Origin of the sequence: Lysinibacillus sp. FSL P4-0201, from assembly GCF_038593425.1 — a bacterium.
In the GTDB taxonomy this organism is placed as follows: domain Bacteria; phylum Bacillota; class Bacilli; order Bacillales_A; family Planococcaceae; genus Lysinibacillus; species Lysinibacillus capsici.
In genome coordinates, this window is the sequence record NZ_CP151995.1 from 1,153,433 (window position 1) to 1,268,775 (window position 115,343).

A 115,343-nucleotide genomic window follows, 5' to 3' on the forward strand; every position below is an offset into this window, starting at 1 on the left:
GGATACATGAGCGTGATCCCGATGCTGGTGATTTACTTATAAAAAAATACATTTCTTTAGTATCTTATCATGTCCAACGTATTGGTGCAGGTCTGCCCAAAAGCGTATCACGAGACGATTTAACGAGCTTAGGGATGGTAGGACTTTTTGATGCATTAAATAAATTTGACATTAACAGAGATTTAAAATTTGATACATATGCTTCGTTTAGAGTAAGAGGAGCCATCATCGATGGTTTACGAAAAGAAGACTGGTTACCACGGTCAGCGCGTGAAAAAGCCAAAAAATTAGATGCACAAATTGAACAACTAGAACAAAAATATATGCGTCATGTAACACCTGAGGAACTTGCGGAGCATATGGAAGTATCTGTTGAAGATGTTTATCAAACTGTGCAAGAGCATTTTTTTTCAAATGTTCTTTCTATTAATGAACAACAGGACCAAGAAGAAACAGATGGCAAGTCATTTGTCATACGAGACGATACAACAAAAACACCTGAGCAAGCTATCATTAAATCAGAATTGTTAGATGATCTTGCGGAAAATATTCAGAAACTCAATGAAAAAGAACAGCTTGTCCTTAGTTTATTTTACACGGAGGAGTTAACCTTGACAGAAATTGGTGAAATGCTTGAACTATCAACCTCTCGTATTTCACAAATTCATTCAAAAGCGCTATTAAAGCTACGAAAGCTATTATCTAGTGAAATGATTAATGCGTAAATATCCTTGAGGGAGAGATTCCAATGAGTTTAAAAGGTGTCGAGTTACAGATTGCTATTCCAAAAACATTTGAAGCAGGAAAAATGGTTGATCAGGCACAGCAGCAAGTATTGGCTCAACAAGCACATGCAAATGAAGCATTAAAAAAAGAAGTAGAGCGCAAACAAAAAATTGTCAACACATCAGAAGGTATGGATGAAATTAGTGAGGATGAAGATGCAGGTGGTGAGTATTTAACAGGGATTCATAAAAAGAAAAAAAAGGATCAACAAGAAAAACAGGCACAACATCCGTTTAAAGGGAATTTCGTGGATTTTAGTGGATAGGAGTTTACAATGACAACCATTCTAATAGCGGTGCTATTCTTTTTACAGCTAATTTCATTTTACTTTCTTATCATTTTAAATACAAAGTTAGCAAAGTTTAAAGATTTGGAAAAGAAGCAAGAACGTTTGATGAGAGAAATGGACGACACCATTAGTGTGTATTTAGCTGAAATGAAAGATGAAAATGACCGTCTTATTAAAGAGCTACAAAGTGTCTCACAGTCGGAAATAGCTGCTAGTAGCTTGCAGCAAACGGAACAATATATGACACCTCAGGAGCAGCCAACTTTGCCTGTAGTACACGAGGTGAAAAGTGATAGTTCTCTATCTTTAGAGAAAGATGCACGTATCTATGTACCTAAAAATATTGTCGCAAATGCTTATTCACGTCAGCAACATACAAGCTCGAAAATGGTGAAAACAGCTTCACCTCTAAAAGTGGAGGAGCAAAAAGAAGCTGAAAAATTGCTGACAGTGGAACAACAGGCTCTAGAATTAGCAAAACAGGGAAAATCACCAGAGGAAATAGCTAAACAACTGCAAAAGGGTAAAACAGAAATCGAGCTTTTACTGAAATTCCATCACTAAATTGTTGCGAATCGTTCAAAGCTATGATATAGTTGCAAATGGTGTTATTACTACACACGCATTTTGATGCAGTAAGTGGTGCTCTAAGATTAGGGTAGCTTGTTGTAGATGATAAATGCGGAGGATAAAAACCAAACATATTAGGAGGAAATTCACATGTCAGTAATTTCTATGAAACAATTACTTGAAGCTGGTGTACATTTCGGTCACCAAACTCGTCGTTGGAACCCAAAAATGAAGAAATATATCTTCGTTGAACGTAACGGGATCTACATCATCGACTTACAAAAAACTGTAAAAAAATTAGAGGAAGCTTATGACTTCATGCGTCAAGTTGGTCAAGACGGTGGTAAAGTTCTTTTCGTTGGTACGAAAAAACAAGCACAAGAAGCGATCAAAGATGAAGCTGAACGTTCAGGCAACTACTACATCAACCAACGTTGGTTAGGTGGTACTCTTACAAACTTCGGTACAATTCAAAAACGTGTTGCACGTATGAAACAAATCGAAAAAATGGAAGAAGAAGGAACTTTCGAAGTTCTTCCTAAAAAAGAAGTAATCCAACTTAAAAAAGAACACGAACGTCTAATCAAATTCTTAGGCGGTATCCGTGATATGCACGATCTTCCAGACGTAATGTTCGTGGTTGACCCACGTAAAGAACGTATTGCGGTTGCAGAAGCTCGTAAATTAAACATCCCTCTAGTAGGTATTGTTGATACTAACTGTGATCCAGATGAAATCGACTACGTAATCCCTGCTAATGATGATGCTATTCGCGCTGTTAAACTTTTAACTGCTAAAATGGCTGACGCTTTAATCGAGTCAAAACAAGGTGAAGAAGAAGCTCCAGCTGTAGAAGCTGCTGCTGAGTAATTCACGTTTACAAAAAGGTGATAAGTGGCTCAAAACCCTTATCACCTTTTTTAGAACCTATCATTAAATTATGTTCAACCAATTTGAGGAGGAAACACTAAATGGCAAACATTACTGCACAATTAGTAAAAGAATTACGTGAAAAAACTGGCGCTGGTATGATGGATTGTAAAAAAGCGTTAGTACAAACTGATGGCGACTTAGAAGCAGCTATCGACTTCCTACGTGAAAAAGGTCTTTCTTCAGCTGCTAAAAAAGCTGACCGCATCGCTGCAGAAGGTACAACTTATATTTTAGAACAAGGTAACGAAGCAATCATCCTTGAAGTAAATGCTGAAACTGACTTTGTTGCGAAAAACGACAAATTCCAAGTATTAGTTGCATCTTTAGCTGAGCAATTACTTGCTGCTAAACCTGCATCAGTTGAAGCTGCTTTAGAGCTTGCAAATACTGAAGGCGTAAAAATTGTAGATCAAATCTCAACTGCTATTGCAACAATTGGAGAAAAAATTACACTTCGTCGTTTCGAAATTAAAACAAAATCTGATGCAGATGCATTCGGTTCATACTTACACATGGGTGGCCGTATCGGTGTATTAGTAACTTTAGAAGGCTCTACTGATGCAGCAGCTGCTAAAGATGTTGCTATGCACATTGCAGCAATCAACCCAACTTATGTTTCTCGTGATGAAGTTTCTGCTGAAGAAGTTGAACGTGAGCGTAAAGTATTAACTGAACAAGCTCTTAACGAAGGTAAACCAGAAAACATCGTTGCAAAAATGGTTGAAGGCCGTCTTGGTAAATACTTCGAAGATGTTTGCTTACTTGACCAAACTTTCGTTAAAAACTCAGATCAAAAAGTACGTGATTTTGTAGCTTCAACTGGTGGTTCTGTAAACGGCTTTGTACGTTACGCTGTTGGTGAAGGTATCGAAAAACGTGAAGATAACTTTGCAGAAGAAGTAATGAGCCAAGTTAAAGGTAACTAATTTAGCTTGCATTTGATTCTAATCAAATAATATCTAGATTATCTAGACAAAAAAATGGGGAACACAACATAGCGTGTTCCCTATTTTTCCGAAGTGAATGAAAAAATGAAGATAATTTTCTATTCTGCCTTATTCACAACTAGCAATTATTGTTAGATATACTATAATGGAAAAGGGAATAGGGATGTTTTAAATAAAGTCTTACGGAGGTTTACAATGAGTGTACCGCAATATAAACGAGTAGTTATTAAACTAAGTGGTGAAGCGTTAGCTGGAGAAGCGGGCTTCGGTTTATCACCAAAAATAATCAAGTCTGTTGCAGAAGAAGTAAAAGAAGTAGTAGATCTTGATGTAGAAGTTGCTGTTGTTGTAGGTGGCGGTAATATATGGCGTGGGAAAATAGGTAGTGAAATGGGAATGGATCGTGCTGCTGCGGACTACATGGGCATGCTGGCAACCGTAATGAACTCCCTAGCTTTACAAGATGCACTTGAAAAATTAGGCATTGAAACACGTGTTCAATCTTCTATTGTGATGACTCAAGTAGCGGAGCCATACATTCGTCGTAAAGCAGTTAGACATCTTGAAAAAAAGCGTGTCGTTATCTTTGCAGCAGGGACAGGTAATCCGTTCTTCTCTACTGATACGACTGCCGCATTACGAGCAGCAGAAATTGATGCTGATGCAATTTTAATGGCTAAAAACAATGTCGATGGCGTTTATTCAGCGGATCCGAAAGTGGATGAGACAGCCATTAAATATGATACACTCACATACTTAGACGTTATCCAACAAGGCTTACAAGTAATGGATTCAACGGCTTCAACTTTATGTATGGATAACGATATCCCGCTAATTGTTTTCTCAATTACGGAGCCGGGTAACATTAAACGTGCTGTACAAGGCGAAAAAATCGGAACAGTTGTTAGGAGGAATGTATAATGGCTAAACAAGTTTTAGAACAAGCTAAAGAAAAAATGAACAAAACAATCGCAGCTTTCTCACGCGAACTAGCATCTATTCGTGCAGGTCGTGCGAACGCATCTCTATTAGATCGTATTTCGGTTGATTACTATGGAGCAGCAACACCAATTAACCAACTTGCGGGTGTTTCTATACCTGAAGCTCGTTTATTAGTAATTACACCTTACGATAAATCAATTTTAGGTGATATTGAAAAAGCAATTATGAAATCAGATATTGGTATCACACCAACAAATGATGGTTCTGTCATTCGTCTTATGATTCCTGCTTTAACAGAAGAGCGTCGTAAGGATCTAGTAAAACAAGTGAAAAAAGAAGCGGAAGATGCAAAAATTGCTGTACGTAATGTTCGTCGTGATGCAAATGATGATTTGAAAAAACTTGAAAAAGCTGGCGAAATCACAGAAGACGATCTACGTGGCTATGGAGAAGATATTCAAAAGTTAACAGATGAATTCATTGTGAAAGTAGATCAAGTAGCGAAAGATAAAGAAAAAGAAATTTTAGAGGTGTAAATAAACCTTTTACACGTCTATGATGGAACTTTTTGATGAGATGAAGGCGTCCTATACTTAACAGGACGTCTTTTCTCTTTATTATTCATAGCCAAATTGCTTACTCAAATAGAGAGCATGTATAAATGTGAAAAGGTCATTAATGATACAATCATCATTATTTAACAAACTCATTCTTTAATATGTGTATAGTTCTAAAATAAGCTAGTACATACATAGTCAATTTAGAGGGAAAAAAAAGACAAAAGGCGCTTTTGTTTGTTATGATAGGTTAGTATACGTCCGATTAGTTGTAGTGGGGGAGTTAGCATGTTTAAAAAGCTATTAGGTAAACAAATAAATATGGATACACTATCATTGGAGGAGCGTGTGGCCCTAGCTAAAAGCGAGCCGATTCCTGCCCATGTAGCGATTATTATGGACGGAAATGGACGTTGGGCGAAGAAAAGAGCTATGCCACGTGTGGCTGGTCATCATGAAGGAATGAAGACGGTGCGTAAGGTGACGAGATTTGCATCAGACTTAGGTATTAAAGTCTTAACTGTCTATGCATTTTCCACTGAAAATTGGAAGAGACCAAAACCTGAGGTAGATTTTCTTATGCGGCTACCTGTTGAGTTTTTAGGTTCCTTTTTACCAGAAATGATGGAGCGTAATGTACGTGTCGAAATGATTGGAGACCCATCTTTATTACCTGCCCATACACAAAAAGCGTTGTATGAGGCAATGGAAGAAACGAAGCATAATACAGGGCTTATTTTAAATTTTGCGCTGAATTATGGTAGTCGTTCTGAAATGGTCAATGCCATGAAAATGATGCTTCAAAAAGTGCAGGACGGTCAATTAACGATGCAAGACATAACAGAAGATTGCTTAACATCTCATTTAATGACGGCCCATTTACCTGAACCAGATCTTTTAATTCGTACAAGTGGTGAAGTGCGATTAAGTAACTTTATGCTATGGCAGCTCGCCTATACAGAATTTTGGTTTACAGATACATTGTGGCCAGATTTTAGTGAGGAAAACTTACTCGAAGCGGTGGAAAACTATCAGAAACGTAATCGCCGTTACGGTGGGTTGAAGGGAGAAGAAACAACTTGAAACAAAGAATTATTACCGCAATAATTGCAGCAGCACTTTTTATCCCATTCGTTATTTATGGAAAAGTACCATTTGCCTTACTTGTGCTAGCAATGGCTATTGTCGGTTTTTATGAAATACTTAAGATGAAAGGGATTTCCATCTTTTCTGTGCCTGGCTTCTTAGGACTGATCACTTTAATTTTACTGGTTATCCCGAAGGACTGGAGTGAAAGGGTTGTAGAATTAATAGGCTATTCGTCTAATCTAATGGTAGTCTATGGTCTAATGATGCTACTTCTTATTTACGTGGTTTTAGTAAAAAATAAAATTACTTTTGACGAAGTTGGCTTTATTTTATTAGGCGCATTTTATGTGGGATTAGGATTCCATTATCTAATTGAAACTAGAAATGTTGGATTAGAGTATGTTGTCTATTGCTTATTAGTTGTTTGGACAACGGATTCAGGTGCATATTTTGTAGGTAGAAAATTAGGGAAAAATAAGTTATGGCCAGAAATTTCACCTAAGAAAACGATCGAAGGCTTTATAGGTGGAATAGTCATTGCTGTTATTTTTGCAGTAGGTATGCAACTCATTTACCCATTCGCAAATGGTTATATATCACTTGTTTTTGTAACGATTTTTGCCTCAATTATTGGTCAAATGGGCGATTTGGTAGAATCTGCTATTAAACGTCACTTTGATGTAAAAGATTCAGGCAATATTCTACCAGGGCATGGAGGAATTTTAGATCGCTTTGATAGTCTATTATTTGTCGTGCCTCTACTTCATTTTTTACATTTATTTGGTAATTAATTGTATAGGAAAAGACATTTTGCTAAATCATTTGCTTAGATAGAAAAAGGGGACAATTTGTTGTGAAAAAAATTAGTTTATTAGGTGCAACTGGTTCAATTGGTTGGCAAACCTACGATATCTTAAAAGAACAACGTGATGCTTTTCAATTAGTAGCTTTTTCATCAGGAAAGAACCTAGAGAAAACGCGAGAAATGATTGAAACATTAAAGCCCGAATTAGTTTCTGTGCAATTAGAAGAAGACGCACTAACACTAGCTAAAGAGTTTCCAAATATCCAATTTACGTTTGGAGCAAAAGGACTTGTAGAGGTCGCAACACATCCTGATTCGACTGTACTTGTCAATGCTGTGCTTGGAAGTGTAGGCCTTGAATCAACATTAGCAGCCATTCGTATGGGCAAAACGATTGCTATTGCTAATAAAGAAACGCTTGTAACTGCTGGTCATTTAGTGTTGGCAGAGGCCAAAAAATACAAAGTAGCCATCTTGCCTGTAGATAGTGAGCACTCTGCCATCTTCCAATCGATGAATGGTGAGAATCCGAAAAATATCGAACGTTTGATTATTACCGCATCTGGTGGTAGCTTCCGTGATAAAACACGAGAACAATTAAAACACGTGACGGTCGCAGATGCACTGAATCATCCAAACTGGTCTATGGGTGCAAAGATTACGATAGATTCCGCTACAATGATGAATAAGGGATTAGAGGTCATTGAAGCACATGTTTTATTTGATATGCCTTATGATAAAATAGATGTACTTTTGCATAGAGAAAGTATTATTCACTCTCTAGTTGAGTATCATGATACTAGTGTTATTGCTCAGCTAGGTACACCCGATATGCGTGTGCCAATCCAATATGCTTTAAGCTACCCAGACCGTATACCATTACAAAATGGTCAGCAACTAAATTTAGCGCAAATTGGTCAACTACATTTTCAAGAGATGGACTTTGAGCGATACCCTGCTTTGCGTTTAGCGTATGAGGCTGGTCGTATGGGTGGTACGATTCTGACAGCAATGAATGCAGCAAACGAAGCGGCAGTTGCAGCCTTTTTACAAGGGAAAATCACATTCCTTGAAATTGATGAGACGATTGAACGTGTGATGCAGGCACACCAAAACATTGCAGTACCAGATTTACAAACCATATTACATGTGGATAGTGAGACAAGAAAAATAGTGTTAGACATGGTAAAATAACGAAAGCACTGTATCGTTAACTAATCGCTATTAAAGGTGGGGTATTATGCAAACAGCCATTGCATTTATATTAATATTTGGTATGCTCGTCTTCTTCCATGAACTTGGACATTTCTTATTTGCCAAACGTGCAGGTATCTTAGTACGTGAATTTGCGATCGGAATGGGTCCCAAAATTTATGGAAAAACGCATGGTGAAACAATGTATACTATTCGATTATTACCAATCGGGGGATACGTACGTATGGCCGGCGAGGATATGGATGGCACGGAATTACAGCCAGGCTACCGAATAGGGCTTATTGTGAATGAGGATAATGTTGTTAAAAAAATTATTTTCAATCAAAATAATAAGCAGTTACCAGATTTATTATTTTTAGAAGTTGAACGCGCCGATTTAGAGAAGGAGTTATTTGTAGAGGGTTATGATGAAGAAGAACGTCTAGTTCGTTATCAAGTAGCTAGAGACTGTGTGCTTGTGGAAAATGGTCGTGAACTTGTCATTGCGCCACACGATCGTCAATTTAATGCAAAGACAGTTGGTCAACGAGCAATGACTATCTTTGCAGGCCCTTTGTTTAACTTTATTCTCGCGTTTGTGATTTATTTAGTGATTGGATTGATCCATGGTGTACCAACATACGAGCCAATTATCACAGAAGTAGTAGAGAATGATCCAGCTGCACAGGCAGGGATGCTGGCAGGAGATAGAGTAACAGCTATTAACGGACAAGCAGTTGAAAAATGGCAAGATTTAGCTGCAATCGTTCAAGATCATCCAAACGAAGATATTGCTGTGACAGTTGAACGAAATGGACAATCAGTGAACTTAAATATGACTGTTAAGGAAATCCAGCAGGATGGCGAGAAATATGGTCAAATAGGTGTACGCTATGAAAGTCCAAGAGAATTTAACCCATTAAAGGCAGTTGTTTATGGAGCTCAAGAAACCTATAATATGACAGTGAAAATATTTGAACTATTAGGTATGCTAATTACCGGTAAGTTCACAATAGACGCACTTTCAGGTCCTGTAGGTATTTATAAAGCAACAGAGCAAGTTGCCCAGTATGGTATTATGAACTTAATGAATTGGGCAGCAATGCTAAGTATTAACTTAGGAATTATGAACCTACTTCCATTACCAGCACTTGACGGAGGCCGTTTATTATTCTTTGGCTTTGAAGCTTTACGTGGTAAACCAATTGACCGTCAAAAAGAAGGTATTGTACATTTTGTAGGAATCGTCCTACTCATGATTCTAATGGTGGTTGTTACATGGAACGATATACAAAGATTTTTCTTTTAATTCATTTACAGTTAAATGAAATTTGATTTCCTAGCTTTGAGCGCAATTTCGATGAAACATTGCGCTCAAAGCTAAATTTGTTTATGCTATTGAGAGTATAAACTTATCTATTGAAAAAGGTGGAACACTGAATGAAGCAAAGTAAAACATTTATCCCAACGTTACGTGAAGTACCTGCTGATGCTGAGGTAAAGTCACATAAGCAATTACTACGTGCAGGGTTTATTCGTCAAAATACAAGTGGGGTATACTCGTATTTACCGCTTGCAAAACGTGTGCTAACAAAAATTGAAACAATTATCCGAGAAGAAATGGAAGCTATCAACTCCATTGAGCTACTAATGCCATCTCTACAATCTGCTGAGCTATGGCAGGAATCAGGTCGCTGGGAAAAATACGGACCTGAATTAATGCGCTTAAAAGACCGACATGACCGTGATTTTGCATTAGGGCCAACACATGAAGAAGTCATTACAACTTTAGTCCGTGATGAAATTAAATCATATAAAAAATTACCGCTAACATTGTATCAAATTCAAACCAAATTCCGTGATGAAAAACGTCCTCGCTTTGGCTTACTACGAGGAAGAGAATTTATCATGAAAGATGCTTATTCTTTCCATGCGTCACGTGAAAGTTTAGATGAAACATATGAAGATATGTATCGTGCTTATTCTAATATTTTCTCCCGTCTCGGCTTAAACTACCGTGCTGTTATTGCAGATGCAGGTTCGATTGGCGGTAAAGGAACACATGAATTTATGGTCCTTTCTGAAATTGGGGAAGATACAATTGCGTACTCAGATACTTCTGATTATGCAGCAAATATCGAAATGGCTGAAGTAATTGTTGACTATCAACCATCTGATGAAGCTTTAAAAGATGTAGAAAAAGTAGCAACTCCAGAGCAAAAAACAATTGAAGATGTTTCAGCATTCTTAAAAGTAGAACCTGCTAATGTCATCAAATCTCTAGTTTTTGATGTAGATGGAGAGCTTGTAGTAGTGCTTTCACGTGGGGATCATGAAATTAATGATATCAAATTGAAAAATGCACTTGATGCAGGATCTGTGGAACTTGCAAGTGAAGCAGCGATTCAAGAATTATTAGGTTGTGGCGTTGGCTCAATTGGTCCAGTGAAATTACCGGTAGACGTAAAAGTAGTAGCAGACCATGCTATTAAATCTATCCGTAATGGTATTGCAGGTGCCAACGAAGATGGATTCCATTTAGTCAATGTTAACCCTGAGCGTGATTTTGCAGTTAACGACTATTTAGATATTCGTTTTATTCAAGAGGGAGATCCTTCTCCTGATGGACAAGGTAACATTAAGTTTGCAGAAGGTATCGAGGTTGGTCATATTTTCAAATTAGGTACTACATACTCTGCTAAAATGAATGGTACTTTCTTAGATGAGCAAGGTAAGGCTCAACCATTTATTATGGGGTGCTATGGTATTGGTGTTTCTCGTATTCTAGCTGCTGTAGCGGAGCACTTCCAAGATGACAATGGCTTTACATGGCCAACACAATTAGCGCCATATGATATTCATGTTGTGCCAGTAAACACAAAAGATGAGGCACAAGTGACATTAGCGGAGGAGCTTTATGGCTTATTAAAATCATACCGTTATGATGTGTTACTAGATGATCGTCCTGAACGAGCGGGTGTAAAATTCGCTGATGCTGATTTAATTGGCTTACCTGTTCGAGTAACTGTTGGTAAAAAAGCAACAGAAGGTATTGTAGAAGTGAAATTCCGTCAAACGGGTGAAACATTTGAATGGAAAAAGGAAGAAGTAATTGATCGTCTGAATGAATTTTTCCGTAAAAATTAATGACGAGCTAAAAATTGGTGATAATTAGAATTTGATGCTTTTAATAGAGGCTTTCGTATAATTTTGATAAGATAGATATAAATAATTCGCGACACTTCTGCGGGACAGTGAGCCAAGCAAGCAACAACAGATGGTAAAATATCTGTTAAACTTGAAGAGCGCCCGCAGTGTGGGAGCGAATTTTTTTCTTGAATTCATCATGCGTTTGAGACGAATTAGAACATGAGGCTAAAGAAATTGCCTCTTTCTGAAAGTAGGTGTCATTAGATTGGAACAGCAACAAGAGGCAAGAATGAGACTTCGAATGCTCTTGCAACAACTAGAGTTAACAGATGATGTATATATGTCATTTTTTGAGGAAGGTGAACTATCACGCCTGACAGTTCATAAAAAGGATAGACTTTGGCATTTCACAATTAAGTTAAAGGATATATTACCGTTTCCGTTATATCAGCTTTTCCGTACGCATTTGACAGAGAAATTTTCAACGATAGCACAAGTTAATACGACATTTGAAACATTAGAAAAAAATGTCACAGAGGAACTAGTGCAAGCGTACTGGCTAAATGTTGTGGAACAAATTGATGAGATGGCTCCAACGCTTAAAAATTGTCTCATCACTCAAATACCAACATGGAACGGCCAAAAAATGACTTTATCCTGTATGCAGGAAATGGAATTTATGATGCTCAAAACGAAGTATGCGGACAAACTAGCAGAAAGCTATGGTCAATTTGGTTTCCCTCGTATGGCAATCGACTTTGTGCTACAAGAAGAAACGGAAGAAATGATAGCGGCACAGGAAGCATTTATGGAGCAGAAACGTCTGGAAGAAGTAGCTCTGGCACAGCAAGCGATGCAAGATTTCCAAAAGCGTGAGCAAGAGAAGAAAGACAATCCGGCACTGGCCAACCTTGGCGACCGTCCATTCCAACTTGGGATGCATATTAAAGATGATGAAATCATGGAAATTAAACGGATTGTTGAAGAAGAACGCCGTGTTATTATTGAAGGATTTGTCTTTGATACGGAAATAAAAGAATTAAAAAGTGGACGCTCCTTATTACAAATCAAAATTACCGACTATACAGATTCCATCATTGTTAAAATGTTTTCTCGTGACAATGATGATGCTGAATTAATGCAACATCTGAAAAAGGGCATGTGGGTTAAAGTTCGAGGCTCTGTGCAAACTGATACGTTTATTCGTGATTTAATCGTTATGGCGAATGATATTAATGAAATCAAAAAAGAAACACGACAAGATTTAGCACCAGAGGGTGAAAAGCGTGTTGAGTTACATTTGCATACACCAATGAGCCAAATGGACGCTGTTACACCTGTTGATCGGCTTGTTGCTCAAGCTGCAAAGTGGGGGCATCCAGCAATAGCTATTACAGATCATGCGGTGGTGCAATCTTTCCCTGAAGCATATGCAGCGGGCAAAAAACATGGCATTAAGATTATTTATGGTCTGGAAGCAAATTTAGTTGATGATGGTGTACCAATTGCCTATGCTCCAGAGCATCGTTTATTGGCAGACACAACGTATGTTGTTTTTGACGTAGAAACGACAGGGCTATCAACTGCATATGATACCATTATTGAATTGGCTGCAGTTAAAATTAAAGATGGACAAGTTATTGATAAATATGAAAGTTTTGCAAATCCACATCATCCACTTTCGGCTACTACCATTGAATTAACAGGTATTACGGATGATATGGTTCGAAATGCACCAGAGGTAGAGCAGGTCATTAAAGAATTTCATGCCTTTATTGGAGATGCAATCGTTGTCGCTCATAACGCATCATTTGATATTGGCTTCCTATATACAGGCTATAAAAAATTTGGTCTTGAAGACACAGTCCATCCTGTCATTGATACATTAGAGCTAGCAAGATTGCTTTATCCTACAATGAAAAACCATCGCTTGAATACACTGTGTAAAAAATTCAATATTGAATTAACACAGCATCACCGAGCAATTTATGATACAGAGGCGACAGGATTTCTACTCCTGCAGCTATTAAAGGATGCTGATGAGCTAGCTATTAAATACCATGATGACTTCAATAAGCATATTGGTGGTGGGGATGCCTATAAAAAAGGTAGACCTATGCATTGTACAATTTTAGCAGTCGATAATGCAGGCTTAAAAAACTTATTTAAAATCGTCTCACACTCTCATACAAAAACATTCTATCGTGTTCCTCGGGTGACACGTGCCGTGCTTGAACAATATCGTGAGGGTTTATTAGTTGGATCAGGTTGCAGTAATGGTGAAGTATTCGAAACAATGATGAATAAGTCTCCAGAGGAAGCAGAGAAAGTCGCTCGTTTTTATGATTATATTGAGGTGCAACCGAAGGCTGTATATGCACCATTAATCGAACGCAATGTTGTACGTGATGAATGGACATTAGAAGATATTATCCGTAAACTTGTTAAACTCGGGAAGAAGCTAGATAAACCTGTTGTTGCAACTGGAAATGTTCATTATTTAGATCCGACAGATGGGATGTTTAGGCAAATACTTATTGGTTCACAAGGTGGAGCAAATATTTTAAATCGTTCTAAGCTACCAGAAGTCCATTTTAGAACAACTGATGAAATGCTGAAAGAATTTGATTTTTTAGGACCGGATCTTGCAAAAGAAGTGGTTGTGACGAATGCTCAAAAAGTAGCAGCAAGTATTGGGGACGTTAAACCGATTAAGGATGACCTATATACACCAAAAATTGAGGGCTCCGATGATGAAGTAACCAATTTAACTTATGAAATGGCCCATCGTATTTATGGTGAGGAGTTACCGGAAATTGTGAAAGCTCGAATTGAAAAAGAGTTAAAATCGATTTTGGGACACGGTTTTGGTGTTATTTATTTAATTTCTGCCAAGCTAGTGAAAAAATCATTAGCTGATGGTTATTTAGTAGGGTCACGTGGTTCGGTGGGTTCCTCATTAGTAGCCACTTTTATGGAAATCACAGAGGTTAACCCATTACCGCCTCACTATATTTGTCCTAGTTGTAAACATTCCGAGTTTTTCGATGATGGATCTGTCAGCTCAGGCTTCGATTTACCAAATAAAGACTGTACGGAATGTGGAACACCTTATAAAAAAGATGGACAAGACATACCATTTGAAACCTTCCTTGGATTCAAAGGTGATAAGGTACCAGATATCGATTTAAATTTTTCGGGTGAATATCAGCCTCAAGCGCACAACTATACAAAGGTGCTATTTGGTGAGGATTATGTATTCCGTGCTGGAACAATCGGTACAGTTGCGGAGAAAACAGCATATGGCTATGTGAAAGGCTATGCAAATGACCATAATTTACATTTTCGTGGAGCAGAAGTTGATCGTTTAGTTCAAGGCTGTACAGGAGTAAAACGTACAACTGGGCAACACCCTGGAGGAATTATTGTTGTTCCAGATTATATGGACATTTATGATTTTTCTCCAGTGCAATTCCCTGCAGATGCGCAGGATGCAGAATGGCGTACAACCCATTTTGATTTCCACTCTATTCATGACAATATTTTAAAGCTAGATATACTTGGACACGATGATCCAACGGTGATCAGAATGTTACAGGATTTATCGGGAATCGATCCTAAAACAATTCCGACCGATGATCCTGTCGTCATGAAAATTTTTAGTTCTCCTGAATCTTTAGGTGTTACAGAAAAGCAAATTGGCTGTAAGACAGGGACACTAGGTATACCAGAATTCGGTACGCGTTTTGTACGTCAAATGCTAGAAGATACGAAGCCTTCGACATTCTCGGAGCTTGTACAAATTTCTGGACTTTCCCATGGAACAGACGTATGGCTAGGGAATGCACAAGAATTAATTCAAAACGGTACATGTGTGCTAAAAGAAGTAATTGGTTGTCGTGATGACATTATGGTGTATTTAATTTATCAAGGTCTAGAGCCGTCACTAGCCTTCAAAATTATGGAATCTGTTCGTAAAGGGAAGGGATTATCAGAAGAATTTGAAGCCGAGATGCTCGCCAATAAAGTACCAGGTTGGTATATTGAATCTTGTAAAAAGATAAAATACATGTTCCCGAAAGCCCATGCCGCAGCATACGTGCTAATGGCAGTACGAATTGCCTGGTTCAAGGTACATTTTCCAATCCTTTATTATGCAGCGTATTTCACAGTTCGAGCAGATGATTTTGATTTAATTGCAATGGTGCAAGGATCGCAAATGATTCGAGCACGGATTGATGAAATCAATATGAAAGGCTTAGATGCATCCACTAAAGAGAAAAACTTATTAACGGTGCTGGAGCTTGCATTGGAAATGTGTGAGCGAGGTATGAGTTTCCAAAAGGTTGACCTATATCGTTCCCAAGCTAGTGAGTTTGTCATTGATGGCAATTCACTAATCCCTCCGTTCGATGCAATTCCGGGTCTTGGAACCAACGTGGCGAAAACGATCGTAGCTGCTCGTGAAGAGGGAGAGTTTTTATCCAAGGAAGATTTACAGCAACGTGGTCGTGTTTCCAAAACGCTTATCGAATACATGGACCAGCTTGGTTGTTTAGAAGGCATGCCTGATGCTAATCAGTTATCGCTATTCTAGTATTACAATTGTTTTGAATGGAAAGGTCACAATGTAAATTCAAATTCCTGACACAATATGGTTATCTATAATGAAGGAAATTTGCATTGTGTCGAGAACTGTGCTATTCTAATGGTAATAATTTGTTGATATTTTTCCAGCAAAAGAGTGGGGCATACCCGCTCTTTTCTGTTGTTTAACCGTAGCAAAACAAATTTTGACTAACAGCAGGTAAGACCGTAAAATTTCACCAAAGCAACTGGTGGAATTTCTGTTTTATTATGGTTCATTACTGCGTTAACCTGATAGTGATGAACAATTCATACGCTAGAATTTGATAAATACAGGAGGAAATAATGAGCAAAGTACCATCTTTAATTGAAGAGCTCGCTAAACCAATTGTGGATGAGTTAAATCTTGAGCTAGTGGATATTGAGTTCGTAAAAGAAGGACGAAACTGGTTTTTACGTGTCTATGTTGATACACCTGAGGGTGGAATTGACATAGATCAATGTGCTCAAGTGAGTGAACGACTAAGCTTGTTATTGGATGAAAAAGATCCAATTACACAAAACTATTATTTAGAAGTTTCTTCGCCTGGAGCGGAACGTCCATTAAAAAAAGATACGGATTTTGTCAAAGCAGTTGGCAAGTTTATTTATGTAAAAACCTATGAGCCCATCAAGGACATGAAGGAATTCCAAGGCTACTTAACGTCATTCGATGAACATACATTAGTGATGGAAGTGCGTATTAAAACACGTAAAATAACAGTAACAATTGAGCAAGAAAAAATCGCATTGGCACGACTTGCCATCGATTTTTCTGCATAAAGCATATTTAGGAGTGAAAACAAAATGAGTAGTGATTTGTTAGATGCGCTGAATGCGCTAGAAGAACAAAAAGGAATTTCAAGAGATGTGTTAATCGAAGCCATTGAAGCGGCATTAGTTACAGCTTACAAACGCAACTTTAACCAAGCACAAAATGTTCGAGTAGACTTAAATTTAGATAAGGGCTCAATTCGTGTATTTTCACGTAAAGATGTTGTGGAAGAGGTAGAAGATGATCGTTTGCAAATTTCTTTAGAAGATGCAAAAGTCATTAATCCAGCCTATCAGCTAGAGGATATCGTGGAGCAGGAAGTAACACCACGTAACTTTGGACGCATTGCTGCACAAACAGCAAAGCAAGTAGTTACACAACGCGTACGTGAAGCGGAACGAGGTTTAATTTATGAGCAGTACGTAGACCGTGAAGATGATATCGTAACTGGCGTTGTTGAACGTTTAGATGCTCGTAATATCTATGTAGGTTTAGGGAAAGTAGAAGCGGCATTGCCTGTTAATGAACAAATCCAAGGTGAATCTTATCATCCACATGATCGTATTAAAGTGTATATTACAAAAGTGGAACGTACAACTCGTGGACCTCAAGTGATTGTGTCTCGTACACATCCTGGTTTATTACGTCGATTATTTGAGATGGAAGTACCTGAAATTTATGAGGGTATTGTAGAGATTAAATCAATTGCACGTGAAGCTGGAGATCGCTCTAAAATTTCTGTTTTCGCTCATAATGAGGAAGTGGATCCAGTTGGTTCATGTGTTGGGGCAAAGGGAGCTCGTGTACAAACAATTGTCAATGAACTAAATGGTGAAAAAATTGATATCGTAGAATGGTCTGAAGACCCAGTTGTATTTGTAGCTAATGCATTAAGCCCATCAAAAGTATTAGATGTACAAGTGAATGAAGAAGAAAAGTCGACAACAGTCGTTGTACCAGACTATCAATTATCTCTAGCTATCGGTAAACGTGGGCAAAATGCTCGTCTAGCAGCGAAGCTTACTGGCTGGAAAATTGATATTAAGAGTGAGACTGATGCTCGTGAATTAGGTATTTATCCTTCGGCTACAAGCACTTTCATCCCTGCTCATGATGAAGAAAGTGATTTTGATGATGTAGCAGTTGACTTATATCAAGACGACGAAGAATAAGTAAGAAAGCCCGTGTGACAAGTTAGCTGACAGTATTCAGTGGGCCCCCTACGCCGACTGAATACTGTCAGAGCGTCAAGTAGAGCATGACTTGTCCACCTCTTACGACAAGCTTCAGAGAGGAATGGTGATTCTTATGGCTGTAAACAAAAAAGTACCTCTTCGTAAATGTGTAGCAACTGGAGAAATGCTACCAAAGAAAGAGATGATACGTGTTGTTCGTTCGAAAGAGGGCGAAGTAAGTGTAGATGTCTCCGGGAAAAAGCCTGGGCGTGGTGCCTATGTCTCTAAATCAGAGCAGGCAGTTGACCTCGCGCGTAAGAAAAATGTATTAGGGCACCAACTTGATGTGAAAATTCCTGAAGAAATATACGAGGAACTTATTTTGCTGATTCGTAGGGAGTCAATTTTATGATAAATCAAGCAATATTTAATTTGCTTGGAATCGCAGCAAGAGCACGTAAGGTGATTTCAGGAGAAGAGTTAGTAGTAAAGGAAGTCCGCAATGGCAATGCTAAACTAGTACTGCTTGCAAACGATGCTTCTAAAAACTCTAGTAAAAAAATTCAAGATAAGTGCACGTACTACAACGTTGAGTATCATGTAATTGGAGATCGATATGATCTAGGACATGCTACAGGTAAGGAGGCCCGCGTGGCTTTAGCTATTACCGATAAAGGTTTTGCAAGTAAATTGTCTAGTCTACTCAACGAAAACTAATCGGGGGTGAGCAGATGACCAAAATCAGAGTTCATGAATATGCGAAGCAAGTGAATAAAACGAGTAAAGAGGTTATTGAAGCACTAAGTAAATTAAATGTGAGTGTAACAAACCATATGTCTATGTTGGAAAAAGACGCTGTGGCAAAGTTAAATCAAACATTTAAAGCAACACCTGAGAAAAATGTAGCAAAACAATCAACTCAAAACATGGCACAAAAACCTCAATCAAATGGCCAGCAAAAACCACAGCATTCGGTGAAAAAGCAAGAAGGACAAAGGCAGCAATCTGCTACTTCTAAGCCAAAAGTAAACAATCAGCAACATGCACAGCAAAACTCAAATTCGTCTAACGAAAAATCTAAGAATACAAAAGGTAATCAAAATAGAAATATGACACAAAATAATAATAATAACAATAATAATCGTAGAGGTGGCGGTGGTTACAACCAACGTCCAAAACCAGGGATTCATGGAGGCAAACGTCGCCATCCAAAAACGCATCAACCATCAATTCCAGTGAAACAAAAGGAACTTCCAGAAAAAATTACTTTTGTTGAATCATTATCAGTTGCAGAATTAGCAAAAAAATTACACCGTGAGCCATCTGAAATCATTAAAAAATTATTCATGCTTGGCGTAATGGCAACAATTAACCAAGAATTAGATAAGGATGCAATTGAATTAATTTGCGCAGACTACGGTGTAGAAGTGGAAGAAGAAATTCGTGTAGATATTACGGATTTAGAAACACACTTCGAGCAAACAGAAGAAGTAAACGAGGCAGATTTATCAGAACGTCCGCCAGTTGTAACAATTATGGGTCACGTTGACCATGGTAAAACAACTTTATTAGACTCTATTCGCCATACAAAAGTAACAGCAGGAGAAGCTGGTGGTATCACACAACATATTGGTGCATACCAAGTTACAGAAGGCGACAAGAAAATTACATTCCTTGATACACCAGGACATGCAGCTTTCACAACAATGCGTGCGCGTGGTGCAAAAGTAACGGATTTAACAATTTTAGTTGTAGCTGCTGATGATGGTGTTATGCCACAAACAGTAGAAGCGATCAATCATGCCAAGGCTGCTGAAGTACCAATAATTGTGGCTGTGAATAAAATGGATAAACCATCGGCAAATCCAGATCGTGTGATGCAAGAATTAACAGAACATGGCTTAGTTCCTGAAGCATGGGGTGGAGATACAATTTTCGTTCCAATTTCAGCGTTAAAAGGTGAAGGCATTGATACATTGTTAGAGATGATTTTACTTGTAGCTGAAGTAGGCGAGCTTAAAGCAAATCCAGAACGTTTAGCACTTGGAACAGTAATCGAAGCTCAGCTTGATAAAGGTCGTGGCTCTGTTGCTACACTTTTAGTACAAGATGGAACATTAAAAGTAGGTGACCCAATCGTTGTAGGTCATACGTATGGTCGTGTACGTGCGATGGTAAATGACAAAGGTCGTCGAGTAAAAGAAGCTGGCCCATCAACTCCAGTTGAAATTACAGGTTTAAATGATGTACCTCAAGCAGGTGACCGTTTCGTTGTCTTTGAAGACGAGAAAACAGCACGTCAAGTTGGAGAAACAAGAGCAATGTCAGCGATTCAAGCACAACGTTCAGAAAAACAACGTGTAACGCTTGATAACTTATTTGAACAAATGAGCCAAGGCGAAATGAAAGAGCTCAACTTAATTGTGAAAGCTGACGTTCAAGGTACTGTTGAAGCTATGGCAGCCTCCCTAATGAAAATTGATGTGGAAGGCGTAAATGTGAAAATTATTCATACAGGTGCTGGAGCTATTACCGAATCTGATATTTCTCTTGCAGCAGCTTCTAATGCCATCGTTATTGGATTTAATGTACGTCCAGATGTTAACGCAAAACGTGCAGCAGAAGAAGAGGGTGTAGATATTCGCTTACACCGCATTATCTATAAAGTAATTGAAGAAATTGAACAAGCAATGAAAGGTATGCTTGATCCTGAATTTGAAGAAAAAATTATTGGTCAAGCAGAAGTTCGTCAAACAATTAAAGTATCAAAAGTTGGTACAATTGCTGGTTCATATGTAACAGAAGGAAAGGTAACACGTGATTCAGGTGTACGTGTGATCCGTGATAACGTCGTTATTTTTGAAGGTGAGCTAGATACGCTTAAACGCTTCAAAGATGAAGTAAAAGAAGTGGCAAAAGGATACGAATGTGGTATTACGATTACAAACTTCAATGATATTAAAGAAGGCGACATTATTGAAGCCTATATTATGGAAGAGGTTAAACGCGCCTAATGATCGTGTATGCAGAGGTTGAATTTATCATTCAAACTGCCCATTCGTTAAAGGAAAAGCGTGCTGTCTTACAGCGTATGATTACCCGCACAAAGCAGAAATTTAACGTTTCTATTGCGGAAATTGACCATCAAAATGTATGGCAGCGTACGAAATTAGCACTTGTTGCTGTTTCTTCGTCCAAAGAAGCAGCTGAACGAGAAATTAATCACGCGCTCCACTATTTAGAGTCAAATCCGTCATGGGAACAGCTTAATGTGTGGCGAGATTATTTATAAGTAGTAGTAGATAGTTGTCTAGCTTACGAAAGCATGGAACACACAACTATCTGTACATCGAAATAGAGGTGACAAATTATGTCTCTACGTTCAAACCGTGTTGCCGAGCAAATGAAAAAGGAGCTTGGTGATATTCTTGGCCGTAAAATAAAAGATCCGCGTGTTGGTTTTGTGACTGTTACAGGTGTTGAAGTAACGGGTGATTTACAGCAAGCGACAATTTATATTACATCTTTAGGCAACGAACGTGAACGAGAGGAAACGCTTAAAGCTTTAGTAAAAGCTTCGGGCTTCATTCGCTCTGAAATCGGATCACGCATTCGTTTACGACGTACACCAGAATTAATCTTTGAATTTGATTCATCGATTGAATATGGGAACCGTATTGATTCATTGTTAAGAGATTTACACAAAGAATAAGCAAAAAAGTCTGCCACATGCATGTTTATGCAGGCAGACTTTTTAGCTTCATGGGAAAAGTTATATTGCCAATGAATAAATAAATGATAGAGTAAGCAATTTGGGAGGAGCTATATGAACGGTATTTTACCGCTTTGGAAAGAAAGAGGCATGACAAGCCATGATTGTGTCTTTAAATTACGCAAAATTTTGCGGACAAAAAAAGTTGGGCATACAGGTACACTGGATCCAGGTGTTGAGGGCGTACTACCAATTTGTATTGGCCAAGCAACTCGAATAGCAGAATATTTAACTGACGCAGGGAAAACCTATGAAGCAATCATTTCAATCGGTCGTACCACGACAACCGAAGATGCAGAAGGTGAAACCGTTGAAGAAGATCTTACGATGAAAAATTTTTCTCGGGAGCAGTTGTTAGAGGTTTTAGCTTCATTGACTGGAGTTATTGAACAAACACCACCCATGTTTTCAGCAGTAAAAGTTAATGGGAAGCGCCTCTATGAATATGCGCGAAAAGGTGAAAGTGTTGAAAGACCAACTCGCCAAGTAACAATTTATAATTTAGAGCTACTTGATGAGCTAGCACATTATGAGGGACAAGAAATCACATTTCCAGTACGTATCGCTTGTAGTAAAGGGACATATATTCGAACATTAGCTGTGCAAATTGGTGAGGCGCTTGGCTATCCAGCACATATGAAGGAGCTTGTACGTACTGCTTCTGGTACTTTTACACAGGATAACTGTTTTACGTTAGCACAGGTTGCTGAGCTAATGGAGACTGAGCAAGTAGCTTCCTGCATTTTACCTGTCGAGTATGCATTAGCAGACTATCCATATATTGAGATTACGAATGCCAATGAAAAAGAAATTTTCAATGGACAAGTGCTTCCAGCAGATGCATTATTAAATAGTCATGATAAAATTGTGTATGGAATCAATGGAAAGGCAGTTGCGGTTTATCAAGCTCACCCAACAAAGGATGGTTTGATGAAGCCACATAAGATGTTTCCGACGATAGAGTAGGAGGATTTTTCAATGGAGGTCATTCATTTAAAATACCCACATCAATTACAGCAACGAGAAAGCATGCAGCCGTATTCATTAGCTCTTGGCTTTTTCGATGGTGTACATAGAGGGCATCAAGCAGTTATCAAGGCAGCTAAGGAAGAGGGCAACAAGCGACAAATTCCAACTGCAGTGATGACATTCGATCCACATCCTTCATTAGTCCTTGGTGGACGTAACGAAAAGGTTTTTTATATTACACTCTTACAACAGAAATTACAGCTGTTTGAAGAACAGGGTGTGGATACGGTATTCGTTGTCCACTTCACTTCAGATTTTGCCAAACTTTCACCAGCGGCATTTATTGATACATTTATCCGTGGATTAAATATTCAGCATGTGACAGCTGGCTTCGATTATTCGTTTGGAGCATTTGGTAAGGGAACAATGGAAGATATGCGTTTATTAAGTAATGGTGATTATGGCGTTACAATTGTTGAGAAGAAAACAGATGATGTTGAGAAAATCAGCTCTACCCGTATACGCAAGCTATTACAAGAAGGCGATATGGAAGAAGCAACAGTTTTATTAGGGAGACCGTTTGAAATCAATGGGATTGTTGTCCATGGTGATAAACGTGGTCGTACTATTGGTTTCCCTACTGCAAATGTCCAAGCATTAGAAGGAACGTTTATTCCAGCTAGTGGTGTTTATGCTGTTCGTCTGCTTGTACAAAATAACTGGTATGATGGTGTTTGCAACGTGGGCTATAAGCCAACTTTCAAAGATCCAAATGATAAGCAATTATCGATTGAAGTCCATATTTTAAACTTTGATAAAAATATCTACGGTGAAGAAGTACATGTGGCATGGTATAAACGTATACGAAGTGAACGGAAATTCGATGGTATTGAGGCCTTGAAAACACAAATTGAAAAGGATAAACAAGAAGCAATACGTTACTTTAACCAGCTATAAGAAGTACTTCATTACTGTAGTCACATTAGCCAAGTCGACGTTTTACTTGCTTGACTATGTGATTTATGGTAATATTCATAAGTGCATAAATGCTTAACCTTAGCTCGGTATATCGATGACTCCAACGTTTACTGTGCTAATGGGGATTAATTATAATTTAGGAGGTCCATACAAATGGCTATTACAAAAGAACGTAAAAACGAAATTATCGCTGAGTACCGTACTCACGAAAGTGACACTGGTTCACCAGAAGTACAAGTTGCAGTATTAACAGAGGAAATCAATGCTCTAAATACTCACTTACGTACTCACAAAAAAGATTTCCACTCTGAGCGTGGTCTTCTTAAAATGGTAGGTCGTCGTCGTCACTTATTAAAATACCTTCGTGAAACAGACGTACAACGTTACCGTGAATTAATCAACCGTTTAGGCTTACGTCGCTAATTAATAGCAAAAGTAATCCTATATTAGACTGTAGACAAACTGATGTTTGTCTACAGTCTTTTTTTGAGATAATCTTGTTAATTTTGTTCAACAATAAGCCATAACTTTTTTACACTACGATGAACGATAGATAAAAAAGATTTGATACTTGATAAAAGGGTGATATATTCTAATCACATTTCACAGCCCATATATAGTCATTGTGATCATCATTTGCAAGTGTAATTGAAGTAGATAAATTGAAGGCTAGATTGCTATTATATTTCATGAAATACAATCCAGCAAATTATAGGATAGAGGCTCAAAATTGGTACATAAGCGTCAATCATACAATCTAAATGCTATCATTGAATACTAGTAAACGATGGCTATGGGTTAGAAAACTTTCTATGTTAATAGTTGGTGAAATGTAAACTAAATCATTTAGAAGGGTGAGTAGGATGTTTAACCAATTATTAAGAGAGAATAATATTGTTGCAGGTATTTTAACAGTTATTCGTGTTTATTTAGGCTGGCATTGGCTTACAGCAGGTTGGGGAAAATTGTTTAATGGCTTTGATGCATCTGGCTTTTTAGCCAATGCTATTGCAAATCCAGTGACAAGTGGAGAAGAGCTCGCCTACCCACTGTATGTAAAGTTTATTGAATCATTTGCTTTGCCAAATGCTGAGCTAATTAATATTCTTGTGCCTTGGGGAGAATTTTTAGTAGGGCTAGGATTAATTCTGGGATGCTTAACGACATATGCTGCATTTTTTGGTATGGTCATGAATTTTGCCTTCCTAATGGCAGGTACTATATCTAGCAATCCTTGGGATATTTTACTTGCAATCTTTATAGCCGTTGCTGGTTATAATGCTGGGAAATTCGGGCTTGACCGCTTCATTATGCCAATCATAGGTGAAAAGATGGCGAGAAATAAGAAAAAAGAAGTTGTTCAACCTGTTAAAATTACATAATAAACTTTTTACATATCTTATATTAGGAGACTACTCATTAGTCTGAATATACCCCGCCCATTATATGGGTGGGGTATTTAAGTTGTTGAAAAAAGAAATGTCACTAGCAGAAAAGCCCTTTTTGCAAGGTGAGGGGGTGATTTCCGTTCCACTGGGCGTCCGATGATCCAGCTTTACTCACTTACGCAACTTTCACAAAAATTCTATTGATGGTTTTACTTTTCAACACTATGTAAATCCCGACTATTATTTGCCTGACTTACTAACTTTCCTAGATGAGCCAACTTTCTTTTACCTTATAGGATGTTGTATGATAAGCTCCATGTTATAATAAGTCTATTGTTTAAACTTGTATTTGAAAAACTAATGTTAGCGAAGCAGTTATTTCCATTTACATACATTACTTTTCGTCAAGAAGGAATCAATATAAAAAAATCCATATACCAAAAATGCTTTTTCAATAAAATAATGAAATAAATCTTAAATAAATTGGCAATAACTGAATTTAAATGTATGATTATTTCATGAAATATTATTTAGCATAGAACAAGCATTTTTGGTACACTTACTATTAGTACATACAGACGAAGTAAGTGTTTTTATAATAGAGAGGGGTTCATTGAATGAACGAAAAGAAAGTCTATTCCTATGAATGGGCTGGCCGTCCACTTGTAATTGAAGTAGGACAGTTAGCAAAACAAGCAAACGGAGCCGCATTAGTACGCTATGGCGATACTTCTGTACTTGCTACAGCAACAATGTCAAAATCACCTAAACCACTTGATTTCTTCCCATTAACAGTAAACTATGAAGAGCGTCTATATGCTGCAGGTAAAATTCCTGGCGGCTTTATTAAGCGTGAAGGACGTCCATCTGAAAAGGCGATTTTAGCAAGCCGTTTAATCGACCGTCCGATTCGTCCGATGTTCCCGGATGGTTTCCGTAATGAAGTACAAGTTATTTCTATGGTTATGTCAAATGATCCTGACTGTACATCTGAAATGGCCGCAATGGTTGGTTCATCATTAGCATTAGCGATCTCTGATATTCCATTTGATGGGCCTATAGCAGGTGTACAAGTTGGTTATATTGATGGAGAATTCATTGTAAACCCGACAGTAGAGCAATCGAATCGCTCAACAATTCATTTGTCTGTAGCAGGGAACAAAGATGCTATCAATATGGTTGAAGCGGGAGCACTTGAAGTACCAGAGGAAATCATGTTAGAAGCGATTATGTTCGGTCATGAAGAAATCAAAAAAATCATTGCTTTCCAAGAGCAAATTGTGGCAGAGGTTGGTAAAGAAAAGTTACCAGTGACACTATTTGAAATTGACGAAGCAATTCAAGCCGATATAAAAGCAGCTTGTGAGACTGATATGCATGACGCAATTCAAACGGCAGAGAAACATGCTCGTGATGAGGCAATTCAAGCTGTTAAAGAGCGAGTTATCGCTTCCTATGAAGAGCAAGAAGCAGATGACGAAACAATGAAACAAGTGTACACAATTCTTGACAAGATGGTAAAAGAAGAAGTACGCCGTCAAATCACGGAAGATAAGATTCGTCCAGATGGTCGTAAGCTCGACGAAATCCGACCACTTTCTTCTGAAACAGGCTTATTACAACGTACACATGGTTCAGGTCTGTTTACACGTGGACAAACACAAGCACTTTCTATTTGTACATTAGGTGCGCTTGGTGATGTACAAATTATTGACGGTTTGGGTGTGGAAGAGTCAAAACGCTTTATGCACCATTATAACTTCCCTCAATTTTCTGTAGGGGAAACGGGTCCAATCCGTGGACCAGGTCGTCGTGAAATTGGTCATGGTGCGTTAGGTGAGCGTGCACTTGAAGCAGTCATTCCTGATGAGTCGGTCTTCCCTTATACAATTCGTTGTGTATCAGAAGTACTTGAATCAAACGGATCAACTTCTCAAGCTTCTATTTGTGCGTCTACATTAGCCATGATGGATGCAGGTGTCCCATTAAAAGCACCAGTTGCAGGTATTGCAATGGGCCTTATTAAAAAAGGTGAACATTATTCTATTTTAACGGATATTCAAGGAATGGAAGACCATTTAGGCGATATGGACTTTAAAGTGGCTGGTACAGCTAAAGGTGTAACAGCTCTACAAATGGACATTAAAATTGATGGTTTATCTCGCAATATTTTAGAAGAAGCACTGACACAAGCAAAAGTCGGACGTATGCATATTCTAGAATCAATGCTTGCTACACTGCCAGAGCCACGTAAACAATTATCTGCGTTTGCACCAAAAATTGTTATTGTAAAAATTAATCCTGATAAAATTCGCGATGTAATTGGACCAGGTGGTAAACAAATTAATAAAATTATTGAAGAAACGGGCGTTAAGATTGATACAGAGCAAGATGGTACAATCTATATTTCTTCTGCTGATGAAGCAATGAATGCACGTGCAAAACAAATTATTGAAGATATCGTACGTGAAGCAAAAGTAGGGGAATACTACTTATCAACAGTGAAACGTATTGAAAAATTCGGCGCCTTTTGCGAAATCTTCCCAGGGAAAGATGGCTTGCTTCACATTTCTGAAATTCAAGAGGAACGAACAAAGCAAGTGGAGGACGTCTTAAAACTTGGCGATCAATTACTTGTGAAAGTGATTGAAATCGACAAGCAAGGTCGTGTGAATTTATCTCGCAAAGTAGTAATTCAAGAGGAAAAAGAGCGCGCTGAACAAGAAAAATAATATTGACTAAAAGGCTGCGTAAATTGCGCAGCCTTTTTCGATAGTAGCAAGAAGAAAAGTAGAGGATTTTTATAATTGGGGGAGATAGTTTGGTTCAAGTACATACATGTCAGAATGGTGTTCGAATTGTATCAGAGCAAATTGATCATGTAAGATCAGTGGCATTAGGTATCTTTGTGAATGCTGGCTCTCGCTATGAGCTACCTGAAGAGAATGGTATCACACATTTTATTGAGCATATGTTGTTTAAAGGCACAACAACTCGTTCAGCTCGTCAAATTGCTGAAGAATTTGATCGAATCGGAGGAGAGCTAAATGCCTTCACATCGAAAGAAAATACATGTTACTATGCTAAAGTTTTAGATCATCATGCGGAGCTTGCGGTCACAATACTAGCAGATATGTTTTTCAATTCTACCTTTGCGGAAGAAGAATTAGAAAAAGAGCGACAAGTAGTATTAGAAGAAATTTTAATGAGCGAAGATGCTCCTGATGATGACGTTCATGAGAAGCTGTGGGGTGTCATGTATCCGAATGATGCACTCGGTCGTCCAATACTAGGTACGGCTGCTACATTAAAGACATTTACAGCAGATGCTATACGAAAATATATGGATAAACATTATGGGCCAGAGTCCGTTGTTATTTCTATTGCAGGTAATATTTCATCTCAGCTTATGCAAACGATTGAAGATTTATTTGGTCACTATCAACCTTCACCGCATGCTATTGCGCCTGTCCTGACAAATCCTTCATTTTATCCAGGGGAAATTACAAAAATACGCGATACAGAGCAGGCACATGTCGCGATTTCCTATCCAGCAATTGGTGTAAAAGATCCAGATATGTATAGCTTTATTGCGCTTAACAATATAATTGGAGGCAATATGAGTTCTCGATTGTTTCAGGAAGTACGAGAAGAACGTGGGCTAGCCTATTCTATTTTCTCCTATCAATCGTGTTATGCAGATGTAGGTGCTTTTACGATTTATGGTAGTACTAGTCGACAGCAATTAGCACAGCTTCAGCACACGATTGATGCCACTTTATTAGATATTGTAGCGGGTGGTGTGACAGAGGAGGAGCTTGATAATGCGAAAGAGCAGCTTAAAGGAAGCTTTGTCCTTGGATTAGAAGGGACGGGAGCTCGTATGAATCGAAATGGAACAAGTGAACTTGTCCATCGCAAGCATCGTACAGTAGACGAGGTTCTTAGATCGATAGATGCCGTATCGATGGAGTCAGTGGATCGGTTGATTGCAAAAATTTTAAAAGCAGAGCCAGCTATCTCAATCATAGGTCCTAGCGAATAAAGATATTTTAATAAGATAGCATTTGTTCAAGCTATTATTAGATAGGAGATTGGCATTTATTTTCAATGTGGATAAGTGACAACAGCCCTCCATAAAATGAGTAGTGAAAACCTTTACCCAAAAGGTAACACTTTATGAACTGGCGAGGAAGGTACTTGATTCACGGGGATAGCCAGACATGTCACCCTCTAAATGGAGAGGTAGCGAAGGAAGCCGCTCTGCACATGCTCATAGGAAAGCAAGTAGCCTGCAATGAAATCCATTTCCTTTTAATTGACTGTTTTGCTATTCAACACGATTAAAAATAGGCTGCCAAATAAGGCAGCCTATTTTTTGATGAATGTTTAGCTTTAGCAAATTTCCTTTGCCAAATATAAATAAAGACATTTGTGAAACACAAGAAAAGTGATGAGGATACTAACCAGTGTTGGTATGAATAAGATAATTAAATTTGCAGCTACTAGTGATAAATAATAATGAATAACAAAATTTAGCAGAATGATAAGCACAATAGCTGTAAGCATTCTAACCGTTCGCATTCTCTCTGTTTCATCAAGATGCTGAATATAAAATTGACTACAGATGAGGAAAGAGGCGCTACTTATATAAGCAAAGTACATAGCAAGATGCTCGATAAAATTTTCAGATGCATCAGGTTGTGAGAAATACATAGGCGCAAGGATAATAAAGAGCAATGCAATAAGGCCATAGCAAAATAAAAAATCGGATTGCAATTGTGTTTTCTTTGATAGAGGTAGCGTATTGACATACATTGTCCACTTTACTTGACGGTCGCCTCTATATAAATTATCTACGATGTTGGCAGAAATAACGACAACAAATAATCCGATAGAAGGACTATCTACAAAAGGTAAATGTACAAAATGAAGAAGTAAACATATCGTCATTGTAAAAAGAAAGTCCATTTTTGTACGACAATTCTTTGTAACAACAGTGCTCGCATGAGATCCCTCCTAAAACTCTTTTCTTTTATAAATAGCAGTAGAAACTAGAGAGGAGAGGCAGAGCAGTATTAGCCCGCCCAAAGGTGCTAAATAGACATATTGCTTTAAATATAGAAACGTTTGAGTCATATCAGGGATATATTCTTTAAACATCCCCGTTAAGAAGCCAGGAATAAAACAAAACGCAATGAGGACTATTCTTCCTTTAATAGAGCCAAATTTAATATAGATAGGTAGTAATACGGCTAATAAACAGAGCGCCGATGTTATGATCAAATTAAACGTTAGGAAAAATTCTGAAGTGATGTCGTTATTGGTAAAAAAATTGATAAAAAATAGGATAGGTAATGCCATAACAAGTCCGAAAATCATTAACATCACACTGAGTATATATTTACTAAAAACGATATCCGCTTTAGAAATTGGTAAAGTATTAGCGTATTTATCCCACTTACTTTGTTCATCGTAGCTAAGCGCAGTTATCGCTTGTATCGTAACAATAAAAACAATAACAGCTAGAAGCATTGCGCTTTGCTGCATAAAAATCGCCATCACAAGAAGAAATATAAGAACAAATGCTTGTGCTTTCATTTGTCGTTGAATGGTCATTAAATCTTTTAGGATAAGTCCTACCATATTTAAACACTACCTTTCACGAAAAATAGCATGATATCTTCTATAGAAGGCCTTTCAAGTCTGAAAGCCTCATTTACTTCATTTTTCAGAACTAATGCTTCTATTCCAAACGCACCAGAACGGGTTCTTAGAATAGCATGCTCTGGCAAGTCGTTTACTTCCTCACTGTTACCTTTGAAAATACCATATTCATATAATAGAGCATCTTTACTCTCGCTCAATAAAATCTCACCATTATGAATTAACGTAATATAGTCAGCAATTTTTTCTAAATCGCTTGTAATATGCGATGAAAATAAAATGCTGTGCGTTTCATCCTGCATAAATGCTAAAAATAAATCCAGAATTTCATCCCGAATAATAGGGTCTAATCCACTTGTTGGCTCATCTAAAATCAATAATTTTGGATGATGTGCCAATGCTAAGGCAATTGATAGCTTCATCCTCATTCCTCGTGATAGTTCCTTTATCTTCTTCCTCTTTGGCACCTTAAATTGAGCTAATCTTTCAAAATAATAGTCTGAATCCCATGTTTGAAATACTTTTCTCATGATTTTGTCGAGTTGCGTCGCATTTAGCGTTTCTGGTACATGTAAATCGTCAAATACAACGCCGATGTCGTTTTTTATCGATAGTTCGTGTTCGACATGATCTTTGCCAAATAGCAAAATTTCGCCATATTCTTTTTTTATTAAATTCAGCATGCATTTTATCGTTGTTGATTTGCCAGCCCCGTTTTCTCCAACAAAACCCATTACCGTGCCTTGAGGGACGGAAAAACTTATATCTTTAAGAAAAAAGCCTTCAAAGCCCTTATGTAGATCATGAATTTCAATGGCATTCATATTACTTATCCTCCTCTAACATTAAAGATAGTAGTTCTTGTAATTCTTCACCAGAAAGTCCAGCGGTTTTCGCTATTTTTGCTGCCTTTTGCAAATGCCCCTCTACCTGCCGTAATAGCTCCTCACGTAGAAAGTCTTGATTTCGTTCTGTGACAAAGCTCCCTTTACCAGCGACAGTTTCAATGAAACCATCTCGCTCTAAATCAGCATAGGCACGTTTAGTGGTCATCACACTTATTTTTAAATCCTTTGCTAAAGCGCGGATAGACGGTAGTGCATCACCAGCCTGTAATTTATTAGCTAAAATAGCCTCTTTGAGCTGTATGGTGATTTGCTCATAAATAGGTTTTTCACTCGCATTACTTAAATGGATATGCACAAATCATCACCTCTTATAACTGTGTATATACACTATATACAGAAAGCGATAAAAATGCAACATATTCGTACTTTAGGTAGGGGTCACGATTTGCAAAAAGTCCGCATATATTGAGGTAACGGCTCAAGGAGGGAGATGAGGCATGCTACTATCTGAGATGGTGGATAAGGAGTTAATTCAAATTGAGGGTGGCGTACATTTTGGCATCCTGGCACATACAGAATGCCTATTAGATGTGCAAACAGGGAAAATACATGGTTTTGAAATTGTGAAAGATAAACTACCATTCCAAAAAAAGAAAATGAAAGTTAGTGAAATGATACCTTGGCACGAAATTATTTTAATTGGTGAAGATCGTATTTTATTTAATAAGACATCTACAGTACAGTCAGAATATTTACAGTGAGGTGAGCTTTTGGAAAACGAAAAATGGCTTGTTATCGGTGAGGACTCCCGATTAAAGGAACTAGCTACAATGCTAAGAAGTCCATCGAGAACAGTATTTTATAAAAGAACAACTGTATGGAACGAAGAGTTAAATAAACTTGTTTTAGAATTCCAGCCTAATAAAATCGTATTACCTATTCTTCCATTAAAAATAGAAGTTGAGCAGCTCTATGGTATATCACAAGTGAAATTTTATACAGGTCGATTAACAATGCATTGGAAGCAATTACTAGAGAAAAATGAATCTATTTGCTATTTACAACAAGAATCATTTATTTGGCAAAATGCTCGATTAACAGCGGAGGGATTTATCGCCACGTTTTACGGACTCGAGCAAAAATGTATTTACGGACAAAATTTCACAATCGCAGGTTTTGGTCGCATCGCAAAAATGCTCGCCTCTTTACTAGTTAAGATGGGTGCAAATGTTCATATTGTTGCACGTTCAGTTGTACAAGTGAGTGAAGCAAAAGCTTATGGTTATAAAGCCACGAATTTAGATGATCGCCAATGGTCTATTACAGATGGCATTTTTATTAATACAATTCCTGCTAAATGGATTACAGAGTCTTTTATAGAGCATGTTCCAACTGTTTTATATGACTTGGCTTCAGAGCCAGGATGTTTAGATATAGATTCTGATCAATTACAAACGTATGTACTATTGCCATCATTGCCTGGGAAATACTTTGCACATGATGCTGCTACAATATTGTGCAAGGCAATAGAGGAGGAAGAAAATTGTTAACGGGGAAACGAATTGGCTTAGGTATTACTGCTTCTCATTGTACCTATGAAGATGTAGTACCTAAAATCCAAAATTTTATTGATGTCGGAGCAACAGTTATTCCAATCATTACCCATTCCGTTTTACATGCAGCTACACGCTTTGGTACAGGTGAAGAGTGGATTGCCAAAATAGAAGCTTTGACAGGAGAAAAAGTTATTTCTTCTATAAAAGAGGCGGAGCCATTTGGCCCATCCAATCCATTAGATGCAATGGTCATAGCCCCCATGACAGGCAATAGCATAAGTAAATTTGCTAATGCGGCAACAGATAGTCCTGTGTTAATGGCAGCAAAGGCTACTTTGCGTAATGGTTCGCCTGTAGTTTTAGGTATTTCCACAAACGATGCACTAGGCTTAAATGGCATAAATATTATGAAGCTGTTAAATGCCAAAAATATATATTTTATTCCCTTTGGTCAGGATGCCCCTCACTCCAAACCAAATTCTTTAATTGCTGATTTTGAGCAAATGGTGGATACTGTTCATGCAGCAATTACGCAGAAAAAGCAATTACAACCGCTGTTGATACAATATTTCAAATAAATAAGAGATTACACACAATTTTCAGTATTTTTGTGATACAATAGCACACATTATGGAACATGTATTCAAGGAGAGATGACAGATGACAAAGCAGTTAACAGTTGCGGTTGTTGGGGCAACAGGTGCAGTAGGATCGAAAATGATGGAGCAGTTGATTAAACGTAAATTTCCGATTGGACATATTAAATTTCTAGCTTCTGCTCGTTCAGCAGGAAAATCAATCGAATTTAATGGGGAAACATATACAATTGAAGAAGCGACACCTGAGGCTTTTGAAGGCGTCAATGTCGCTTTATTCTCAGCTGGTGGTTCAGTATCAGCTGTGCTTGCACCAGAAGCAGCTAAGCGTGGTGCAGTAGTTATTGATAATACGAGCCATTTTCGTATGGATCCAGAGGTACCGCTTGTCGTGCCTGAAGTGAATCGAGGCGACTTAGCGAAGCATAAGGGAATTATTGCGAATCCAAACTGCTCGACAATTCAAATGGTAGCTGCGCTTGAACCAATTCGTCATGCATTTGGTTTAACAAAAGTAATTGTTTCAACTTATCAGGCAGTATCAGGTGCAGGGATTTCTGCGATCCAAGAATTAAAGGCACAAAGCGAAAACTGGGATGCAGGTAAAGATGTAGAAGCAAATATTTTACCGTCTGGTAGTGATAAACGTCATTACCCAATTGCTCGTAATGTCATTCCACAAATCGATAAATTCACAGATAATGGATTTACATACGAAGAAATGAAAATGATTAATGAGACGAAAAAAATCATGCATGCACCAGAGCTAAAAGTAGCTGCTACTTGTGTTCGTGTGCCAGTCGTTTCAGGTCACTCTGAATCTGTTTATATTGAGGTAGAGAAAGACGCGTCAATCCAAGAGATTTTCGAAGTATTACGCAACGCACCAGGTGTGGTATTACAAGATGATATTGCAACACAAACTTACCCAATGCCTATTTATGCAGAAGGGGAAGACGCTACTTTTGTAGGACGTATCCGTCAAGATTTAGACAACAGCAAAGGGTTCCATCTATGGATCGTTTCTGACAATTTATTAAAAGGCGCCGCATTAAACTCTATCCAAATTGCAGAAGCAATGCTTGAGGATAACTTACTATAAGAGGGGTGTAAGGATGAATTTAGGTCGAATTGGAACGGCAATGATTACGCCGTTCAAAAATGATGGCACGATTAATTATCCAGAACTAGAACGTATTATTAATCATTTAATAGACAATGGTACTGATTGTATTGTTGCTTGTGGTACGACTTCTGAAAACCCAACTATGTCTACAGAAGAGAAAATTGAAGTTGTACGCTTTACCGTAGAGAAAGTAGCAGGTCGCGTACCAGTTATTGCAGGTACTGGGGATAATGAAACAGCTTACTCTATCGCGATGACACATAAGGCAGAAGAAAATGGAGCAGACGGCATTATGCTTGTAGCTCCTTACTATAATAAGCCAAATCAACGTGGGATTTATGCTCACTTTGAAACCATTGCTAAACAAACTAGTCTCCCTGTTATGCTTTATAATGTTCCAGGGCGTACTGGGGTCAATGTTGCCTATGAAACTTCTGTTGCATTAAGCAAGATTCCTAATATTGCTTGGATTAAGGAAGCGAGCGGTAACTTAGATCAGATGGGTGATGTTATTGAGAATGTTGATCCAGCTGATGATTTCTTAGTGTATAGTGGGGACGATGGTTTAACACTCCCACTAATGGCCATTGGTGGAGCAGGTGTTATTTCTGTAGCTGCCCATGTGGTAGGCAATGATATGCAATTAATGATTAAAGCGTTTGAAGAAGGAAATCATAAGCTAGCAGCCCAAATTCACCGAGCCTTATTACCTTTAGTACGTGCGCTGTTCGCTCAGCCCAACCCTTCACCGATTAAATATGCGATGACAAAATTAGGATTTGATACACTCAATGTTCGTTTGCCGATGATGGAAATGACAGATGAAGAGAAAGCTAATTTTGACCGAATTTGGGATACGTATCAAGAAAAAGCGAAAAGTTTTAGATAAATAGGAGCGAGGCTGATAGCATTTCAGCCTCGTTTTTTATATTTTATAAATAAAAAGTATGTACAAAATTTGTAACTCCTCGTCCTTACAAATACTTATTTAGCTCTATTTATACAGGATAGCCAATATTTGTTTTCCATCTGCTAGTAATAAGCAAATAGCAGGAAAATCTATTTCCTACGTGAAACATGTATTTTTAATTTGTGCAAAAGCTTTGCAAACCGTATAATAAATGTTAAGTGGTTGCTGTTCGGGATATTTTTTAGGAGGAAATAAATTGACAAAAAAGAAAAATGAATTAATCCGCATCATCCCTCTTGGTGGTGTAGGCGAAATTGGGAAAGCCATGTACGTAGTAGAAATTGATGAAGAGCTATTTGTGGTGGATAGCGGCTTAATGTTCCCAGAAGATGAAATGCTAGGTATAGATATCGTGATTCCTGACATTACTTACTTAGAAGAAAATAAAGAACGTGTGAAAGGTATTTTCTTAACACATGGTCATGAAGATGCAATTGGCTCTATTGCCTATGTATTACAAAAAATAAAGGCACCTGTGTACGGATCGAAATTAACTATTGCATTAGCAAAGGAACATTTAAAAGAATTACCTGCACCACATCAAGTGAAATTTTTTGAAGTAACAAACCGTAGTCGTATGAATTTTAACTCAACGTATGTAACATTCTTCCACACAACACATAGTATTCCCGATTCGTTAGGGGTAGTGTTCCATACATCTGAAGGCGCGATTGTTCATACAGGAGAGTTTAAATTCGATCAGTCAGCGACAGGTAAATTTAAACCTGATTTAGCAAAAATGGCACAGCTAGGAGAAGACGGCGTTTTCATTTTACTATCTGAGTCTTGCGAAGCTGAGCGACCAGGATATACGACATCAGAGATTGTCATTGAAGAACAATTATCAAAAACATTCCACTCAGCACCAGGTCGTATTTTAGTAGCTGTTTACGCATCGAATTTTATTCGAATTCAACAAGTATTTGCTCAAGCACAGAAATCATTCCGTAAGGTTGTAATTGTGGGCAAACCATTGGAAAAGGCAGTTGATTTAGGCGTACAGCTTGGTTATTTAACAGTCGAAGAAGATACAATTATTCCGATCTCGGAAATGCAAAAATATCAAGATGATGAAATTATCATTATTGCAACAGGCAACAGAGGAGAACCTCTCGATGCTTTAGAAAAAATTGTCCGTAAGCACCATCGTGACATTAAAATTAAACAAGGTGACACGGTACTAATTACTTTTACACCTTCTCCTGGCATGGAAGTTCAAATGGCGAATACAATGAACTCTATGTCAAAAGCAGGCGCTGAAATTTTGACTTCTAGCAAAAATGTCCATGTTTCAGGACATGGTAGCCAAGAAGATTTAAAGCTGATGCTAAACTTGATGCAACCAAAGTACTTTATTCCCGTACAAGGAGAATACCGTATGCTAATTGCGCATTCTAAATTAGCACAACAGCTAGGTATGCAAAAATCCCAAATTTTTATCGCTGATAAAGGGGATATCGTAGAATATAAAAATAATAAAATGCGCATGAGTGGTCGTGTACAAGCTGGTAATGTCTTAATTGACGGTATTGGTGTAGGCGATGTAGGTAATATTGTCCTTCGTGACCGTAAATTATTATCGCAGGATGGTATTTTCATTGTGGTGGTAACATTAAATCGAGCACAAAAGAAAATTGCCTCTGGGCCAGAGATTTTATCACGAGGCTTTGTCTATGTACGAGAATCAGAGGAATTAATGATTGAGGCTTCTGACATTGCGAGGAATGTGATAGAAAAGTACGTTGGGAAAGAAACCTTTGAATGGACGAACATAAAACAAGAAATTAGAGATACGCTAAATACGTATTTATTCCAAAAAACAAAACGTCGCCCAATGATTATTCCTATTATTATGGAATATTAATTGAACAAGCTCATCGTATATGCTTTGAGGAAAAAATAAATGATAAAGGATTTTCTCCCAATTGCGGTGGAAAATCCTTTTTTTGAAATATTCAAGTTCTACATGTGATGATTCGCTACATATATAGAATGGATTGCAGAAGAAGGTGAATTTGATGGCAGTTAGTAAGAGAAAAAAAGTTACTAAAAGTAAAGCGACAACAGAAAAAAAAGAAATGCATCCGCTTATGTACGAAATATTAGGGTTGCTCTTAATTGCATTAGCAGTCATTATGATTTTTGAATACGGCATGATCGGGCGGATTCTACAAACAATCGCCATGTTCCTTTTTGGTAATTTACATTTTGCTGTTCCATTTATGCTTATATTTGTTGCATTGTTAATGATGATTGGTCGTAAAAAAGTTGGGATAAAGGATCGATTAATACTTGGCATGTTCCTCATTGTTATGAGCTTAACGATTTTTAGTCATGGCATATTATTTGAACAACTATCCAAATCAGGTGGTCTACTATCTGATTCTGTGCTACGTGAATCATGGCGAATTTTGATTAATACAGATGGTATCATTCATCGTAGTAATGCTTTAGGGGGTGGCATGATTGGTGCCCTACTATTTAGTGGGCTTCATGTGCTGTTTGAAGCCTCGGGGGCAAAAGTTGTTGCTTGGGTTATTTTCTTTATTGGTTTAATTCTTGTCACTGGTAAAGCATTAGTGCCTTATTTAGCAGAAAAAACGCCAGATATATTTGGTAAATGGAAAAAAAAGCATCGTGATAAGAAAAAAAATACACCGAAAAAACCAAATAATCGTCGTTCAAGAATAGAGAGTGGGGATGAAGTAGCAGCTGTTAATCAATCTATAGATATGCCTGAACAAGAAGAAGAAATACCACATGAACCAATTATTTCTGCTTTTACACAGAATGTTTCACAGGAAAGAGAAGTGATTGATACAACTCACATGGTGGAAAATGAACTTGAAGAAGCATCGGATGATGTCCAGATTCAGGGCACAGATGCAGTAGAAAATGCAGATTATCAGCTCCCATCATATAATTTATTACAATTACCTCCACAACATGATCAAAGTGGTGAATATTCAGTGATTCAGGCAAATGCCAAAAAGCTTGAGCAGACATTACAAAGCTTTGGCGTAAAGGCAAAGGTGACACAGGTGCATTTAGGTCCTGCTGTTACGAAGTACGAGATTTTACCAGATATCGGTGTGAAAGTAAGCAAAATTGTCAATTTGCAAGATGATCTTGCATTAGCATTGGCAGCTAAAGATATTCGTATGGAAGCGCCAATTCCTGGGAAATCTGCGATTGGTATAGAAGTACCTAATAGTGAGGTAGCCATTGTAACACTTCGTGAGGTATTAGAATCGAAAGATGGTGCTAAGCCTGAAGCATTATTACAAGTAGCATTTGGTCGAGATATTACAGGACAAGCTGTATTAGCAGAGCTCAATAAAATGCCACATTTACTTGTAGCTGGTTCTACAGGTAGTGGGAAAAGTGTTTGCATAAATGGCATTGTTGTATCCATACTAATGCGTACAAAACCGCATGAAGTGAAGCTCATGATGATAGACCCAAAAATGGTTGAATTAAACGTTTATAATGGGATTCCACATTTATTAGCGCCTGTCGTAACGGATGCACGTAAAGCTTCGCAAGCACTGAAAAAAGTGGTATCTGAAATGGAACGTCGCTATGATTTGTTTTCTCATACAGGTACAAGAAATATTGAGGGCTATAATGCACATGTCCAAAAGGTTAATGATCAAACAGAGGAAAAGCATCCAAAGCTACCTTATATTGTGGTTATTGTAGATGAGTTAGCGGATTTGATGATGGTCGCATCAAGTGATGTAGAGGATTCGATTACACGTTTAGCGCAAATGGCAAGGGCAGCTGGCATTCATTTGATTATTGCCACACAACGACCAAGTGTAGATGTTTTAACAGGTGTCATTAAAGCAAATATTCCATCCAGAATTGCTTTTGCAGTTTCCTCCGCGATTGACTCAAGAACAATTTTAGACATGGGTGGAGCTGAACGATTATTAGGACGAGGCGATATGTTATTTTTACCTGCTGGAGCTTCTAAACCAAAAAGGGTGCAGGGTGCCTTTTTATCAGATCAAGAAGTGGAGGCAGTCGTTCATTTTGTTATAGAACAGCAAAAAGCTCAGTATCAGGAGGAGATGATTCCTACTGAAGAAGAGACCATTTTAGAGGAAACGGATGATTTGTATGATGAAGCAGTCCAATTAGTTGTCAATATGCAAACAGCATCTGTCTCTATGCTTCAACGTCGCTTCCGTATCGGTTATTCAAGAGCTGCACGTATTGTTGATCAGATGGAGCAACGCGGTATTGTTGGGCCTCCAGAGGGTAGTAAACCTCGTCAAGTACTTGTTCACCAATACGATAACTAAGCAAAAAATGAAGACGAAAATGGTGAGAGCATTTGTATTTTTGTCCAAAAATTTGCAGATAAAATAAAGAAAGAATGAATTCTATAACAGATTTTACTCAAAACTGTTTATTTCATTCTGCAAAAATGTTATATTTATGAACGATTAGTAGGAATGTTGTACATCAGATGTCTGATCTCTGATTTTGGTGGTGATATATGTGACTATTAAAGCAGATCATCGTCATCTCTATCTTCAAGTAATCGATCGTTTAAAATCTGACATCGAGGCTGGCATTTTTAAAGAAAATGAAAAGCTGCCTTCAGAATTTGAATTATCGAAATCACTAGGAGTCAGTCGAGCAACACTTAGAGAAGCACTTCGACTGTTGGAAGAGGAAAATGTGATTGTGCGCCGACATGGGGTTGGGACTTTTGTCAACCCGAAGCCGTTGTTTACATCAGGCATCGAGCATTTATCTAGTATTTCTTCTATGATCGAGGCAGCAGGTATGGAGCCAGGTTCGCGATTTTTAAAAGCGACTGAGCATGTGCCTTCTGAGGAAGATTTAAAACGCTTCCAAAGTGATGGCGACGATAAAATACTCACGATTGAACGTGTCAGAACAGCGGATGGTGAGCCAGTAGTATACTGCATAGACAGGCTACCTGCAAGCTTCCTGCCTACTGACTTTGTCGAAAAAAAAGAAGTTTCACTGTTCTCTGCACTTGAGCAATCTGGCAAAATTCATGTAGCTTATGCTGTAACCTATATTGATCCAGTTGGGTATCATGAACAAGCCTCACCGATTTTAAATTGTGGACGTGAGACAGCTCTTTTAGTGTTAAAGCAATTGCATTATGATGATCATGATCAAGTAGTGCTCTATTCAAAAAATTATTTCCGAGCTGATAAATTCAGCTTCCATGTAGTTCGTAAACGGGTGTAGAACATTTCTAAATTTTTTCCTGCTAATTACAATACCTTTGGGGGGTTAATTAAATGAAAAAACGTAAATTTGGTTTAGTATTAACATCAGTATTAGCGGCAAGTGCTATTTTAGGTGCTTGTGGTACGAAAGACGACGAAAAGCCAGCGAAAGAAAATGACAATGCTTCAGGTGGCGAAAGCACAGAAGAAGCTTTCTCAGTAGCGATGGTTACTGACGTAGGTGGCGTTGATGACAAATCATTCAACCAATCTGCATGGGAAGGTGTACAAGCTTACGGTAAAGAGCATGATTTATCAAAAGGTGATGGTGGTTTTGACTACCTACAATCAGCTTCAGATGCTGACTATGAAACAAACTTAAACAACTTAGTTCGTCGTGACTTTAACTTAGTATTTGGTATCGGATTCATGATGGCTGATGCAATTGATGCAGTTGCTTCTGAAAATCCAGATAACCACTTTGCATTAATCGATGCTGAAGTAGAAGCAGACAACGTAGTAAACGTACTGTTCAAAGAGCAAGAAGGTGCTTTCTTAGCAGGTGTTGCTGCAGCGAAAACATCTAAAACAGGTAAAATCGGCTTCGTAGGCGGCGTTGATATTCCAGTTATTAACCGTTTCCACGCTGGTTTCGTTGAAGGGGCTAAAGCAGTAAACCCAGATATCGATATTCAAGTAAAATATACTGGTGCGTTTGATAAAGCAGATCTTGGTAAAATTACAGCGAACAGCATGTATTCTTCAGGTGTAGATGTAATCTTCCACGCTGCTGGTGCAACTGGTAACGGTGTGTTCTCTGAAGCAAAAGAGCGTAAAGCGAAAGATCCAAATGCTGATGTATGGGTTATCGGTGTAGATGCTGACCAATACGAAGAAGGTAAAGTAGACGATAAAACAAACGTTACATTAACTTCTATGTTAAAAGGTGTTAATACAGCAGTAGTAGATATTTCAAATAGAGCGAAAAATGGTGATTTCCCAGGTGGAGAAACACTTGTTTACGGTTTAGCTGAAGACGGGGTTAAACTTGCGGATTCTCGCGGTGCGATTCCAGAAGATGTACAAAAAGTAATCGACGAATATAAAGAAAAAATTGCTAAGGGTGAAATCAAAGTTCCAGAAAAAGTGGAAAAATAATTCATCTTTTGATCATCATAAGGGACTCTTAGAAGGACCTTATGATGATTTTTCAATCTATCGTTATATTTAGATTATTCGCAATACTCTATTTAACTAGATTTATAGAAACCTTATAGAGGTAGTAATTATGATTTGAATAATGATGGTAACAAGTTAATAGAAGAAAGGTTTCTAACGATGACCTTTCCTGTATTAATTTAGCAAAACATCTACCTCTATAGGTGGGATATTAAATCGGTAATAAAATATAGCCTCTAGTAGAAAATTTATTACTGGACGTATGGCTTATCTGTACCATCCATCATGTAGCAGCAGATACTATACGCTAAGATGAAAATACTTAATAATAGTGCCTATTAAGGGAGTGACAAATTTGGATTATGTGATTGAAATGCTAGGAATCCGTAAAGAATTCGGTAATTTCGTGGCGAATAATAATATCACCCTCCAACTGAAACAAGGCGAGATTCATGCATTGCTAGGTGAAAATGGTGCAGGTAAATCGACTTTGATGAACGTCCTTTTTGGTTTGTATCAACCAGAGGGTGGCGAAATTCGTGTACGTGGGAAGGCTGTAAAAATTACAAACCCGAATATTGCCAATGATTTAGGGATTGGCATGGTGCATCAACATTTTATGTTGGTAGAAAACTTTACGGTAACAGAAAATATCATTTTAGGCACTGAGCCTACTAAAATGGGAATTGTGAATATAAAAGATGCGGCTAAGAAAGTACAAGCACTTTCTGAAAAGTATGGATTAGATGTTGATCCGAACGCCAAAATCGAGGATATCACGGTTGGTATGCAACAGCGTGTAGAAATATTAAAAACATTGTATCGTGGTGCCGAAATTTTAATTTTTGATGAACCAACTGCATCATTAACACCGCAAGAAATTACCGAATTAATTCAAATAATGCGCCGTCTTATCGCAGAGGGTAAATCCATTATTTTAATTACGCATAAGCTAAAAGAAATTATGGAAGTTTCAGACCGTGTGACGATTATCCGTAAGGGAGAAGGGATTGGCACAGTTGTAACCGCTGCCACAAATCCTGATCAGCTTGCTGAAATGATGGTTGGCCGTCAGGTTGAATTCAAAACGGAAAAAACGGATGCGACACCGACTGACGAAGTGCTTGCGATTGAGAACTTGGTTGTTACAGACTATCGAAATATTGATAAAGTTAAAGGTCTTAATTTAAATGTTCGTAAAGGTGAAATCGTAGGTATTGCTGGTATTGATGGTAATGGTCAATCCGAGTTAATTGAAGCCATTACAGGTCTACGCAAAATTAAAAGTGGTAAAGTCAAGCTGAATGGTAAAGATATTACTAACATGAAGCCTCGTAAAATTACAGAGGAAGGCGTAGGACATATTCCACAAGACCGTCATAAGCATGGATTAGTTTTAGATTTCCCAATTGGTCATAATATTGCATTGCAAACATATTACCAATCTCCAATAGCGAAGGGCTTTGTGATGGACTATAAAAAGGTGTCAGAGAAAGCTCGCCAAATCATTAAAGAGTATGATGTGCGTACTGGTAATGGAGAGATGACACCAGCTCGTGCATTATCTGGTGGTAACCAACAAAAAGCAATTATTGGTCGTGAAATTGACCGTAACCCTGATCTACTAATTGCTGCTCTACCAACACGTGGACTTGACGTAGGAGCTATTGAATTCATTCATTCTCGTCTAATTGAGCAACGTGATAAAGGGAAAGCCGTTTTGTTAATCTCATTTGAATTAGATGAGGTGATGAATGTTTCGGATCGAATTGCTGTTATCTATGATGGACAAATTGTTGATGAGTTAAATCCGAAAGAAACGACTGAACAAGAGCTAGGCTTACTAATGGCAGGACAAAGTAAAAAAAATATAAAGCGTGATGCGAAGGAGGGGAACGACTAATGTCAAATCGTGTCATTAATATCCTCGTTCCTATCATCTCTATCATTATCGGTTTAATTGTAGGGGCTATCGTTATGGTAGTCAGTGGCTATGACCCAGTGCAAGGTTATATCGCTCTTTGGACAGGTATTTTTGGAGATTCATATTCAATCGGGAACACAATTCGTCAAATTACACCATATATTTTAGCAGGTCTTGCGGTAGCATTTGCATTCCGTACAGGGCTCTTCAATATCGGTGTTGAAGGTCAGCTAATTTTAGGTTGGTTAGCCGCTGCGTGGGTAGGTTATGCGTTTGAACTTCCTAAAATCATTCACTTACCATTAGCATTGCTTGCAGCAGCTGCTGCAGGTGCATTTTGGGCCTTTATTGCAGGTTTCTTAAAAGCGAAATTTAAAGTTCACGAAGTTATTGCGACAATTATGCTGAACTACACTGCACTTTATATTGCAAATGCAGTGATTAAAAAATTGTCCGATGGCAGCTTTAAAACAGAACGTATCCATGAGTCAGCTTCTTTACGTTCTCCGTTTTTAAGAGAGCTTACAGACAACTCAAGTCTTCACTATGGGATCATTGTTGCACTTTTAATGGTAGTTGTGATGTGGTTCATTTTAGAAAAAACAACACGTGGCTACGAGCTAAAAGCAGTAGGTTTTAACAAAAATGCCGCTGATTATGCAGGTATGAGTGTCAATAAAAATATTATTTTAGCTATGACAATTTCTGGTATGTTTGCAGGTCTGGGTGGTGCGATGGAAGCTTTAGGGACATTCCAAAACGCATCCATTAAACCTGGCTTTACGGGAATTGGGTTTGACGGTATCGCCGTTGCGCTACTTGGTGCCAATACACCACTTGGAGTAGTGTTTGGGGCATCCCTTTTTGGTTCTTTAAAATATGGTGCATTAAATATGCCAAATGCTGCGGGAATTCCAGAAGAAATCGTATCCATTATTATTGCATTGATTATCTTCTTCGTTGCATCAGGCTATATTATTCGAGTAGGCTTACAAAAGCTGAGCAAGAAAAAGGAGGGACAATAACATGAGCTTTTTAGAAATGTTATATTTCATCATCCCTTCAGCGATTCTTTATGCAACACCTTTGATTTTTACGGCCATCGGTGGGGTATTCTCTGAACGCTCTGGTGTTGTCAACATCGGGCTAGAAGGCTTAATGATTGTCGGTGCGTTTGTTGGTATTTTTGTCAATTTAGAATTCGCTTCATCATTAGGGGCAGCAACAGTTTGGGTAGCAATGCTAGCAGCTGTTGTGATTGGTGCTGTGTTCTCACTTTTCCATGCTGTGGCTTCTATTTCTTTCCGTGCCGATCAAACGGTATCAGGGGTAGCTATTAACTTACTAGGTTTAGCTGCAACCGTATTCTTAGTAAAAATGATTTATGATAAAGGTCAAACAGATATGATTGACCAACCGATTCGTCGTTTTGGTGTCCCTTACTTAGAGGATATTCCGTTCTTCGGTCGTTTACTGTTCCATGATGTTTACAGCACATCTATTTTAGCGTTCGCTGTAGCATTCGGGGCATGGTTTATCATTTATAAAACGCCATTCGGCTTGCGTTTGCGTGCAGTGGGTGAACATCCAATGGCAGCAGATACCATGGGTATAAATGTAAATAAAATGCGCTATATTGCCGTGATGATTTCTGGGGCATTAGGTGGTCTTGGTGGTGCAGTGTATGCACAAACAATTACACACGACTTCTCACACGCAACAATTGCTGGTCAAGGTTTCATGGCTATTGCCGCAATGATTTTCGGGAAGTGGCATCCAATTGGAGCACTAGGTGCAGCCTTATTCTTCGGTTTAGCACAAACATTAAGTATTGCAGGGAATCAAATTCCGCTAATCGAGAATGTTCCAGCAGTATATCTACAAATTTTACCGTATGTGTTAACAATTCTTGCTTTAGCAGGCTTTATTGGTAAAGCAAACGCTCCAAAAGCGAGTGGACAACCTTATATTAAAGGTAAACGCTAAGAAAAGCATTTTAAGGACTGGGCACTATGCTCGGTCCTTTTTCTATTATAATTGGCGTAATTTTTAATTTTTCCCATACATACTTTGGATTCCTTTTGCAATTATAGACAATAGACATGTATAGTATGTGTAGTACATCGTTATATTAAGAAGGATAGGAGGGTTTCATATGTTTAAAACAATACCTTTTGCAAAAGGTGTCAATTTGCATATCCGACAAACGACCCAATTTAAAACCGTAAATTTTTCAATTAAATGGAGAAGAGCATTAACGGCTAAAAGTGCATCAGAGCGTACAGTATTAACAAATGTACTGCAGCACAGTAATGCTAAATATAAGACAACTGCTGCTTTTCGAAGCTTTTTAGATGACTTGTATGGTACAGTTTTGTATTTTGATACATCGAAGCGCGGAAATGAGCATACGGTTCTTATGAATGTAGAGACTGTTAATGATCATTATCTAGCAAATACAAGTGTCTTAAACGAAGTCCTTGGTTTATTGCATACAGCTATTTTTGAGCCTAATCTAGAAAATGGTGTCTTTAAGGAATCCGTTGTTGAGCGTGAGAAAAAGACAGTTATTCAACGTATTGAATCTATTTTTGACGATAAGTCTCGCTTTGCTCAATTCCGTCTACAACAAATCTTGAGACCAAATGAGCCAGCATCAATTTCAGCGAATGGTAGTGTCGAAGAAATTCAAAAGATTACCCCTGCCTCATTATTAGAGGCTTATCAATCGATGCTAGCTAACGACAAAATCGATATTTATGTAGCTGGAGACATTAATGAAGAGGAAATTGTTGCGAAATTAAAAAAAGCGCTACCATTTAAGGATCGTACTCCTGAGGAAGTTCCAGCAGTACTCCCCCAACAACATCCAGACAATGATTATGTAAGAGAACAGCATGAAATGAAACAAGGTAAACTTCATATTGGCTTTAGCACACCTGTTAGATTTGGTGATGCAGATTTCTCTAAGATGCAAATTTTTAATGGGATTTTTGGTGGATATCCACATGCTAAGCTGTTTATGAATGTTCGTGAAAAAGAGAGTCTTGCTTATTATGCTTCTAGTTCCTATGCTTCGCATTATGGACTTGTATTTGTTGTATCTGGGATTGAAGCTAAAAATGAAGAAAAAGCGCTATCTTTAATTAAAGAACAACTTGCCGTCATGCAGGCTGGGGACATTACCGATTTAGAGCTGGAGCAAACAAAGGCTATGCTGACGAATCAGCTAAAAGAATCCTTAGATTCGGCACGAGGTCAAATTGAAATTTTTGATCAATATAAGGATTTACCTGAGGAATTCTCAGTTCAAGCCTGGGCAAATAAGTGGAAAGCTGTGACAAAAGAAGATGTTGTTGCAATGGCAAAGCAAGTGCAGCTTGAAGCGGTCTATTTCTTATGTGGAAAGGAGCAAGCCGCACAATGAAAACAATAGAATTTAAACAATTAGATGAAATACTTTATTATGAAAAACTAGACAATGGCTTAGATGTTTATATATTGCCGAAAAAAGGCTTTTCCAAAACATTTGTTACATTTACAACAAAGTACGGCTCTGTCGATCGTACGTTCGTGCCAATTGGTGACACAGAAAGTATTACTGTACCAGATGGTATTGCACACTTTTTAGAGCATAAAATGTTCGAAAAAGAGGATGGAGACGTTTTCCAAAAATTTAGCGAATATGGTGCTTCTGCGAATGCATTTACATCGTTTACGCGTACAGCTTATTTATTTTCATCTACTGACAATATTTATAAAAGTACAGAAACATTATTGAATTTTGTCCAAGAACCATACTTTACAGAAGCTACTGTCAATAAAGAAAAAGGAATTATCGGGCAAGAAATTACAATGTATGATGATCAACCAGACTGGCGTCTATACTTTGGCACAATCGAAAATATGTATCATCATCATCCTGTAAAGATTGATATCGCTGGTACAATTGAATCGATTGATGGCATTACAGCCGAGCACTTATATACGTGCTACAATACGTTTTATCATCCTTCCAATATGTTGTTATTTGTGATTGGTGCTGTTGAACCAGAAGAAATGATGACGTTTATTCGTGAGAATCAAGGTAAAAAAGAGTTCCCAGAACCAACGCCTATTCAACGCTTCTTTGATATAGAACCAACAGAGGTAGCTATTAAAGAACGTACATTAAATATGGATGTTCAAAAACCAAAAATTTATGTAGGTTTAAAAGCGAAAGACACTAATTTATCAGGTCAGGACATGTTAAAGCATGAGTTGTCGGTTCAAATTGCACTTGAGCTTATTTTTGGACGTACCTCTGATTTTTATGAACGTGTTTACGAGGAAGGTTTAATTGATGAGACATATGCTTTTGATTTTACCTTAGAAAATGGTTTTGGGTTTGCCATGATCGGATCAGATTCAGCAGAGCCTGATAAATTGGCAAAAACGATTATGGACGAATTAGCAAAATATGAAGGAAATAGCCAGTTTGATCGTGCTGGTTTGGATCGTATAAAACGCAAAAAAATTGGGTTCTTCCTACGTGCACTAAATTCGATCGAGTTTATCGCAAACCAATTCACACGATATTCCTTTAATGACATGAATTTATTTGATGTAGTACCAGTACTTGAGACATTAACTGTGGATGATTTACAAAAAGCATTTGCTTCTATCCAAGGTGAAACACAGCAAACGGTCTTTAAAATTCTGCCAAGTAAGCAGGATGCACAGTGAAAAAATTTGCCCTTGTTTTAGGTGCATCAGGTGATATCGGTCATGCCATTTGTCAAAGCTTAGCTGAGGACGGCTGGTCCATCTATGTACATTATTCAAACAATCAAAATGCGGCACAGAGATTATGTGAAATGCTTACCGAAAATTTCCCTGCACAAGAATTTATGCTTGTACAGGGGGATTTTTCAATTGTTAAAGGAGCAGAATTAGTAGCCGCGCAAATTTTCAATGTGCAGGCTATTGTTTTTGCTAATGGACAAGCCCATTATTCATTGCTCGAAGATACGACAGTTGAGGATATGGATGCTTTATGGCGTGTTCATGTTCAAAATCCTATGAGACTAACAGCTTTACTTTCTGGAAAACTTCGCAAGCATGAAGTGAGCTATGTACTATTTATAGGTTCCATTTGGGGAGAAGCTGGCTCAGCGGGGGAGGCACTTTATGCAACTGTTAAGGGTGCGCAACATGCTTTTGTTAAATCCTATGCAAAAGAAGCGGCATTATCTCGGATTAGAGTGAATGCTATTGCTCCTGGTTTTATAAATACCTCAATGAACAGCCATCTAAATCAAGAAGAGCTTCAATACATTTTGGACGATATCCCACTAGGTTCCATTGGACAAACAAAAGATGTGGCTGAAATGGTACGTTTTTATTTGTCTGGTAAAGCTGATTATGTGACAGGACAAATCGTACGATTAAATGGAGGCTGGTACATATAATAATCTCTTTTGCACATACTACTTGTGTAAAGGAGGAGGAAGAATATGACCATTTTAGAAAACTGGCAAAAATGGACATCGTTTTTAGGACAAAACGTTATGCAAGCTGAATCAAGTGGTATGCCGAAGAAAATGATTCAAACGGCTGCTGTCCAAATTGGGGAATATTTGGCGACTAATGTCGATCCTAAAAACGAACAAGAGCGAGTGCTGTCGGATTTATGGGGCGTTGCCTCTGAAGATGAAAAACATGCATTAGCGAATTGTGTCATTAAGCTTGTACAAAATAAGCATGTGCAGTAAATAAAAGAGGAGAGCCAATCTCCTCTTTTTGCTATACAATAAACTTTTTATCTGTGAAAACGGGAACGTATGTAAGCCTATTTAACAGTCATCAAAAAAAATTAGTAAATAACACTGTAATTCCATGTATTCTAACTTTCCATTACATAAAAAATCAGCTATGATGGAACTTATAAAGGATTTTTTACGTTAACTAATAGGAAGGGAACGAGTGTGTTGAGCGATTGGTACTTTGAATATGAAATTCAGGTGAATCGCCCTGGATTATTAGGAGATATTGCTTCACTTTTAGGGATGCTTCGTGTCAATATTATATCAATAAATGGTGTAGATGAGGATCGACGTGGTATGTTAGTGCATACAGACAATGATGAGGCAATTGAGCGTTTTCGTACAATTGTTTCGACAATGGAACATATTAACGTAACCAAATTTCGACAACCAAAACTTCGCGACCGTTTAGCCATTAGGCATGGTCGTTATATTCCTCGAGATGCAGATGAAAAAAACACATTCCATTTCGTAAGAGATGAATTAGGTATTTTAGTCGACTTTATGGCAGAACTCTTTAAAAAAGAGGGACATAAGCTGATTGGTATTCGTGGCATGCCACGTGTTGGAAAAACTGAATCCATAGTAGCCGCCAGTGTCTGTGCCAATAAAAAATGGATCTTTTTATCATCTACAATGATTAAGCAAACAGTTCGTAATAAGCTTGTGGGAGATGAATTTAGTCGTAACAATATTTTTATTTTAGATGGTATTGTGACTCGACGTTCATCTGATGAGAAACATTTGCAATTAGTGCGTGAAATGATGAATATGCCTTGTATCAAAGTTGTAGAGCATCCAGATATGTTTGTTCAGCATTCAGAATATAAAATAGAGGATTTTGATTATATTATTGAACTACGTCATCACACTGATGAAGAAATTACTTATGAAATAATGGAAAAAAATCATATGTCCGAATCCGATTCTTTTGGAGGATTTAATTTTTAATTTGATGTTAAAGTAGGTGTTATTAGTGGCAGAATTAGGGACTCGACTGAAAGAGGCGAGACTGTCTAAAGGCTACAGCTTAGACGATTTACAAGAAATAACGAAAATCCAAAAACGTTATTTAGTAGGAATTGAAGAGGGCAATTATTCCATTATGCCTGGTTCGTTTTATGTACGAGCTTTTATCAAACAATATGCAGAAGCTGTTGGGTTGGATGCGGAAGAAATCTTAGAGACATATAAAAATGAACTACCGAGCACTCCAAACGATCAAGTAAGTCAATCGATGACGAATAGCCCCAGCAGAAGAAAAGTAACGAAAGGCCCTTCGAATAAAATGATGGAGGCTATGCCAAAAATCATTGTTGCTTTATTTATTGTAGTCATTATTGTGGCTATATGGGTGCTATGGCAATCAAAAAACAGTCCAGGGACAAGCGAAGAAGTAAATCCAACTCCTGAGATTGAATATGACACAAATGTCAAGCCAATTGATAGTGAGAAGGATAAAAAAGAACAAGAAAATAAAGATGCACAGAAAAATGATAAAGAAGATACAAAAGCTACAGAAGAAACACCAACTGATGAAGATGACACTGATCAAACTGAAGAGATGAAGCAAACAATTTCCGCGGGTACTGTTGAAGCAGATGGAGCGACAACTTCTTATACGTTAACAGGGACGGATACAATGAAACTGAAAATCGAAATATCAGGCCCTACATTTGTTGGTATTCGCAATCAACAGCAACAAGAAATCTTAACAGATACGCGTGTCTATAATGCCGGGGAAGTAGTTGAATTTGACGCCTCAACACAAAACTATGTTCGTATTCGTCTCGGTAATTCAACGCAAGCTAAAATCTATATTAATGACGAACTTCTAACGTATGCACAACAAATTGTAACGCAAAATATCGTCATCAATTTCAATAAAGAACAGTAGTCATCACCTGATGACTACTTTCTTTCATCATGAAAGGTGTTAGAAAAATGAACATTCCAAATAAAATTACCATCTCTCGAATCTTACTTATTCCATTCTTTGTCATTGTTATGATGTTTGATTTTGGCTGGGGAACATTATCACTTTTTGGTGCAGAGATGCCAATTCATCATTTTATAGGCGCACTTATTTTTATCTTTGCTTCAACAACCGATTGGGTGGATGGTTATTACGCACGTAAGTATAATCTTGTAACGACATTTGGGAAATTTTTAGATCCCTTAGCTGACAAGTTACTTGTCTCAGCAGCCTTTATTTTAATGGTCGAGCTTAAGATGGCACCTGCTTGGGTAATTATCATTATTATCAGTCGTGAATTTGCTGTAACGGGTTTACGTTTGATTTTGGCAGGTGGAGGAGAAGTCGTAGCTGCCAATCAGCTTGGTAAAATTAAAACTTGGGCACAAATTGTAGCGATTGCTGCTGCTCTTTTACACAATACAATCTTTACATTGGTTGGTATTCCATTTGATACAATCATGCTCTATGTTGCATTGTTCTTTACACTTTGGTCAGGATGGGATTATTTCTATCTAAATCGACGTGTATTACTTGAGTCTAAATAAGAAAGGTCTTGGGATCATGAATGCTGAAATTCTTGCGGTTGGCTCAGAACTATTATTAGGTCAAATTACGAATACAAATGCGAGATTTATCTCAAGCCAGCTATCCGAGCTTGGCATCAACGTTTTTTATCATACCGTAGTAGGCGATAATGCAAAGCGTTTAGAACAAGCTATCGAAGTGGCAGAGTCTCGTGCAGATCTCATTATTTTTTCGGGAGGACTTGGTCCAACAAAAGATGATTTAACGAAGGAAACGATTGCACGTCATCTTGGTGTTTCTCTTGAGTTTGATGAAGTAGCATTGACGTATATTGAGCAATTTTTTGCTAAACGAGGACGTCCAATGACGGAAAATAATCGTAAACAGGCATTAATTTTAGCTGGGAGTGAAGTATTAGCTAATCACCATGGAATGGCTCCAGGTATGATCTTCACAAAAAATGATCGCACTTATATTTTATTACCAGGACCTCCAAAAGAGTTAGAACCAATGTTTCAATTTGAGGCTAAACCTAAACTTGCTGCGATGCTTAATGATGGAGGGATCATTGCATCACATGTTATGCGATTTTATGGAATTGGTGAGGCCGAGCTTGAAGTACAAGTTCAAAATATTTTAGATGCACAAACCAATCCAACAGTTGCTCCACTTGCTTCTGATGGTGAGGTAACGTTACGCGTAACAGCTAAAGCCGCAACAGAGCAACAAGCTGGCCAGCTTATTAAGGCAAAGGTTGCAGAAATACAAGCACTTGTTGGTGATTATCAATATGGTGTAGATGATGATTCCCTTGCCTCAAAAACGGTAGAAATGCTACTGGATAATGAGCTAACAATTGCGGCTGCAGAAAGTTTAACTGCTGGTTTATTTCAATCTGAACTTGCGGAAATTCCAGGGGTAGGCAATGCACTTATAGGAGGCGTTGTTACCTATGCAGCAGATGCGAAAGTAAAACAGCTAGGCATTTCACAAGAATTAATTGATACACATGGTGTTGTGAGTGCTGAGTGTGCAGCGGCAATGGCAAGTGCTGTTCGTGAGAAATTTGCTACAAATATTGGGATTGGTCTTACAGGAGAAGCAGGTCCCACTGCACATGATCATCAGCCAGTAGGTACGGTTTGGATTGGTATTGCCATAAATGACGAGGAGCCGCTTACATATTTACTTCATTTATCAGGCATGCGGAATACGAATCGACTCCGTGCGGTGAAATTTACATGCCATTATTTAATGCAACTTTTAGAAGAACGTGGCTACACAAAACGATATTAAAATAGAGTAGAACATAGGAATTTGGGTAGAGGAAAACTATCCAAATTTTTATTTTGAAGAAAAATCGAATAAATGTTCGCTTTTTTCTTGCGTGTTTTCTCAAAAACAAGTATAGTAGAGATAGATAAAAACAGTGAACAGTTTTCGAAGGAGGAAAATGAATGAGTGATCGTAAAGCAGCCTTAGAACAGGCTCTAAAACAAATTGAAAAGAATTTTGGTAAAGGTTCCATCATGAAACTCGGTGAAAAAACCGATTTAGAAATTGCGACATCTTCAAGTGGTTCACTTGCACTTGATGCTGCATTAGGAGTGGGTGGATATCCACGTGGACGTATTATTGAAGTATACGGTCCAGAATCATCTGGTAAAACAACTGTTGCTCTACATGCCATTGCTGAAGTACAGGCATCAGGTGGACAAGCAGCATTTATCGACGCGGAGCATGCATTAGATCCAATCTATGCACAAAAATTAGGTGTCAATATTGATGAGCTATTATTATCACAGCCCGACACAGGTGAGCAAGCACTTGAAATCGCAGAAGCATTAGTGCGCAGTGGGGCTATTGATATTATCGTTATTGACTCTGTTGCTGCCTTAGTGCCAAAAGCTGAAATTGAAGGGGATATGGGTGACTCTCATGTCGGCTTACAAGCACGTCTAATGTCTCAAGCTTTACGTAAACTTTCAGGTGCGATTAATAAATCAAAAACGATTGCTATTTTCATTAACCAAATTCGTGAAAAAATCGGTGTTATGTTCGGTAATCCAGAAACAACACCAGGTGGACGAGCGCTTAAATTCTACAGCTCTGTCCGTTTAGAAGTGCGACGTGCAGAAGCTATTAAGCAAGGTAATGATATTGTTGGTAACCGTACTAAAATTAAAATTGTAAAAAATAAAGTAGCACCACCTTTCCGTACAGCTGAAGTAGATATTATGTATGGAGAAGGAATTTCTAAAGAAGGCGAAACAGTCGATTTAGGCGTAGAATTAGACATTGTACAAAAAAGTGGTTCTTGGTATGCATATGGCGATGAGCGCTTAGGTCAAGGACGAGAAAATGCTAAACAGTATTTAAAAGAAAATACTGCTGTCCTAGAAGACATAGCAAATAAAATCCGAGCTTCTTATGGTATTGCAGCTTCTTCTTATACAATTGCTGCCCATGATGATGAAGAAGAGATGGATGAAGAATTAATGTTACTTCTGGAAGAAGAATAATTAATGATTGCATTGTTCCCACTTTATTGAGGGGGCAATGCATTTTTTTGTCTATATTCTTAAATTTTTACACATAATAAGAGAGAGGCTATGTGTTTATTTCTTATGTACTGTTTTTTTATTAATTGTATTTAACATGAAAAATTTTCTAGTGAAATAGTAATAGGGAAAAAATTCACTGAATGGATAGGACTTACTTTTTTTGGCTAAGGTGGCGAACATACGCCTGACTATCCTTGACAGAGCATGAGGCTAGCTATACAATTAAATATGTATAATTTCTGAATTATGACTTTAAATAGGCAGTACATTTTATCCTCATTTAGCAAATGTTTTATAGTGAAATATCCTTTAAAATGGATGTCTAAACGCCTACTGGATGAAGATAATGCCTTTGGCCAATGAAACGGGTTTTGCATAAATTTTAACAAAATCTGGTGCATTTTAGCTAAGGCGACATAGATGTATGCGCCGACTGAAACTGTAATACCCAAATAGCAAGAGGAGGTGTTCATATGGATGGAATTACTATCATCTCCGCTTTGCTTGGACTCATCGTTGGTGCCGCTGTTAGCTATATCTACATGAAAAAAGTGAATGACTCAAAAATCACTGGTGCTAAACATGTCGCTGAAACAATCGTTGAAGAAGGAAAACGAGAAGCGGAGGCAATGAAGAAAGAAGCACTACTTGAAGCCAAAGATGAAACTCACAAATTTCGTACTGAAGCTGAAAATGACATTCGTGAACGTCGTTTAGAACTTCAAAAACAAGAGAACCGTTTATTGCAAAGAGAAGAGAATCTTGATCGCAAAGATGATGCTCTAAATAAGAGAGAAGCTGGCTTAGAGCGCAAAGAACAAGCTCTAGCTGAAAGACAACAGCATATTGAACAGATGGAGAGCAAAGTGGACGAGCTCATGGCATCACAAAAAACAGAGTTAGAACGTATTTCTGCTTTAACTAGGGATGAAGCTAAATCAATTATCCTCAATGAAGTAGAAAAAGAGTTATCAACTGATATTGCTGTGATGACGAAAGAAGCTGAAACACGTGCGAAAGAAGACTCAGATAAAAAAGCACGTGAAATTTTATCATTAGCACTACAACGCTTTGCTGCAGATCACGTAGCAGAAACAACTGTATCTGTTGTGAACTTGCCAAATGATGAAATGAAGGGACGTATTATTGGTCGCGAAGGCCGTAATATCCGTACATTGGAAACGTTAACAGGAATTGATTTAATTATTGATGATACGCCAGAAGCGGTTATATTATCAGGCTTTGATCCAATTCGCCGTGAAACAGCTCGACTTGCACTTGAAAAACTTGTACAGGATGGTCGTATTCACCCAGCTCGTATTGAGGAAATGGTGGAAAAAGCTCGACGTGAAGTGGATGAACAAATCCGCGAAACAGGTGAGCAAACTACATTTGAAATTGGTATTCATAACTTACATCCAGATTTAATGAAAATTTTAGGCCGCATGAAATATCGTACAAGCTATGGACAAAATGTTCTAAAACATTCAATTGAAGTCGCACATTTAGCAGGATTACTTGCTGCTGAACTTGGTGAAGATGTAGCATTGGCTCGTCGTGCAGGCTTATTACATGATATTGGAAAAGCAATCGATCATGAAGTTGAAGGAAGCCACGTTGAAATTGGTGTGGAATTAGCAACAAAGTATAAGGAACACCCAGTTGTCATTAATAGTATTGCTTCGCATCATGGTGATACTGAAGCAACATCTGTTATTGCGGTATTAGTCGCTGCAGCTGATGCATTATCAGCTGCTCGTCCAGGTGCACGTAGTGAAACACTTGAAAACTATATCCGCAGACTTGAAAAGTTAGAGGAAATTTCAGAAAGCTATGATGGCGTAGAAAAATCTTATGCGATTCAAGCTGGACGTGAAATTCGTATTATTGTACAACCTGAAAAAATTGATGATTTAGCGTCTCATCGTCTTGCGCGTGATATTCGCAAACGTATTGAGGAAGAACTCGATTATCCAGGTCATATTAAAGTAACAGTTATTCGCGAAACACGTGCTGTGGAATACGCGAAATAAATATTAAAATAATAGGCATCCCTTGACCAAGGTCAGGGGGTGCCTTTTTGTATGTGAATAAATTCGATGTGATCTACCCAGTAAGAATAAATGGATGATTCCAACAATATAGTATGGAATAAAGCATAGTGAACTAGCCTCAACATGAATACCTTTTAAAAATTAACAGCCTAGTTATACTCCATTTTTACAACTGGTTTATGTTTTGACAAGGAGTGAAGAGCATTGAAAGAAACAATCACATTACAAGATATATTGAAAATAGTCCGAGAAAACTTTCTTTTTATCATAAGTTTTACACTTTTTGCAGCGTTGGTTACAGCCTTTATTAGCATCTTTGTGTTAAAACCTACCTATGAGGCAGAAACGCAAATTTTAGTTAATCAAAAAAATATAGAGCAACCACATTTAGGTGTACAACAGGTTGAAACAGATCTCCGACTTATTAATACGTATAACATTATCATAACAAGTTCTGCTATTTTATCTAAAGTTATAAATAAGCTAGATTTGGATGTCACACCTGAAGTTTTAATGGATCAAATTACTGTATCTAGTGCCAATAACTCACAAGTTGTCAATATTAATGTTGTAGACAAGCAAGCAGGGTTGGCTGTCGAAATTGCCAATACAATAGCAGATGTGTTTCAAGAGGAGATCCAAGTTTTAATGACGGTTGATAATGTTAATATTTTGTCAGTTGCACAATTAGATAAGGAACCTGTACCGATTGCGCCAAATAAAACCCTTTATATAGTAGCAGCCTCGTTTATTGGTTTTGTTTTAAGTGCTGCTCTCATAATCATAATAGAGAGCTTAGATACTACAATCAAGACGGAGCAAGATATTGAAGAGCTAGTAGGACTACCGATTATTGGCTTGATTAGTCAAATTAGTGATGCTCACAATAAAAGCACTAGGATAAAATCTCGTAAAACGAGGAGAGGATCATAATGTTTTGGAAAAAAAAGAAAAAGAAGAAGTTAGTGAAAATGGCACGAAAACTTGTGACGATTGCAAATGGCCATTCTTTTATTTCTGAACAATTTCGAACAATCCGAACAAATATTACTTTTTCAATGCCTGATAGAGAAATTAAAACAATATTAGTAACATCTGCAACACCAGGTGAAGGAAAGTCAACCAATGCAGCCAATATAGGTGTTGTTTTCGCACAAGAAGGAAAACGGGTCGTCATCGTAGATGCAGATTTACGAAAACCAACAATGCATTATACGTTTCTATTGCAAAATGCTAGAGGTCTATCAAATTTACTAACAAGACATTTTACAATTTCTGAAGTCGTCAATAATACAGATATTGCTAATCTATATGTCTTGACAAGTGGGCCTATTCCTCCTAATCCAGCAGAGTTACTAGCTTCTACCTTAATGGGGAGTGTAATTGAGGAACTAAAGAAAGAGTTTGACATCATTATTTTTGATGCGCCACCCCTATTATCTGTAACAGATGCTCAAATTTTGTCCAATAAATGTGATGGTACATTATTAATTGTGAATAGTGGAGTTGCAGAAAATGAAAGTGTGTTAAAAGCAAAGGCAAGCCTTGAAGCCTCAAAAGCAAATATTTTAGGCGTAGTATTAAATAACTATAAGATGCCACTCCATCAATATTATGAGCAATATTATCGTTAATTCAAGTACCTAGACAGGGAAGTGAAGTACAGTGATTGATATGCACAGTCATATATTATTTGATGTCGATGATGGTCCGAAAACGATTGAAGAGACACTTTGTTTATTTGAGCAGGCAGTTTTGGAGGGGATTTCAACGATTGTTTCCACTTCGCATGCTTTACATCCCTTGTATAATGTCCCCTTTGATGTCGTGAATGAGCAAATTGTACAGTTACAAATGGCAATTGACCAACTTAATATGCCGTTAAAACTTTACACGGGACAAGAGGTACGCTTGGCAGGTAACATTCTAGAATTGTATGAAAAAAAACAATTACATACTTTAGCAAATTCCAATTATTTGCTGTTGGAACTTCCCTCTAATCATATTCCCAAATATACAAAGGATATCATTTACTCGTTATTAACAGCAGGCATAACACCAATTATTGCACACCCAGAGCGAAATAGAGTCATTTCAGAAAATCCAAGTCATTTGGAACAAATTATACGCGAGGGGGCACTTGCACAAATTACATCAGGGAGTTTAGCAGGATTGTTTGGCAAAACCGTCCAAAAACTTTCGCTAAATTTAGTGCGCTCGAATCTTGTCCATACATACGGTTCAGATGTGCATAACTTAAATACACGTCCTTTCTTATTTGAAAAGGGACTTAGATTTTTAGAAAAACAAAAAGATTTGGATATGGTAGAATTTTTGCTTGAAAATAACGAACGAATCATTAATAATCTTCCATTAATTGTATATGAACCAGATGATACTTTCACAAAAAAATGGTGGAAGTTTTTTTAAAATGGGAAAGCACCTTTAAGTTGTAAGGACATAAAAGGAAGCAAAAAGTAGCTGAAGCACTAGAGACATTCAGTGTTTAAGGGGGGGCATATGAGATGCGAGTTGTTTTTATGAGGAGTAACCCTGTATCTCCAGATCCAAGGGTTGAAAAGGAAGCACATTGCCTTGCGAAAAATAATTGGAAGGTTCACATTTTAGCTTGGGATAGAGATAAAAAATATAAAATAAAGAACCAGCTGTTAGAAGGTGAACAGGCAATTCGTATTACAAGGTTTGGTATTCCGGCAACATTTGGAGGAGGTTTGAAAAAGAACTTAGTCCCACTTATAAAATTTCAACTTAAACTTTTTCAATGGTTACTTCGCCATAAAAATACGTATGATATGATTCACGCTTGTGATTTTGATACAGCGTTAATAGGTACAATATGTGGGAAATTACTTCGTAAAAAAGTAATCTACGACGTATTTGATTCGTATACATCACCATTTTATGGACCGGAGATTATTGGAAAGGTCATTGCTAGTCTAGATATACGCCTTATGAATAGTGTGGATGCAGTCATTATATGTACAGAAAAGCGCAAAGAACAGATTGCTAAAGCTTCACCTAAAAAAATAGAGGTCATATATAATACTCCACGTTATATAGATTCCAATGATTGCTTAGAGTTGAATCCGAAAAAAGTAAAAATAGTCTATGTAGGTATACTTACTGAAAATCGATTGATTAGTGAATTGGTTGAAGTAGTAAAAAATACGCCAAGTTATGAGCTGCATATTGGTGGATTTGGTAAGTTAGCTGATACATTGCTGCAAGCTTCGAAAATGCATGACAATATACACTTTTATGGTAAGTTACCCTATGAAAAAACAATAGAGTTAGAAAATAATTGTGACATTATGACGGCTATTTATGATCCTACCATTTCTAACCATTATTATGCTGCACCTAATAAATTCTATGAAGCATTAATGCTTGGTAAGCCTTTGATTATGGTGAAAAATACGGGAATGTCAGAAGTAGTTGCAACAAATAATTTTGGAGAACTTATTGATTACAATAGAGAGAGTTTACAAAACGGAATTGAGAATTTGGTAAAGCGTAGAAAAGAATGGCCGGAAATTTCTCGTGAAATGAAGGCACTGTACGAAGAAGGTTACAGCTGGGCGAAAATGGAGAAACGGATAACAGATTTATACAGTAATTTATAAAAGCTATGCGGAGTGTGAGTAGCAAAGATAGTAGCTCGTAGCGGCTATCGATCCAATTTTTATCCACAAACGTAAGAGCAATATGAAAATTTACAGTAGTATTTTTAGGGGGGCTAATATGAAAATATTATTTGTTGCACAAAATTTTCAAATGGGTGGTATCCAAAAGGCATTAATTAATATGCTAAAAGAAATCAGCCCCTACGAGAAATATGAGATAGATGTTTTCACATTTAGTGGAGGGGAATTAATGAACGATATTCCCTCCAATGTGAAGGTAACTACAGGGAACCTACTGTTACAACTAATTGCTACACCTTTTGCTGAAGTGAAAAAAAGAAATAACGTATGGCATATTATTTTACGCATTGTGTGTATGATAGTTGTTCGATTAATAGGTTCCCATAACTTCTATTCGATGCTTTTAAAAAAACATCGCAATAATTGTCATTATGATATCGCCATATCTTATTTTAATGATGTACCCAATCAATACTTCAATAAGGGGACCAATTTATTTGTAGATCAGTTTGTGATAGCAAATCGTAAGCTCGCATGGATTCATACAGATCCCATTAAAGCGAATTTTAATTATGAGGCTTGTGTCAAAACCTATAAAAATTTTGATCGATTATTATGTGTTTCAGTAGCATGTAAGGAAAATTTAATAAATTTTCTTCCACAATATCAACATAAAATTCAAGTGGTTTATAATTTTTTTCCAATCGAAGAGATTAAAGAACTGGCATGTCAATATACACCGTTTCATAAAAGCGAGTTGGATTTAATATCTGTTGGGCGAATTGAAAATAGTACAAAAAGGTTCGACCTTATTCCACATCTGTGTAAGTTGTTAAAGGAAACTTCTATTAATAATTTTCGCTGGCGCATTTTAGGGGATGGACCAGACCTACTTTCGAATCAGCAATTAGCTTTGCAGCTAGGTGTAGAGGATGTAGTTGAATTTGTAGGAGAAATGAAAAATCCCTATCCATTTATAAAATGTAGTGATGTATTCGTTTTAACATCTGCCTACGAAGGCTACCCAATGGTCATTGGGGAGGCATTAATTGTACAAACGCCTGTTATTACAACGGACTTTGCCGCAGCAGGTGAACAAATTTGTAATGGTCATAACGGATTGATAACAGGCTTTAACATTCAAGATATCTTTCAAGTCATTTCTAGTGTTATGAAAAATACAGAATTACTACACAATATGAAAAATTACATAGAGGAAAACCACTACACAAACAAAAAAGCTCAAGAGCAACTAGTATTGGAGTTTGATGTACATGATAGAATCTAAGAATTTTAGTGTGCTCATTTGTATAATTTCAAGTATCTTTGTCGTATTCAAAATATATACAGGTAGTAATCTATTTCTCTGGCTCTTCTTCCTTTTAACTAGTTTGGCGATGCTGCTAGATAAGCAGCAGCATCGAATTGACTATTTATTGTTTTTTATTTCGTGGGTGTATGTCATTAAATTCGATATATCAGGATATTCACTGCTTGTTGTACTTAGTTCTTTCTATATTTTGTTAAGTATTTTGACGCTCTTTTTACAAAAGCAAGGTATTTCAAAACGACTCCTATTAACCTATTTTTTATTTGCATTTTATACGGTGGCCGTAACGATAGTTAGTGGTGGTAATCTTATTGCAGTTTTAGGCTTTGTGTTGAATTATAGTGTGCTCTTTTGTGCAATATTGACCCTCGATGATAAGGCATATTTCAGAAGGTATACGTATATCTATGCATCGGGTTTACTAGCTGCTTCAATCGTTCGATTGATTAGTTATTCTATTCCAGAAATTGATCATTTTATAGAGTCAATGACCATTGTGAATACAGTGAAGACAATGAACTCGATTAGTACAAGATTTACGGGTTTAGATTTAGATCCAAATTACTTTAGTTTGCAAGTATTAATAGCTATGGCTTGTTTATTAGTGCTTTTTAATCTGGATGGAAAAAAGGAGAAAAAGTCAATTGTATTACTCGTGATATTAGCATTTTTTGGCATACTGACATATTCCAAAATGTTTATTATTACATTAATCATTTTCATTATGATGACATTTATTGTCTTCACTAAAAATAATGTGAAGACTGCTATTAAATTTTCGTCTTTTATCGTGATTATTTGTGGGGTTGCCCTCTATTTTTTTTACGAGAAGTTATTCGAAATTTATTGGATTCGGTTTTTTGGGTCAGGAATATCGACAGATGCCATTACCACTGGTCGAGTGAGTAGTTGGAGCCTATTTGTAAATGAAATCCTTCAAAACACGAAAGTATTTGTTTTGGGTGCAGGCTTTGGCACAAGCTTTGCGAAGGTAAAGATGGCACATACAATGTACTTATCAACTCCCTATTATATAGGTTTAATCGGAATAGTCTTGTCAGTACTATACATTTCAAGCCTCTATAAAGTACTTAGAGAGAATGTCGGAATTATGAATAGACCAGGCTTTCAAATCCTTTCAATCAACGCTATTCCTCTCTATATCATGTTAATAGCGAATATAGGACTTGATTCATTTGTCATGGATTATTTTCCATATCATATTTTATTAATTATGTTTGCACTGACTATGAGTAAAAGTAAGGGAGTTACTATGAATGGGAGGTGAGGTGAGTGCCATATTTAAGCATTATTGTCCCCGTCTATAATACGGAACCTTACTTAAAAATGTGTCTTGATAGTATTCTGAGACAGGAATTCGTAGATTTTGAGTTGATATTAGTAAATGATGGCTCGACTGATAGCTGCTCAGTAATCTGCGATGAATATGCCGAATCTGATACAAGAATTACCGTCATTCATCAAGCAAATAGTGGTGCTGTCAGTGCCCGTAAAGCAGGGCTAAGGGTCGCCAAAGGACAGTATATTGGTTATGTAGATAGTGATGATTGGATTGAAGTTGATATGTATAAATCATTATGTAATACTGCACGTGTTTTTGATGTAGATATTGTTATTTGTGACATTGTAGAAAATTATCCACTCCAAGAAGTGAAGAGATCACAGCTTGTCTCGCCTGGTTTGTACAGGAAGGATAGAATGGAAAAAGAAGTATATCCAATTATGCTATATTCGGGTGAGTATTACCGTTTTGGCTTATATCCATCTTTATCTAATAAAATATTTAAAAGAGACCTATTAGAGAAAAATCTCTTTGATGTGGATGATCAAATTTGCATGGGGGACGATGCTGCTTGTACATATCCTAGCTTACTTGATGCAGAAAGTATTTATATATTAGAAAATCAGTATCTCTACCATTACCGTCAGCATTCTTCTTCCATGACGGCTAGTTATGATCAGATGTTTTTTAAAAAAATACTTGTGTTGTATGAACAATTGAAAGTTTTAAAGTACAGGAAAGCAGACCAGGTTCCTAATTTTGCTGAACAACTTCAGTATTATTTTACTTATTTAGTGATGGCAGCGGTGAATAATGAATTGAATAGATTCAACCATAAGCGTTTACATGAAAAGCGTACCTTTATTAAGAAAATGTTGATTCATGAAGCGTTTCATGGATCGTTGCATGCGATTCGGATGACAAATATGCCGCTCAAATCAAAGATCTATACTTGGTTATTAAAGAAAAAACAAATTCTTTTACTTTTCATGTTGAATAGGTTTAAACAGCGGATCAGTGATTGCAAAGGCTTAATTCCTACTTTTACTAAAAGAAAAGGTGCTTACCAGCATGAGAACTAAGAGAGTAGTTTTAAATTTAATGTCTAATGTATTACTACAAGTTGTAGCAGCGGTTATTAATTTCATTTTACCTCGACTATTTATGACAACATACGGCTCTGCTACAAACGGGCTTGTTTCGTCGATTAAGCAATTTTTAAGTTATTTAAAAATAGTAGAGGCTGGGGTTGGTAATGCATCGATAGTGGCACTTTATAAGCCACTAGCCAAGGGTGATAAAGACCAAATAAATGGAATTCTTTCAGCGACTAATCGTTTTTATAGACGTTCGGGTTATGTCTTTGTTGGATTAGTCGCCATTTTGGCTATTTGTTATCCGTTATTAGTAGGAGATGAAGTGAATCCGCGAACGGCTCTTTACATGGTACTTATTTTGGGGATTAGTGGCATGTGGGAGTATTTTTTTATAGGGAAATATTTAGTTCTACTGTCGGCAGATCAAAAAAGCTTTGTTATTTTTCGCATTCAAACAATGTTGCTTTTTGCGAGTGCACTATTGTCAGTTACTTTGATAGCATTTGGTTTTTCCATCGTCATTGTTGTTGCTAGTTCAAATGCCTTATTGTTACTGGATGTTCTTTTTTTAAGATTGTATGTTAAAAAGAAATATCCATATTTCAATTGTAAAAAACAAGCGAATACGTTAGCAATTAAAGATAAATGGGATGCTTTAATTCATCAAATTGCCTCGTTAGTGGTGTTTAACACGCCGTTTATTTTAATAACGATTTTTCTGGGCTTAACAGAAGTCAGTGTGTTTACAGTTTATAGTATGGTGTTTAATGCAGTCACATTGTTTATATCCACTTTTTCAGGGGCGATATTAGCAGCTTTTGGAGACATTCTTGTCAAAGAGGATAAGGACGTTCTTCGGAAATATTTTCATCACTTTGAATATATTTTTTATGGCATCATTGCTTTTAGCTACACATGTACAGCTATTTTAATATTGCCATTTATAAAGATTTATACAGCAGGGATTGAAGATGCCAATTACATAAGGCCCTGGTTAGCAATATTGTTTGTCATTGTAGGAGTAGCGAATACAATTCGGATTCCTGCCAATACGTTAGTGAATGCTGCAGGCCATTTTAGAGAGACGAAAAATCGTGCCATTATGGAAGCATTAATCAACCTTGTAGTTTCTCTTGTTTTTGTACAGTTTTTTGGCGCAGAAGGAATATTACTGGGAGGAATTTGTTCATACGGCTATCGTACTTATGATTTAATCATTTATTCTTCTAAAAAGATTTTACAAAATTCACCTAAAGATACTGTCAAAAAAATTGTGCAAAATAGTATTTGTGCACTTACTGCAGCAATACCATTTATATTTTTTATCGAGCTCCATATTACATCTGCAGGTTCATGGCTTGTAGCCGCTATATGTATTTCCTTGTGGACGATGTTTATTTTATTAGTAGGTAATTTTATTATTGAGCCTCAAACAATGCGAGATATTTTGGTGCAATTAAAGAGAACAATTACCAATAGTAAATAATTTTATCCCTGCATTGAGTAAGGTAAGTAGCATAATTGAAAGGCAAATTGATTCCTTTGAAATGGCAGGTGAGGGTGATGAAGCGAGAAGTCAAAGAAATATATTTACTACGATACGTTGCTTGCTTAGGGATTGTGTTAATGCATAGTGTCACGTTGGCATTAAACATGTATGACATAGAAGAAGGTCCACTATTCGTAATCCTGACATCTATTCAGCTGATCTTTATGTTCGGGACACCTCTTTTTATATTTATCTCAGAGTTTGTCATTGCCTATTCCTATTCAGATCGTTTGCCGAAAAAGTTTTATGTAAAACGTTATAAATATATGTTAACGCCATTTCTTTTTATTGGACTACTCGATGCCGTTCTTAAATCAATCGAATCGCCTTCTATTGAATTTGCCAAAAAACTACTACTAAATTATTTGGAAGGTGATTTCCATGGTTATTTTATCGTGATCATTTTTCAGTTTTATATCATTCATCCATTTTTTGTGAAATTTATTGCCTCAAGATACCCTGCCTATAAAGTAATAATGACTGCTTTTATCATTAATTTTGGTTACTTAGCCTTTTTTAATTTTTTGGATCCATTTAAGTATTTTCCTGATTTAGCGTATACTAGTTTACAATGGGATTTTTTTAATAAGATGCCATTTCCTGCGTGGATTGCTTATTTTGCAGTAGCTTATTACTGTGGAAAAAATTATGATAATTTTCTATCGTGGTTACAGCGTTTTCGTTTTCTGTTACTAGCAGTATTACTAATCACAGTAAGTCTTTTGCTAACCACTCAATTATCAGGTATTATTACGGAAGTTCATTCAAAGAGAATAGACGTTATCCTTTATACATTCAGTGTAGCTTTTCTGTTATTTTTCATAGCGAGTAACAGAAGAAAAATGCCGGAATTTATCATTTTTATTAGTCGTTATTCCTTCGGTATATATTTATTACATCCCCTAGTTAATAGCCTACTTAAAATTTTTTTAACGAATTTTATCGAAACATTAAGTGTATTTTCTGTCATTGCCATTTCATTTATTGTCAGTCTCAGTTGCTCCATTTGTATAACATATATAATGAGTAAATGGAAATTAGGCGCTTTTTTTATAGGGCAACTCAATACGACTCCTCTAATAAAAAAGATGCACAATTTCCCATCCAGAAATCCTAAATAAACGGGTATTTAAACGTGTAAATGTGGTAAGGCTTGCGTTTTACTTTGCGATTGCCAAAGCAAAGATGGTAAACTAAAAGATGTTATTTAGAGAAAGTGTGGTCTTGCATAATGAAAGTTCTATTTATTGGTGATATTGTTGGTTCAATTGGTCGAGATGCGGTGGAAAAATATTTACCTCGCTTAAAAAAGAAGTATAATCCAGATGTTGTGATTGCAAATGGGGAAAATGCTGCGGCAGGACGAGGGATTACTCGTAATATTTATAATAGCTTGCTACAAATGGGTGTAGATGTTATTACGATGGGGAATCATACATGGGACAATAAAGATATTTTTGATTTTATTGATGACGCGGATTACTTAATCCGTCCGGCAAACTTTTCAAGTGAAGCACCTGGTAAAGGTATGGTTCAGATTTCTAAAAATGGCGTGACATTATCTGTCATTAATTTACATGGTCGCGTATTTTTACCGCCACATGAGGATCCGTTTGCAATGGCAGATCAATTGATTGCAGAGGCTCGACAAATATCTCCACTTGTCTTCGTGGATTTTCATGCTGAAGCGACTAGTGAAAAAATCGCTCTTGGTTGGCATTTAGATGGAAAGGCTTCAGCGGTTGTTGGGACACATACACATGTGCAAACAGCAGATGCAAGAATCTACCCACAAGGTACGGCTTATATCACGGATGTTGGTATGACAGGGCCGTACGATGAAATTTTAGGTATGACGAAGGAAAGTGTCATCTATAAATTCCAAACAAACATGCCATCTCGTTTTGAAGTTCCGAAAAAAGGGCGAGAGGTTTTGAGTGGTTTCTTTGTCGAGATGGATGATCGAACAGGAAAAGCTATTGCCTGTGAACGCATTTATATAAATGAAGACTATCCATTTCAAGGGTAGATAAGTCGAAGAATGTTTTTTTACGTTTCTTTTACGGGGATATAGGTTTCTTTGTCAAACTAGTCTATTTCCGTTTTGCGGAGCATAAAATGTGCTACGGACAATAACTTGAGGTCCAAAAAGGGGGACATGAGTTGTTGAGCGTAAACACTATTCGCGAAACGGGGAGGAATAATTGTGGATTCATTAAAAGTATCATCACGCTCTAATCCAAATTCAGTTGCAGGTGCATTAGTCGCGGTAATCAGAGAAAAAGGGCAGGCAGAAATGCAAGCAGTTGGGGCAGGTGCACTTAACCAAGCCGTGAAAGCAGTGGCCATTGCACGCGGATTTGTAGCGCCAAGTGGCACAGATTTAATTTGCGCGCCGGCGTTTGCCGATATTTTGATTGCTGGAGAAGAACGAACAGCATTAAAGCTGCTAGTGGAAAAACGTATTCGATAAAAAAGTAATGAAGTAAAATGCTCTGTCACATAATATGGTGGCGGAGCATTTTTTCGTTTTCCTGTTTTACATATGATAGATGTCACTTGAAATAGGGGCGTGATTTTGCTTAGATTTGAAAATTACAACTTTATGAACAGGATTTTCAGTCAAAGGTCTGATTTTCGCCTAAATCGTGGAGAAACAATAGTCCAGACGGTTTCTTCGTGTTAAACTTATGAAGGAAAAATAATAGTACACATTGGATTTAAGGAGTTGTTGACATGTTACATCAGCTTTCATGGAAAGTCGGTGGGCAACAGGGTGAAGGGATTGAGAGTACAGGTGAGATTTTCTCAATGGCAATGAATCGTCTAGGTTATTTCCTATACGGTTATCGTCACTTCTCTTCTCGAATTAAAGGTGGCCATACGAATAATAAAATTACAGTTCGTCCAACAGAAGTACGTTCAATTGCGGATGATTTAGATATTTTAGTGGCATTCGATCAAGAAACAATTGATGTCAATTATAAAGAGCTTACAGAAAAGGGTATTATTTTAGCCGATGCAAAATTTGATCCTGTTAAACCAGAGGATTCAAAAGCACCATTATTTGCAGTACCGTTTACAGAAGTAGCAGCAGAGCTTGGTACTTCGTTAATGAAAAACATGGTGGCTATCGGCGCAACTGCATCATTGCTAAACCTAGAAGACGCAGTATTCCAAAATGTTGTCGATGATATTTTTGGTAAAAAGGGCGAAGAAGTCGTACAAAAAAATATGGAAGCCATTACACGTGGTCGTCAAATTATGAATGAGCTGTTAGTTGATCGTATAGGCGAATGGGAGCTTGCACCTGCAGATGGTAAACGTCGTATGTTTATGATTGGGAACGATGCGATAGCACTTGGTGCATTAGCTGCTGGGACACGCTTTATGGCAGCATACCCAATTACACCAGCGTCTGAAATTATGGAATACCTGATTAAAAAATTGCCGAAATTCGGTGGAACGGTCATCCAAACGGAAGATGAGATTGCAGCAGCAACAATGGCTATTGGCGCTAATTTTGGCGGTGTACGTTCCTTTACCGCTTCTGCTGGTCCTGGTCTTTCATTAATGATGGAAGCAATTGGTCTTTCAGGTATGACAGAGCAACCTTTAGTAGTAGTTGATACACAACGTGGAGGCCCTTCAACTGGGTTACCAACTAAGCAAGAACAATCTGACTTGATGGCTATGCTTTACGGTACTCATGGAGAAATTCCTAAAGTAGTCATTGCACCTTCTACAATGGAGGAAGCTTTCTTTGATACGATCCAAGCATTTAACATTGCAGAGGAATTACAATTACCAGTAATCTTAATGACAGATCTACAATTATCTCTAGGTAAACAATCTGTTGAGCCATTTGATTATAATAAAATTGAAATTCGTCGCGGTAAAATTGTGATGGATGATCTTGAGGAAGCGGCAGATAAAGCCTACTTCAAGCGTTACGAAGATACAGAAGATGGCATTTCACCTCGTGTCTTACCAGGTACATTGCATGGTATTCATCACGTTACAGGTGTTGAACATGATGAAACAGGGAAGCCATCTGAGGCAACGGGTAATCGCCAAACTCAAATGGATAAACGCTTCCGCAAATTAGAGAGCTTGAAATTTGATAACCCAGTCTTTGTCAATGCACCACATGAGGAAGCCGATATTTTATTAGTAGGCTTTAACTCAACAAGAGGAGCTATTGAAGAAGTGCAAGAACGACTGAATGCACAAGGAATGAAAGTGAATCATGCCCATATTCGTTTAATTCACCCATTCCCATCTGCAGAAATAGCACCTCTTGTTGCACAAGCGAAAAAGGTGATCGTTGTAGAAAATAACTATACAGGTCAATTAGCTAATATTATGAAGATGAATGTTGGTGGTCACGATAAAATCGCGACAATCACTAAATATAATGGTACACCATTCTTGCCTGGTGAATTAGAAAATCGTGTGAAGGAGTTGACTCGCTAATGGCAACATTTAAGGATTTTCGTAATACAGTGAAACCAAACTGGTGCCCAGGCTGTGGAGACTTCTCAGTACAAGCAGCTATTCAACGTGCTGCTGCAAATGTCGGCATAGAACCAAATGAACTTGCTGTCATTTCAGGAATTGGATGTTCAGGTCGAATTTCAGGGTATATCAATTCTTATGGATTCCATGGTATTCATGGTCGTGCACTTCCGATTGCACAGGGTTTGAAAATGGCTAATCGTGATTTACATGTTATCGCTTCTGGTGGTGATGGTGATGGATTTGCTATTGGTATGGGGCATACAATTCATGCTATCCGCCGTAATATTGATATAACTTATATTGTAATGGATAACCAAATTTATGGTTTAACAAAAGGTCAAACATCTCCACGTTCAGCTGCTGGATTTATTACAAAATCTACACCAGGTGGAGCGATTGAGCCATCATTGAAACCATTAGAGGTAGCGTTAACAAGTGGTGCAACATTTGTGGCGCAGGGCTTCTCTACAGATATTAAAGAATTAACAGCACTAATTGAAGCTGGTATTAACCATAAAGGTTTCTCATTTATCAATGTCTTTTCACCTTGTGTAACGTATAACAAAGTGAACACATATGATTGGTTTAAAGAAAATTTAACAAAATTGGCAGATGTTGAAGGTTATGATCACTCAGATCGTGGTATGGCAATGCGTACAGTGATGGAACACGAGGGGTTAGTAACAGGCATTATTTATCATGATACGGAAACAACGTCGTATCAAGAAAAAGTACCTGGCTACTCTGAATTACCATTAACAGATATCGATATCAAAATGAGCGAAAATGATTTTAATGATTTAGTAAAAGAATTTATGTAAAATTGATGAGATCGAAGCATTTGGAATGAAGTCATTCCAAATGCTTTTTTTATGCTTGATGAAAGAATCGCGAGTATTTAGTGATCCATCGCGGGTAAACGCATAGCTACAGCGAGTATTTTGATATTGAATCCTTATAAAATCCTTATAATTTTTTTTTACACTAAGGTCATCGAAAGGATGATGACTAATGATGAAAGATTTGATATTAAAGACAGAAAATCTTAATAAGTCGTTTAAAGGGCAAAAAATTGTGGATAATGTAGCGTTAGAAGTTCAACGTAATACGGTCTACGGTTTACTTGGACCAAATGGAGCGGGGAAATCCACAACATTAAAGATGATGACAGGTATGTTACGACCAGATGCTGGGAATATCATTTTTAATGGACATACATGGACACGAAATGATTTACAGGACATCGGCGTGTTAATTGAAACACCTCCCCTGTATGATAATTTAACAGCAACAGAAAATTTACAAGTTCGCACGATAGCATTACGTCTACCGCAAAGTCGTATTGAAGAAGTATTAAAAATTGTAGATTTAACGAATACAGGAAAAAAACGGGCGGGGCAGTTTTCCTTAGGAATGAAGCAACGATTAGGTATAGCGATTGCGCTGCTAAACAAGCCAAAGCTGTTAATTTTAGATGAACCTACAAATGGACTTGATCCTATTGGTATACAGGAGCTTCGTCAGCTTATTCGCTCATTTCCAGAGCAAGGCATCACTGTGATTTTATCTAGTCATATTTTGTCAGAGGTGGAACAGGTTGTGGATGACATTGGCATTATTGCTGATGGCAAGCTTGGCTATCAGGGACCAGCACCGCAAGGTCAGGAATTAGAATCACTATTCATGCAGGTTGTTGCCACCAATAGAAAGGTGGGTTACTAGCATGATAGCCATTATGAAAGCGGAACAATTAAAATGGAAGCGAACTTTTATTCCCAAATTACTTTGGCTTACGCCACTTATAACCTTACTAATAAGCGCTGTACTTATGGGAGGTGAATATTTTCAAACAGGAGCTTATAACTGGTGGTATACGATGCTTCTGCCAGGTGCACTGACGATTTGCTGTGCCTTAGTGATCGAAAAGGATAAAAAAATAAAATACCATAGTATTCTTGCCTTACCACTTGATCTTAAAAGGATTTGGCTAGGAAAAATAGTAACATCAAGCATATGGCTTTTTCTGATTACGATTATTTTCTTTGGAGGAATTACGGCTGGAGGCTTGCTATTTGGTCATAGTTTACCAATAGCGAGCAGTTTACTAAGTACTTTTGTTATTTTCCTGACGTTTTTGTGGCAAATACCTTTATGTCTTTTCTTAGCAGCTAAACTAGGTACCTATTTGACCATCTTACTCAATGTAGTAGCCAATATCGTAGGGATTGTTGCCTTTGCAGATGGGGAAATGTGGTATTACTATCCATTTGCGATTGGTGCTCGTTTGTTATGTTCGACACTTGGCATATTACCAAACGGTCTATTAGTACCACAAGGTAGCCCTTTATTGGATAAAGGCGTTATACTTCCAGGCTTACTGATAGCATTAGCTTGGTTTATGATGATTAGCTTTCTTACGGCGAAGTGGTTCACAAAAAGGGAGGCGAAATAGCGGATGGACATGTTACGATTATTAAGAGTGGAATGCCTTAAAACAAAACGAACACCTTTTTTGCTGACACATATACTTGTCCCCCTTGCTATTTCTGGGCTATTTTTAGCCTACTACTCCTATTCGCCATGGAATTTTCAAGGAAAAGTAACTGCCTATTTTCAGGGGCTGGCTTGTGGACTACCAATTATAATAGGATTAGTATGTGCTATGGCATCTGAGCAGGAAGCAAACGCTGGTCGTTTCCAAGGTATGCTAGCTACAACAAACATAAAAATAAAGACATATATGAGCAAGCTTATCTTATTATTATTGTTTAGCTTTGGAGCCATCTTTCTATCTATAGCTATTTTTAGTTTTGGCTTTAGAGAACTATTACATGAAGTAGATTTGGGCTATTCATTTTATAGTATGGCTGCTTGTATTCTATTCGGCAGTCATGTGATTTTCTATATGTTACATTTATTTGTAAGCTTCCAATTTGGTAAAGGCGCTTCGATTGGTTTAGGTATTGTAGAAGCTCTGCTGGTCGCCCTATTGCTTACAGGCTTAGGGGATCGTATTTGGCCCTTTTTACCTTATGGATGGAGCGGTCATTTTGTTTCTTTATGGATTTTATCATCGACAGGAACAAATTTAACATTGCTCGAAACAAGTATCCAGACGGGCATAATGGCGTGCTTAGGGGGTATCCTATTGACTTTTACGCTGTCTTGTTTATGGTTTTGGAGATGGGAAGGTAGAGCATCTGAAAATTAGAGGGTGAATTATGGCAAATATATTAGTAGTGGATGATGAAGTGGATATTTTAATGCTGATAAAAAATGCACTTTATAAAGATAATCACTTGGTAACCATTGTGTCTAAACCGACAGAAGTAGGCAAGATGGATTTAGGCTCCTTTGATTTAATTTTGCTTGATGTGATGATGCCTATTATGGATGGCTTTACATTGTGTGGGCAAATTAGGCACGCTGTAGATTGCCCTATTCTTTTTCTTACAGCTAAATCCTTAGAAGAAGATGTGATGTATGGTTTAGGCCTAGGCGCAGATGATTATTTGATTAAACCATTTGGCATCGGAGAGCTACGAGCAAGGGTGAATGCGCATATCCGACGGGAAAGCAGAGAAAAGCGGAGCATCCTTTATAGCGATAAAGTTCACTTTAATCTTTCTGGTAAAGAACTGTTTGTTCAGAATGAGCGCGTCCTGCTAACTAAAAGTGAGTATGAAATATGTGAATTTTTAGCACGGCATCGTGGGCAGGTTTTTTCTAAAGAGCAGATATACGAAACGATTTTTGGGTTTGATGGTAAAAGTGACAGTACAGCGATAACAGAGCATGTCAAAAATATTCGGTCAAAGCTACATGCGTTTGACATAGAGGTCATTGATACGGTTTGGGGGATCGGCTATAAATGGAGACGATAAAACCGAGGAAAGGAACACATCTTCATACATTTTTCCTGAGATATTTATTCTTTCTTTGCTTAGGTATCATTTTATTAGTGGCACTATTAATCGGTCTATTTATGTTTGCCTTTTCAGCTAATATTATTTTACCTGCAAATTATGCAGAGACACAAATCACTTTAGCAAAAGACAGAATTGCTACAAGCAGCTCGGTAACGAACGAGATGATCCCTGATCTTGTAGACTACGCAGTGATTTCTAATAAGGGTGAATTTCTTTCTGGTACTTTAACAGAAAAAGAGGCTTCCCATGCATGGCGTTTAAAGCAGAGGGGAGAGACGAAAAGTAATGCTCGATTTTATGCATTCGTTGAGCGAGAACAGGAATTGTGCATTTTACGCTATGGTTTAGTCCCTGAGTATCGCACACCTGTTATGAGAAAATATTTACCTAATCCTCAATTAACGGTTTTACTATTGTTTATTATAGGCGTTATCATACAGGCAACGGTGCTTGCTGTGCATTTCGGCAGAAGACTTAAACGAAAAATGATGGGCTTACAAGAAGCCATTGAAAAAATCCAACATCAAAATTTAGATTTTCATTTAAAACCATCTGGGATTCGAGAAATTGATGATATTGCACTTTCTTTTGAGCAGATGAAGGAAGCATTAAATACTTCATTGACACAACAATGGCATGCAGAGCGCGCGCGCAGAGAACAAATTTCTGCCCTTGCCCATGATTTGAAAACACCTCTTACGATTATTCGAGGAAATGCGGAACTTTTATTGGATACTGTTCAAGATGAAGTACAAAAAGAATACAACACTTATATATTAAAAAATACACTAGAAATTGAAAAATTCACAAAGCAATTATTAGATATTTCCAATATGGAGCAAAGGGTTGGTGGTGTAAAAACAACTGTAGAGCTGGCTTCATTTATTCAACAGCTAGAACAGCAAATGAAGGCACTTGCTTTAGAAAAAAATATAGAAGTTATTGTAGTAAAGGATAAACTGCCTGATGTCTTTATGATCGAGGAGGAGCTTTTTTATCGGGCTTTATTAAATTTGATTGTCAATGCTATAGAGCACACGCCATATAATAGCAAAGTCACTTTATCTGTTCAGGGAGAGGCAGATGTTATTCATTTTACTGTGATAGATAGTGGTGCTGGTTTTTCACCGCAAGATGTAAAGGAAGCCACAAAGCAATTTTATCGGGGAGATCCAAGTAGAAATACAGCAAATCATCATGGCATGGGTCTTTATATTGTCGAGTCCATCATTCAAAAACATGGTGGAACACTAACGTTGGCTAATGATTCCATAACGGGAGGAGGAAAAGTGATAGTCACCATTGCGACGTCTTAATTATAAGATGTCTTTTTTTATTGGATTCACTAGTATTTAGCGATCAACCGCGAGTAAAAGCACAATTAAAGGTTTCATGTAAAAATTGTAGGGGGCGGTGCAGGCAATATTCTTTAAAAAAATGCTACAATAAAAGAAAAAAAGAGGCGATGTACGTGAATAACGTCATTGATTTTATTGCAAAAAAAAAGGAACGTGAAGACCGAAAGCGTGCTCAGGATTTAGAACGTTATGTAGCTACACAATGTAATTTTCAACACCCTGAAAATATTGACGCTCTTGTAGAGGACAAATTGATTGAGGTTAAAGATCATACGTTATTTCTTGGCTTTCTATCCATTTTAAAGGATGAGCAAATAGAACCGTTAGATATTTTTCAAGATGTCTTTTCATTAGAGCCCTCTCGTTTTGAAATGTCCTACAATATGAGATGGTGGTCAGTTGTGCAATTGGCATTTACATTTTTAACAATTCTCAAGGAAAATGAGCCGCATACATATGCTGATTTTTTAGGTCTCTCCACATAATCTAAGTATGTGTACGTCTGTAAAGCAAACGTACACATACTTAGATTTTTCTTATCTTCCCCCGCTAGCTTTACAAGCCTACTTCATTTATTCATTAAATTCATAGATATTTATAATTCCTCAATAATTTTTACTAAATATTCTTAACACCTCCATACTTGCTTAATGTTTGTTTTATAACATAACGTTTGTAAGCAAATAAAAATAAAGCAAAACAAATGGAGGGTCCAACACATGGCAATTCAAAAACTGTGGAAAAAAGGTCTAATTGGTGCATTAGCTATTTCCATGTTGGCAGCTTGTTCTGACAGTTCATCTAGTGCAAATGAGGTAAACAAGGATTTATCGCTTGAGGACATTACAGAAAAAGCAAAGGAAGAGGGCACTGTTAATTCTGTCGGTATGCCAGATACATGGGCGAACTGGGTAGAAACCTGGGAGGAACTCGGGACCGAATATAGCATCAAACACAAGGATACGGACATGTCGAGTGCAGAGGAGTTAGCGAAGTTTGAAGCAGAGAAGGATGATGCTACGGCAGATATTGGAGATGTCGGGATTGCTTTTGGACCAATCGCTAAGGACAAGGGCTTAACATTACCATACAAAACGTCTTATTGGGATGAAATACCTGATTGGGCTAAAGATGATGAAGGACACTGGATTGTTGGCTATACAGGAACCATTTCTTTTTTGACAGATAAAAATAATGTGAAGAATGCTCCAACATCATGGGAAGACCTTAAAAATGGAGATTACACAGTAAGTATTGGGGATGCATTAACAGCTAACCAAGCACAGTTTGCCATCTTAGCAGCAGCTATGGCATTTGGTGGAGATGAGTCCAACATCCAGCCAGGTATAGATTTCTTTGCTGAATTAGCGAAGCAAGGACGTCTACAGGGAGATCCATCAGTAGCAAACCTAGAAAAAGGTGAGATAGATGTTGCGATCTTATGGGACTTTAATGCATTAGGTTATCGTCATCAAATTGATGAGGACCGCTTTGATGTAGTGATACCTAAGGAGGGATCTGTCACTTCTGGTTATGCAACGGTAATTAATAAATATGCCAAAAACCCACATGCTGCCATGCTAGCACGTGAATATATTTTATCTGATGCAGGTCAAGAAAATTTAGCAAAAGGCTATGCGCGTCCAATTCGGGACGGAGTGAAATTACCACAGGATGTAAAAGATTTACTATTACCTGCTGATATGTATACGAATGCACAACCTGTTAAAGACCAAAAGAAATGGGAAGATACAACAAAGCAAATCCCTCAACTCTATCAAGAGCAGGTGTTAATCCATGCAAAATAACAAAGTGGTTCTCATTGTTATCGATGCCTTGCGCTTTGACACAGCCTGCACACATATGGGGTTCTTGCACCATTTAGTGGAGCGTCAGGTAGCTGCTCGCTATAAGGTTTGCTCAGAGGTGCCTTCTTTATCAAGACCATTGTATGAGACGATTTTAACAGGTACACCCCCTATTGTACATGGCGTTACTAGCAATATGACAGTGCGTTTATCGAAAGGGCAAAGTGTCTTTCATATCGCAAAGGAGCATGGTTTAACTACAGCAGCCTCCGCCTATTATTGGGTGAGTGAGCTTTATAATAGAGCGCCATTTAATCATATGGAGGACAGGCTACAACTCGATACACATTTACCAATTGACAATGGTATGTTCTATTTTGAGGATCATTATCCAGATAGTCATGTATTTGCCGATGCAGCATGGTTAATGGCTCAAAAGCAGCCTGATTTCCTGTATATTCATCCAATGAATGTTGATGATGATGGTCACAAATTTACGGCAGATTCTGCTCAATATCGCAATCGAGTTTTAGCGATGGATGCTTTACTATCCTTGTTTATTCCAAAGTGTATGGCGCTGGGCTATGAGGTTATCGTTACGGCTGATCATGGCATGACAAGAGATGGTAATCATGGCGGTACCACACATGAGGATCGTCATGTCCCGCTATTTGTCATTTCAGATGCTGTAAAGGCTGGCATAAAAGAAGGCATTATTTCTCAATTACAAGTTGCACCACTGTGCTGTCATTTATTAAATATCAAGCCTGCTGAAGATATGGTACCACTCCTGTTAGAAGGTGTGTTTACAGCAAAAGAGGTTTAAATAATAGTAGTCGCTCTTATTATAAGGAGCGGCTATGATCCCCATGAGCCGCAAGTCATTTATAGAAAGAAGTGAGTGTGTTGATATCGAAGCGGCAATCCATTGCTTGGCTTTCGCCTTTTCTTGTATTACTATTACTGTTTTTCTTAGTACCGCTCCTATATATGCTCATTACAAGCTTTCAAAATAGTGAGGGCTTTACTCTGAAGCAGTATGAATCAATTTTTACGAACGATTACATTCTTCAAGGTTTTAAAAATAGTATTACTTTATCTGTTATCTCAGCTATGATTGCGTTACTTATCACCTTGTTTGCAGTTTATGCCATGATGAAGTTTTCAGAGCCAGTACGGGAGAAGATTTTAATACTTACGAACTTAATCTCCAATTTTTCAGGTATTCCGCTAGCATTTGCTTTTATCGTTTTACTTGGCAATAGTGGTTTATTTACATTGTTATTTGACAAATGGGATATTGAGGCGTTGACATCCTTTTCATTATACAGTTGGAGCGGTTTGTTACTTATTTACATTTACTTTCAGCTGCCATTATCACTAATGCTGCTATATCCCATTTATGATGGAATTCAGCAACAGTGGAAGGAGGCGGCAGCCCTTCTTGGGGCATCTAGCTGGCAGTTTTGGATGAAAATTGGTCTCCCTGTTATGCTCCCAGGAATTGTGGGAACCTTTAGTGTATTGTTCGCCAATGCTATGGGTGCGTATGCCTCTGCTTATGCATTAACAAGCAGTAATTATAATTTAGTGGCGATTCGTATCGGCTCCTTAATAAAAGGTGATATTTTTGCTCAGCCAGAGCTAGCCAGTGCCATTGCTGTTATATTAGCAGTGACAATGGTAACGGCCATGCTGATCAGTGAGTGGAGCATCTCTAAAACAAGGAGGAAAGTAAAATGAAAAAGCGTGGTTTGGCTGATTTCTTTTTCCTTCTGCTCATGGGATATTTACTATTACCAGTGTTAGCAACAATGCTCTATGCGTTTGCAACAAAATGGAATAAAACGATATTGCCAGAAGGACTCACACTAAAATGGCTTTCGGCATTGTTTCAGGATACCGATTTTATGCAAGCATTTGGCCGCTCAGTATTTTTAGCAGGGGGGGCAGTTAGTATTGCACTCCTTGTCATTGTGCCAGCTATTTTCGTCATCGTCCTATACTTTCCAAGATATGAAAAATGGATACAGATGGCAGTGGTGATGGTGTATTCTTTTCCAGGAATCATTTTAGCTGTAGGGCTTATACGCGTTTATAGCCAAATAGGTATACCGATGATATTTGTTGTTTTAGGGGCCTATGTTGTGGGAATTCTTCCTTATATCTATCAAGGTACACGAAATAGTTTAAGAAATATAGATGCGAGGCAGCTACTTGATGCCGCTCAATTACTAGGCGCATCCAAAAGGCTGGCATTCACAAAAATTTTACTGCCTACCGTTTATCCAGGCTTATTTGCAGGGGCATTATTATCCTTCTCTGTCTTATTTGGTGAGTTTGTCTTAATTAATCTTGTTGTAGGTTCTCGCTTTGAAACCGTTCAAATTTATTTAATGAAAAAGCTTAGCACAAGTGGACATATTGCTAGTGCTGTTGTTTTCATCTATCTCGTGCTAATGGGTCTTTTAACATTCGTCATTGCTATCGTAACGAAACGATCGAAAGGTGCTACAAATCTATGAGTTATCTTGTTATTGAAGGGCTTCATAAAAAATATGGACAAGTATCTGTTTTAACCAATATTCATATGGAAATTCAAAAAGGAGAATTTATCACACTATTAGGTCCTAGTGGCTGTGGAAAGAGTACGATTTTGCGTATTGTTGCAGGCTTAACAGATGCATCGGCAGGTAAGATTTTGATTGAAGGAAAAAATATGAGTGGCGTACAACCGAAGGATCGTCAAGTGGGTATGGTCTTTCAATCCTATGCACTTTTTCCTAATATGACTGTGCTCGAAAATGTTGCTTTTGGTTTGCGTATGCAAAAAGTTAATAAGGCAGATATAGAGCAGCGTGTTCATGAAATGCTAGCGCTTGTTCATCTAAGTGAGAAAGCTAATGCGTACCCGAAAGAATTATCGGGAGGTCAACAGCAGCGTGTTGCTCTAGCCCGTGCATTAATTGTCCGACCTAAAGTACTGTTATTAGATGAGCCGCTTAGTGCGCTCGATGCTCAAATTCGCAAAAAACTTCAAGCAGATTTACGAGCAATTCAGCGAAAATTAAATATGACAATGATTCTAGTTACACATGATCAGGAAGAGGCAATGGCTGTTTCGGATAGAATATTTGTCATGAATAATGGCAGCATTGCCCAAAATGGTACGCCAACGGAAATCTATACGAAACCAAATAATGAATTTATTGCTAATTTTATCGGTCATTATAATGTTTTTCCACGCCAAACTTTAGAAAAAATGCTTGGAGCATCTTTAATAGAGCAAGCCACGAAATTTGCTATACGACCTGAGGCGTTACATCTCGATCAACGAGATGGGGACTTATGTCTCTTTGGGGTTGCCAAACAATCATTAATGAGCGGCAATATTATTCGTACTACGTTTGAAGGAGAAATGGCGTTTACAATGGAACAACTGCATCAACAAGGGTATTCGATTGAAATGGGAAAATCCTATAAGTGTTATGTCGCACAAGAAGATGTGATTGCGCTATCATGACTTACGCTAAACTGGAAAGATTTGAATTTATTTTAAAACAATTAGATTCTGAAGGGAAAATTATTGTTGCCAATATTGCCGATGCCCTTCAGGTAGCACCAGAAACAATTCGCCGAGACTTTGATGAATTAGAACAACAGCATTTATTATCAAGAGTTCATGGCGGGGCTATTAAATATACGAATGTACGTAATGAACCGGTATTTTTACGCAAGCTACAAATGCACAAGGACGCAAAGAGACAAATTGCTCGTATTGCTGCACAACGCATTTGCGACGGCGATACTATTGCAGTAGATACAGGTACTACAACAGTACATATAGCCGATTTTTTACTAGCTGTGGAAGATATAACGGTTGTAACGAATTCAATTGCAGCAGCTATTCAATTTAATTTAGCCATAGAAGAACGACGCATGACAGGCAAGGTCATATTACTAGGAGGCACGGCGAATCCAAAACAATCTTCTGTTGCAGGTGCTATGACGTTAGAAATGCTAGATAATATGAATTTTGATAAGGCCTTTTTATCGTGTGGTGGCATGAGTGAGGGCATTGTTTATGAATACGATTTGGATGAATCTCTTATTTCAAAGAAAATGCTCAAGCATAGCAAAGTGAGTTATTTATTAGCCGATGCATCTAAAATTAATGGCAAATCATTTTTTCAAATCTGTCATCTTGATGAATGTACAGAAATTCTTTGCGAAAGCACTTGTCCATTAGAATGGCAGGCTTATGAGGAAAAATGGACGATATGTAATGGAGGGAAGAGTGGATGACAATTGATTATCACGTACATTTAGAAGAGGGACCTTATTCATTTCGCTGGCTAGAGCGTACATCGCAGGCACTAGAGTTTTTTTATCCGGATGATGAAACGGAAAAAGGCTCCAAACAACAAATAACTTGTCATTTACAGCGTCTAGCAAGGCGTGTGAAAAATGGCTGTTATAGTGAGGAATGGTTGGATTTATATCTTGAACAGGCAAAGCAGCTCGGCTTACGTGAGGTGGGGATTGTCGATCACTTATATCGTTTTCAAGAAACGCGTGCCTATTTTGAGCGTTTTATGAGGCTGGATGATAGTGAAATTGGACAAATTCAGCGCTATTGGCTGGATCGTGTGATGACAGAAAAAATGGACGCTTTTGTGACGACCATTCAGCAGGCAAAGGAAAAATGGCGTCAACATGGCATTACACTGAGACTTGGTATAGAGGCAGATTATTTTGTTGGTGGTGAGGAGGAATTAACGGCTTTACTAGCAGGTTATCCTTGGGATTATGTAATTGGTTCTGTTCATTTTGTTGATGGGTGGGGCTTTGATAATCCACAAACACAGTATCTTTTTGAGCAAATGGATCAACCCTCTTTACAACAAAATTATGAGCGTTTTTTTAAAGTAGTAGAGAAAATGATTCTTTCCAATATGTTTGATTTTGTTGCCCATTTAGATAATTTTAAAGTATTTAATTATCAGGTGGAGGATCGTGCGTTTCTTGAAGTTTGGTATAAACGTATTGCAAAGGCACTAACGTCTACTGAAACCGCCACTGAAATCAATGCCGGGCTGTATTATCGTTACCCTGTACAGGAAATGTGCCCGGGTCCTCGTTTTTTACAAACCTTACTTGAGCATGGAGTTGCTTTTACTGTATCCTCTGATGCACATTTTCCAGATGATTTAGGTAAATATACATTTGCCAATACAGAGCTGCTAAAGGGTTATGGCGTTCAAGCTATTGCCTCCTTTGAACAGAGAGTGAAAAAAATGATGACGTTATAGGTTGAGTAAAGGGCACTAAAGCTTCAATGTAGTGCCTTTTATTCGTATTACATAAGTACAATATTACTCGCATACAAATGATTAAATTCATTTTTATAATGTGAGGCGATTCAGATTGACATCTATTAAAGAACAACCCTTTTTACCTATTATTATACAATCGGGTCAGCATGCATACGGGGTAGCACGCTCATTTTATGCAGCCTACCGCATGAAAAGTCTTGTCATTGAGCCAGCAAAAAAAGGGAGAACGATGCGCTCACTCCTTTTGAAAGGCTCACAGGGAATTGCCACGCAGAATAGCGGTATTCTGGATTTTCAATACGTTGAACATTTAGATGATCCTACCCGTTTTGTACAAGCGCTAGTGGGATTGGCCATGCAGTGCCAACAAAAGAAATTGATTTTATTAGTTTGTGACTGCTACTATGCAGAGCTTATCATTGAAAATAAAGAGCAGCTTGAAAAGTACTTTATTTTACCTTACATTGATCAGGCTTTACTAAATAGGGTGCAAACAAAGGAGAAGTTCTACAGGCTTTGTGATAAATATCAGTTAAAATACCCCAAAACCATCATTATAACAAAGGAACATCATCCAAATAGAGAAATTCCAATCCAGTATCCCATTATTATTAAACCCTCCAATACCGTGGCCTATACGAACTGTTCCTTTCCTGAAAAGAAAAAAATATATCTAGTGCACGATGCAGATGAGATGCAGCACATCATTGGCTGTATTTATCGTTCTAGCTATCAAGACACCTTAATCGTTCAAGAATTTATTCCAGGCGACGATTCCTATATCCGTGTTCTAGATGTATATGTAGGAAGAGATCGAAAAGTAAAATTAATGTGTGTTAGCAACAAGCTACTCGAAGATCCATCTCCACAAAACAAAGGTATTTCTTTAGCTGTTATGACCGATTATGATGAGCAGCTAATGGAATCCATTCGGCATTTTTTAGAGGACATCGGCTATACTGGCTTTGCTAATTTTGATATGAAATATGACATCAGGGATGGAAAATACAAGCTATTTGAAATGAATTTGCGCGCAGGGGCTTCAAGCTATTATGTGACCGCAAGCGGTTATAATTTAATGCAATATGTGGTGGATGATTATTTATTCCAGGTTCATCATGAACGAACATATGTCCAGACGAAGCATGTATGGTCACTACTTCCTGCAAAAACGCTATTTAAATACATGAAGAATGAAAAATTAAAAATAGAAGCAAAGCAATTAATGAAGGAAGGGCAATACACGGATGCATTACTATATAAAGAAGATATGAATATCAAGCGTTGGATAAAGCTGAAATTGTATCATTCATATTTACAGGTAAAATACAGCAAGTATTTTAATAAGAGCAATAGTTAGCAAATGTGAACTGATGGATAGGACATTAAAACTTTCAGGATAGAACGCCAGAGCTGATGGATAATTACGCCTATCTTCATATAATTAAGTCGAAACCTCGACATTTGAGGCGCAAACCTTGTAGGAAGTATCAACTATTCAGTATAATAATAAAATGGGAATTCAAGTGCATGGATTTCGTTTGAAAGGAGTTACCTGATTGCGATGAATGAGGAACAACGCTTAGCTAATCAACAAGTCAATCAACCAAAAAAAGAAGACAAGCCTGAAAAGGATTATAGTAAATATTTTGAGAGGGTCTTTACAGCTCCATCCTTAAAAGATGCTAAAAAACGTGGGAAAGAAGATGTGAAGTATCATAAGGATTTCAGCATTGCAGAAGAGTTCGCAGGAATGGGTAAAGATCGCACCTTCTATATTCGTACTTATGGCTGCCAAATGAATGAGCATGACACAGAAGTAATGGCCGGGATTTTTATGCAGCTAGGCTACACACCAACAGAGGTGATTGAAGAGGCTGACGTTGTCTTGCTAAATACATGTGCTATTCGTGAAAATGCAGAAAACAAAGTATTTGGAGAACTTGGTTTCCTGCTGAAATATAAACGAAAAAACCCTGAGATGCTAATAGGGGTTTGTGGCTGTATGTCGCAAGAGGAATCTGTGGTTAATAAAATTTTAAGAAGCTATCCACATGTTGATATGGTGTTTGGTACACACAATATTCACCGTCTGCCAAACATTTTAAAAGAAGCCTACATGTCCAAAGAAATGGTCATAGAGGTTTGGTCTAAAGAAGGCGATGTTATTGAAAATCTGCCGAAGAAACGTCTTGGCTCCATTAAGGCTTGGGTTAATATTATGTATGGTTGCGATAAATTCTGTACGTATTGTATCGTTCCATATACACGTGGTAAAGAGCGCAGTCGCCGACCAGAGGAAATCATTGCTGAAGTTCGTGAGCTAGCGGCAGCGGGCTACAAAGAAATTATGTTATTGGGACAAAATGTCAACGCTTACGGTAAAGATTTTGAGGATATTGATTATCGTCTTGGTGATTTAATGGATGAATTAAGAAAGATCGATATTCCGCGGATTCGATTTACAACGAGTCATCCACGTGACTTTGATGATCATTTAATCGAAGTTCTTGCAAAGCGTGGCAACTTAGTGGAGCATATCCATTTACCAGTACAATCGGGCTCGAATGACGTGCTAAAAATTATGGCGCGTAAATACACACGCGAGCATTTCCTTGGTTTAGTGGATAGAATTAAAGCGGCAATACCTGAAGTAACATTAACAACAGATATTATCGTTGGCTATCCGAATGAAACAGAGGAACAGTTTGAGGAAACATTGTCCTTATACCGTGAAGTTGGCTTTGACGCAGCCTTTACGTATATTTATTCGCCGCGTGAAGGTACACCAGCTGCAAAAATGATTGACAATGTACCTGAAGAGGTGAAAAAAGAGCGTCTTCAACGTTTAAATGAAGTGGTAGGTGAATACTCTCGCAAAGCATTAGAGCGTTTAAATGGTCAGGTTGTCGAAGTATTAGTTGAAGGCACAAGTAAACGACGCGACGATGTGTTAGCGGGCTATACGAGGAAAAATCGTTTAGTTAACTTCAAAGCACCAGCAGAAGTAATTGGTCAATTAGTGAAAGTAAAAATAACAGAGACTACATCCTATTCACTTACTGGTGAATTTGTGGAAGTCGTAAAAAATGAAAAGGTGGAAGCATAAATGACACAAGTCTTATATACAAAAGAAGATTTAATTAAAAAATCACATGAAATTGCACATATGATTGCAAATACGCCAGAGGTTGAATTTTTCAAAAAAGCAGAAGCGCAAATTAACGAAAATCAACAAGTACGTGAACGTATTGCAAGCTTAAAAAGCTTACAAAAACAAGCGGTTAATTTCCAACACCTAGGGAAAGAAAAAGCATTAAAAATGATTGAAGATAAAATTGCTAAAATCGAGGAAGAAATTAATGCCATCCCAGTTGTGCAACAATTTAAAGAATCACAAGGCGATGTGAATGATTTATTGCAACTTGTTTCAAATACGATCGCAAATAATGTTACAAATGAAATTATTCGCTCAACTGGTGGCGATGTTCTGCGTGGTGAAACGGGTTCATACGTAGAAAATACTCAACCAGGTAGCTGCTCTTAACAGATTATAGAAATCAAAGCTCGAATGCTGTCATTCGAGCTTTTTTTACGTCTTCTTCTATTGAAGCATTCAGCTGCTATAATAGACCTCTCATCGAAAAGTTTTAAATGATCCATTTCATTCTCTAAAAATATATGTTCACCCAATGGGCGCTACCTGCATATGATGGAGTGAAAAGAGTCGAAGGAGGAATTGCGCTGAAACGTTTACGACAAATCGTGACGAAAGCAGTAGTTGCCAAAGGGAAGAAGAGAACGGAAGAACGTGTAACATTATCACCAACAAATAAACCGACAAGTATTTTAGGGTGCTGGGTAATCAATCACACTTGCTCTGCAAAAAGAGTCGGGAAATTTGTAGAAGTAACAGGGAAATTTGATGTCAATGTTTGGTATGCCTATAGTAATCATTCGAAAACAGCTGTGTTTTCTGAAACAATTCACTATAAAGACAAAGTGAAGCTTCACTATCGAGACGGTGAAATTAGCGTTGGTGATGATGTTCGTGTACGTGTGATACAAGAACCAAATTGTATAGAAGCGATTATCTCTCCATGTGGTACAAAGTTTGAAATTGTAGTGGAACGTGAAGTAGTTGTTGAGGTAATGGGTGAAACAACAATTTGTATTAGTGTCCATCCACTAGACTATGAAGAAGATTGGAGCCTTAATGATGAAAGTTCATCTTCATCCTCATCAAGCTCTAGTTCTAGCTCCTCTTCAAGTCCTGAAGGAGAAGGCAGGTATGTGTTAGAGTCTTCATCGTTTCCTGATGAACGACCAAGATAAGTCTAAAAAACATCATTTTTTGATACATGCGAAATGCTAGCATCTTAAAAAAGGTGAATAAAGCGTTTCGCATGTATCTTTTGTTATAATAAATATATCTATAAGGCAAGAGCGAGGTAAATAGTGATATGACAACATATACACCAATGATGCAACAGTATCTACAGGTAAAGGAAGATTACAAAGATGCCTTTTTATTTTTTAGATTAGGTGACTTTTATGAAATGTTTTTTGAGGACGCAATCAATGCCTCACAAATTTTAGAAATTACATTAACAAGCCGAGATGCAGGCGCAAAAGAGCGAATACCAATGTGCGGTGTGCCGCATCATTCGGCTAAAAATTATATTGAAACACTTGTGCAAAAAGGCTATAAAGTGGCTATTTGTGAACAAACAGAAGATCCAAAGCAAGCAAAAGGTGTGGTCAAACGTGAAGTTGTTCAGCTTATCACACCAGGAACAATTATGGAAGGAAAGGCTCTTGATGGTAAATCTAATCATTTTATTGGAGCGGCAGAGCAATTAGATGACACAACATTTGGCTATGCTTATTTAGATTTATCCACAGGTGAGGCAGTAGCATCTTCTATTGAAGGCGATGGAAAAGCCTTATTAATGCAAATGCAGGCTTACGGAATTCGAGAACTGATTGTAACGGATAGTTTGCAGCTATTATTAGCAGAGCATGCCGTCAATGCTGGGATCGTACTTTCAATTGAAGTGAATGAAATGCCTATGGACAAAGCAGCAAGTTATCTCGAAGCTGTACCAAAACCGTTACAAATTGCGTGTCTTCGATTGTTAGCTTATATTGACCAAACACAAATGAGATCTTTATCACATATTCAGGCATTCACGTTTAATGAAATTAAAAATTATTTACGCATTGATTCTAGCTCAAAGCGCAATTTAGAGCTGATTCAATCGATTCGTGGTGGCGATCAAAAAGGTACACTCTTATGGCTATTAGATGACACCGTGACAGCGATGGGTGGACGGAAATTAAAGCAATGGCTACACCAACCGCTTGCCACACGTTCAGCAATAGAGGCTAGACTAGCGATTGTTACGGATTTATTGGAAGAATATTTTGTACGAACAGAGCTTCAAGCATCCTTAAAACAAGTATATGATTTAGAGCGTTTGGCTGGTCGTGTTGCTTTTGGCAATGTGGGTGGACGAGATTTAGCCCAATTGCGTGATTCTTTACGCCAAGTGCCGACTATTCAACAGCAGTTGATGGGGTCAAATAAAGAAACATTACAGCAATTAGGTGCGGAACTTGATACATGCTCAGATGTCGAGGCATTATTAGCAAAAGCGATTACAGATAATCCCCCTATTACCATTAAAGAAGGGGATGTTATCCGTGACGGCTATAATGAACGCTTAGACGAACTTCGCTATGCCGCTCGTAATGGTAAGGATTGGATTGCCCAACTTGAACAAGAAGAGCGTGTGAAAACGGGTATTAAAAATTTAAAAATAGGCTATAATCGCATTTTTGGTTACTATATAGAAATTACAAAATCAAATATTCATTTAGCCGATTTAACACGCTATGAGCGAAAACAAACACTGGCGAATGCGGAACGCTATATTACACAGGAACTAAAAGAAAAAGAAGCATTGATTTTAAATGCTGAAGAAGAAAGCTTAACATTAGAGTACAACCTGTTTGTAGAAATTCGTGATGTATTAAAAACTTATATTCCGCGTGTCCAAGCACTGGCAGCAAGCATTAGTGAATTAGATGTTTTACTAAGCTTTGCAAGCGTCTCAGAAAAATATCGATTTACGAAACCAGAATTTCATGGTGGACGTGCCCTTAAAATTATAGAAGGACGCCATCCTGTCGTTGAAAAAATGTTGAACAAGCAAATGTATGTACCAAACGATTGTGTGCTAGAAGAGCAGAATAATATGATGCTTATTACAGGGCCGAATATGTCTGGTAAAAGTACTTATATGCGTCAAGTAGCATTAATTGTTGTTATGGCTCAAATGGGCTGCTATGTACCTGCTGAAAAAGCGAAGCTACCAATTACCGATCAAATTTTTACTCGGATTGGGGCGGCTGATGATTTAGCGGCAGGACAATCTACATTTATGGTGGAGATGCTTGAATCGCAACATGCTATTATGCATGCAACAAAAAATAGCTTAATGCTATTTGATGAAATTGGACGTGGAACATCGACCTATGATGGTATGAGCTTGGCACAATCGATGATGGAATATATTCATGACAAAATAGGAGCCAATACGTTATTTTCTACGCACTATCATGAATTGACAGCACTTGAAAAGGATTTGCCACGCTTACAAAATGTGCATGTTTCAGCCACTGAAAAAAATGGTACGGTCGTTTTCCTACATAAGGTGAAAAAAGGAGCGGCTGATAAATCCTATGGTATACATGTGGCACAGCTTGCTCAATTACCTGATGAAATTTTAGCTAGAGCACGTGTATTACTTGAGAACTTTGAGGCAGGGAAAGAAGTAGTTGCCGAAACACAGGTGATAGCTGAACAACCAGTACAGATGTCTTTATTTACAGAGGACGAACCGATTTCCCCAGCCGAGACAAAGGTGCTAAAGAAATTAGAAAAGGTCAATATTCTAGGTACTTCACCGATGCAGGCAATGAATATTTTATATGAGCTACAGCAAGAGCTAGTGAACGCTAAAAAATAAAGGAGTGATACGTTAGTGGGAAACATACAAATTATGGACGAATGGCTATCCAATAAAATCGCAGCAGGAGAGGTAGTAGAAAGGCCAGCCTCTGTTGTCAAAGAGCTAGTGGAAAATGCTATTGATGCTGGGAGTACGTCCATTGATGTTTTTTTACTAGAAGCAGGTCTCACTTCTATTCAAGTAATAGATAATGGTAGCGGTATGGATGAAGAGGATGCTCTAATGTCATTCTCTCGTCATGCTACTAGTAAAATTCATCAGGAACATGATTTATTTCGTATTCGAACACTTGGCTTCCGTGGTGAGGCTTTAGCATCCATAGCCTCTGTTTCTAAAATGACATTGATTACATCAAATGGTGAATCTGGAACACATTTAGAACTTGAAGGTGGACATATCCTCACTCATAAACCTGGTCCGTTACGTAAAGGGACTGATTTAACAGTCTCCCAGCTATTCTTTAATACACCTGCCCGTTTAAAATATATGAAAACCATTCAAACCGAACTCGGGCATACAATAGACCTGATGAATCGCCTCGCACTTGGTAACCCACAAATAGCATTTAGATTATTGCATAATGGTCAACAACTACTGCAAACAAATGGCCGAGGAGATGTACAACAAGTGCTTGCAGCTATTTATGGAATACATAATGCCAAGAAAATGGTGTCATTCCAAGGCGAGTCACATGATTATCGAATTTCTGGCTTTGTATCCTTACCAGAGGTAACACGTGCTTCTAAAAATTATATGACTCTATTTGTTAATGGTCGTTGGGTCAAGCATTATTTAGTACAAAAGGCCATTGTGGATGCTTACCATACGTATTTACCTATCGAGCGCTTCCCAATAGTTGTTCTATATATAGAGGGTGATCCTTACTTAACAGACGTGAATGTGCATCCTGCAAAACATCAAATTCGTTTAAGTAAAGAGGCTGAGCTTTTGAAGTTAATAGAGGAAACCATTCGTGAAACAATACGCAACATTATTCGAGTCCCACAAATGGAAAAGAAAGAAAAAATAGTTAAACCAGCTACTGAGCAATTAAACATTTGGAAGCCTGCTCCGAAGATTGATGTAGAGAAAATGAATGCCATCGTAGAAAAATTATATGATGCCCAAACCATTCAAGAAAACAATCTTGAACAGATAGATGAGCCTAAGCTAATTTCTACGGTTCGAGAGGAAAGTTGGCAGCCTACACCACAAATAGAGGCTGAAACAATTGATGAAGTAACAATAGCTGCACAGTCGGAAATATTGGAAGAGACGCCTACGAAGGAACCCTTTCCTGAACTCGAAGTAGTGGGACAAATCCATGGCACATACATTGTCGCACAAATGGAGGATGGTTTTTATTTAATTGATCAGCATGCTGCTCAGGAACGTATTAAATACGAATTCTTCCGTGAAAAAGTCGGTCAAGTTAATCCTCATGAACGTCAGGCATTATTGTTACCACTAACATTCCATTATGCAGCAGATGAAGCACTGATCTTACGAGAACACAGGCATGAATTAGAAGCTGTAGGCGTATTTTTAGAGGAATTTGGACAGTCATCTTTTGTTGTACGTGAGCATCCGAGTTGGTTCCCACAAGGGGAGGAACAGGAAATCATTGAGGATTTAATTGAACAGGTGTTGACAACTAAAAAGGCTGATATCAAAAAACTACGTGAGGCAGCCGCAATTATGATGAGCTGTAAAAAGTCAATCAAAGCCAATCATTATTTAACAAAAGAGCAAATGGAAACATTGCTACGAGATTTACGCAATGCAGATAATCCATTTACATGCCCACACGGACGTCCAGTGCTTATTCACTTTACATCATATGAAGTGGAAAAAATGTTTAAACGGGTTATGTAAGGGAGAGGGGGAAAATGGATGGGTGAATTTATTTTAGCGATTGATCAAGGAACGACAAGTTCAAGAGCCATTTTATTTGATAAAAAAGGTCAAATTGTTCATGTAGCACAAAAAGAATTTCAACAAATTTTTCCAAAGGCTGGCTGGGTAGAGCATAATGCCAATGAAATATGGGGTTCTATCTTGTCCGTTATTGCGGCGGTATTAACCGAAAGTGGCCATGAAGCAAGTGAGGTTCATGCGATCGGCATTACCAATCAGCGCGAAACAACAGTGGTGTGGGATAAACACACAGGTCAGCCGATTTACAATGCGATTGTCTGGCAATCACGCCAAACACAGGACATTGTGAATACCTTAAAAGAACAAGGACAGGAAGAACAATTTCAGCAAAAGACAGGGCTTCGCTTAGATGCTTATTTTTCAGCGACAAAAATTAAATGGATCTTAGATAATGTTGAAGGCGCTCGTGAAAAGGCAGACAATGGGGATTTATTATTTGGGACGATTGATACATGGCTTGTTTGGCGATTATCAAAGGGAAAGGCTCATGTGACCGATTACTCAAATGCAGCTCGAACAATGCTCTACAATATTCATGAATTGAAGTGGGATGAGGAACTTTGTGAGCTTTTAGCTATCCCAATGTCCATGCTTCCAGAAGTGAGAAATTCATCAGAAATATATACAGAAACGGCTCCAAGTATATTTTTTGGAGAAAAAATTCCGATAGCTGGAATTGCGGGTGATCAGCAAGCCGCACTTTTTGGACAAACTTGTTTTACCAAAGGAATGGCTAAAAACACGTATGGCACTGGCTGCTTTATGCTATTAAATACAGGAGAGCAGGCAGTGACATCGGAAAATGGTTTATTGACAACCATTGCGTGGGGAATTGATGGGACAGTGACCTATGCATTGGAAGGTAGTGTATTTGTAGCAGGATCAGCTATTCAATGGCTACGCGATGGACTTAGGATGATTCGTACAGCAGAGGATTCTGAATCCTATGCTAGAAAAGTAGATCATACCGATGGGGTTTATGTTGTCCCTGCCTTTGTTGGACTCGGTACACCTTACTGGGATACAGATGCACGTGGCGCCATTTTTGGGTTAACACGTGGAACATCAAAAGAACATTTTATTCGAGCAACACTAGAATCATTAGCCTATCAAACGAAAGATGTACTAGATGCAATGGAAGAAGCAGCAGGTACTCCGATTGAAGTACTCCGTGTAGATGGTGGAGCTGTCAAAAATCAATTTTTAATGCAGTTCCAAAGTGATGTTTTACAGCTACAAGTAGAGCTAGCAAAACTGAATGAGTCAACAGCACTCGGTGCAGCCTATTTAGCGGGGCTGGCGACAAGCTTCTGGCCAAACCAAGAGGCTTTATCTGCATTATGGGTGAGTGGGGAAACCTATCAACCTCACATGGATGAAGAACAAGCCACAGCTCTGTATACAGGATGGCAGAAGGCTGTAGAGGCAACACGAATTTTTAAATCATAGCTATTGGGGGAGAAAGGTATGTTTTCATTTGAGCAGCGACCAAAAATTTTATATTATCTAGAGCACTATAGCTTTGACGTATTAGTCATTGGTGGTGGTATAACAGGTGCAGGAATTGCATTAGATGCCGCATCAAGAGGCCTTTCTGTCGCATTAATTGATATGCAGGATTTTTCAGCTGGTACGTCGAGCCGTTCAACCAAATTGATTCACGGTGGTCTACGTTATTTAAAGCAATTTGATGTAGGAGTTGTAGCCGAGGTAGGGCGAGAGCGTGAAATTGTTTATGATAATGCTGTACATGTCACAACGCCTGAAAAAATGCTATTACCTTTATATAAAAAGGGTTCACTCGGTCCCTTCACAACATCTATGGCATTAAAGGTCTATGACCGCTTGGCGGGCGTCAAAAAACATGAACGTAGAACGATGTTAAATGCTCAGGAAACCCTGGCATTAGAGCCTTTACTCAATCAAGATGGCTTAGTCGGCGGTGGCTATTATGTAGAATACCGTACAGATGATGCCCGTCTAACAATTGAAGTATTAAAAAAGGCTGTAGAATATGGAGCGCTTTGCCTCAACTATGCTGAAATGACGGAATTTATTTATGAAAAGAAAAAGCTTGTTGGCATTAAAGTGAGGGATCATGTGACGGGGAAAATGCTCAATGTCCATGCCGCCCAAATTGTGAATGCAACGGGTCCTTGGGTTGATGACGTACGACAAAAAGATAAAGTAGCAGATAACAAGCAATTACGTCTAACAAAGGGCGTTCATATTGTCCTCAAACAAAAGGATTTCCCGCTAAAGCAAGCTGTTTATTTTGATATTGCTGATGGTCGTATGGCCTTTGCCATTCCACGAGATGGCAAAACCTATGTAGGGACTACGGATACTGTCTATGAAGGTAATCCTGTACATCCAGTGGCAACACAGCAAGATGTGGATTATCTAATTGAGGCTGCTAAAAAGGTCTTTCCAACTGCTACTATCACAAGAGACACAATTGAATCCTCTTGGGCAGGCGTCCGACCTCTGATTTATGAAAAAGGTAAGGATCCATCAGAAATTTCAAGGAAAGATGAAATTTGGACAGCGCCAAGTGGTTTAATGACGATTGCGGGTGGCAAGCTTACGGGCTATCGCCAAATGGCTGAAACGATAGTGGATAAAATTGTGAAGTCCCGTCGCTACAAGCATGCAAGTGCCTGTTTAACACGTGAGCTAGCACTTTCTGGTGCAAAGGGAATTAACGCTATTAATTTCCCTGACTATATTGCCTATAAAGCTCGTGAAGGCGTACAATATGGCTTAAATTATGATGAAGCCAAGCATCTCGTACAAAAGTATGGCACGAATGTAGATGCCTTATTTGATCGGGTGAAATTTTTACATGAACATGGTAGTACAATGCCTCTTGCCTTACATGCGATGCTACTGTATGGCATTGAAGCCGAAATGGTCTATACACCAAGCGACTTCTTTATCCGTCGGACTGGTTTATTATACTTCGATATTGAAGCAGTAAAACTTTATAAACAGCAAGTGATTCAGGTGATGCAACAACGCTTAAATTATACAGAGGAGCAAAAAAATAGATATATTGCTGAATTAGAACAAGCCATTAACGATGCAACAAATTTTGTGAAAGAAGGGGAGTAAGGGATGGAGCGTTATATTCAAATGTCGGATGAACAATTTGTCTTCACGCGAACATTGGAGCCTTCAACGCCATGTATTGGACATATTCACATTTTGCATGGCATGGCAGAGCACAGCGGTCGCTATTTAACATTTGCGAAAACACTCAACGCAGCAGGCTATGTTGTGACGATGCACGATCACCGTGGGCATGGTGAAACGGCAGCATATAATGGGACATTGGGCTTTTTTGCTGAAGAAAACGGCTTTGAGCGTGTTGTAAAAGATGCTCATGAAGTGATTACACAACTTCACGTACCATACGCTAATGTACCATTAATTCTCTTTGGCCATAGTATGGGTTCTTTCATTACTAGACGCTATATTCAATTATACGGAGAGCAAGTAGATAATGTTATTCTCTGTGGCACTGGAAATGTGACAGCCTTGCATGCTGTAGGAAATCTAGTAGCCAAGGCTTTAGCAAAGGGACTAGGAAAAGAAACTGAAAGTAAGCTGTTAAATCAATTGAGCTTTGGTAGCTTTAATAAGCAATTTCCTAATCCGAAGACTGCCTATGATTGGTTATGTTCAGTACAACAAGAGGTGGAAAAGTATATCGATGATCCCTATTGTGGCTTTATTCCAACGAATCAATTTTTCGTGGATTTGACAACTGGCTTTGCCACACTAAATCGTAAAAGAGAATTAGCAAAAGTAAGAAAAGACCTCCCTATTCTCTTGATTAGTGGCAGTAAAGATCCGGTTGGTGAACAGGGGCTAGGCGTTTACAAAGTTGCTGAACAGTTAGCAGCGGTGGGTGTAGAGGATGTAACGGTTTATTTATTCGAGGATAAACGACATGAAATTTTAAATGAAGACAATCAAGAAGCGGTCTTTCAAGTTTTATTACGGTGGTTAGAAAAATATGATAGAAACTAAATTGCAGCATGCAGAGGTCGTAGCAATAGTGGGACCGACTGCCTCAGGTAAAACGGCATTAAGCATTGAACTGGCAAAAAAATATAACGGTGAAGTCATTAATGGTGATTCCATGCAAGTTTATAAAGGGCTCGATATTGGGACAGCTAAAATTACCGAAGAAGAGATGCAGGGCGTTCCTCATCATTTACTTAGCTTTTTAGAGCCTACAGAATCTTTTTCGGTAGCAGATTATCAAAAATTAGTACGTGCGAAGATCGCGGAAATACAAGCTCGTCAAAAATTACCTATAATAGTAGGAGGCTCTGGCTTATATGTACAAGCTGTCCTCTATGATTTCCAATTTACTGATGAAAAAGTAGATGAAGAAGCACGAAAAGCCTACTATGAGGAATTAGCAAAGCTTGGCCCTGAGGCAATGCATGACAAACTAAAACAACTAGACCCTCAAACAGCGCAGACAATCCATCCAAACAATACACGTCGTGTTATTCGTGCATTAGAAATGCTGGAATTAAGCGGTGTATCAAAAGCAGCTGAAGCGCAAAATCGAGGGGAAGTACCCCTTTACGACCATGTTATTTTAGGTCTAGGTCAAAACATGTCCCGTGACGTGCTATATGACCGTATTAATCGTCGTGTTGATTTAATGGTGGAAAATGGTCTTCTGCAAGAGGTGAAGGGATTATGGCAGCAAAATATCCGTGGAGTACAGTCTATACAAGCCATCGGGTATAAAGAATTATATGATTATTTAGATGGCAAATGTACCCTAGAGGAAGCCCTTGATAGCTTAAAACAAAATTCCCGTCGCTATGCAAAAAGACAGCTTACTTATTTCCGTAATAAAATGGATGTCCATTTTATTACGCCGGATGATCGATTATAATAATAAAGAAAAATTTCTAAAAATTACTAATTGATAAATTGGTAGAACGTGCTACTATAGGAATGAAGAGGTAGAAAGTTAGTAGGGAGGCTATTTGATGAAATCAATCAATTTGCAAGATACGTTCTTGAACCAACTACGTAAAAACAGTGTTTTTGTAACTGTATTTCTGTTAAACGGATTTCAGTTAAAAGGGACTGTGAAATCATATGATAATTTTACAGTATTACTACTTGATGCTGAAAATAAGCAGCACCTAATCTACAAGCATGCCATTTCTACATTCGTACCAGCAAAACAAATAGAGTTTTTAGAGACAGAAGTATAATAAGTTTGTTAAACAGTTAGTGTTCTCACACTGGCTGTTTTTTTTGCTACAAGCTATAATGATAGTGGAATTTGATATTTTGGAGGACAAAGTTTATGAAAACAATGGAAACAACACAATTATTAGATCTGTTAGATGCAAATGAGGACCTATATATTATCGATGTACGTGAAGAGGATGAAGTAGCCCATGGCATGATCCCAGGTGCTCAACATATTGCACTCGGAACTATCCCTGAACGTTTAGAGGAATTAGATGTAGAAAAGCCATATATTATTGTATGTAAGGCTGGAGCTCGTTCTGCCAATGCATGTGCTTACTTAGAGGCACAAGGATTTGATGTAACAAACCTTGAAGGCGGCATGCTGGCTTATGATGGAGAATTAGAATTTAAATAGCTAGATTTTTAAGCCTTCGTGTTAGTATGCGAGGGCTTTTTTAGTATATCAAGTAACAATATTCTACCGTATTGCAAAAGCGTTGCAGTCGGAAAAGACAGGGAATAATCATACTAGTCATTATAAAATTCCATAAGAAAATACATAAGAATCACCAATTAGAAGATTGATGCAAAAAAGCAGCTATTTTTTGTTTTATTTAAAAAATAACTGCTTTTTAAATTTTTGCATTTTTAAAAATAATCAGAATTATGTATATTTTTGTTGTAGTTAAACAAAGGAGGAATTGATATGCAAAGTACAGGTAGAGTGAGAATCCCTGAGGGAAAAAAAGTTGCCGTAAACATTGGTGTAGATTTTGATGCAGCATCTGTATGGTATGGCACGTTTGGTCAAACATCTCCAGCCTATTTGGCAAGAGGGGAATTTGGAGCTGAGGTAGGTGTGCCAAGATTATTGAATTTATTTGAGAAATATAATATTAAAACAACATTTTGTATTCCAGGACATACGATAGATACACACACAGAGACGGTTAAAGACATTATTAAAGCTGAACATGAGATATGCCATCATGGCTATGCACATGAAAATCCAACCAATATGAGCTATGAGCAAGAGGAAGTTATTATGTTAAAGGGATTAGAGGCCTTAAAACGAGTCGGGGTTGAACCTGTAGGCTATCGTTCACCAGCGTGGGATTATAGCCCAAATACATTAAAGCTATTAGAAAAATATAATTTTAAATATGATAGTAGTTTAATGGGGAATGATTTATATCCATATCGTCCAAGAGAAGTAAATGTCGATTTTGACAATGGCAACACGTTTGGTCCTCCAAGTGATATTATTGAAATTCCTGTTTCATGGTATTTAGATGATTTTCCAACTCAAGAATATGTGATTGGCGGGGGAGAGGGTCTTCGTTCAAACACAGAAGTATATGAGCGTTGGCAATCTATTTTCGATTATGCAGTCAAGCATGTAGAGGGGGCATGTTATATTTTAACCGTTCATCCTCAAACAATAGGACGAGCACATAATATACAGATGCTAGAAAAGCTAATTCGATACATGGAAGAGAATGGAGCTTGGTTTACAACACTTGCAAATATTTGCTCGGCATACGAGGAAAGTGCAAATTAAATGATCAGACAAAAAGGAGGAAATAAATCCATGCAAGTAAAGGTTTCGAATGTTCAATTTAAATTTGAAAGCTATTTATCTTTTGAGGATTTTGCCAATACGGTCCAACGAATTTTTAAAGATATTCCTTTAGAAAGTGATTATGTTTTATTCCCTGAACTCGTAACAATTGGTCTATTAACAACTTATGACGATTATCACACATTTACAAGTCAAGATAATCGTAAGCTTGCTAATTTTTTAAATGAGTATATTGAGCTGTTTAACACATTATCTAAAGCTAGAAATCAAATTATTATTGCTGGCTCCACGCTTGAGCAGGAAGGATCATATATTTATAATACAGCTTATATTTTTGATGGAAAAGGGAATTATGCTAAGCATAGAAAAACGCATATTTTCCCAGCAGAATCGAGTTGGGATACAAAAGAAGGCGATACACTTGAAACATTTGATATTGGACCAGTAAGAATTGGGGTAGCTATTTGCTATGAAATTGAAATACCTGAAATAGCGACAATTTATAGTAGACAAGGAGCGGACATCATTTTCTGCCCTTCCTATACATTTACTAAGCATGGTTTTTGGCGTGTTCGTCATTGTGCTGAAGCAAGATGTGTTGAAAATCAGTTATACGTTATTCATTCCCCTATTATTGGGGAGGTGGATGGGGTTATAGAAACAGGATTTGGATATTCTTCGAATTTATCCCCTTGTGAGCTACCATGGACACCTAACGGGATAATGGAAGAATGTACGACAAGCGATTTTGAGGTTATTACTTCTATACTAGAAATAGATACGTTATATGACAAACGAAAAAATGGTGTTGCTACTACTTATCATGATAGAAAACGGAGAAATGATATATATCAAAAATATAATAAGTAAGAGGTGTTTTTATGAAGAAATGGTTAACAGTGTGTTTATTCGTAGTTATGATCATGTTGGTGGCATGTAGTAGTACGGATGATTCAGGCAGCTCAGAGGACAAGCAATCCTCTGACGATCAGAAAACAATTGCCTTTTTCTCAGCAGGAGCTAGTAATAATTATTTACAAACAGGCATTAAAGAGGCTGAAAAGGTGGCAAAGGAATACGGGTGGAAAATTGAAATATTTGATGGCGGCTTTGATCCACTTAACCAGCTTAACCAGCTCCAAAATGCTGTAGCACAAAAAAAATTTGACGCCTTTTTAATTGAAGCAGTGGATGGCAATCAGCTATGTGATCTGGTTCAAAGCTCAGTTCTCCCTGCGAATATTGCCGTTTCAGCTATCAATATTGAATTGTGCGGAGCTGTTGATGATGCTGCTGAGGGAACCCTTACGTTTGTCGGTGGACAAGGTGTAAATGTTTATCAAGATATTTATAAGGATATTGTTGCAAACAATCCAGGTGGTGGGAAAATTGCCATTATTGGTGGACCGTCTACTGGGACCCCTTATTTAAACAATATAAAAGGCATGGAGCTTGAGATAGCCGATAATGATAAGTGGCAAATCATTGGCCCATATTCAACTGATTACACTGCAAATCAAGCGTTCCAAGTAACACAAAACGCTTTGCAGGCTCATCCTGACTTGAAGGTTATTTTTTCAAACTATTCAGGTATGTCAGCAGGGGTTGTAGAGGCTGTGAATGCTGCTGGTAAAAAAGGAAAAGTGAAAATTTATGATTTTGGCGGGGACGAGTGGTCCTTTGAAGCAATTAGAAATGGTGATATTGAACAAACCGTTATTATGCTTCCAAAAGAAGAGGTACAAAGAGGAATGGAAGCGATTAAAAATCATTTTGAAGGAAAGGATTATCAATCCTTTTATGATTTAACACAAGAGGAAATCTTACCAGGCACACCTTATGTAAATAAAAATAATATCGGAGATTTTGAGACAAAAGGGTTACCAGAATATTAGATGTAAGCCATCGTGAAAATATAGGGCAAGTTCACAGATTCTATTTAATCACCTTGTGTGCTTGCTTTATCAGGAGGAGAGTGATTTTATGATAAAGGCGACACCCATTATCAATATCACTAATTTATCAAAAAAATATGGAGAATTTTTTGCTAATCAGAGTATTAACATCACAATATCAAAGGGTCATTGTCACGCTTTTATTGGGCAAAATGGCTCAGGTAAATCAACGCTTATTGGCATGCTTTCAGGTAGAATTAAGCCTACAGAAGGCAACATTTTTATTGAGCAAAATGAATTGCATTATGGTGATCCTTATAGTTCGAGAGAGGCTGGCATTGCCACAATTTTTCAGGAATTAACCATCATACCGAATATGACTGCCTTAGATAATGTATTTCTTGGCTTTAAGGAAGGCAAGTCGATTTTGGTTAATCGAAAAAAACGGTTAGAACGATTTTATGAATTGAGCAAGCTTTTAAATACCCATATTTCACCAAATTCTTATGCCATTGATTTATCTGTAGCTGATCAGCAAATTCTTGAAATTATGAGATGTTTAAATTTAGATTCCAAAATATTAATTTTGGATGAGCCTACTTCTTCTTTAGCACAGAATGAGAGAGAGGCTTTATTAGAGGCTTTAATGGAATTGAAAAAAAGAGGAATCACCATCCTTTACGTTAGCCATCATCTAGATGAAATTATGAAAATTTGTGATTCATTTACGGTATTAAAGAATGGTGTAGTTACAGAGCATAGGGACATAGAGGGTTGGACAAAGCAAAAAATTGTTCATGCTATGCTTGGTGAGGAAATTGACAGCGATTTTAAAGAAATCTTAATGAAGGAGTATCCTCATCAAATTCCTTCAGAGGAGATTGTATTAGAGGTTGAAAATTTGGAGAGCTTCCACTTTTTAAAAAATATCTCCTTTACATTAAAGCGGGGAGAAATTTTAGGATTGGGTGGGTTAGTGGGCTCAGGCAGAAGTGCAATTGCTCACACGCTCTATGGGCTAGGAGAAGGCTGTAGGGGAACGCTTAAATTACAAGGTGAGTCTCTTAAAATTCCTTCTACACCAAGACAAGCAATGGGATATGGAATTGTATTAGCTCCAGAGGATCGGAAAAAAACAGGTCTTCATCTAGGTTTTGAAGTACATGAAAACATTCATCTAATTGATTTAAAACGTATTGGTTCCTATGGTTTTTTATCTACTAAAAAATCTAAAAATCTTGCGCAACAATATATTCGAGAGTTTAAGTTAACACGACCAATTAACTCCATTGTTAAAAATTTATCGGGTGGAAATCAACAGAAGGTTTTACTGTCAAAGGTTACAAGTGTTAACCCAAAGGTTTTAATAGTTGATGAACCTACTAGAGGGATTGATGTTGGCGTTAAATTAGATGTATTACGTAAATTAAAGGAGTTAGCGATGCAAGGTATGAGTATCATTATTATTTCCTCAGAGCTAGAAGAGGTAGTTGCTGTTAGCAATCGTGTACTTGTTATATCTAAAGGGGAAATTGTTAATGAATTAACGGGGAAAGATATTAGTGTTAAAAAAATCGTTGAATCAACGTTTTTGGAAGGGAGTCACCAGACATGATGAACAAACTATCTGAAGAGCAGAATTTGACTTCTTATAGCAATAAAATTCTGAATTTTGGAAATATCAAGAATTTTGGATTTAGATATGGAGTAGTGTTCGCATTTGTAGTGCTAATTATTATTTCATCGATTGTTTACAATGGGTTTTTAAATCCTACAAATGTATTAAATATGCTAAGTCAATTAGCCATTATTGGCATCATGGCTGCTGGAATGACCTATGTTATGATCACTGGCGGCTTAGATATGTCCATCGGGGGATTATACGCTGCAACGGCTGTTGTAGCTGCAAGCTTAGTTGATAGCACGTCTATTTTTGTAGCTGTGATAGTCGGTCTATCCATTGGTCTCATTGCAGGCTTGTTAAACGGTGTGTTAATCACTTATTTGAAAGTTCCTCCCTTTGTAGCCACACTAGGAACAGGCTCTATTTTCACTGGCTTTGCATTAGTATACTCAAAGGCACAGCCATTTTTTGTAAAAGACCCAGCCTATAAGTTTTTTGGTTCGCATTATTTAGGACCAATCCCCGTTTCAGTCATTATTCTAGCTGCTATTTTTATTACGCTAGGGATAATTCTCTCTTACACGCTATATGGAAAGGCTCTCTATGCAGTAGGAGGAAACAGTGAGGCTAGTAGATTAGCAGGTTTAAAGACAAATCGCCTAATCATTAGCACCTATATCATCTGTGGTCTATGTGCCTCAATGAGCGGTATCATTTTATCTTCTCGACTTGCACAGGGGCAGGCAAATATAGGAGAATCAATTGTTTTGGATGTAATAGCTGCCGTCGTTATTGGAGGCACTTCCCTTTCAGGGGGGCAGGGTGCAATTTGGCGAACATTTATTGGTGGAAGTATTTTAATCATGATTTCAAATGTTTTTGATAGTCTTTCCATCAGTACGTATTGGCAATCAATTTTTAAAGGTGCCATTATTATTGTCGCTGTTATGATCGATTTTTATGGTCGTTCGAAGATTCAGAAATAGGGAGGATGAATAAAATGCGCTTACACAATAAGGTAGCAATCATTACAGGTGCAGGAAATGGACAAGGGTTAGCAGAGACTGAATTGTTTTTACAAGAGGGAGCGAAAGTAGTTGCCACAGATATAAACGGGGAGGCATTGGACCTTTTGATGAAGCGGTACACGAGAAATGATCATCTTTTTGTGCATAAGCATGATGTATCCTCTGAAGCAGAGTGGGATAGCGTTATCCAAAAGGCCATTCAATTGTTTGGACGTATAGATATTTTAGTAAATAATGCTGGCATTCCCTCAAGAAACTCAATTATACAGGAAGATTTAGAGGGCTGGAATAAGGTTATGACCATTAATGCGACAGGTACTTTTTTGGGTGTTAGAAAATGTGCTGAGCATATGATAAAGCAGCGAGCGGGAAGTATTATTAATATCTCTTCGGTCTATGGAATTATTGGCGAAAAGGGCTATGTGTCTTATCATGCCTCAAAGGGAGCTGTCAGAAGCTTAACAAAGGCAGCAGCAATGGATTTAGCAGAATATAATGTACGGGTAAATTCTGTGCATCCTGGCATGATTAAAACGGAAATGACACGAGATCTTTTTGAGAATAACGAAAAAGCGAAATGGATGAAAGAAGTAACGCCTTTGCCATTACTTGGAAATCCTATAGATGTAGCCTATGGTGTTTTATATTTAGCGACTGATGAAGCGAAGTTTGTAACAGGCAGTGAGCTAGTGATTGATGGTGGTTGGATTGCGAAATAAAAATTATTAATGGAGGTATTTATGACGAAGCGTATTCTCATTACAGGGGCTACTGCTGGCATTGGCAGAGCTACTCTCGATAAATTTTACCAGGAGGGTTTTCATATCCTTGCATGTGATATTAATGTAGCGGAAGGTAGCAAGCTAAGTGATATTTATGGTGCTCAGGTTGATTTTATAGAATTGGATGTTACAAATGAAAATAAATGGAAATCATTACAAAGATATATACATGACAAAGGCTATGAAATTGATGTATTGTTTAATAACGCTGGAATATTTGTCATGAATGATCTTACTACAACTACAGAAAAAGAGTATCAGTCTATGTTTGATATTAATGTTAAGGGTAGCTTTTTAGCATTAAAATATATTGCACCTATTATGTATAAACAGGAAAATGGCTCGATTATTAATGCATCGTCCAATGCAGCCTTTTTTGGAGCAAAAGGTTTAGGAATATACGGGGCTACTAAAGGTGCTATTCGAACACTTACAAAAAACGCAGCGATGGAATTTGCACCTTTTATTAGAGTAAACTCCATTCATCCAGGATATATCCAAACACAGATGATTGAATATGCAGCACAAAAATCAAATAAGACACCTCAGGATCAGGTAAAATATGTACCTTTAAAAAGATTAGGACGTCCAGAGGAAATTGCATCCTTAGTCTATTATCTAGGGAGCGAGGATGCTTCCTATATTACGGGTAGTGAAATTGTCATTGATGGTGGTGTTTCAAGCGGCCAGTCGATCTGGGAAGAGGAGCATTGCTAAGAAGCTTGAAAGGGTGAGAATGATGTATTTATCGTTAAAATATAAATATCTTATTCTTACCCTTGTTGTATTTATTTTACCGTATTTTATGATGACCATAATTTATATAAATAATGTTGGCGAATATCAAAAGAAACTTTTAATAGAAACAAGGCTAGAGGTATTAAAAAAAATTCATTATTTTAATTCGTCTTTTGAGAGTAATCAAGCAAGTACAAAAGTATATCATGAAGTGTTAAATTCTATTTGGGGTAGCTACTCTGATTTTCTTTTATTAACAGAGCAAAAAGATATAAAATTCAGCACAAATTCCCATATATCAGAGCATGAGGAGTATTTTCTTAAACTGGAGCCTCAGAAAACCAATTACTATAAAATTGATTATTTGAATGTAGAACGAATTCTAATGTATTCATTTGATTCCTTTAATAATTGTTACTATGTTGTCATTGCTACGTCTGACTCCATTTTTAAAGAGGTAAATAATAAAAAGGAGGATTTAATGGCTTTTGCAATTGCTTCTACCTTACTGCTAACCATCATCACCTTTTTATATTCCAATAAAATAAGCACAACGTTACAAATGCTTATTGAACGTATTACCTCTTATAGAAAAGCAATTTATCATTTTGAAGATAAAGAGAAAAAGCATGTTTGGATTAATGATGAGTTAGATATTGCCAGTCATGAATTAAACCAAACCATTGCTTATATGGTAGAAAAGGAAAAAGGCTATGTTCGAGAAAACTATGAAGCGCAATTGAATAATTTACAAAGCCAAATTAATCCTCATTTTCTTTACAATACCTTAGATAATATTAATCAATTAGCCATGATTCATGAGGTTGAGGAAATTTCTACATTGAGCGTTGGGCTTGCAAAGCTTTTTAGATATAATACGGGCAACAGTGAAAATGAAACAACCATTGAAAAAGAGCTAGAGATTATTGAAGAATATATTAATATTATGAAAATAAGAATCTCTTATTTACTATTTGACATTCAAATAGAAGAAAACAATTTATTACAAAATGCTATTTTAAAATTTACACTCCAACCAATTGTAGAAAATATTTTTAAGCATAGTTACAACCATAAAGAAGCTCTATCAATAAATATCAAAATTTATCGAAAAAAGAATTATGTAATAATTGAAACTTATAATAAGAGCGAATATAAGGATACTGCTAGAATAGCGATGCTAAATGATAAAATGAATGAAGAAAATCAAGAAGGCAGTATTGGTTTAAAAAATGTAAATAGGCGTTTAAAGATAAAATATGGAGAAGCATATGGTGTAATGGTGCTAGTCAATGAGCAACAATACTTTGTGTCGAGAATTTTGTTACCATATAAGAAATAATATCTTCTAACGGTGAGGTGAGCTCTATGAATCTTTTTATTGTAGAAGATGAAAACTTTATTAGAGAGGGTTTAAGCTTTTTTATTAACAGAAATTTTATAGAATCCTTACGTGTTTATTCTTATACAACGGGGGAGGATATGCTGCTGGCAGCTAAAGAAATTGCTCCAGATATTGTTTTATCGGATATTAATTTACCCGGGATAAGTGGAATAGAGGCTGTTCAGGAGCTAAAAAAGTTTCATCAATTTAAGGTGATTTTTCTATCTGGCTATGACGATTTTCAATATTTACAAAGTGCTATTCAAATTGGAGCTGAGGATTACATTTTAAAGCCAATTGATTATAAAAACCTAAAGCTAAAGCTATCACAAACGATGGAAGCATTGAGCATGAAAAAGCAAGTAGATTATGCAATTAAATATAATCAATTATTAAATTTACTATTGGCCTTTGATCAACAAATGACAGATTGTAGTATCTATTCATTTGAATACTTTATGGTTAGTATAAATCAAACAAAAAATATCGGAATTTCACATGCTCATGAGTTATTTTACTTTAATATTTTTGGGGAACATATTGAGATTATGAATACCGATTTTGTATTGTCATATAGTCAGCATAATCATATTGTTCTTCCAAAAAAAGACTTACATGATTTAAATCAAGCTGTGCTGGAGTTGCTTCTAAAGAGGCATCTAAATACTGATAGCACTGTGCTAAATAAAAGAAAATCCATTTTTGATAATCAAATCTTTACAGATGAATTAAAATTAAAAGAATTTATTGTGGTTTTACAAAATATAAATATTGATTTTCAGCAGAGGTTAGAAATCATGATTATGTTTTTATTACAATATAGTATCTATTTCAATTGCTTGGAAACATATCATCGCGCTCAAAAAATAATTGGTATCCAACATCAAATGATTAAAGAAGCCAATTTATCAAAAATAGTAAATAACTATATCATGCCACTCGTCGATAAAATACTTAACTTACATGGCAATAGGGATAATTTAGGTAAAAAAATAGTCGATTATATTTATACGCATTTTGATGATCCGCAACTAGATTTGAATTATTTATCAAACATCTTTAACAAAAGCCAAGCAAATTTAAGTATATTAATAAAAAAAAGCATTGATAAAAATTTTATCCACCTATTAAATGAACTTAGAATTAACAAAGCTAAGCAGCTATTAGATTATAGTGATAAAAGAAATAATGAAATTGCTTTATTAGTAGGTTATAGCAATGAAGAATATTTTAGTAAAGTATTTAAAAAATATGTTGGTATGACACCTGCTAAATATCGATCCATAAAAAAATAGAAAGAATGATGTACTGTAGATTCGTTCTTTATAGGCTAAACATGTAGAAAGTAGGAACCAGAAGAGAGTTGACAAATTGTGTGTGTTAAAAGAGCTTGTTAAAAAAATTCTGCAATTTTCTTTAACAATGTTATTTCTCAGACTTTAGTAACTAGTAAATTTTAAATCATGTATATCGATGTTAAATCTATTCTTTTACTTATGTTTGGCATTAGCCATCCCGGTATAGGCTCATCTTTTTTTGAGAATAGTCATTTGAAGGGGCAAAGTGTATTCATTTTAAACTATATTGACTCGCTAACAATATTGGTTTCTATTCAATAGTTATAGGAACTATGTGAAATAGCTCCAAATAAAAATACTTTACTTTAATTGTTTCGTATTGATAGCAAGAAAGCTTTGTAGTAAATTAAAAGAAATTACATAAAAGCAATAGGTGCCCATTAGGGAGAATAGGGAATAAAGTGAAAAGCTTTAGCGGACCCGCCACTGTATAAGGGAATTTCATAGTGTATGCCACTAGCAAATTGCTGGGAAGGTACTATGAGGTGTTGAACTTGAGCCAGGAGACCTACCTACATGCTTTAGAAGATATAGATGATGGAAAAGTCTGTAGTTTATTTGTCATGACAATAAACTACAGACTTTTTATTTTGTCTTAATGAGAACGAGAGGAGAAATAATCATGCAATTATTACAAGACACGATTCAAAACATTCAGGGGGCTGATATGAAAAGTATGGAGCAAGCTAGAAAGCGGATTGATGCGCTTTGTAAGCCCCCAGGTAGCTTGGGTAAACTAGAATCACTTGCCGTACAGCTCTCTGGTATAACAGGACAATTATATCCGATGGTCGACAAAAAAGTGATGATTGTCTGTGCTGCAGATCATGGTGTTTGCGAGGAAGGTGTAACCACGAATCCACAAGATGTTACGGTCTTTCAAACATTAAATTTTCCTAAGGGGGGTACAGGCGTTTGTGCGATTGCGGGGATTACCAATGCAAAGGTGGTCACAGTAGATGTGGGTGTAAAAGAAGATATTCCACTTGATGCAGGTGTCATTATTCATAAAATTAAATATGGTACAGATAACATGGTACATGGTCCAGCTATGGCCAAACAAGAAGCCATTCAATCGATAGAAGTAGGAATCCGTGTGGCCACTGAGGAAATCATAAAAGGTGCTGATGTACTTGGGACTGGAGAAATGGGCATCGGCAATACAACACCAAGTGCTGCGATATTAGCTGTTTTAACGGGATGCAACCCTATCGAAGTAACGGGGTTTGGTGCAGGAGTAGGCCAAGGAGGCATTGCCTATAAAGCAGCAGTTATTGAAAAAGCAATTACCTTAAATAAGCCTAATCCAAATGATGTTATTGATGTTCTGGCTAAGGTTGGAGGGTTAGAGATAGGGGCGATGACAGGTATTATTCTTGGCGCTGCTGCCCATCGTAAACCCGTTGTCATTGATGGATTTATTTCAACTATAGCGGCCCTCATTGCTTATAAGCTCGAACCAAAAGTAATCGATTATATCATTCCTTCCCATGCTTCAGAGGAACCAGGGGCAAAAATTGCCGCTGCCTTACTAGGCATTGAACCAATGTTGTACATGAATATGCGTTTAGGCGAAGGTTCTGGAGCAGCCTTAGCCTTTCCTATTTTAGATGCAGCTTGCTCGATGATGAAAAACATGGCGACTTTAGAAGAATCAATGCAGTTGTTAAAAAGATAAAAACAATAAAACAGCCAATGACTTAATTTTTGGTCATTGGCTGAATGGTGTTTATGCACGATTTAACTTTCGTAATGGCAAGCGCCACTTCATCATATAGGAAAGAATACGTAAAGCTGTAATCACTGCGAATAAAATATAAAGGAAAATGTCCCCTGTAAAAACCTCGAATCCGATTAGCAATCCTGCAAGAGCTGCCCAAACACCATAAACTTCATCACGGAGAACTAATGGTTTTCTTCTAGCTAATAAATCTCGTACAATACCCCCACCTGAACCTGTCAAAACAGCAGCTACAATGACTGCGCTTACTGGCATATCAAGCTTAACAGCATAGAGTGCGCCTTGAATAGCGAATGCTGATAAGCCAATCGCATCTGTGAAGTTACCCCAACGATGCCAATGTTGAATCAGATGATGCGGAAAAATAAAGAATATCGTAATCGCAGCAAGCGCTATTTGAAACATCATATCCTGTCCCCAAAGTGTTGTGACAGGTAGTCCAATGAGTAAATTTCGGATAGCTCCTCCACCAAAAGCAGTCACAATACCAAGTATATATACACCGAATAAATCGTATTCTTCTTCCATGGCAATAATTGCCCCAGAAATAGCAAAGGCAATTGTTCCTATAATACTAAAAACCTCCCAAGCCATCCCTTTCACCCCTTCTATCAATAAATAAACTTTATTAAAAGTTAAAAGACTTTTTACGTAACAGAATCTATGAATTTAATAGCCAAAATCGGTCATTAAATACGCATCTTGAAATGAGTCCGCACATTAGCTTAGCGTAAAATCCTCTTAGAAACAATAGGCAAGTTTTACAGGTGCACATACAAATTGATAAAATGTGATTAAAATAAAGAAAAACATTCGTCAAAAGCGTTCATATACCAGTAGTTGGTTAGGGAATTCTAGAGTGATTGAAGTCAATTTAGATAGTCAATAAATCTTACTGATTGAAATGCGAGACATTGTGAAATGGAGAAGAAAGAATGACGTTTACATCAAATTTATCAACAGAAACGCTATCGTTAGCGGCAAAAGTAGAGGAGCAAGTTCGGTCTTATCATGCCAATGTAGAAGAAATGGCGTTCTACAATCAGCAGAAGGTGCTAGCAGCTTTCAGAAAGCATCAAGTAAGTGATTATCATTTACACCCATCAAACGGCTATGGCTATGATGATGAGGGGCGCGATAATCTAGAGCGTGTTTATGCGGAGGTATTTGGTGCAGAGGCAGCCATAGTCCGACCACAAATTATTTCAGGCACACATGCAATCACGCTTAGTCTATTCGGTGTTTTGCGTCCTGGTGATGAGCTGCTTTATATTTCTGGTCAGCCATATGATACATTGCAATCCATTGTCGATGGTGGTGATAAAGATACAGGTTCACTGAAAGATTATAAAATCGGTTATCGACATGTGGATTTACTAGATAATCAGGTTATTGATTGGGCAGGTGTAGAAGAGGCCATTACAGCACAAACCAAAATGATTGCGATTCAGCGTTCAAAAGGCTATGCCACTCGTCCATCCTTTACAATTGAAGAAATTGCAGAAATGTGTGTAAAGGTACGTAAAATAGCTCCGAAAGCTATTATTTTTGTAGATAACTGCTATGGCGAGTTTGTAGAGGCGCAGGAACCTACAGAGGTCGGGGCTGACTTAATGGCAGGCTCGCTCATTAAAAATCCAGGTGGAGGCTTGGCTAAAATTGGTGGCTATATTGCTGGACGCGCAGATTTAGTGGAGAAATGTGCCTATCGTATGACATCTCCAGGTATTGGAGCAGAAGCGGGGGCCACATTAAATACACTAGGTGATTTTTATCAAGGATTTTTCCTTGCACCACATGTTGTATCGCAAGCACTAAAAGGGGCGATATTTACAGCTGCAATGCTTGAGGAAATCGGCATGAGCACTTCTCCAAGCTATCACGCGAAGCGTACAGATTTAATTCAATCAGTATCGTTCCAAACAGCACAGCAAATGATTGACTTTTGTCGTGAAATACAAGCGAACTCACCGATAAATGCCCATTATGCTCCTGAACCAGCCTATATGCCAGGCTATGAAGATGATGTCATTATGGCAGCTGGAACATTTATTCAGGGGTCCAGCATTGAGCTAACAGCGGATGGCCCAATACGACCGCCATATACAGCATTTATCCAGGGCGGACTAACATATGAACACGTAAAATTTGCTATTTGCAGTGCGGTTCAAGCCATTCAAAAAGCATAACAAGATAATAGATAAAGCCTAAATATGAATAGTTTTTTACAATTTTTAATCGAATTGAAAAAAATAGTGCCAACCATGTTAGATAACCTTACATGGTTGGTTGACAGTAAAAAAATTTCGTTATATGATAAGCGGGTATTGGAGGAGGACTTAAATGAGTCGTGAAATTAGACGAACTATGCCGTTATTATCGATGAGTATCGTGATGCAATTAACAGAGCTTTCGGCAAGACAAATTCGTTATTATGAAGAACACCATTTAATTGAGCCGCACCGAACAGAAGGCAATCGACGTATGTTTTCACTAAATGACGTCGACACATTGCTTGAGGTTAAAGATTACTTAGAACAGGGTATGAATATGGCGAAGATTAAAAAAATATTTGCTAAAAAGAAAAATCCTGTTGCAACAACTGATGAGCAAGATTTAAGTGATTCAGAATTACGCCAAATTATGCGCGAAGAAATGCGTCAAGCACAGCGCATGCAAAAATCGTCCATCCGAAGAGGGGATTTATCTCGATTCTATTAATAAATAGGGTAGGGTAAACATAAAAGCTAGACAAATTATAGGAGTGTGGAAAACTGTGGGTAAATACACAAAAGAGGACATTAAACGTCTCATCGAAGAAAAAAACGTAAGCTTTATTCGTTTACAATTTACAGATATTCTTGGCACTATCAAAAATGTTGAGATTCCTGTAAGTCAATTAGACAAAGCACTGGAAAATAAAATGATGTTTGATGGCTCATCTATTGAAGGTTTCGTTCGAATCGAAGAATCTGATATGTATTTATATCCTGATCTTGATACTTTCGTAGTATTCCCTTGGACTTCTGAAAAAGGGAAAGTAGCACGTTTTATCTGTGATGTTTACACTGCGAAAGGCGAACCGTTTGCTGGTGACCCACGTAACAACCTAAAACGTATTCTTAAAAAAATGGAAGAAATGGGCTTCTCAAGCTTCAATTTAGGGCCTGAGCCAGAATTCTTCTTATTCAAATTAGATGCAAAAGGCGAACCAACATTAGAAGTAAATGACCATGGTGGTTATTTCGATTTAGCGCCAACAGATCTTGGTGAAAATTGCCGTCGTGATATTGTGTTAGAGCTAGAAGAAATGGGCTTTGAAATTGAAGCATCACACCATGAGGTAGCTCCAGGACAACACGAAATCGACTTTAAATATGCGGATGCTGTTACTGCATGTGATAACATCCAAACATTCAAATTAGTGGTTAAAACAATCGCTCGTAAACATGGCTTACACGCTACATTTATGCCAAAACCACTATTTGGTGAAGCAGGCTCTGGTATGCACTTTAACGTGTCACTATTTAAAGGCAAAGAAAATGCGTTCTATGATGAATCTACAGAATTAGGTCTTTCTGAAACAGCTATGCAATTCATGGCGGGTGTTCTTGCACACGTACAAGGTTTCACAGCTGTAACAAACCCAACAGTTAACTCTTATAAACGTCTAGTACCAGGTTATGAAGCACCATGTTATGTAGCATGGTCTGCACAAAACCGTTCACCATTAATTCGTATTCCATCTGCACGTGGCCTTTCAACTCGTGTTGAAGTACGCTCTGTAGACCCTTCTGCAAACCCATATTTAGCGATGGCTGTTATTTTAGAAGCAGGTCTTGAAGGTATTCGTCAAAGCCTAACACCACCTGCTGCTATTAACCGCAACATCTATGTGATGTCGGAAGAAGAGCGTCAAGCAAATGGTATTGAAAACCTACCTGCAGCACTTGATGATGCACTAACATTACTTGCTAAAGATCAAGTAGCACAGGAAGCATTAGGTGAGCATATTTATGCAAACTTTAAAGAAGCAAAAGAAATCGAGTTCGATATGTACCGTACAACTGTTCATCAATGGGAACGCGATCAATATTTAAAAATGTATTAATCATAAAGATACCGAGTGCCTGATAAAGGGTACTCGGTTTTTTTCTGAACATATTAGGAACGATGGGGTCATATGACAACCCCATCGTTATTTTAGTATTAGCGCATATGTTTATGATGGTGTGGCATATGGCAAGGGTTAGGTGGCATACCGCACATTGTATGTGTTTCACAGCATTCATTCACGACAGATTCTGTGCATGGGAAATAATACTGATGATCAATCATATGTTTGTTCACTGTTGTAACATGTGCAGGTTGTACGTGTGGAACAACTGTATGGATATAATTTGTGCGTACATATTGCTCTGGTGGTAAAAATTGTGGTGGATCATATTGCATTGGCATCATTTGTGGCGGACAGCAGTGTGGACCTTTTGCCGGATGGCGTCTTCGTTGAAACATGTTATTACCTCCTGTTTTGATAAGTTGTAGTTCATTATTAAGATATGAGATATACGTCGATAGGGTCTATTTATTTGCCTATTAATGCATAGGTAAATCTAACAAGTAACTAAAATAGTAGAAAATCTATAATCAATTTGCCTACGTCTTTGAGTGAAATGAAAGCATGACATATTGTTGAAAATGATGATGTCAACGGCAGGAAAAGCAATTTCGCAGGGCGAGGCGTTTTCCGTTCCATCATCGTCCTTTCCAAAGGGCAAAATGATCCTCCCCTGATCATGCTGCAAAACTTCTTTCATGTCTAACAGTAGTGAACAAAATAGCACATATTTTCAAAGTGAAGATAATGAGTCTAACAACCAGCCAAATGCGTGGTTTTCTACACGATGAATAGGTTTTTCAAATAACGTTCTTCCTAGCGTCATAATGTAAATAAATTTTTATTAAAAAAGTATGTTTTTTGAAAAAATAGATATTGTCAATAAAACAATCGTACAGTATACTCTTTAATTGATAATGATTATCGTTGTCGATTATTTCTTAGGAGGAAATGTATGCCAAAATTATCACTGCAAAAAAAGAACTTTTTTGTACTTTTCACACTACTATTAACCTTCGCGTTATTATTAGTTGGGTGTGGGGAGAAAACATCGAACTCCAGTAGTTCACAAGAGAACGACAAAGCAGAAGAAAGCAACACTGAATCAGAATCTTCTAGTCGTGAGATTACACATGCAATGGGTACTACAACGATTGAAGGCACACCTACAAAAATCGTTACACTATATCAAGGCGCAACAGATGTTGCAGTTGCTATGGGCATTAAACCAGTTGGGGTAGTAGAATCTTGGGCAGAAGCGCCTGTTTATAATTATATGAAGAATGAGCTTGATGGCGTTGTAATTGTAGGACAAGAAACACAACCAAACCTTGAAGAAATTGCAAAGCTTAAACCAGATTTAATTATTGCTTCTAAAGTACGTCATGAAGAAATTTATGATCAGTTATCGCAGATTGCACCAACAGTTGCTCATGAAACGGTTTTCGATTTCAAAGGAACAGCTGAAATGATGGGTCAAGCAATGAATCAAGAAGATAAGGTGAATGAATTACTTGGCGATTGGGATACACGAGTAGCTGATTTCCAAACAAAAATCAAAGAGAAGCTTGGCGATAAATGGCCATTCCATGTTTCTGTTGTCAACTTCAGAGCAGACCATGCTCGTATTTATGTGACAGGTTATGCGGGTTCTATTTTATCTGAGCTTGGATTCCAAGGTCCTAAAAATTTAACAGATGATTCTTTAGAAATTGTGAAGCTAACTGACAAGGAAAGCATCACACAAATGAATGCTGATGTTATTTATATGTTTATGGAAAATGATGAGACAGTGAAAAAAACTTATGAAGATTGGACAAACCATCCACTTTGGAAAGAGCTTGACGCAGTGAAAGCGAATCAAGTTTATCAGGTAGATGAAATTAATTGGAATCTAGCAGGTGGTATTACTAGTGCTAATTTAATGCTAGATGATATTTATGACAAGTTTGAATTAGAAAAATAGTGAATGAAGGATGGGCTGTTAAAAGTGTTAGAGAATATTTGAATAACAGCCCTCTCTTTGTAGTGTT

General features: G+C 37.5%; 106 protein-coding genes and 1 riboswitch (1 of these 107 cut by a window edge). Of the genes, 100 read left to right on the forward strand and 6 right to left on the reverse strand.

The window, feature by feature from the left end:
- The 26 genes from MKY76_RS05485 to MKY76_RS05610 form a co-directional block, all read left to right on the forward strand.
- A protein-coding gene (locus MKY76_RS05485; RefSeq protein ID WP_036080567.1) for a FliA/WhiG family RNA polymerase sigma factor crosses the window boundary here: on the forward strand, nt 1-725 show its 3' portion. Its footprint begins 46 nt before the window's first position; 725 of the gene's 771 nt are visible here — the last part of the coding sequence; the start codon falls outside the window, past its left edge; its stop codon occupies nt 723-725.
- Between the two features lie 23 nt (nt 726-748).
- Complete coding sequence (locus MKY76_RS05490) at nt 749-1,051, forward strand: hypothetical protein (RefSeq protein WP_048391575.1); 303 nt, start codon at nt 749-751, stop codon at nt 1,049-1,051.
- Between the two features lie 9 nt (nt 1,052-1,060).
- Nucleotides 1,061-1,639, forward strand: a complete 579-nt coding sequence (locus MKY76_RS05495) for a hypothetical protein (RefSeq protein ID WP_269898923.1) — start codon at nt 1,061-1,063, stop codon at nt 1,637-1,639.
- 156 nt (nt 1,640-1,795) lie between these two features.
- Complete coding sequence (gene rpsB / locus MKY76_RS05500; RefSeq protein ID WP_004269262.1) at nt 1,796-2,515, forward strand: 30S ribosomal protein S2; 720 nt, start codon at nt 1,796-1,798, stop codon at nt 2,513-2,515.
- Between the two features lie 101 nt (nt 2,516-2,616).
- Entirely contained in the window at nt 2,617-3,504 is an 888-nt protein-coding gene (gene tsf / locus MKY76_RS05505; RefSeq protein WP_257961805.1) for a translation elongation factor Ts, read from the forward strand.
- A 216-nt stretch (nt 3,505-3,720) separates the two neighbouring features.
- Nucleotides 3,721-4,446 (forward strand): UMP kinase, encoded by a 726-nt coding sequence (pyrH, locus tag MKY76_RS05510; protein ID WP_004269260.1) that lies wholly within the window; start codon nt 3,721-3,723, stop codon nt 4,444-4,446.
- Entirely contained in the window at nt 4,446-5,003 is a 558-nt protein-coding gene (gene frr, locus MKY76_RS05515) for a ribosome recycling factor (RefSeq protein WP_004269259.1), read from the forward strand. Before pyrH ends, frr begins: the two co-directional genes overlap by 1 nt.
- Before the next feature lie 309 nt (nt 5,004-5,312).
- Nucleotides 5,313-6,107 carry an isoprenyl transferase gene (locus MKY76_RS05520; protein ID WP_004269258.1) on the forward strand — a complete coding sequence of 265 codons (795 nt, stop codon included), beginning with the start codon at nt 5,313-5,315 and terminating at the stop codon, nt 6,105-6,107.
- On the forward strand, nt 6,104-6,904 hold the full coding sequence (locus tag MKY76_RS05525; protein WP_112117499.1) for a phosphatidate cytidylyltransferase: 801 nt from the start codon (nt 6,104-6,106) through the stop codon (nt 6,902-6,904). Before MKY76_RS05520 ends, MKY76_RS05525 begins: the two co-directional genes overlap by 4 nt.
- A gap of 62 nt (nt 6,905-6,966) precedes the next feature.
- On the forward strand, nt 6,967-8,112 hold the full coding sequence (gene dxr / locus MKY76_RS05530) for a 1-deoxy-D-xylulose-5-phosphate reductoisomerase (protein WP_342557493.1): 1,146 nt from the start codon (nt 6,967-6,969) through the stop codon (nt 8,110-8,112).
- Between the two features lie 46 nt (nt 8,113-8,158).
- Complete coding sequence (rseP, locus tag MKY76_RS05535) at nt 8,159-9,421, forward strand: RIP metalloprotease RseP (protein WP_054550529.1); 1,263 nt, start codon at nt 8,159-8,161, stop codon at nt 9,419-9,421.
- A 131-nt stretch (nt 9,422-9,552) separates the two neighbouring features.
- Nucleotides 9,553-11,259, forward strand: a complete 1,707-nt coding sequence (locus MKY76_RS05540) for a proline--tRNA ligase (RefSeq protein ID WP_048391566.1) — start codon at nt 9,553-9,555, stop codon at nt 11,257-11,259.
- A gap of 268 nt (nt 11,260-11,527) precedes the next feature.
- Complete coding sequence (locus tag MKY76_RS05545; RefSeq protein ID WP_112117501.1) at nt 11,528-15,859, forward strand: PolC-type DNA polymerase III; 4,332 nt, start codon at nt 11,528-11,530, stop codon at nt 15,857-15,859.
- A 335-nt stretch (nt 15,860-16,194) separates the two neighbouring features.
- Nucleotides 16,195-16,671, forward strand: a complete 477-nt coding sequence (rimP, locus tag MKY76_RS05550; RefSeq protein WP_313871457.1) for a ribosome maturation factor RimP — start codon at nt 16,195-16,197, stop codon at nt 16,669-16,671.
- Nucleotides 16,672-16,695: 24 nt separating this feature from the next.
- The gene (gene nusA / locus MKY76_RS05555; protein ID WP_048391564.1) at nt 16,696-17,835 is read left to right on the forward strand and encodes a transcription termination factor NusA; all 1,140 of its coding nucleotides are present in this window, start codon (nt 16,696-16,698) and stop codon (nt 17,833-17,835) included.
- A gap of 136 nt (nt 17,836-17,971) precedes the next feature.
- Complete coding sequence (locus MKY76_RS05560) at nt 17,972-18,250, forward strand: YlxR family protein (RefSeq protein WP_004269250.1); 279 nt, start codon at nt 17,972-17,974, stop codon at nt 18,248-18,250.
- Complete coding sequence (locus MKY76_RS05565; RefSeq protein ID WP_004225011.1) at nt 18,247-18,555, forward strand: YlxQ family RNA-binding protein; 309 nt, start codon at nt 18,247-18,249, stop codon at nt 18,553-18,555. The genes MKY76_RS05560 and MKY76_RS05565 overlap by 4 nt, the downstream gene beginning before the upstream one ends.
- Before the next feature lie 14 nt (nt 18,556-18,569).
- Nucleotides 18,570-20,852 (forward strand): translation initiation factor IF-2, encoded by a 2,283-nt coding sequence (infB, locus tag MKY76_RS05570; RefSeq protein ID WP_048391561.1) that lies wholly within the window; start codon nt 18,570-18,572, stop codon nt 20,850-20,852.
- Complete coding sequence (locus tag MKY76_RS05575) at nt 20,852-21,130, forward strand: DUF503 domain-containing protein (protein ID WP_008178987.1); 279 nt, start codon at nt 20,852-20,854, stop codon at nt 21,128-21,130. The genes infB and MKY76_RS05575 overlap by 1 nt, the downstream gene beginning before the upstream one ends.
- A gap of 78 nt (nt 21,131-21,208) precedes the next feature.
- Nucleotides 21,209-21,550 (forward strand): 30S ribosome-binding factor RbfA, encoded by a 342-nt coding sequence (rbfA, locus tag MKY76_RS05580; RefSeq protein WP_004225003.1) that lies wholly within the window; start codon nt 21,209-21,211, stop codon nt 21,548-21,550.
- Nucleotides 21,551-21,664: 114 nt separating this feature from the next.
- Nucleotides 21,665-22,576 (forward strand): tRNA pseudouridine(55) synthase TruB, encoded by a 912-nt coding sequence (gene truB, locus MKY76_RS05585; RefSeq protein ID WP_315055017.1) that lies wholly within the window; start codon nt 21,665-21,667, stop codon nt 22,574-22,576.
- Nucleotides 22,577-22,588: 12 nt separating this feature from the next.
- Complete coding sequence (gene ribF / locus MKY76_RS05590; protein ID WP_004224996.1) at nt 22,589-23,536, forward strand: riboflavin biosynthesis protein RibF; 948 nt, start codon at nt 22,589-22,591, stop codon at nt 23,534-23,536.
- Between the two features lie 174 nt (nt 23,537-23,710).
- Complete coding sequence (rpsO, locus tag MKY76_RS05595; protein WP_004224992.1) at nt 23,711-23,980, forward strand: 30S ribosomal protein S15; 270 nt, start codon at nt 23,711-23,713, stop codon at nt 23,978-23,980.
- Nucleotides 23,981-24,420: 440 nt separating this feature from the next.
- Nucleotides 24,421-24,939 (forward strand): DoxX family protein, encoded by a 519-nt coding sequence (locus tag MKY76_RS05600; RefSeq protein ID WP_048391558.1) that lies wholly within the window; start codon nt 24,421-24,423, stop codon nt 24,937-24,939.
- 623 nt (nt 24,940-25,562) lie between these two features.
- Complete coding sequence (gene pnp / locus MKY76_RS05605; RefSeq protein ID WP_048391556.1) at nt 25,563-27,677, forward strand: polyribonucleotide nucleotidyltransferase; 2,115 nt, start codon at nt 25,563-25,565, stop codon at nt 27,675-27,677.
- Nucleotides 27,678-27,766: 89 nt separating this feature from the next.
- Nucleotides 27,767-28,990, forward strand: a complete 1,224-nt coding sequence (locus tag MKY76_RS05610; protein WP_342557494.1) for a pitrilysin family protein — start codon at nt 27,767-27,769, stop codon at nt 28,988-28,990.
- 350 nt (nt 28,991-29,340) lie between these two features.
- On the opposite strand, the gene MKY76_RS05615 is transcribed toward MKY76_RS05610, so the two are convergent.
- From MKY76_RS05615 to MKY76_RS05630, 4 genes are all read right to left on the reverse strand, one after another.
- Nucleotides 29,341-29,898 (reverse strand): ABC-2 transporter permease, encoded by a 558-nt coding sequence (locus tag MKY76_RS05615; RefSeq protein ID WP_342557495.1) that lies wholly within the window; start codon nt 29,896-29,898, stop codon nt 29,341-29,343.
- Nucleotides 29,899-29,964: 66 nt separating this feature from the next.
- Nucleotides 29,965-30,591: an ABC-2 transporter permease gene (locus tag MKY76_RS05620; protein WP_048391550.1), complete on the reverse strand. Its 627-nt coding sequence runs from the start codon at nt 30,589-30,591 to the stop codon at nt 29,965-29,967.
- Between the two features lie 2 nt (nt 30,592-30,593).
- On the reverse strand, nt 30,594-31,436 hold the full coding sequence (locus MKY76_RS05625; protein WP_342557496.1) for an ABC transporter ATP-binding protein: 843 nt from the start codon (nt 31,434-31,436) through the stop codon (nt 30,594-30,596).
- Nucleotide 31,437: 1 nt separating this feature from the next.
- The gene (locus MKY76_RS05630; protein WP_048391548.1) at nt 31,438-31,815 is read right to left on the reverse strand and encodes a GntR family transcriptional regulator; all 378 of its coding nucleotides are present in this window, start codon (nt 31,813-31,815) and stop codon (nt 31,438-31,440) included.
- A gap of 142 nt (nt 31,816-31,957) precedes the next feature.
- On the opposite strand from MKY76_RS05630, the gene MKY76_RS05635 reads away from it, so the two are divergent.
- From MKY76_RS05635 to cobT, 70 genes are all read left to right on the forward strand, one after another.
- The gene (locus tag MKY76_RS05635; protein WP_004224966.1) at nt 31,958-32,221 is read left to right on the forward strand and encodes a hypothetical protein; all 264 of its coding nucleotides are present in this window, start codon (nt 31,958-31,960) and stop codon (nt 32,219-32,221) included.
- 9 nt (nt 32,222-32,230) lie between these two features.
- On the forward strand, nt 32,231-33,010 hold the full coding sequence (locus MKY76_RS05640) for an NAD(P)-dependent oxidoreductase (protein ID WP_004224963.1): 780 nt from the start codon (nt 32,231-32,233) through the stop codon (nt 33,008-33,010).
- Nucleotides 33,004-33,594 (forward strand): dipicolinate synthase subunit B, encoded by a 591-nt coding sequence (locus MKY76_RS05645; protein WP_004224962.1) that lies wholly within the window; start codon nt 33,004-33,006, stop codon nt 33,592-33,594. Before MKY76_RS05640 ends, MKY76_RS05645 begins: the two co-directional genes overlap by 7 nt.
- A gap of 82 nt (nt 33,595-33,676) precedes the next feature.
- On the forward strand, nt 33,677-34,714 hold the full coding sequence (locus MKY76_RS05650; RefSeq protein WP_048391546.1) for an aspartate-semialdehyde dehydrogenase: 1,038 nt from the start codon (nt 33,677-33,679) through the stop codon (nt 34,712-34,714).
- A 13-nt stretch (nt 34,715-34,727) separates the two neighbouring features.
- Entirely contained in the window at nt 34,728-35,627 is a 900-nt protein-coding gene (gene dapA / locus MKY76_RS05655) for a 4-hydroxy-tetrahydrodipicolinate synthase (RefSeq protein ID WP_048391545.1), read from the forward strand.
- Nucleotides 35,628-35,904: 277 nt separating this feature from the next.
- Nucleotides 35,905-37,572 carry a ribonuclease J gene (locus MKY76_RS05660; RefSeq protein ID WP_048391543.1) on the forward strand — a complete coding sequence of 556 codons (1,668 nt, stop codon included), beginning with the start codon at nt 35,905-35,907 and terminating at the stop codon, nt 37,570-37,572.
- Nucleotides 37,573-37,726: 154 nt separating this feature from the next.
- A complete protein-coding gene (locus MKY76_RS05665; RefSeq protein WP_342557497.1) occupies nt 37,727-40,018 on the forward strand; it encodes a DNA translocase FtsK in 2,292 nt (763 codons plus the stop codon).
- A 199-nt stretch (nt 40,019-40,217) separates the two neighbouring features.
- On the forward strand, nt 40,218-40,946 hold the full coding sequence (locus tag MKY76_RS05670) for a GntR family transcriptional regulator (protein WP_036080379.1): 729 nt from the start codon (nt 40,218-40,220) through the stop codon (nt 40,944-40,946).
- Between the two features lie 53 nt (nt 40,947-40,999).
- On the forward strand, nt 41,000-42,085 hold the full coding sequence (locus MKY76_RS05675) for a BMP family protein (RefSeq protein WP_048391537.1): 1,086 nt from the start codon (nt 41,000-41,002) through the stop codon (nt 42,083-42,085).
- A 376-nt stretch (nt 42,086-42,461) separates the two neighbouring features.
- Nucleotides 42,462-44,009, forward strand: coding sequence for an ABC transporter ATP-binding protein (locus MKY76_RS05680; protein WP_054550535.1), 1,548 nt, complete (start codon nt 42,462-42,464; stop codon nt 44,007-44,009).
- On the forward strand, nt 44,009-45,055 hold the full coding sequence (locus tag MKY76_RS05685; protein WP_004224945.1) for an ABC transporter permease: 1,047 nt from the start codon (nt 44,009-44,011) through the stop codon (nt 45,053-45,055). Before MKY76_RS05680 ends, MKY76_RS05685 begins: the two co-directional genes overlap by 1 nt.
- Before the next feature lies 1 nt (nt 45,056).
- Complete coding sequence (locus MKY76_RS05690) at nt 45,057-46,016, forward strand: ABC transporter permease (RefSeq protein WP_048391533.1); 960 nt, start codon at nt 45,057-45,059, stop codon at nt 46,014-46,016.
- A gap of 169 nt (nt 46,017-46,185) precedes the next feature.
- A complete protein-coding gene (locus tag MKY76_RS05695) occupies nt 46,186-47,457 on the forward strand; it encodes a pitrilysin family protein (RefSeq protein WP_342557498.1) in 1,272 nt (423 codons plus the stop codon).
- Complete coding sequence (locus tag MKY76_RS05700) at nt 47,454-48,755, forward strand: pitrilysin family protein (RefSeq protein ID WP_066036548.1); 1,302 nt, start codon at nt 47,454-47,456, stop codon at nt 48,753-48,755. The genes MKY76_RS05695 and MKY76_RS05700 overlap by 4 nt, the downstream gene beginning before the upstream one ends.
- Nucleotides 48,752-49,480: an SDR family oxidoreductase gene (locus MKY76_RS05705; protein ID WP_016992831.1), complete on the forward strand. Its 729-nt coding sequence runs from the start codon at nt 48,752-48,754 to the stop codon at nt 49,478-49,480. Before MKY76_RS05700 ends, MKY76_RS05705 begins: the two co-directional genes overlap by 4 nt.
- Before the next feature lie 45 nt (nt 49,481-49,525).
- Complete coding sequence (locus MKY76_RS05710; RefSeq protein WP_004224939.1) at nt 49,526-49,783, forward strand: DUF3243 domain-containing protein; 258 nt, start codon at nt 49,526-49,528, stop codon at nt 49,781-49,783.
- A 216-nt stretch (nt 49,784-49,999) separates the two neighbouring features.
- Nucleotides 50,000-50,785, forward strand: a complete 786-nt coding sequence (locus MKY76_RS05715; RefSeq protein WP_026023397.1) for a DUF3388 domain-containing protein — start codon at nt 50,000-50,002, stop codon at nt 50,783-50,785.
- A gap of 16 nt (nt 50,786-50,801) precedes the next feature.
- Nucleotides 50,802-51,731, forward strand: a complete 930-nt coding sequence (locus MKY76_RS05720) for a helix-turn-helix domain-containing protein (protein WP_175400707.1) — start codon at nt 50,802-50,804, stop codon at nt 51,729-51,731.
- A gap of 47 nt (nt 51,732-51,778) precedes the next feature.
- A complete protein-coding gene (pgsA, locus tag MKY76_RS05725) occupies nt 51,779-52,357 on the forward strand; it encodes a CDP-diacylglycerol--glycerol-3-phosphate 3-phosphatidyltransferase (protein WP_004224936.1) in 579 nt (192 codons plus the stop codon).
- Between the two features lie 16 nt (nt 52,358-52,373).
- On the forward strand, nt 52,374-53,633 hold the full coding sequence (locus tag MKY76_RS05730) for a competence/damage-inducible protein A (RefSeq protein WP_054550950.1): 1,260 nt from the start codon (nt 52,374-52,376) through the stop codon (nt 53,631-53,633).
- Between the two features lie 161 nt (nt 53,634-53,794).
- Nucleotides 53,795-54,859 (forward strand): recombinase RecA, encoded by a 1,065-nt coding sequence (gene recA / locus MKY76_RS05735; RefSeq protein WP_004224934.1) that lies wholly within the window; start codon nt 53,795-53,797, stop codon nt 54,857-54,859.
- A gap of 515 nt (nt 54,860-55,374) precedes the next feature.
- Nucleotides 55,375-56,934 (forward strand): ribonuclease Y, encoded by a 1,560-nt coding sequence (gene rny / locus MKY76_RS05740; protein WP_004224930.1) that lies wholly within the window; start codon nt 55,375-55,377, stop codon nt 56,932-56,934.
- A gap of 225 nt (nt 56,935-57,159) precedes the next feature.
- Nucleotides 57,160-57,888 (forward strand): Wzz/FepE/Etk N-terminal domain-containing protein, encoded by a 729-nt coding sequence (locus tag MKY76_RS05745; protein ID WP_112117507.1) that lies wholly within the window; start codon nt 57,160-57,162, stop codon nt 57,886-57,888.
- A complete protein-coding gene (locus tag MKY76_RS05750; RefSeq protein WP_308339963.1) occupies nt 57,888-58,589 on the forward strand; it encodes a CpsD/CapB family tyrosine-protein kinase in 702 nt (233 codons plus the stop codon). Before MKY76_RS05745 ends, MKY76_RS05750 begins: the two co-directional genes overlap by 1 nt.
- Before the next feature lie 40 nt (nt 58,590-58,629).
- Nucleotides 58,630-59,385, forward strand: coding sequence for a CpsB/CapC family capsule biosynthesis tyrosine phosphatase (locus MKY76_RS05755; RefSeq protein ID WP_342557886.1), 756 nt, complete (start codon nt 58,630-58,632; stop codon nt 59,383-59,385).
- 95 nt (nt 59,386-59,480) lie between these two features.
- A complete protein-coding gene (locus tag MKY76_RS05760) occupies nt 59,481-60,599 on the forward strand; it encodes a glycosyltransferase family 4 protein (protein ID WP_342557499.1) in 1,119 nt (372 codons plus the stop codon).
- A 118-nt stretch (nt 60,600-60,717) separates the two neighbouring features.
- Nucleotides 60,718-61,908 (forward strand): glycosyltransferase, encoded by a 1,191-nt coding sequence (locus MKY76_RS05765; protein ID WP_342557500.1) that lies wholly within the window; start codon nt 60,718-60,720, stop codon nt 61,906-61,908.
- Nucleotides 61,895-63,238 carry a hypothetical protein gene (locus MKY76_RS05770; protein WP_342557501.1) on the forward strand — a complete coding sequence of 448 codons (1,344 nt, stop codon included), beginning with the start codon at nt 61,895-61,897 and terminating at the stop codon, nt 63,236-63,238. Before MKY76_RS05765 ends, MKY76_RS05770 begins: the two co-directional genes overlap by 14 nt.
- Nucleotides 63,239-63,243: 5 nt before the next feature.
- Entirely contained in the window at nt 63,244-64,335 is a 1,092-nt protein-coding gene (locus MKY76_RS05775) for a glycosyltransferase (RefSeq protein WP_305193141.1), read from the forward strand.
- On the forward strand, nt 64,325-65,836 hold the full coding sequence (locus MKY76_RS05780) for a polysaccharide transport protein (protein WP_342557502.1): 1,512 nt from the start codon (nt 64,325-64,327) through the stop codon (nt 65,834-65,836). The genes MKY76_RS05775 and MKY76_RS05780 overlap by 11 nt, the downstream gene beginning before the upstream one ends.
- Before the next feature lie 77 nt (nt 65,837-65,913).
- Nucleotides 65,914-67,020, forward strand: coding sequence for an acyltransferase family protein (locus tag MKY76_RS05785; RefSeq protein ID WP_342557503.1), 1,107 nt, complete (start codon nt 65,914-65,916; stop codon nt 67,018-67,020).
- A gap of 110 nt (nt 67,021-67,130) precedes the next feature.
- On the forward strand, nt 67,131-67,928 hold the full coding sequence (locus MKY76_RS05790) for a TIGR00282 family metallophosphoesterase (protein WP_048391507.1): 798 nt from the start codon (nt 67,131-67,133) through the stop codon (nt 67,926-67,928).
- 177 nt (nt 67,929-68,105) lie between these two features.
- Nucleotides 68,106-68,372: a stage V sporulation protein S gene (locus MKY76_RS05795; RefSeq protein ID WP_004224903.1), complete on the forward strand. Its 267-nt coding sequence runs from the start codon at nt 68,106-68,108 to the stop codon at nt 68,370-68,372.
- Nucleotides 68,373-68,635: 263 nt separating this feature from the next.
- Complete coding sequence (locus MKY76_RS05800) at nt 68,636-70,375, forward strand: 2-oxoacid:acceptor oxidoreductase subunit alpha (protein ID WP_054550545.1); 1,740 nt, start codon at nt 68,636-68,638, stop codon at nt 70,373-70,375.
- The gene (locus MKY76_RS05805; RefSeq protein ID WP_004224896.1) at nt 70,375-71,241 is read left to right on the forward strand and encodes a 2-oxoacid:ferredoxin oxidoreductase subunit beta; all 867 of its coding nucleotides are present in this window, start codon (nt 70,375-70,377) and stop codon (nt 71,239-71,241) included. Before MKY76_RS05800 ends, MKY76_RS05805 begins: the two co-directional genes overlap by 1 nt.
- A 193-nt stretch (nt 71,242-71,434) precedes the next feature.
- Nucleotides 71,435-72,142: a lantibiotic protection ABC transporter ATP-binding protein gene (locus tag MKY76_RS05810; RefSeq protein ID WP_112118035.1), complete on the forward strand. Its 708-nt coding sequence runs from the start codon at nt 71,435-71,437 to the stop codon at nt 72,140-72,142.
- A 1-nt stretch (nt 72,143) separates the two neighbouring features.
- Nucleotides 72,144-72,872, forward strand: coding sequence for a lantibiotic immunity ABC transporter MutE/EpiE family permease subunit (locus MKY76_RS05815; RefSeq protein ID WP_257961791.1), 729 nt, complete (start codon nt 72,144-72,146; stop codon nt 72,870-72,872).
- 3 nt (nt 72,873-72,875) lie between these two features.
- Nucleotides 72,876-73,631, forward strand: coding sequence for a lantibiotic immunity ABC transporter MutG family permease subunit (locus tag MKY76_RS05820; protein WP_103117598.1), 756 nt, complete (start codon nt 72,876-72,878; stop codon nt 73,629-73,631).
- A 10-nt stretch (nt 73,632-73,641) separates the two neighbouring features.
- Nucleotides 73,642-74,304 carry a response regulator transcription factor gene (locus MKY76_RS05825; protein ID WP_112117517.1) on the forward strand — a complete coding sequence of 221 codons (663 nt, stop codon included), beginning with the start codon at nt 73,642-73,644 and terminating at the stop codon, nt 74,302-74,304.
- Nucleotides 74,292-75,665 (forward strand): HAMP domain-containing sensor histidine kinase, encoded by a 1,374-nt coding sequence (locus MKY76_RS05830; RefSeq protein WP_342557504.1) that lies wholly within the window; start codon nt 74,292-74,294, stop codon nt 75,663-75,665. Before MKY76_RS05825 ends, MKY76_RS05830 begins: the two co-directional genes overlap by 13 nt.
- A gap of 149 nt (nt 75,666-75,814) precedes the next feature.
- Nucleotides 75,815-76,192, forward strand: coding sequence for an ELKS/Rab6-interacting/CAST family protein (locus MKY76_RS05835; RefSeq protein ID WP_231595587.1), 378 nt, complete (start codon nt 75,815-75,817; stop codon nt 76,190-76,192).
- 234 nt (nt 76,193-76,426) lie between these two features.
- Complete coding sequence (locus MKY76_RS05840) at nt 76,427-77,515, forward strand: extracellular solute-binding protein (protein WP_066036561.1); 1,089 nt, start codon at nt 76,427-76,429, stop codon at nt 77,513-77,515.
- Complete coding sequence (locus tag MKY76_RS05845; protein WP_048391489.1) at nt 77,505-78,341, forward strand: alkaline phosphatase family protein; 837 nt, start codon at nt 77,505-77,507, stop codon at nt 78,339-78,341. The genes MKY76_RS05840 and MKY76_RS05845 overlap by 11 nt, the downstream gene beginning before the upstream one ends.
- Before the next feature lie 71 nt (nt 78,342-78,412).
- The gene (locus tag MKY76_RS05850; RefSeq protein WP_342557505.1) at nt 78,413-79,258 is read left to right on the forward strand and encodes an ABC transporter permease subunit; all 846 of its coding nucleotides are present in this window, start codon (nt 78,413-78,415) and stop codon (nt 79,256-79,258) included.
- Entirely contained in the window at nt 79,255-80,040 is a 786-nt protein-coding gene (locus tag MKY76_RS05855) for an ABC transporter permease subunit (protein WP_342557506.1), read from the forward strand. Before MKY76_RS05850 ends, MKY76_RS05855 begins: the two co-directional genes overlap by 4 nt.
- A complete protein-coding gene (locus MKY76_RS05860; RefSeq protein WP_066036564.1) occupies nt 80,037-81,038 on the forward strand; it encodes an ABC transporter ATP-binding protein in 1,002 nt (333 codons plus the stop codon). The genes MKY76_RS05855 and MKY76_RS05860 overlap by 4 nt, the downstream gene beginning before the upstream one ends.
- Nucleotides 81,035-81,820, forward strand: a complete 786-nt coding sequence (locus MKY76_RS05865; protein WP_342557507.1) for a DeoR/GlpR family DNA-binding transcription regulator — start codon at nt 81,035-81,037, stop codon at nt 81,818-81,820. Before MKY76_RS05860 ends, MKY76_RS05865 begins: the two co-directional genes overlap by 4 nt.
- Nucleotides 81,817-82,827 (forward strand): histidinol phosphate phosphatase domain-containing protein, encoded by a 1,011-nt coding sequence (locus MKY76_RS05870; protein ID WP_342557508.1) that lies wholly within the window; start codon nt 81,817-81,819, stop codon nt 82,825-82,827. Before MKY76_RS05865 ends, MKY76_RS05870 begins: the two co-directional genes overlap by 4 nt.
- Nucleotides 82,828-82,942: 115 nt before the next feature.
- Nucleotides 82,943-84,211: an ATP-grasp domain-containing protein gene (locus tag MKY76_RS05875; RefSeq protein WP_342557509.1), complete on the forward strand. Its 1,269-nt coding sequence runs from the start codon at nt 82,943-82,945 to the stop codon at nt 84,209-84,211.
- 204 nt (nt 84,212-84,415) lie between these two features.
- The gene (gene miaB / locus MKY76_RS05880) at nt 84,416-85,960 is read left to right on the forward strand and encodes a tRNA (N6-isopentenyl adenosine(37)-C2)-methylthiotransferase MiaB (RefSeq protein WP_048391476.1); all 1,545 of its coding nucleotides are present in this window, start codon (nt 84,416-84,418) and stop codon (nt 85,958-85,960) included.
- Nucleotides 85,961-86,398, forward strand: coding sequence for a RicAFT regulatory complex protein RicA family protein (locus MKY76_RS05885; protein ID WP_004225842.1), 438 nt, complete (start codon nt 85,961-85,963; stop codon nt 86,396-86,398).
- Nucleotides 86,399-86,532: 134 nt separating this feature from the next.
- Complete coding sequence (gene cotE, locus MKY76_RS05890; RefSeq protein WP_175400709.1) at nt 86,533-87,186, forward strand: outer spore coat protein CotE; 654 nt, start codon at nt 86,533-86,535, stop codon at nt 87,184-87,186.
- 128 nt (nt 87,187-87,314) lie between these two features.
- Nucleotides 87,315-89,885, forward strand: a complete 2,571-nt coding sequence (gene mutS, locus MKY76_RS05895; protein WP_342557510.1) for a DNA mismatch repair protein MutS — start codon at nt 87,315-87,317, stop codon at nt 89,883-89,885.
- Nucleotides 89,886-89,900: 15 nt separating this feature from the next.
- Entirely contained in the window at nt 89,901-91,763 is a 1,863-nt protein-coding gene (gene mutL / locus MKY76_RS05900) for a DNA mismatch repair endonuclease MutL (RefSeq protein WP_315054958.1), read from the forward strand.
- Between the two features lie 18 nt (nt 91,764-91,781).
- On the forward strand, nt 91,782-93,275 hold the full coding sequence (gene glpK, locus MKY76_RS05905; protein ID WP_342557511.1) for a glycerol kinase GlpK: 1,494 nt from the start codon (nt 91,782-91,784) through the stop codon (nt 93,273-93,275).
- An 18-nt stretch (nt 93,276-93,293) separates the two neighbouring features.
- Entirely contained in the window at nt 93,294-94,940 is a 1,647-nt protein-coding gene (locus MKY76_RS05910) for a glycerol-3-phosphate dehydrogenase/oxidase (protein ID WP_112117525.1), read from the forward strand.
- 3 nt (nt 94,941-94,943) lie between these two features.
- On the forward strand, nt 94,944-95,861 hold the full coding sequence (locus tag MKY76_RS05915; protein ID WP_016991959.1) for an alpha/beta fold hydrolase: 918 nt from the start codon (nt 94,944-94,946) through the stop codon (nt 95,859-95,861).
- Nucleotides 95,848-96,750 carry a tRNA (adenosine(37)-N6)-dimethylallyltransferase MiaA gene (gene miaA, locus MKY76_RS05920; protein WP_342557512.1) on the forward strand — a complete coding sequence of 301 codons (903 nt, stop codon included), beginning with the start codon at nt 95,848-95,850 and terminating at the stop codon, nt 96,748-96,750. The genes MKY76_RS05915 and miaA overlap by 14 nt, the downstream gene beginning before the upstream one ends.
- Nucleotides 96,751-96,847: 97 nt before the next feature.
- Entirely contained in the window at nt 96,848-97,078 is a 231-nt protein-coding gene (gene hfq / locus MKY76_RS05925) for an RNA chaperone Hfq (RefSeq protein WP_004225825.1), read from the forward strand.
- Nucleotides 97,079-97,173: 95 nt separating this feature from the next.
- Nucleotides 97,174-97,476, forward strand: coding sequence for a rhodanese-like domain-containing protein (locus tag MKY76_RS05930; RefSeq protein WP_009371183.1), 303 nt, complete (start codon nt 97,174-97,176; stop codon nt 97,474-97,476).
- A gap of 291 nt (nt 97,477-97,767) precedes the next feature.
- A complete protein-coding gene (locus tag MKY76_RS05935; RefSeq protein WP_342557513.1) occupies nt 97,768-98,622 on the forward strand; it encodes a polysaccharide deacetylase in 855 nt (284 codons plus the stop codon).
- A gap of 30 nt (nt 98,623-98,652) precedes the next feature.
- Complete coding sequence (locus MKY76_RS05940; RefSeq protein WP_257961774.1) at nt 98,653-99,513, forward strand: nitrilase-related carbon-nitrogen hydrolase; 861 nt, start codon at nt 98,653-98,655, stop codon at nt 99,511-99,513.
- A gap of 11 nt (nt 99,514-99,524) precedes the next feature.
- Nucleotides 99,525-100,538, forward strand: coding sequence for a sugar ABC transporter substrate-binding protein (locus MKY76_RS05945; protein WP_112117529.1), 1,014 nt, complete (start codon nt 99,525-99,527; stop codon nt 100,536-100,538).
- A gap of 88 nt (nt 100,539-100,626) precedes the next feature.
- Nucleotides 100,627-102,153 (forward strand): sugar ABC transporter ATP-binding protein, encoded by a 1,527-nt coding sequence (locus MKY76_RS05950; RefSeq protein ID WP_342557514.1) that lies wholly within the window; start codon nt 100,627-100,629, stop codon nt 102,151-102,153.
- Nucleotides 102,150-103,148: an ABC transporter permease gene (locus MKY76_RS05955; protein WP_257961772.1), complete on the forward strand. Its 999-nt coding sequence runs from the start codon at nt 102,150-102,152 to the stop codon at nt 103,146-103,148. Before MKY76_RS05950 ends, MKY76_RS05955 begins: the two co-directional genes overlap by 4 nt.
- Before the next feature lie 14 nt (nt 103,149-103,162).
- Nucleotides 103,163-103,909 (forward strand): glucose 1-dehydrogenase, encoded by a 747-nt coding sequence (locus MKY76_RS05960; RefSeq protein WP_257961771.1) that lies wholly within the window; start codon nt 103,163-103,165, stop codon nt 103,907-103,909.
- A gap of 21 nt (nt 103,910-103,930) precedes the next feature.
- Nucleotides 103,931-104,689 carry an SDR family oxidoreductase gene (locus MKY76_RS05965; RefSeq protein ID WP_181574654.1) on the forward strand — a complete coding sequence of 253 codons (759 nt, stop codon included), beginning with the start codon at nt 103,931-103,933 and terminating at the stop codon, nt 104,687-104,689.
- Nucleotides 104,640-106,052 carry a histidine kinase gene (locus tag MKY76_RS05970; RefSeq protein ID WP_342557887.1) on the forward strand — a complete coding sequence of 471 codons (1,413 nt, stop codon included), beginning with the start codon at nt 104,640-104,642 and terminating at the stop codon, nt 106,050-106,052. Before MKY76_RS05965 ends, MKY76_RS05970 begins: the two co-directional genes overlap by 50 nt.
- Before the next feature lie 26 nt (nt 106,053-106,078).
- Nucleotides 106,079-107,389 (forward strand): response regulator, encoded by a 1,311-nt coding sequence (locus tag MKY76_RS05975; protein WP_112117535.1) that lies wholly within the window; start codon nt 106,079-106,081, stop codon nt 107,387-107,389.
- Nucleotides 107,390-107,806: 417 nt separating this feature from the next.
- Nucleotides 107,807-107,983: riboswitch (cobalamin riboswitch) on the forward strand.
- A gap of 91 nt (nt 107,984-108,074) precedes the next feature.
- A complete protein-coding gene (gene cobT, locus MKY76_RS05980) occupies nt 108,075-109,130 on the forward strand; it encodes a nicotinate-nucleotide--dimethylbenzimidazole phosphoribosyltransferase (RefSeq protein ID WP_342557515.1) in 1,056 nt (351 codons plus the stop codon).
- 51 nt (nt 109,131-109,181) lie between these two features.
- Here cobT and MKY76_RS05985 read toward each other — a convergent pair whose 3' ends face one another.
- On the reverse strand, nt 109,182-109,787 hold the full coding sequence (locus MKY76_RS05985) for a trimeric intracellular cation channel family protein (protein ID WP_004225816.1): 606 nt from the start codon (nt 109,785-109,787) through the stop codon (nt 109,182-109,184).
- A 341-nt stretch (nt 109,788-110,128) separates the two neighbouring features.
- Between MKY76_RS05985 and MKY76_RS05990 the strand changes: the two genes are divergently transcribed.
- From MKY76_RS05990 to glnA, 3 genes are all read left to right on the forward strand, one after another.
- Nucleotides 110,129-111,382 (forward strand): methionine gamma-lyase family protein, encoded by a 1,254-nt coding sequence (locus MKY76_RS05990; protein WP_257961767.1) that lies wholly within the window; start codon nt 110,129-110,131, stop codon nt 111,380-111,382.
- A 154-nt stretch (nt 111,383-111,536) separates the two neighbouring features.
- Nucleotides 111,537-111,914, forward strand: a complete 378-nt coding sequence (locus MKY76_RS05995; protein ID WP_004225812.1) for a MerR family transcriptional regulator — start codon at nt 111,537-111,539, stop codon at nt 111,912-111,914.
- 55 nt (nt 111,915-111,969) lie between these two features.
- Nucleotides 111,970-113,304, forward strand: coding sequence for a type I glutamate--ammonia ligase (gene glnA, locus MKY76_RS06000; RefSeq protein WP_004225810.1), 1,335 nt, complete (start codon nt 111,970-111,972; stop codon nt 113,302-113,304).
- A 98-nt stretch (nt 113,305-113,402) separates the two neighbouring features.
- On the opposite strand, the gene MKY76_RS06005 is transcribed toward glnA, so the two are convergent.
- Nucleotides 113,403-113,708 carry a CotD family spore coat protein gene (locus MKY76_RS06005; protein ID WP_016991980.1) on the reverse strand — a complete coding sequence of 102 codons (306 nt, stop codon included), beginning with the start codon at nt 113,706-113,708 and terminating at the stop codon, nt 113,403-113,405.
- A 557-nt stretch (nt 113,709-114,265) separates the two neighbouring features.
- On the opposite strand from MKY76_RS06005, the gene MKY76_RS06010 reads away from it, so the two are divergent.
- Nucleotides 114,266-115,276 (forward strand): iron-siderophore ABC transporter substrate-binding protein, encoded by a 1,011-nt coding sequence (locus MKY76_RS06010; RefSeq protein ID WP_342557516.1) that lies wholly within the window; start codon nt 114,266-114,268, stop codon nt 115,274-115,276.
- Nucleotides 115,277-115,343 lie beyond the last annotated feature (67 nt).

Coding starts and splice junctions, on each gene's coding strand:
- MKY76_RS05620 (WP_048391550.1), bottom strand. CDS start 30,591: ATGGTAGGACTTATCCTAAAAGATTTAATGACCATTCAACGACAAATG.
- MKY76_RS06005 (WP_016991980.1), bottom strand. CDS start 113,708: ATGTTTCAACGAAGACGCCATCCGGCAAAAGGTCCACACTGCTGTCCG.
- MKY76_RS05770 (WP_342557501.1), top strand. CDS start 61,895: ATGATAGAATCTAAGAATTTTAGTGTGCTCATTTGTATAATTTCAAGT.
- MKY76_RS05780 (WP_342557502.1), top strand. CDS start 64,325: ATGAGAACTAAGAGAGTAGTTTTAAATTTAATGTCTAATGTATTACTA.
- MKY76_RS05575 (WP_008178987.1), top strand. CDS start 20,852: ATGATCGTGTATGCAGAGGTTGAATTTATCATTCAAACTGCCCATTCG.
- MKY76_RS05995 (WP_004225812.1), top strand. CDS start 111,537: ATGAGTCGTGAAATTAGACGAACTATGCCGTTATTATCGATGAGTATC.
- MKY76_RS05945 (WP_112117529.1), top strand. CDS start 99,525: ATGAAGAAATGGTTAACAGTGTGTTTATTCGTAGTTATGATCATGTTG.
- MKY76_RS05885 (WP_004225842.1), top strand. CDS start 85,961: ATGACACAAGTCTTATATACAAAAGAAGATTTAATTAAAAAATCACAT.
- rseP (WP_054550529.1), top strand. CDS start 8,159: ATGCAAACAGCCATTGCATTTATATTAATATTTGGTATGCTCGTCTTC.
- dapA (WP_048391545.1), top strand. CDS start 34,728: ATGAATTTAGGTCGAATTGGAACGGCAATGATTACGCCGTTCAAAAAT.
- MKY76_RS05930 (WP_009371183.1), top strand. CDS start 97,174: ATGAAAACAATGGAAACAACACAATTATTAGATCTGTTAGATGCAAAT.
- MKY76_RS05490 (WP_048391575.1), top strand. CDS start 749: ATGAGTTTAAAAGGTGTCGAGTTACAGATTGCTATTCCAAAAACATTT.
- MKY76_RS05935 (WP_342557513.1), top strand. CDS start 97,768: ATGCAAAGTACAGGTAGAGTGAGAATCCCTGAGGGAAAAAAAGTTGCC.
- MKY76_RS05965 (WP_181574654.1), top strand. CDS start 103,931: ATGACGAAGCGTATTCTCATTACAGGGGCTACTGCTGGCATTGGCAGA.
- MKY76_RS05785 (WP_342557503.1), top strand. CDS start 65,914: ATGAAGCGAGAAGTCAAAGAAATATATTTACTACGATACGTTGCTTGC.
- MKY76_RS05540 (WP_048391566.1), top strand. CDS start 9,553: ATGAAGCAAAGTAAAACATTTATCCCAACGTTACGTGAAGTACCTGCT.
- MKY76_RS05970 (WP_342557887.1), top strand. CDS start 104,640: ATGGTGGTGTTTCAAGCGGCCAGTCGATCTGGGAAGAGGAGCATTGCT.
- MKY76_RS05650 (WP_048391546.1), top strand. CDS start 33,677: ATGACAAAGCAGTTAACAGTTGCGGTTGTTGGGGCAACAGGTGCAGTA.
- MKY76_RS05695 (WP_342557498.1), top strand. CDS start 46,186: ATGTTTAAAACAATACCTTTTGCAAAAGGTGTCAATTTGCATATCCGA.
- MKY76_RS05955 (WP_257961772.1), top strand. CDS start 102,150: ATGATGAACAAACTATCTGAAGAGCAGAATTTGACTTCTTATAGCAAT.
- MKY76_RS05685 (WP_004224945.1), top strand. CDS start 44,009: ATGTCAAATCGTGTCATTAATATCCTCGTTCCTATCATCTCTATCATT.
- MKY76_RS05690 (WP_048391533.1), top strand. CDS start 45,057: ATGAGCTTTTTAGAAATGTTATATTTCATCATCCCTTCAGCGATTCTT.
- MKY76_RS05805 (WP_004224896.1), top strand. CDS start 70,375: ATGGCAACATTTAAGGATTTTCGTAATACAGTGAAACCAAACTGGTGC.
- MKY76_RS05615 (WP_342557495.1), bottom strand. CDS start 29,898: ATGACGATATGTTTACTTCTTCATTTTGTACATTTACCTTTTGTAGAT.
- pnp (WP_048391556.1), top strand. CDS start 25,563: ATGAACGAAAAGAAAGTCTATTCCTATGAATGGGCTGGCCGTCCACTT.
- pyrH (WP_004269260.1), top strand. CDS start 3,721: ATGAGTGTACCGCAATATAAACGAGTAGTTATTAAACTAAGTGGTGAA.
- MKY76_RS05855 (WP_342557506.1), top strand. CDS start 79,255: ATGAAAAAGCGTGGTTTGGCTGATTTCTTTTTCCTTCTGCTCATGGGA.
- MKY76_RS05865 (WP_342557507.1), top strand. CDS start 81,035: ATGACTTACGCTAAACTGGAAAGATTTGAATTTATTTTAAAACAATTA.
- MKY76_RS05815 (WP_257961791.1), top strand. CDS start 72,144: ATGATAGCCATTATGAAAGCGGAACAATTAAAATGGAAGCGAACTTTT.
- MKY76_RS05860 (WP_066036564.1), top strand. CDS start 80,037: ATGAGTTATCTTGTTATTGAAGGGCTTCATAAAAAATATGGACAAGTA.
- mutS (WP_342557510.1), top strand. CDS start 87,315: ATGACAACATATACACCAATGATGCAACAGTATCTACAGGTAAAGGAA.
- MKY76_RS05910 (WP_112117525.1), top strand. CDS start 93,294: ATGTTTTCATTTGAGCAGCGACCAAAAATTTTATATTATCTAGAGCAC.
- MKY76_RS05495 (WP_269898923.1), top strand. CDS start 1,061: ATGACAACCATTCTAATAGCGGTGCTATTCTTTTTACAGCTAATTTCA.
- MKY76_RS05790 (WP_048391507.1), top strand. CDS start 67,131: ATGAAAGTTCTATTTATTGGTGATATTGTTGGTTCAATTGGTCGAGAT.
- infB (WP_048391561.1), top strand. CDS start 18,570: ATGACCAAAATCAGAGTTCATGAATATGCGAAGCAAGTGAATAAAACG.
- MKY76_RS05760 (WP_342557499.1), top strand. CDS start 59,481: ATGCGAGTTGTTTTTATGAGGAGTAACCCTGTATCTCCAGATCCAAGG.
- MKY76_RS05565 (WP_004225011.1), top strand. CDS start 18,247: ATGATAAATCAAGCAATATTTAATTTGCTTGGAATCGCAGCAAGAGCA.
- miaA (WP_342557512.1), top strand. CDS start 95,848: ATGATAGAAACTAAATTGCAGCATGCAGAGGTCGTAGCAATAGTGGGA.
- MKY76_RS05765 (WP_342557500.1), top strand. CDS start 60,718: ATGAAAATATTATTTGTTGCACAAAATTTTCAAATGGGTGGTATCCAA.
- MKY76_RS05840 (WP_066036561.1), top strand. CDS start 76,427: ATGGCAATTCAAAAACTGTGGAAAAAAGGTCTAATTGGTGCATTAGCT.
- MKY76_RS05675 (WP_048391537.1), top strand. CDS start 41,000: ATGAAAAAACGTAAATTTGGTTTAGTATTAACATCAGTATTAGCGGCA.
- MKY76_RS05960 (WP_257961771.1), top strand. CDS start 103,163: ATGCGCTTACACAATAAGGTAGCAATCATTACAGGTGCAGGAAATGGA.
- MKY76_RS05915 (WP_016991959.1), top strand. CDS start 94,944: ATGGAGCGTTATATTCAAATGTCGGATGAACAATTTGTCTTCACGCGA.
- recA (WP_004224934.1), top strand. CDS start 53,795: ATGAGTGATCGTAAAGCAGCCTTAGAACAGGCTCTAAAACAAATTGAA.
- MKY76_RS05990 (WP_257961767.1), top strand. CDS start 110,129: ATGACGTTTACATCAAATTTATCAACAGAAACGCTATCGTTAGCGGCA.
- MKY76_RS05560 (WP_004269250.1), top strand. CDS start 17,972: ATGGCTGTAAACAAAAAAGTACCTCTTCGTAAATGTGTAGCAACTGGA.
- rimP (WP_313871457.1), top strand. CDS start 16,195: ATGAGCAAAGTACCATCTTTAATTGAAGAGCTCGCTAAACCAATTGTG.
- MKY76_RS05600 (WP_048391558.1), top strand. CDS start 24,421: ATGTTTAACCAATTATTAAGAGAGAATAATATTGTTGCAGGTATTTTA.
- MKY76_RS05940 (WP_257961774.1), top strand. CDS start 98,653: ATGCAAGTAAAGGTTTCGAATGTTCAATTTAAATTTGAAAGCTATTTA.
- ribF (WP_004224996.1), top strand. CDS start 22,589: ATGGAGGTCATTCATTTAAAATACCCACATCAATTACAGCAACGAGAA.
- MKY76_RS05835 (WP_231595587.1), top strand. CDS start 75,815: ATGTACGTGAATAACGTCATTGATTTTATTGCAAAAAAAAAGGAACGT.
- pgsA (WP_004224936.1), top strand. CDS start 51,779: ATGAACATTCCAAATAAAATTACCATCTCTCGAATCTTACTTATTCCA.
- hfq (WP_004225825.1), top strand. CDS start 96,848: ATGAAATCAATCAATTTGCAAGATACGTTCTTGAACCAACTACGTAAA.
- MKY76_RS05755 (WP_342557886.1), top strand. CDS start 58,630: ATGCACAGTCATATATTATTTGATGTCGATGATGGTCCGAAAACGATT.
- tsf (WP_257961805.1), top strand. CDS start 2,617: ATGGCAAACATTACTGCACAATTAGTAAAAGAATTACGTGAAAAAACT.
- MKY76_RS05985 (WP_004225816.1), bottom strand. CDS start 109,787: ATGGCTTGGGAGGTTTTTAGTATTATAGGAACAATTGCCTTTGCTATT.
- MKY76_RS05665 (WP_342557497.1), top strand. CDS start 37,727: ATGGCAGTTAGTAAGAGAAAAAAAGTTACTAAAAGTAAAGCGACAACA.
- miaB (WP_048391476.1), top strand. CDS start 84,416: ATGAATGAGGAACAACGCTTAGCTAATCAACAAGTCAATCAACCAAAA.
- MKY76_RS05625 (WP_342557496.1), bottom strand. CDS start 31,436: ATGAATGCCATTGAAATTCATGATCTACATAAGGGCTTTGAAGGCTTT.
- rny (WP_004224930.1), top strand. CDS start 55,375: ATGGATGGAATTACTATCATCTCCGCTTTGCTTGGACTCATCGTTGGT.
- MKY76_RS05870 (WP_342557508.1), top strand. CDS start 81,817: ATGACAATTGATTATCACGTACATTTAGAAGAGGGACCTTATTCATTT.
- frr (WP_004269259.1), top strand. CDS start 4,446: ATGGCTAAACAAGTTTTAGAACAAGCTAAAGAAAAAATGAACAAAACA.
- MKY76_RS06010 (WP_342557516.1), top strand. CDS start 114,266: ATGCCAAAATTATCACTGCAAAAAAAGAACTTTTTTGTACTTTTCACA.
- MKY76_RS05730 (WP_054550950.1), top strand. CDS start 52,374: ATGAATGCTGAAATTCTTGCGGTTGGCTCAGAACTATTATTAGGTCAA.
- rpsB (WP_004269262.1), top strand. CDS start 1,796: ATGTCAGTAATTTCTATGAAACAATTACTTGAAGCTGGTGTACATTTC.
- MKY76_RS05825 (WP_112117517.1), top strand. CDS start 73,642: ATGGCAAATATATTAGTAGTGGATGATGAAGTGGATATTTTAATGCTG.
- rpsO (WP_004224992.1), top strand. CDS start 23,711: ATGGCTATTACAAAAGAACGTAAAAACGAAATTATCGCTGAGTACCGT.
- MKY76_RS05750 (WP_308339963.1), top strand. CDS start 57,888: ATGTTTTGGAAAAAAAAGAAAAAGAAGAAGTTAGTGAAAATGGCACGA.
- MKY76_RS05830 (WP_342557504.1), top strand. CDS start 74,292: ATGGAGACGATAAAACCGAGGAAAGGAACACATCTTCATACATTTTTC.
- MKY76_RS05950 (WP_342557514.1), top strand. CDS start 100,627: ATGATAAAGGCGACACCCATTATCAATATCACTAATTTATCAAAAAAA.
- MKY76_RS05820 (WP_103117598.1), top strand. CDS start 72,876: ATGGACATGTTACGATTATTAAGAGTGGAATGCCTTAAAACAAAACGA.
- cobT (WP_342557515.1), top strand. CDS start 108,075: ATGCAATTATTACAAGACACGATTCAAAACATTCAGGGGGCTGATATG.
- rbfA (WP_004225003.1), top strand. CDS start 21,209: ATGTCTCTACGTTCAAACCGTGTTGCCGAGCAAATGAAAAAGGAGCTT.
- cotE (WP_175400709.1), top strand. CDS start 86,533: ATGTTCACCCAATGGGCGCTACCTGCATATGATGGAGTGAAAAGAGTC.
- glpK (WP_342557511.1), top strand. CDS start 91,782: ATGGGTGAATTTATTTTAGCGATTGATCAAGGAACGACAAGTTCAAGA.
- MKY76_RS05520 (WP_004269258.1), top strand. CDS start 5,313: ATGTTTAAAAAGCTATTAGGTAAACAAATAAATATGGATACACTATCA.
- MKY76_RS05975 (WP_112117535.1), top strand. CDS start 106,079: ATGAATCTTTTTATTGTAGAAGATGAAAACTTTATTAGAGAGGGTTTA.
- nusA (WP_048391564.1), top strand. CDS start 16,696: ATGAGTAGTGATTTGTTAGATGCGCTGAATGCGCTAGAAGAACAAAAA.
- MKY76_RS05800 (WP_054550545.1), top strand. CDS start 68,636: ATGTTACATCAGCTTTCATGGAAAGTCGGTGGGCAACAGGGTGAAGGG.
- MKY76_RS05635 (WP_004224966.1), top strand. CDS start 31,958: ATGCTACTATCTGAGATGGTGGATAAGGAGTTAATTCAAATTGAGGGT.
- MKY76_RS05710 (WP_004224939.1), top strand. CDS start 49,526: ATGACCATTTTAGAAAACTGGCAAAAATGGACATCGTTTTTAGGACAA.
- MKY76_RS05845 (WP_048391489.1), top strand. CDS start 77,505: ATGCAAAATAACAAAGTGGTTCTCATTGTTATCGATGCCTTGCGCTTT.
- MKY76_RS05810 (WP_112118035.1), top strand. CDS start 71,435: ATGAAAGATTTGATATTAAAGACAGAAAATCTTAATAAGTCGTTTAAA.
- truB (WP_315055017.1), top strand. CDS start 21,665: ATGAACGGTATTTTACCGCTTTGGAAAGAAAGAGGCATGACAAGCCAT.
- MKY76_RS05700 (WP_066036548.1), top strand. CDS start 47,454: ATGAAAACAATAGAATTTAAACAATTAGATGAAATACTTTATTATGAA.